We start from the raw sequence: 81,167 nt of genomic DNA, 5'->3' as shown, positions 1-81,167 counted from the left end.
AGCGAGGACAGCGCCGACGGCGACGGTCTCGTCTTCGCCGGCGACGATCTCCTGCAGCACACCGGCGACCGGCGACGGGATCTCGGTGTCGACCTTGTCGGTCGAGATCTCCAGAAGCGCCTCGTCGACGGCGATGCTGTCGCCGACCTGCTTGAGCCAACGGGTCACGGTGCCTTCGGTGACACTCTCGCCGAGCTCGGGAAGCACGATGTCGGTCGCGTCGCCGGCGGGAGCGGATTCTGCAGCCGGCGTCTCCGCGGCGGGTGCGGGGGCCTCAGCGGCAGGTGCGGCCGCAGCAGGTGCGGATTCCGCGGGCGCGGCCTCAGCGGGCGCGGCTTCAGCGGGTGCAGCCTCGGCGGCAGCAGGAGCGTCTCCCGCAGGGGCCGACTCGCTGCCATCGCCGATTCGCGCGAGAAGCGCACCGACCTCGACGGTCTCGTCTTCGGCCACGAGGATCTCCTCGATCACGCCGGAAACGGGGGAGGGGATCTCGGTGTCGACCTTGTCGGTCGAGATCTCGAGCAGGCCCTCATCCGCCTGCACGGTGTCTCCCACCTGCTTGAGCCAGCGGGTGACCGTACCCTCTGTGACGCTCTCGCCGAGAGCGGGGAGGACGACGGATGTGCTCATGACTGAGTCTCCTTCAAGAAGTTGTATGACGCTTGTCTAGCTTAGTGACTCGGGCACCGGTTGGTGCTCAGAGGGCGTGCAGGGGCTTGCCGGCCAGTGCGAGGAAGGCTTCGCCGAGTGCCTCGCTCTGGGTCGGGTGGGCGTGGATCAGGGGGGCGATGTCCTCAGGATGCGCTTCCCAGGCGACAGCGAGCTGTCCCTCGGTGATGAGCTCGCCGACGCGATCGCCGAGCAGATGCACGCCGAGTACGGGGCCGTCCTTGAGCCGGACGACCTTGACGAGCCCGCTCGTCCCGATGATCTCACTCTTGCCGTTGCCGGCGAGGTTGTACTCGTAAGCGGCGACCGCATCGGCACCGTGTTCGGCGATCGCAGCCTCCTCGGTGACGCCGACCGAGGCGACCTCGGGGCTCGAGTACGTGACCTTGGGGATCTGCACGTCCGGGATGTTCGCGGGGGACAGACCGGCGATGCGTTCGGCGACGGCGATGCCCTGCTGGAATCCGCGGTGGGCGAGCTGCAGGCCGGGAACGATGTCCCCCACAGCCCAGACCCCGGGAACGCCGGTGCGCAGGTTCTCGTCGACCGTCACGAAGCCGCGGGCGAGGGTGACGCCTGCCTCTTCGAATCCGAGGTCTGCGGTGACGGGGCCTCGTCCGACCGCGACGAGCAGGTAGTCGGCCGTGAACTCCTTGCCGTCTTCGAGCGTGACGGTGACCGAGGAGTCGTCCTGCGTCGCCGTCTGGAAGCGGACACCGAGCGAGTACTGGATGCCGCGACGACGGAATGCGCGCTCGAGGCCCTTGCTGAGGGCGATGTCCTCGTTCGGGACCAGGTGTGGCAGAGCCTCGATGATCGTGACCTCGGAACCGAAGGAGCGCCACACGCTGGCGAACTCGACGCCGATCACGCCACCGCCGAGGATGAGGACGCGCTCCGGGATGACATCGAGCGCGAGCGCCTGCTCGCTCGTGAGGATCCGTCCGCCGATGTCGAGGCCGGGAAGTGAACGACTGTACGAGCCTGTCGCGAGCACCACATCGGCGCCGACGTACACATCATCGCCGACACTGACGCTGCGGTCGGCGTTCAGTCGGCCGAGACCGGCGACGGTCGTGATGCCGCGGGCCTTCACGAGGCCTTCGAGTCCCTTGAACTTCTTTGCGACGATGCCCTCGCGGTATGCCCGGACACCAGCCGGATCGATGCCCTCCAGCGTCGCGGTGACGCCGACGGAGGCGGCGTCGCGCACATGCTCGGCGACCTCGGCGGCGTGCAGCAGCGCCTTGGTCGGGATGCAGCCGCGGTGCAGGCAGGTGCCGCCGACCTTGTCCTTCTCGACGAGTGCGACGGACTTGCCGAGCTCACTCGCGCGCAGAGCCGCGGCATAGCCGCCGCTGCCGCCGCCCAGGACGACGACGTCGAAGGTGTGGGTTGTCATGTGTCATGCCTCCTTGTGGGATGCTGCGGCGAAGGCGACGATCGATCGGACCATCGCCCCCGTGGGGCCCTTCTCCGTGAAGCCGTACGGTGATCCGCCGTGCTCGCCGGAGCCGGCGATGTCGAGGTGGACCCAGGGGATGCGCGGGGCGTCCTCGGCCTCGGAAGTGCGGCCGACGAAACGGCGCAGGAACAGACCGGCGAACGAGGCACCTCCCATCCGGTCACCCATGTTCGCGTTCTGCAGGTCGGCGATGGGCGACTCGAGGGACTCCTCCATGTAGCTCGGCAGCGGCATGTGCCAGGCGGGCTCGTCGACGTGCTCGGCGGCAGCGAGGAACTCGGCGACGGTGTCGTCGTCGCCGAAGACGCCCGTGTGCCGGTGTCCGAGGGCGGCGACGATCGCACCCGTGAGAGTGGCGACGTCGATGATCACATCGGGCTGCTCGCGACTCGCCGCGACCAGGCCGTCGGCGAGGACGAGGCGGCCTTCGGCATCGGTGTTCTGGACCTCGACGGTCGTGCCGTCGAGGATGCGGATGACGTCGCCGGGACGGAGTGCTCGCCCGGACGGCATGTTGTCGGTGATGCAGAGCCACGCCGTCACGCGCACCGGCAGCTGCAGCGCGGCGATCGCGCGGAGCGCCGCGAGAGACGTGGCCGCTCCCGCCATGTCGAACTTCATCCCGACCATCGACGCCGCGGGCTTCAGGGACAGTCCCCCTGTGTCGAATGTGATGCCCTTGCCGACGAGGGCGATGTGTCGATTCGCACCCGCGGGGGAGTAGTCGAGGCGCACGAGCCGCGGCGGTCGGTCGGAGCCCTGTCCGACGCCCAGGATGCCTCCGAAGCCCTCCTCCGCCAGCTCCTTCTCGTCGAGGATCTCGACCGTGACGTCGAGGTCGGCGACGCTGTCGGCGGCACTCTGCGCGAGCTGCGCAGGGCTCTGCCACTCGGCAGGCACGTTGACGAGGTCCTTGATCAGCGCCACCGCATCGCCGATGGTCTGGGCATGGGCTGCCTCCTCATCGGTGAGCACCGCGTGGAGGGTGACCGCGGTGGCGCGGGTCTTGCCTTTCTCGGAACGGTATCCGTCGAAGCGGTGGCCGCCGAGGACCGCGCCCTCGGCCGCTGCAGGGGCGAACCCCTCGAGGCCGTCGGCGAGACCGAGCGCGACGTGGTCGAATCCGGTGAGGGAGCGCAGCGCGGCGCCGGCCGCATTGCGCACGGCGGCGGCATCGGGCTTGTCGCCTGCTCCCACGACCGCGAACGGCAAGGTGCTGACCTCGGGGAGGTGCACGCGGGCGAATGATCCGGCGGAGCCGGTGAATCCGATGCCGGCCAGCGCGTCCGCCAGGCCGGGGTAGGCGGACAGCGATTCCGCAGACTCGGGAAGAGTGGCGACGACGAGCACTGCGGCATCTGCAGCGCTTCCGGGGAACTGAGCGGTGGTGTGCGAGAGCACGGGAAGCGTCATGTCTTCCATCCTAGGATCTTCGCCGCAGCATGGTCGTCCGCCGCCCATGGGAGTGTTCGCTCTCAGCATGATGCGTCGCGCCCCGGTATCCGGACCTGCTCGTAGCATGGAGGCATGCCCTTCTCCGGTGAGATCCACGAACGTGTCGCGAATGCGCCGACAGTGCCGCACGGCCTGCCCCTGGTGGTTCTCCTCACCGGTTTCACCGATGCGGGCAGCGCCGTCTCCGGGCTCATCGACCACCTGCGCGAGACCGCGTCGCCCGAGCCGGTCATCGTCTTCGACAACGACGCTCTGCTGGACTATCGCGCACGGCGTCCGGTGATCTCCTTCGATCAGGATCACCTCACCGAGTTTCGTCCGCCCCGGCTCGAACTCTCCCTCGCGACGGATGCCCTGGATCGGCCCTTCCTGCTGCTCGCCGGCTATGAGCCGGACTTCGCCTGGAACGCGTTCGCGAGCACGGTGCTGGATCTGGCCGCGGAGTTCGAGGTTTCCGGGCTCCACTGGGTCCACTCGATCGCCATGCCGGTGCCGCACACGCGTCCGATCGGCACGACGGTGAGTGGCAACCGACGCGACCTCACGGTTGCGCATTCGGTGTGGAGGCCGCGCACACAGGTGCCGGCCACCGCGGGACACCTGCTCGAGTACCGCTTCATCGAACGCGGCGAGCGTGCCGTCGGATTCGTGCTCCTGGTGCCGCACTATCTCGCGGAGACGGAGAACCCCGATGCCGTGATCGCCGCCGCCGAGAAGCTCATGGCCTCGACGGGCCTGGTGCTCATGCTCGACGCGGTGCAGGAGCGGCGCGAGGATTACCTGACCCGAGTGGGGGAGCAGGTCGCCGGGAACGACGAGCTGCAGCAGATGTTGCACAACCTCGAGCGTCGCTACGACGCCTACATGGCGGGGCGCAACCCCGACGACGATTCCTATGACGAGGGCGGATTCAGCGAGCGCGACCTGCCCAGCGCCGATGAGCTGGCGGCCGAGCTGGAGCGCTACCTCGCCTCTCGTCCGTCCGGCGACGAGGACAAGCCCGGTCGCGGTTGAGATCGATACGGGAGAACTTCGTCGGAATGCGTCCGCATCGCCACACGTGTGCGATACTAGGACTCTGACCCGTTGTCAATCAGTGTTTTCGAACGCTGGACTTGACAAGGGTCTTACTAGTGTCCGAAATGTCCCGGGGCTACACAGCAGCTCCGTGAAAGGCGAAACGTGACTCCTGCCACGACGAAGAACACCCGGACGAAGAAGGCTGCCGAAGAGACGACCGCCGACGCTCCGGTCGAGGCCGATGCGCCCGAGAAGCCCGCGCCGTTGAGCGCGGCGAAGCGTGCTGCCGCAAAGCGCGCCCCCGTCAAGAAGAAGAAGGCCGAGGACGTCGTCGAAGAAGACGAGGCTCCTGCCGTGGCCGCTGTCGACGACGACGAGGACGAAGACGCCAAGCCGAAGTTCACCGAGCCGCTGCCGACCGGCGCGATCGTCATCTCGTCGAACGACGATGAAGACGTCCCGGTCTACTCGACGCAGATCACCGGTGCGACGGCTGACCCCGTCAAGGACTACCTGAAGCAGATCGGAAAGGTCGCGCTACTGAACGCGGCCGAAGAGGTCGAGCTCGCCATGCGCATCGAGGCGGGTCTGTTCGCCGAAGAGAAGCTGTCGGCGATGACGGCGGCCGAGAAGACGAGCCAGCTCGGACTCGACCTGCAGTGGGTCGCCCGCGACGGCCAGCGCGCGAAGAGCCACCTGCTCGGTGCCAACCTCCGTCTCGTCGTCTCCCTCGCGAAGCGCTACACGGGCCGCGGCATGCAGTTCCTGGATCTGATCCAGGAGGGCAACCTCGGGCTGATCCGCGCTGTGGAGAAGTTCGACTACACCAAGGGCTTCAAGTTCTCGACCTACGCCACCTGGTGGATCCGTCAGGCGATCACCCGTGCCATGGCCGACCAGGCCCGCACGATCCGCATCCCGGTGCACATGGTCGAGGTCATCAACAAGCTCGCCCGCGTGCAGCGTCAGATGCTGCAGGACCTCGGTCGCGAACCCACTCCGGAAGAGCTCAGCCGCGAGCTGGACATGACGCCGGAGAAGGTCGTGGAGGTGCAGAAGTACGGCCGCGAGCCCATCTCGCTGCATACTCCGCTCGGTGAGGACGGCGACAGCGAGTTCGGCGACCTGATCGAGGACACCGAGGCCGTGGTCCCCGCAGACGCCGTGGGATTCACCATGCTGCAGCGTCAGCTGGAACAGCTGCTCGACTCGCTCTCCGAGCGCGAAGCAGGCGTGATCCGCATGCGCTTCGGCCTGGGCGACGGTCAGCCGAAGACCCTCGACCAGATCGGTGACACGTTCGGCGTGACGCGCGAGCGCATCCGCCAGATCGAGTCGAAGACGATGGCGAAGCTGCGTCACCCGAGCCGTTCGCAGTCCCTGCGGGACTACCTCGAATGAGCCAGGCGAACGACGGCAAGGCTCTCGAGGCGAGCGTCGACGGCAAGAACTATGCGCGCATCCCGCTGCGAACTCGCGTGGTCATGCCCGAGGACGACCTCGATGCGATCATCACCGAGTACGCCAAGGACGCGGTGCAGCCGGGCGACCTGCTGTTCGTGACCGAGAAGATCGTGGCGATCACGCAGGGGCGGTCGTACCGTCTCGATGAGATCAAGCCGCGCAAGCTCGCGTTGTTCCTGTCGAAGTACGTCACCCGCACGCCGTACGGCATCGGGCTCGGCATGCCGGAGACGATGGAGATGGCGTTGCGGGAGTGCGGTACGCCGCGGATCCTCTTCGCTTCGGCTGTGGCGGCGGTCACCAAGGCGTTCGGTCGCCGGGGAGACTTCTATCGCATCGCGGGCGATAAGGCACGCGCGATCGACGGACCGACCAAGCACACGATCCCGCCGTACAACGAGGCGGTCGTGCTCGGGCCGAAGGATCCCGACGGTGTCGCGGCCCGCCTCAAGAAGCTCGTCGGCGGTCACGCGGAGGTCGCCGTGGTCGACATCAACGATCTCGGTGGCAACATTCTCGGTTCGACGCTCGACAAAGACGGTGAGCGTCGTCTGGTGAAGATCCTCGGCGACAACCCGCTCGGCCAGGGCCTCGAGTCCACGCCGCTCGGTATCGTCCGCGCGATCTGATCTCTCGGAACTCACGAAGAAGGCCCCGGATGCCCGAGCATCCGGGGCCTTTCTCTTCATGGTTCAGAAGCCGATGACCTCACGATAGCGGGGCTTGTGACCGGTGCGGATGCCGGTGACGCTGGGCTTGTTCTCATAGACGCCGGCGCCCCAGTTGCCCTCGACGAGCACGGGGCCGTCGGGGGACACGACGATGTCCCAGCCGACGTACTGCACCTGCGGCACGACACGGGCGACCTCATCGATGAATGCCCGCACCTCGTCCATGTACGGCAATTGGAAGTCGGCGATGCGGAAACCCGAGTCGGGGTGCGTCTCGTGCACGTGCCCGTGCGAGTCGTACCCGGCTCCCACGGCGTGGCCGTTCTCATCGAGCATCGTGTAGAAGCCGCCGAAGGTCATCTGATCGCTGACCTCGCCGCGGCCGAACTTCTGCGCCATCGCGAGGATGTGCGCCTTCTCGCCGTCGAAGAACGCGGTGATGCGGGTGGTGTTCACGGTGCCGGGGCACACGGCCGCCAGGGCGTCGTGCTGACGGATGACCTCTTCGATGAGCAGTTCGCCGCGCTCCAGCAGTCCGCGGTGGAACTCGTTCCAGTCCTCGATGTCGGCAGCGTGGTAGCGGTGCACTCCGGTGCCGGCCTGCCCCACCGGCTCCTTCGTCACGATCGTGCCGAGGCGCTGGGTGAGCTCACGCACGGCGTCGGCGTTGCCTTCTTCGACGACCATCCACTCGCGCTTCAGGAACGCGGAGAACTGCTTGTCGAACTCGACCTTGTCCTGGAAGATCCAGCGGTAGTCCGGGTGGTCGTACCGCTGCGAGAGCTGGTTCGACACCGGATGCGTCATGTAGGTCTCGCGCTCGGCCTTGGTGAGCATGGCGAAGTCGTAGTCGATGTAGTCCTGGAAGCCGACGTTGTGACGGGCGGCGGACCACAGCATGTCGACGATGATGCCGGGTACGGCCTTGTGGTGCTGCTCCGAAGCCTCTTTCGCTCGTTCCACCACCGATCCGACATCGATGCGGCGGGCACGTCCCAGCAGGTAGCGGATGCGGGGCGTGAGGGAAAGACGAGACATATGGCTCCAGGGTCGGGGTCTCCACCAGTCTACGGGGGCCGCGCAGGTCCACCTGGGAGTCGGAAGCTAGGGTGGAGGACGTGTGTGAGACGACTTCCAGCGCCCTGCCGCGAGCGATCATCTCCCGGTCTGCCTTGGCTGCAGGGGCGTCAGCGGCGGTGATCGCCGGCGGGCGCGTCGCCGATCTGCGTCGCGATGCCTGGGGGCACGGCGTGCTCGCTGTCGCTCAGGCGGTGACCGCCGCCGGCGCGGAGCAGGTGCTGGTCGACGCCGACGGAGAGGTCGAGGCGCTGCGTCTGGAGGGAATCGTCGGGGTGACCTCCGGCGACGCCGATATCGATCCGACTCTGTTGTACGGACTTCCTGATGAGTCAGGCGTCCTCGTGACGGAGCCCGTGATGCGCCTGACCGGCCGCGTGATGTCCACCAAGCGCCTTCGTGCAGGCGACGCAGTCTCGTACGGCTACACCTACCGCGCGTCCGCAGACACGACGGTGGCGCTCGTGACGGGCGGTTACGCACAGGGCATCGTGCGAGCGCTCGGGAACCAGGGGCTCGTCGACATCGACGGTGTCGCGCGACCCATCATCGGGCGCGTCGCCATGGATGTCTGCGTCGTCGACCTCGCCGGCTCCGAAGTCGAAGCCGGTGCGGAGGCCACGTACTTCGGTGGACGCGGCCCCGCCGCGGACGGACTCGCCCGATGGAGCGCGGTCACCGGGATGGCGGCGGCGGAGCTCGTCACGGTGGCCGGTGCACACGCGGTTCGGGGGTGGGAGGCATGAGCCGCCCGGAGTTGCGCGTCAGCAGCAGCGTCTTCCGCACGAACATCGAGGCCGTGCGCACGCGGATCGCGCCATCGGCCCTCATGCTCGTGCTCAAGGACGACGCATACGGACACGGACTCGCGTGGGCTGTCGAGACGGCGGTCCAGGCAGGCGTCGAGCGGTTCGGCAGCTACGACATCGCCGGTGGACTGAGCGTTCGACGCATCGCCGGCGGGGATGCGCGGATCTTCGCATGGGCGACATCGACGGATGCTGAGGTCGACGACGCCCTCCTGCAGCAGATCGATCTCGGAGTGGGAACGACCGCCTACCTGCGGCGGATCATCACCCGCGCCGAAGCCCTCGGCGTGTGTGCGCGCGTGCACCTGAAGATCGACACGGGGCTGCACCGCAACGGGATCCTGCCGGAGGACTGGGCCGCGACGGTGGCGGAGGCCCGGGCGGCGGAGCGCGCAGGACTCCTCGAACTCGATGGCGTGTGGAGTCACATCGCCGAGGCGAGCGACGAGGAGGACGACGATGCGCAAGAGGTGTTCCTGGACGCGGTGCGCGTCGTGGGGGAGTCGGGGCCGGTCCCCGCTTCGCTGCACCTGACGGCCTCAGCGGCATCCTGGTGGCGTCCCGAGATGCGCGGCACGGTGTCGCGAATCGGAGCGTTCTGCTACGGCATCCGTTCCGCCGACGGCCCTGAGCTGCCGGGCGTCCGTCCGGTGGCGAGTCTGGTGGCGACCGTGGTGGATGTCGACGCAGGCGACGCCGTGATCTCGATCGGCAGTTTCGACGGTTTCCCCTCGACCCTCAGGGGTGTCGACGTGGGGACGCCGGACGGTGCCCGGAATCTGATGGCCGTCGATCAGACGACGTCGGTCGTCGCCGGGTGGCCGGGCCTCAGGGTGGGGGACGAGGTCACCCTGTTCGGCGCGGGTGAGCGCGGAGAATCGTCGGCAACCACTCTCGCTGAGCGTATCGACACGGTGGGCGAGGAGATCCTCACCCGGCTGACCGCTCGGGTCCGCCGGGTCGTACAGAACTGACGGGCGTCAGACCGCCTGGATCAGGCGTGCTGTCTCGTCGTGCCAGCTGGTCGCGATGCTGCGGAGCTTCTCTTCGTACTTGCGGCCGTGGTGGGCGCAGAACAGGAGCTCGGAGCCGTTCACCTCGGCGGCGATGTACGCCTGAGCGCCGCAGGAATCGCAACGATCCATGGCCGTCAGACGGAACTCGATGGTGGAGGTGTCACGTTCGGTCGTTGCATTCATCTCGGTGCCTCCTCGGGTGTCGGCTTCGCTTGCTGATTTGGTCAATACAACCACGCTGCACCTGTGTGCATGCCCGGTTTGCGGCGTGTTTCGCTCAGCGCGTACGGGACGGGAACGGACTGGACGCGCGCGGGGAGTGTCTGCGGCTGGAGCGCAGGTCGCGAGAATAGACTCAGAGATTGTGAATGCCGAGTATTCTGCCCACCATCTCCAGGTGCTTGAAGGGCTCGAAGCTGTCCGCAAGCGCCCGGGCATGTACATCGGGTCGAACGGTTCTCCGGGCCTCATGCACTGCCTCTGGGAGATCATCGACAACTCCGTCGACGAGGCGGTGGCAGGCAACGGCACGAAGATCGACATCATCCTTCACGCCGACGGCAGCGTCGAGGTCCATGATCGCGGCCGCGGCATCCCCGTCGACGTCGAGCCGCGTACCGGCCTCACCGGCGTCGAGGTCGTCTACACCAAGCTGCACGCGGGCGGAAAGTTCGGCGGTGGCTCCTACGCCGCATCGGGTGGTCTGCACGGCGTCGGCGCATCGGTCGTGAACGCGCTCTCGGAGCGCCTCGACGTCGAGGTGGATCGCGGCGGGAAGACCTATGCGATGTCGTTCCATCGCGGCGAGCCCGGCATCTTCAAGGATTCGGGAGAGAAGCGCCCCGACGCCCCGTTCACACCGTTCCAGGAGAACAGCGAGCTCCGCGTCATCGGCAAGGCGCCTCGCGGCGTCACCGGAACCCGCGTGCGCTACTGGGCCGACCGTCAGATCTTCACGAAGGATGCGGCCTTCCAACTCGCGGAGCTCGAGACGCGGGCGCGCCAGACGGCCTTCCTCGTTCCGGGGCTCGAGATCGTCGTCAAGGACGAGCGCGCTGCCGGTCAGGTCGTCCCGATCCCTGATTCCGACGGTGAGACCACCACGCTCGGCCCCGTCGAGACCTCCTACCTGTACGAAGGCGGCATCTCGGAGTTCGTCGAGTACCTGGCGACCGATCCTCCTGTCACGGACACCTGGCGCATCCAGGGGGAGGGAACGTTCAAGGAGACCGTTCCCGTACTACAGGCCGACGGGCACATGGTCTCCACCGAGGTGGAGCGAACGTGCGCCGTCGACATCGCGCTGCGCTGGGGCACCGGTTACGACACCCGCGTCCGTTCATTCGTCAACATCATCTCCACGCCCAAGGGCGGTACCCACCAGCAGGGGTTCGAGCAGGAGCTCCTGAAGGTGTTGCGGACCCAGGTCGAGCAGAACGCGCGCCGCCTCAAGGTCGGCAACGACAAGCTCGAGAAGGACGACGTCCTGGCCGGTCTCACGGCGGTCCTGACGGTCAACGTTCCGGAGCCGCAGTTCGAGGGCCAGACCAAGGAGATCCTGGGCACGCCGGCGGTGCGCGCGATCGTCGCCCAGGTGATCCGCAAGGACCTGGGGGAGCGCTTCAGCTCGACCAAGCGCGACGACAAGAACCAGGCGTCGCAGCTGCTCGACAAGATCGTCTCCGAGATGAAGGCCCGCGTGTCCGCGCGCGCCCACAAGGAGACGCAGCGCCGGAAGAACGCCCTCGAGTCGTCGACTCTTCCCACGAAGCTCGTCGACTGTCGAACGAACGAGGTGGACCGCAGCGAGCTCTTCATCGTCGAGGGCGACTCGGCGCTCGGTACCGCGAAGAACGCGCGCAACAGCGAGTTCCAGGCCCTGCTGCCCATTCGAGGAAAGATCCTCAACGTGCAGAAGGCCTCCGTCGGCGACATGCTGTCGAACGCCGAGTGCGCCTCGATCATCCAGGTGATCGGTGCCGGTTCCGGGCGGACGTTCGACCTCAGCGCCGCTCGCTACGGGAAGATCATCCTGATGAGCGACGCCGACGTCGACGGCGCGCACATCCGCACGCTGCTGCTGACGCTGTTCTTCCGCTACATGCGACCGCTGATCGAGGATGGTCGCGTGTTCGCCGCCGTACCGCCGTTGCACCGGGTCATCGTGATGAACCCGGGGTCGAAGCCGAACGAGACGATCTACACGTACAGCGAGCAGGAGATGCACGCGCTGCTGACGAAGCTCCGCAAGGCCGGCAAGCGCTGGCACGAGCCGATCCAGCGGTACAAGGGTCTCGGTGAGATGGATGCCGAGCAGCTGGCCAACACGACCATGGACCGCTCCGGCCGCCTGCTGCGTCGGGTGCGCATGGAGGATGCCGAGGCCGCGGGCCGTGTCTTCGAGCTCCTGATGGGCAACGAGGTGGCGCCGCGCCGCGAGTTCATCATCGACTCGTCCGACCGGCTGTCTCGCGAGTCGATCGACGCCTGATCCGGGCCTGGCGAAGGAACGGGAGAGGGGCCGCGGACATCCGCGGCCCCTCTCCCGTTCTCAGACGAGCGTGCGGCCGATGCTGCCGATCACGCCGTCGATGGGCTGACCCGAGGCGTCACGTCGTGCTCCGGACTCGGGGAGCTTGCGCACGGCACCGGTCGGGTCGACCGCCAGCGGGGGGTTCGGTCCCACCCAGGCGACGGTGAGCCGATCTTCGCCCTTCAGGAACGAGTGTGCGCGCACGCCGCCCGTCGCGCGGCCCTTCGCCGGGTATTCAGTGAAGGCCGAGACCTTCGCACGTCCCGGTTCCGTGCCGGGCAGGATGCTCTCGCCACCGGAGACTGTCGCCACGACGGCCTCCGCCGTGGGATCGACGACGCCGAAGAACAGCACGGTCGCACCGGAGCCGAGCTTGACACCGGCCATGCCGCCCGCAGGTGCTCCCTGAGGGCGCACGTTCGCGGCGGGGAAGTGGAGCAGCTGGGCATCGCTCGTGACGAACACGAGATCGGAGTCGTCGCGGGCCTCTGCTGCTCCCACGACCGTGTCGCCGGGCTTCATGCCGATGACTTCGAGGTCGGGGCGCACCGGCAGCGACGACGGGACGATGCGCTTCACCGTTCCCTGCGCCGTCCCGAGGGCGATCGGCGTCTCGCTGTCGAAACGCACGAACCCGAGGATCCGCTCGTTCCTGGTCGTGATCCCGAGGTAGTCACGCAGCGGTGTCCCCGCAGCGAGCTGGACGGAGGTCGCGGGGACGGAGGGCAGGTCGACGGGGGAGAAGCGCACGACACGGCCGAGGCTGGTGAGAGCCCCGATCTCCGCGCGGACCGTCGTCTCGACCGTCGTCAGGATCGCGTCGTGCTTGCTGCGGCGTGCCGGAACCGTGAGCTCCTGCCCCTCACCGAGGTCGACCCGCACGGCGCGGCCCGTGGTGGAGAGGGCCAGGACCGTGGGGGCGTCGGCGATCTGCAGATCGACCGCTCCCTTGGTCGCTCGTGGCTTCGGGGGAGCGGCGTTCATCAGAAGCGTACGGCGCGGTGTGCCGTAGGCATCGGCCGCAGCATCGAGCTCCTTGGCGACCACGCCGCGCAGGAGCACCGGGCTGCCGAGCAGCTCACGGAGCGAGGCGATCTCCGCCAGCAGCGCATCGCGCTCGGTCTCGAGCTCGATGCGTGAGAACTTGGTCAGGCGACGCAGTCGCAGCTCGAGGATGTACTCGGCCTGCAGCTCGCTCAGATCGAACACCGAGCGCAGACGTGTGCGCGCCTGCTCCGAGTCGTCGGAGGAGCGGATGACCTGGATGACCTCGTCGATGTCGAGGATCGCGATGAGCAAGCCCTCGACGAGGTGAAGACGTTCCTCGCGGCGCGCGAGGCGGTAGCGACTCCGCCGCGTGATCACTTCGAGGCGATGGCCCACGTAGACGCTCAGCATCTCCTTCAGGCCGAGGGTGCGCGGCTGGCCGTCGACGAGTGCGACGTTGTTGATGCTGAACGAGTCCTCGAGCGGGGTCAGGCGGTACAGCTGCTCGAGGACCGCGTTCGGGTCGAACCCGGTCTTGACGCCGATCGCGACGCGAAGCCCGTGGTTGCGGTCGGTCAGATCGGTGACGTCGCTGATCCCCTGCAGCTTCTTCGCCTGCACGGCGTCGCGGATCTTCTCGATCAGGCGTTCCGGGCCCACCATGTAGGGCAGCTCGGAGACGATGATGCCGGTGCGCCGCGGACCCAGGGGCTCGATCGACGTCTTGCCGCGGACCTTGAGCGCTCCGCGTCCGTTCGCGTACGCGTCCTTGACGCCGTCGAGACCCATCAGGATGCCGCCCGAGGGGAAATCGGGACCGGGGACGAACTCCATCAGCTCCTCGGTGGTGGCATCCGGGTTCTCGAGCAGGTGGGTCGCGGCCGCCACGACCTCGATGAGGTTGTGCGGCGCCATGTTCGTGGCCATGCCCACGGCGATACCGCTGGCGCCGTTGACGAGGAGGTTCGGGAACGCGGCCGGCAGCACAGCCGGCTGCTGGAACTGACCGTCGTAGTTCGGGATGAAGTCGACGACATCTTCGTCGAGGTTCTCGGTGAGGGCGAGCGCCGCCGCGGCGAGCCGGGCCTCGGTGTACCGTGCAGCAGCCGGACCGTCGTCGAGGGATCCGAAGTTGCCGTGGCCGTCGATCAGGGGCACACGCAGCGCCCACTCCTGCGCGAGACGAACCAGCGCGTCGTAGATCGCGGAGTCGCCGTGAGGGTGGAGCTTTCCCATCACCTCGCCCACGACACGGGCGCTCTTGACGTGGCCGCGGTCGGGGCGCAGCCCCATCTCGGCCATCTGGTACAGGATGCGGCGTTGCACCGGCTTCAGGCCGTCACGGGCATCGGGCAGAGCGCGGGAGTAGATCACCGAGTACGCGTACTCGAGGAACGAACCCTGCATCTCGGCGGAGAGGTCGATGTCCTGGATGCGCTCCTCGACAGGCTCGGGCGGCGGGGTTTTCGGCATGGACTTCCTGAGGGCGTACGGGAGCCTGTGTCAGACTGGCTCGGATGTCCCTCATGCTACCGTCCGCGTCGCCCAGCGCCCGGAGCGTCGTCGGGGTGGCGGACGACGTGTTCGCCGCGCTCCGAGGCGGTTCCGAGGTGCTTCCGCGTGCGGACTCCGTCGTCCTCGTCGTCGTCGACGGTCTCGGGGCGATCAGCCTCCGCGCACATGCTGGTCACGCCCGCACGCTGACGGCCGGCATGGCGAAGAAGGATGTCGCGCAGTCGGTGTTCCCCTCGACCACGGCCGCCGCACTCACCAGCATCGTCACGGGAGTGTGGCCGGGGGAGCACGGCCTCGTCGGCTACCGGGTGCTCGATGTGAGCCGAGACGTGCTCGTCAATCAGCTCAGCGGCTGGGAGACCGACGGGATCGACCCGCTCACCTGGCAGCCGGTGCCGACCATCTTCGAACGGGCAGGTCGCGACGGACACGAGAGCTTCGCGGTCGGATTCGCCGGATACGCGCATAGTGGGTTCACGAAAGCCACGCTCCGTGGCGCGGAGTTCGTCGCCGCGACCACGGCGGCGGCGCGCATCGAAGCCGCGTACACGCTCGCCCAGACCCACCCGGGATCCCTCGTCTACTGCTATCTGCCCGAGGTGGATAAGGCCGGCCACAAGCACGGGATCGCGTCTCGCGAGTGGGTCGCGGCGCTCGAGGACATCGATGCCGCTCTGGCCACGCGGGTGCCACCGGCCGTCGGGGTGCTCGTCACCTCGGACCACGGGATGGTCGACGTGGGAGCGGATCGCCAGGTCGTGCTGGAAGAGTCGCATCTGCGGGGCGTGCATCACGTCGGTGGCGAGCCGCGGATGCTGCACGTCTACCTCGACCCCTACGCCGACGCCGCGGCGGTCGCTGCTCGGTGGCGGGCGGATCTGGAGGGGGTCGCCGACGTCGTCACCCGCGAGGAAGCCATCCGCGGCGGACTGTTCGGCGCGACTGTCACCGCAGCAGCGTCGGGACGGATCGGCGACCTGCTCGCCATCGCCCGCGGCACCTGGGCCCTCTACGACGGCACTGCGGCCGACCAGCGCGGGCGCGGCATGATCGGGCAGCACGGAGCGCTCACGCCCGAGGAGCGGCAGGTGCCCCTGATCAGGCTCGGCGCGTTCGCGCGCTGACGCTGCCAGCGCGAACCGGCAGGGGAGCCATCACTCCTCGGCGCCGCTCACTCGTCGGTGCGAGCTCCGAAGACGATCTCGTCCCACGAAGGCATGGCATTACGGCGGCGACGGCGACCGCCGGATTCGCCGGCGTCGGAAGGGGCGGCCTGGGCCGAAGGCTGGGCCGGCTCGGGCTCGTCATCGGGCTGCTCGAGGGCGTCGAACAGCGAGATCGGGTCGGAGTGCTCGTCATCGTCGGGCTCGTCGAGCAGCGGAGCGGTCTCGCGCTGACCGCGACGGCGACGGAGCGCCTCCAGCAGGTCTGCGGTCTCGGGGCTCGTGTTCTGCGCGGAAGGCGCGCGCTTGATGGCGGCATCCTGCGCGGCGATGTCGGAGCGCTCCGGGAGCGAGGGGTCTTCGAACTCCGCTTCCGGCGCCGGAAGCAGACGCGGACCGAAGGCGCCGGAGTCGAACCGGCTCTCGTCCTTGTAGGGCGAGTTGGTGCGTTCCGCATCCACGGCACGAAGGCGCGGGATGAGCCCTTCGGGCAATGATCCCTGGCGCGAGAGCTGGGTGGCGTCGGCATTCAGCGGCGAGAGAGCGCTGCGGCGAGGGTCGAAGCTCCAGCGGGCATCGTGGTCGACGTCGTTCGCTGTGAATTCGAGCTTGATCGTCCAGCTGGAATCCTCTTTCCAGCTCGCCCACCGCTCCGCCGTCGCTGCGACCTCGGCGAGCTTCGCGCGGACCGCGACGCCGAAGGTCGGCTGGGCGTCTGGTTCGACCTCGCTGCCGATCAGCACGGGAACCGCGAGTGCCTGGCCGATGATGTGCTCGCGCTCGGCGAGGACCGGACCTTCGAAGCGGGCGACGTCGTCGACGCTGATTCCCAGCAGCTCGGCGACCTCGGGAGCCGTGAGTCCGGCGCGGATCTGCGCTTGGATGTCACGCGGGCTCGCGGCGAGCTTCTGTGCGGTGGGCTCTGCCTGGCGGGTGGCGCGACGGATCTCACGCTGCAGCACGTCGTCGATGGGCAGCGAGAACCGCTCGCCCGACTCGGTCGCGAGTACGAGGACTCCTGCTTCTGTGCCGACGATGGTGACGTTTTCCATGCGAATGCCCCTCTGATGGGTGTCCGTTCATGGTGTCACGCATGCGGCGTCTGGGCCGGGAATACCCTGGGCGTGCCGTGAGTTTGCTCTGTCGCACGGACCGCATTTGCGTTATGTCTCCGGGTCGTGCAAACTATGGCCGCCGATACCCGACGGCGCACCACCCACTCGCACCATGAAAGTGGAGATCTACCGCATGGCAACCGATTACGACGCCCCCCGAAAGAGCGAAGACGACTCCGAGTCGATCGAAGCCCTCAAGGAGCGTGTGCCGGACAAATCTTCCGGCTCAAGCGGGGACGAAGACTCCGACAACCCGTCGAACTTCGACCTTCCGGGTGCCGACCTCTCCGACCTCGAGCTCGACGTCGTCGTGCTGCCCGCGCAGCAGGACGAGTTCACGTGCATGAGCTGCTTCCTCGTGAAGCACCAGTCACAGCTCGACCACGAGGGCGCATCCGGGCCCATCTGCAAGGAGTGCGCTGCGTAAGCAGTCCTCCGAGCGACGTCTCACGCGCCCCCGACCGCTCGGTCAGGGGCGCGCTGTCGTATGTGAGCGGGCCCGTCAGGAACGGGCAGCGCGGATGGCCGCCGCGAGTCGGTCTGGCGTGCGGGTCGAGATGCTCCACGTGTCGACCGGGTCGTCCGCGTCGAGATTCGGAACGACGACGATCCCGTCGATCCCGCCGCGGATCAGGTGCCAGCCGCGTGCGGGGAGGCCGGGACCGCGTGCCTGTCGGGCTTCTTCGCCGACGAGAGCCAGCGGTTCGCCGAGGTGCTCGACATCGATGTGTGCGCGACCGGCGCGCAGGATGCGGCCCTCCACCGACACGACCGGCGTCGCCGCGATGAAGCCGAGCACCAGGAGCGCGGAGACGGCGGCGCCGACGATGAGCGCGACGGTCGACCCGATGGGCACGAAGACGAGAGACACCATCGGTCCTGCGACCGCGACGGTGACCAGCAGCCAGAGGCTGGGAGAGAGTCGTTCGCGATAGCGGACACGTGCGTCTGTGGCGGGGTTCTGCATTAGCCTCATGGGGTGACCGATTCCGTTGATGTCCCCATTATCGCTGCAGTGGTGCCCGGATACGCGCATCCGGGCGACGCCGGCGCCGATCTGGTCGCGGCGGAGGCCGTGCATCTGGAACCGGGCGAGCGCGCTCTCGTGGCCACCGGAGTCAGGATCGCGCTTCCCGACGGCTATGCGGCTTTCGTGGTTCCGCGCAGCGGGCTGGCCGCCAAGCACGGGATCTCGATCGTGAACTCGCCGGGGACGGTCGACGCCGGATACCGGGGCGAGATCAAGGTGAGCCTGATCAACACCGATAACAGGAGCGCGTACGATGTGGCCGTCGGCGATCGCATCGCGCAGCTGATCATCATGCCGGTGACACGCGCCACGTTCATCTCGGTGGACGAGCTGCCGGACAGCGTCCGCGGCGCCGGCGGTTTCGGCTCCACCGGGTACCAGGCGGGGCTCACGCAGAACGAAGCGGGACAGAACAGATGACTGACAACAACGCGACCCCCTCCAAGTCGGCACCCGCGAACCGCGGCACCGACGGACCTTTCGACGACTCCGAGGCGAACCCGGTTCGCCCGTACATCGACCTGGGCGGGATCAAGATCCTTCCACGCGAGGGGCTGAACCTCCGGCTCGAGGTGGAAGAGCAGACCAAGCGCATCGTCGCCGTCGGCCTCGACTATGCGGAATCCTCGCTGCAGGTGCAGCCGTTCGCGGCGCCGCGCTCCGGCGGACTGTGGGATGAGACGCGCGTGCAGCTGCGCGACCAGGTCAAGGCACAGGGCGGCCGCGTCGAAGAACGCGACGGCCCGTTGGGTAAAGAGCTCCTCGCCGAGGTCCCAGCGACCGCGAGCGAAGGCTCCGGACTGCGCCTCGCCCGATTCATCGGCATCGACGGTCCCCGCTGGTTCCTTCGCGGCGTGATCGGCGGAGCGGGTGCGTCGGATCCCGAGGCCGGCGCCAAGGTCGAGGATCTGTTCCGCTCGATCGTCGTCGTCCGCGGTGGCTCTCCGATGCCCCCGCGTGATCTGATCCCACTCAAGATGCCGGCGACCCCGGGCTCCGCGTGAGCGTCCCCGAACCCGACCCGGAACGCGAGAAGAGCACCTCCGAGATCCTCGGGGCGGCTCTCGGCAGCGCCGCCCGCCGTGCCGGGCTCGACCCGGCGGAGACCGCCAGCACGCACAAGGTCGTCTGGTCGGCGATCGGCGGGGTCCGCGGCATCCTCGAATCGGTGCTGCCGAGCCTGGCCTTCGTGATCATCTTCACGATCCGCCCCGAGCCGCTGATCCTGTCGCTCGGTATCTCGGTCGGCCTCGCTGCGGTCTTCACGATCGTCCGCCTCGTGCAGAAGTCCCCGCCCTCCGCGGCGATCGGCGGACTCGTCGCCGCGGCCGCCGCGGCTGCGCTCGCGCTGTGGACCGGTCGCGGAGCAGACAACTTCGTCCCGGGTCTCATCACCAACGCGGTCTACGGTTCGGTCATCCTCGTGTCGGCCCTGATCGGGTGGTCGTTGATCGGCCTCGCGGTCGGTTTCCTGATGGGGGAGGGCACCACCTGGCGGAACGATCGGCGCAAGCGCCGCGCCTACTTCTGGCTCGGGATCGCGTGGGCTGCGCTGTTCTTCGCCAGACTCGCCGTGCAGCTCCCGCTGTACCTCGCAGGCGATGTGACCGCACTCGGCACGCTCAAGCTCATCATGGGCCTCCCGCTCTTCGCGCCGTTGATCGCGGTCACCTGGCTCGTCGTACGCGCTCTCCATCCGCGTGGTCCGTCGCGCGAAGACGCCGCCGAGGCATGATAGATTTATCTTGACATCAAGATAAATCGCAGGCTTTCGCCGGTGAGCTGCGCGGAGCAGACTGGTTAGGTCCGCCTTGCTAGCCGCAGGGGCTCGCTGGCGAGCAAGATGGAGGCGCCTGTCGCTCCCATCCGAATAGAAGGAGACGGATTCGTGTCCACGGTGAACAGCTTCGGTGCCAAGAGCACCCTGACAGTCGGCAGCACCGACTATGAGATCTTCCGCATCGACACGGTGCCCGGTTTCGAGAAGCTCCCCTTCAGTCTCAAGGTCCTCCTGGAGAACCTGCTTCGCACCGAGGACGGTGCGAATGTGACGAAGGCGCAGATCGAGGCGCTGGGTTCGTGGGATGCCGCGGCAGAGCCCAATACCGAGATCCAGTTCACGCCCGCGCGCGTGGTCATGCAGGACTTCACCGGTGTGCCCTGCATCGTCGACCTCGCCACGATGCGCGAGGCCGTGACGGCCCTCGGCGGTGACGCGAACAAGATCAACCCGCTCTCGCCCGCCGAGATGGTCATCGACCACTCCGTCATCGCCGACCTGTTCGGCTCGGAGAACGCCCTCGAGCGCAACGTCGAGATCGAGTACGAGCGCAACGGCGAGCGCTACCAGTTCCTGCGCTGGGGCCAGACGGCCTTCAGCGACTTCAAGGTCGTCCCGCCCGGAACCGGCATCGTCCACCAGGTGAACATCGAGCACCTGGCCAAGGTCATCTACGACCGCGATGTCGACGGCGTGCTCCGCGCATACCCCGACACCTGCGTCGGCACCGACTCGCACACCACCATGGTCAACGGCCTGGGCGTGCTGGGCTGGGGTGTCGGCGGCATCGAGGCCGAGGCGGCCATGCTCGGCCAGCCCGTGTCGATGCTGATCCCGCGTGTCGTCGGTTTCAAGCTCTCCGGCGAGATCCCCGCCGGCGTGACCGCGACCGACGTCGTGCTCACGATCACCGACCAGCTCCGCAAGCACGGCGTGGTCGGCAAGTTCGTCGAGTTCTACGGTGAGGGCGTCGCCTCTGTGCCGCTCGCGAACCGCGCCACCATCGGAAACATGTCTCCCGAGTTCGGCTCCACGGCGGCGATCTTCCCGATCGATGACGTGACCCTCGAGTACCTGCGCCTGACCGGCCGCAGCGAAGAGGCCGTCGCGCTGGTCGAGGCGTACGCCAAGGAGCAGAAGCTCTGGCACGACGCGAGCGTCGAGCCGACCTTCAGCGAGTACCTCGAGCTCGACCTCGGCACCGTCGTGCCGTCGATCGCCGGCCCGAAGCGCCCGCAGGACCGGATCCTCCTCTCCGAGGCGAAGGCCCAGTTCGAGCACGACATCCTGGGCTACACGACGGCGTCGACCTCCGACGACATCGTCGACCTGGAGTCGAAGCACTCCTTCCCGGCATCCGACCCGGGCTCTGTCCCCGGCGAAGAGGAGCCGACCACGCGTCCGGTGCACATCAACAGCGGCGCTCCGGCGAACGCCTCGAAGCCCGTGCCGGTCACGACGCCGTCGGGGGAGAAGTACATCCTCGACAACGGCGCCGTCACGCTCGCCGCCATCACCTCGTGCACCAACACGTCGAACCCGTCGGTGATGATCGCCGCCGGTCTCGTCGCACGCAAGGCGCTGGAGAAGGGCCTGAAGCAGAAGCCGTGGGTCAAGACCACGCTCGGCCCCGGCTCGAAGGTCGTCACCGACTACTACGAGAAGTCCGGCCTGGACAAGGACCTCGAGGGCCTCGGCTTCTACACGGTCGGCTACGGCTGCACGATCTGCATCGGCAACTCCGGTCCTCTGATCGAAGAGGTGTCAAAGGCGATCAACTCCCACGACCTCGCCGTCACGGCCGTCCTCTCGGGCAACCGCAACTTCGAGGGGCGCATCAGCCCCGACGTGAAGATGAACTACCTCGCCAGCCCGCCGCTGGTCATCGCCTACGCGCTGGCCGGGTCGATGCACTTCGACTTCGAGAACGACGCGCTCGGCAAGGGCACCGACGGCGAAGACGTCTTCCTCAAGGACATCTGGCCGACTCCGGCCGAGGTGCAGGAACTCGTCGACTCCTCGATCTCGCGCGAGCAGTTCATCAAGCAGTACGCGACGGTCTTCGACGGCGACGAGCGCTGGCGCAGCCTGCCCACGCCGGATGACGCGATCTTCCAGTGGGACGAGAACTCGACCTACGTCCGCAAGGCGCCGTACTTCGAGGGCATGACGATGGAGCTCACCCCGGTGAAGGACATCGAGGGCGCACGTGTCATGGCGACTCTGGGTGACTCGGTCACCACCGACCACATCTCGCCCGCCGGAAACATCAAGGCCGGCACGCCCGCGGCCCAGTACCTCACGGAGCACGGCGTCGACCGCAAGGACTTCAACTCCTTCGGTTCGCGTCGCGGCAACCACGAGGTCATGATCCGCGGAACCTTCGCGAACATCCGTCTGAAGAACGCGATGGTCGCGGCCGTCAACGACGGGCAGGTCGTCGAGGGTGGCTTCACGCGTGACTTCACGCAGCCGGGCGGCCCGCAGTCGTACATCTACGACGCGAGCATGAACTATCAGGAGCAGGGCACGCCCCTCGTCATCTTCGGTGGCAAGGAGTACGGCTCCGGTTCGTCGCGCGACTGGGCGGCCAAGGGCACGAGCCTGCTGGGCGTCAAGGCGGTCATCACCGAGAGCTTCGAGCGCATCCACCGCTCGAACCTGATCGGCATGGGCGTCGTCCCGCTGCAGTTCCCCGCCGGCGAAAGCTGGGAGTCGCTGGGCCTCGACGGCACCGAGATCGTCTCGATCACGGGGCTGGAAGAGCTCAACAACGGTGTCACGCCCAAGACGGTCAAGGTCACGGCCACTCCGAGCGAGAACTCGCCCGAAGGCAAGCAGCCGGTCGAGTTCGACGCGGTCGTCCGCATCGACACACCCGGTGAGGCGGACTACTACCGCAACGGCGGCATCCTGCAGTACGTGCTGCGTTCGCTGGTCTGATTGCACAGACGAAGGGACTCCGATCCATGGATCGGAGTCCCTTCGTCATGTCAAGGGGGGCGGCGCTCACCGGGTTCTCCCCACCTGGCGCGGTAGGATCGACGGGCGTCCGCACCCTCGTCGGGCGCTTCTGGCGAAGCCTGTGAGGAGGCGCAGATGCCCATTCTTCCGAGCATCTCAGGACCCCGTGATCTGGACGCGCTATCGACCGTTCAACTGGAGGAGCTCGCCACCGAGATCCGCACATTCCTGGTCGAGAACGTCTCGCAGACCGGTGGTCACCTCGGCCCGAATCTGGGCGTCGTCGAACTGACGATCGCTCTGCACCGGGTCTTCTCGTCTCCGGACGATCCGTTCATCTTCGACACGGGGCACCAGTCCTACGTGCACAAGCTCCTCACGGGGCGCCAGGACTTCTCCGGCCTACGCGTGCGGGGAGGCCTCGCCGGGTATCCGCAGCGCAGCGAGAGCGCACACGATGTCGTGGAGTCGTCGCATGCATCGAGCTCGCTGAGCTGGGCGGACGGGATCTCCCGCGCACTCACCGCCACTGGTCGCGCGGATCGACATGTCGTCGCTGTCGTCGGCGACGGGGCCCTCACCGGCGGAATGACGTGGGAGGCGTTGAACAACATCTCCGATGACAACGACCGGAACCTCGTGATCGTCGTCAACGACAACGGTCGCTCATACGCGCCCACCATCGGCGGGATGTCGCGGTACCTGAACCGGGTGCGCACTGCGGCGGCATACAAGGATCTGCACCAGCGCTCCGACCGCCTGTTCCGTGCGTTCGGTCCTGTGGGCCGCGCGGTGTTCCGCGGGGTTCGCGGCGGAACCCACGGCTTCCTCTCCCGCTTCACCAACAATGAGGCGCTCTACTCCAACCTCGACATCAAGTACCTCGGTCCCATCGACGGACACGATCTCCCCGCTCTGCTCGAGACGCTCGAGCTGGCGAAGTCGTACGGCGCCCCGGTCATCGTGCACACGATCACCGAGAAGGGACGCGGTTACCAGCCCGCCCGAGACGACGAGGCCGACCAATTCCATGCGGTGGGGAAGATCGACCCCGCGACGGGTGAGACGCTGTCTTCCGGCGGTCGCGGCTGGACCGACGTGTTCTCGGACGCCCTCGTCTCGGTGGGGGAGCAGCGCAGCGATGTCATCGCGATGACGGCCGCCATGCTGCGACCGACGGGCCTCGCCCCGTTCGCCGAGCGGTTCCCCGATCGCGTGTACGACGTGGGGATCGCCGAGCAGCACGCGGTCGCCTCCGCCGCGGGGCTGGCATACGGCGGACTGCACCCCGTCGTCGCGCTCTACGCCACGTTCATGGGCAGGGCCTTCGATCAGGTGCTGATGGATGTCGCACTGCACCGTGCGGGCGTGACCTTCGTGCTCGACCGTGCCGGTGTGACCGGCCCCGACGGTCCGAGCCACCACGGGATGTGGGATCTCGCCATGTTGCAGATCGTCCCGCACATCCGCATTGCCGCTCCCAGGGACGGCGCGCGTCTGACCGAAGCGCTGAGCGAGGCCGTTCAGGTCGACGACGCGCCTACGGTCATCCGGTTCCCGAAGGGCGAGGTCGCCGCCGACCTTCCCGCCATCGAGCGCTTGAAAGACGGGGTGGACGTGCTCGCCCGGGGGGAGTCGGAGGACGTGCTGATCGTCGCCATCGGCCCGTTCGCCGAACTCGCGCTCGACGTCGCAGAGCGTCTTCGGGCGCAGGGCATCGGTGCCACCGTGATCGATCCGCGCTGGGCGATCCCGGTGCGGCCGTCGGTGATCGAGCTGGCAGCACATCATCGTCTTGTGATCACCCTCGAGGACGGTATCCGCGTCGGCGGCATCGGCACGCGGGTGCGTCAGGTCCTGCGTGAGGCCGGCATCGACACGGCGGTGGACGAGCTCGGCCTGCCCGACGAGTTCATCGATCACGCCTCTCGGGACCAGATCCTCGCGGATGCGGGACTCACGGCGCCGAAGATCGCCCAGGACATCGTGTCGCAGGTGCTCGGTACCAGGATCCCGAAGGCGCGGGATGCGGGCGAGACGGGGACGATCGACCTGCCCCTCCACGAACGCCACTGATGCGCTGAAGGACCCGCCGGTCCGAATCGAGGGGGAGCGTCAGTTCAGGGCGTGCAGTGCGGCGACGGCCTGCGCGCCGCGATCCACGTCCCGGAGCGCCGTCGACATCAGGTATCCGTCGGTCAACGCGTCGCCGGTGACCATCACGCGCACGAGCTCCACCCCGCAGGCGCGACGGACCTCCTCGGCGCTGGCTGCGATCACGCGCGCGTTGATCTCGTCGTTGTGCGGCAGCTCCGTGCCGTCGAGGCCCCGGATGACGTCTCGCAGGGCAGCCCCGACGATGTTCGAGGCGCGTTCCTTGACGTTCACGACGTCGAGCTCGAAAACCCGGAGATCGCGTCCCGTCGGTATCGGGCGCCATTCGAACGACGCGTGCACGCGATGCTGGTGTCCGCTCGCACCGCCCATCTCGCGGACGGGCAGGTCGGTCGCCCGGCAGCGCACATCGATGAGTCGATACCAGTAGAACAGGGGGAAAGCGCCATGTGAGCCGGGGTCGAGGACGACGACCTCCCCGACAGCCCCGCCGCGAGCGGTCGGACGGCGCTGCGGACGGTTGCGGATGATGGGCTTGCCGTTTCGGGTCCGGATCGCGGCCCAGCCTTCATCGACCGTGACGACGAAGAGCTTGAGGAGCGCGGGAAGGACCAGGAGCAGGGTGAGAACCGCTGTGCCGGTCTTCAGGAGCCCCGACATCCCCTTGCCGCCCAGCATCGTGAAGAGCATGTCCATGACACCACTGTGCCGGGTCGCGGCGTGCCGGCGCGCCATCGGGCGCCAGGCTTCGGGGGAGTTCATGCGCTGTTCGCCACGCGTTCTCCGGGTCGCTGTGCGGTGGATACGCGGCGGCTCGGAGCCGCCCGGAGACAGGCTCAGACGAGGTCGGCCACGGTACGGGCGACGACGGCCTCGACCCCGGCATGACAGCGTGCGCGATCGGCGTCCACGAGGCCGACCCGCGTGCGGCGGTCGAGGACATCCTCGACGGTCATCGCCCCCTCGACCCGCACGGCGAACTCGACCTCGGCGGTGCTCAGCCCCGTCGCGTCGTCGAGTAGCTCTCCGGAGTCGGGCACCACGCGATCGACGAGCCGCACAGACGCCGTCCGACTCGGTGCCGCCTGGAGGCCGCGGGTCCGGGAGACGAGATCGACGGCATCCTCGGCCATACGTCGATAGGTCGTCAGTTTTCCGCCGAGCACGGTGACGAAGCCTGAGGCGGATGTCGTCACCAGGTGCCTGCGCGAGACGTCGGCGGTGGAGGCCGTGCGGCTGTCGACCAGCGGCCGCAAACCCGCGAACGCGCCACGCACCCGATCACGTCCGACCGGTGCCGTGACCACGCGGTTGAGGCTTCTCAGCAGGAAGTCGATCTCCGGCTCGGTCGGTTGAGCGACTCGGGGCACGGCACCGGGAGAGTCTTCGTCGGTGAGCCCGACGATCACGCGGCCGTACGCCTGCGGCAGCGCGAAGACGTAGCGGCTGATCGAGCCCTCGTGCGGAATCGTGAGTGCCGTCGACGAGATCCCGAGGTCGGCGGCATCGAGCACGATATGGGTTCCCCGGCTCGGACGCACGCCGATCGCCTCGTCGAGCGCACCGGCCCAGACACCCGTCGCGTTGACGACGGCACGGGCGCGGATCTCGAACCGCTCGCCCGTGATGGCTTCTTCGACGGCGGCACCGTCTCCGTGCAGGGTCATGGCTCGAACCCGCGTGAGTATGCGGGCGCCGAGGGCCGCGGCCGTGCGGGCCACGGTCGCCACGAGGCGCGCGTCGTCGACCAGCTGGCCGTCGTAGGACAGCATTCCCCCGCGCAGACCATGACGATCGAGAGCGGGCACGAGCCGGAGGGCCGTGCGTGCCCTCACGAGGGTAGGGGCAGGCAGCACCGAGCGTGGTGTGCGTGCCCGCATCCGGAGCAGATCGCCCATTCCCATGCCGACGGCGCCCGCGGTGCGCTGCCGGAACGTCACGTCGCGGGAGAAGGGCAGGAGCTGCCCGAGCGGGCGGATCAGATGCGGGGCGATCGTGGTCATGAGGAGATGGCGCTCGTGTGCGCTTTCCCTCGCAGTCGCGACGTCACCCGTGGCGAGATAGCGCAGGCCGCCGTGCACGAGCTTCGAGCTGAAACGGCTGGTCCCGAAGGCGAGGTCCTCGGCTTCGATCAGTGTCACGCTGAGGCCGCGGGATGCCGCGTCGAGTGCGGCTCCCACGCCCGTGATCCCGCCTCCGACGACGAGCACGTCGACCTGCTCATCGGCCGCGTGCATGAGATCGATCCTCCGTCGCGCGACATTGAGCGCGGATGAATGCCCGGTCATGGGCGGAGCAGCCCGTCGAGTGCGGCTCGTAGCTCACGTTCCCACGCGTCTTCCGAGATGAGGTCGGCCACTGTTGCGTGGGAGAGGACGGCGGACTGCGCGATCAGCAGCAGCATGACCGCGATCTCCTGCGGTGCGCCCTGTCTCACCGAGCCCTCGGTCTGTGCGGCGTCGATGGCGGTGGCGAGCCATCCGAGGATCAGGCGCTGGCTGGATCCGACCCGCTGCAGGGTGTACCGCGTGAAGGCTTCGGGCTCGTCGGCGAGCAGACGCCTGTAGAGGGCGTCGTTCCGGAACAGCGTCGTGAAACGCAGCACGTCGTCGACGAGAGCGGTCCTCGTACGCGCATCGGCCGAGAAGGTGCGGAGTATGCCGTCGACGCGGCGCAGCAGAGCTGCTCTGACGACATCGTCGGCATCGCTCCAATTGCGATAGATGGTCGGACGGCTGAGATCGGCGCGCCGGGCGAGCTCGGCGATCGTGACGCCGTGCACGCCCCGGCGCTCGATCAGCGCGTCGGCGGCATCGAGGATCCTCGTCTGCGTCGCGTCCCACAAAGGTTGACGTTCTTCCATGATGTGTCACACTGTAACGCATGGGCCAAGACAATGGCAGGGTCGATGCGGACCCGTCGATGAGATGGAACGGTTGGGGCGATCCGGCCAAGGCTAAAGAACTTCCCCTGCCGGTGCGCGCACTGCTGCCGATACTGCTGGGACGCGTACGCAGACCTGCAGCGGCCGTCGAAATCGAGGACGTGCGGTTGGCGCCATCACGGTTGACCGCTGAGGACCACGCCGCGCTGTCCGCAGCTGTCGGCCCCGCGCACGTCGACGTCACGACAGAGGCACGGATCCGTCATGCCGGTGGGCGTTCGACGCCGGACCTCCTCCGTCGCCGTGAGCCCGATCAAGACGCCCCGGATGCGGTGGTTCGTCCCGCCCATCACGACGAGGTCCGGGCGTGTCTCGACGTCGCGGTCGCGCGGGGGATCGCGGTCATCCCGTTCGGCGGCGGTACGAGCGTCGTCGGCGCACTCGACCCGGAGCGGGGAGCGCATCATGCGGTCGTGAGCCTCGACCTCCGGCGTCTCAGTGGTCTCGTGAGGCTCGACGAGGTCAGTGGCGAGGCCGTGCTCGCTGCGGGGACGACGGGGCCGGAGGCGGAAGCGCTGCTGTCCGCGCACGGGCTCGAACTCGGACACTTCCCGCAGAGCTTCCGCTACGCGACAATCGGAGGCTTCGCCGCCGCACGCTCGTCGGGACAGAACTCGGCGGGGAACGGCCGCTTCGACACCATGGTGACCGGCATCAGAGTGGCGACCCCGACCGGTGACATCGAGCTCGGACGATCGCCGGGTTCCGCCGCCGGGCCCGACCTGATCCGGGTGTTCCTCGGGTCGGAGGGCATCTTCGGTGTCATCACCGAGGTGCGGGTGCGGGTGCATCCGATCCCGCGCGAGCGCGTGTTCGAGTCGTGGTCGTTTCCCGACTTCACCAGCGGGGTCGAGGGTCTGCGGCGAGTGGCGCAGCAAGGCAACGGCCCCACGGTCATCCGGCTGTCGGATGAGGCGGAGACGGCAGTGAGCCTCGCCCAGGTCGGCAAGATCGGGAAGGTCCTCGCGAAGGGCGCCAGCGTCGTCACCGTGTACGAGGGCGAGGGGATCGATGAACGCCGGACCCGTGTCAGCGCGCACCTCGCTGTCGCCGGTGGCATCTCGTCGGGGACGGGCCCGGCGGAGGATTGGCTGAAAGGCCGGTTCGACGGTCCCTACCTGCGGGATTCACTGCTCGACGCCGGGGTCTTCTGCGAGACGCTGGAGACCGCGACGACCTGGACGAATCTGCAGACGCTGCGGTCAGCCGTCGAGACGGCGCTCAAAGGCGGCTTCTCCGCGGCCGGGGCGAAATCGTACGTCATGTGCCACGTGTCGCACATCTACCCGACCGGAGCGTCGCTCTACTTCACGGTGCTCGCCGGCGTCCGCGCCGATCCGCTCGGGGCGTGGGAACCCGTCAAGGCGCGAGTCAACGACGCGATCATCGCCGCCGGCGGCACGATCAGCCATCACCACGCGGTCGGTCGGGATCACGCCCCCTGGCTGAGTCAGGAGATCGGTGAGACCGGTATGCGCATCCTCTCGGCGATCAAACGCGAGCTCGACCCGGCGGGCATCCTGAACCCCGGCGCCGTGATCCCCCTCGAACGGAACGACTGACGTGGCCGCGCACATCGCGGTGCTCGCAAATCCATTCTCCGGCAAGGGCCGGGGTGGGAGAGCAGCCGACGCCGCCGTCCTGCACCTCCGAGATCGCGGTGCCGAGGTGCGTGCCTACGCGGGCGCGTCCGCGGCCGATACCGCCCGGCTCGCTGTCGCAGCTCTGGTGGACGATCCGCGTGCACTGGTGGTGGTCGGCGGCGACGGCACGCTGTCGGGCATTCTCGACACGGTGTGTGCGTCAGCCGTCCCGGTGGTCCTGATTCCGGCCGGCACGGGGAACGACCTCGCGCGTGCTCTCGGATTGCCGCGAAACGATGCTGCTGCGGCCGCGGAGCTCGCACTCAGGGGCGTGCCACGACGGATAGACGTCGGTGAGGTCACGACGACAACCGGAAGACGGAAGTTCCTCACGATCGCGGCGTTGGGATTCGATGCGAAGGTCAGCGACCGCACCAACCGGCTCCGTTGGCCTCACGGTGCACCGCGCTACTACCTCGCGCTGCTGATCGAACTCGTGCGTCTGCGACCGATGGACTTCACACTCGCCGTCGACGGCGAAAAGCCCACGCGATCGTCGGGCACGCTCATCGCCGTCGGCAGCACATCGAGCTACGGTGGCGGTATGCCGATCTGCGCGGGCGCAGTGCCGGACGACGGGCTGCTCGACATCGTGCACGTCGCTCCGCTCGGCCGACTGCGGTTGCTGCGGCTCTTTCCGCTGCTGCTGCGGGGGACGCATCTGAGTCGACCGGAGGTCGTCCATCGCCGAGCACGCACCGTGACGGTCGCGGCGCCCGGCCTCGTGGTCTACGCCGACGGTGAGCGGATCGGTGAAGATGAATGCACGATCGCGGTGCTGCCCGGAGCGCTGACGATGCTGGTCCCGGGGGAGAGCGATGACTGACTTCGACGAGGACGTCGTGATCGTCGGCTCCGGGTTCGGCGGGTCCGTCGCCGCGCTGCGACTGACGGAGAAGGGGTACCGGGTGCGCGTCTACGAGGCCGGCCGCCGCTTCGAGGACGAGGACTTCGCGAAGACGAGCTGGAATCTGCGTCGCTACCTGTGGGCGCCGATGCTCGGATTCTTCGGCGTGCAGCGCATCCATCGCCTTCCCCACGTGATGATCCTGGCGGGTGCGGGCGTGGGCGGCGGGTCGCTCAACTACGCCAACACGCTCTATCAGCCGGGCCCCGCCTTCTTCCAGGACGTGCAGTGGCGGGGTATCGCTGAGTGGGAGCCGGAACTGTCGCCGCACTACGTCACCGCGAAGCGGATGCTCGGCGTCGTGGAGCACTACCCGCACACCGGACCTGTCGAGCGGATCATGGCCGGGGCTGCCGAGGATCTGGGGGTCGGCTCGACTTTCCGGCGGGCCCCCGTCGGGGTGTGGTTCGGGAAGCCGGGGGAGCGTGCGCCCGATCCGTTCTTCGACGGCCAGGGACCGGATCGCACCGGCTGCACACTCTGCGGCAACTGCATGGTGGGCTGCCGCGTGGGCGCGAAGAACACGCTGATGAAGAACTACCTCGCTCTCGCGGAGCGTCGAGGCGTCGCGATCGAGGCGCTGCGCACGGTGACCGAGGTGCGTGAACTCCCCGGCGGCGGTTTCGCGGTCACGACGCAGCAGAGCGGTGCCTGGTTCCGTCGCGCGCGCCGGACGGTGACGGCAGAGCAGGTCGTGTTCGCCGGCGGAACCTGGGGCACGCAACAGCTGCTGCACCGGATGAAGGCGTCGGGCGCGCTGCCACACCTATCCGATGCCCTGGGGCGTCTCACCCGTACCAACTCGGAAGCACTCGACGGTGCGGTGGCGACGAGGGTTCCCGAATCCCTGCAGCTCGCGCGAGGCATCGCGATCACCACCTCGTTCCACGTCGACGAGCGCACCCACGTCGAGAACGTCCGCTACGGCCCGGGTTCGAACCTGATGGGTGCGCTGGCGACCGTACTCGTCCCCGGCGATCGTCGCCTCGGCGTGCGTCTGCGCAGCCTCATGACACAGGTGCTCCGCTCTCCGGTACGGCAGTTCCGTCTCGGGAACCTCAGACGGTGGAGCGAGCGCGGAATCATCGCGCTCGTGATGCAGACGGCGGACAACTCTCTGACCCTGTCCCTGCGCAGGCGCTTCGGTCGACTCGTGATGACCAGCGCACAGGGACACGGCGAGCCGAATCCGAGCTACCTCCCTCAAGCGCACAGCGCCGCTGCGGCGATTGCGGCCCGGGTCGAGCAGGAGGGGGGAGAGCCGGCGGAGGCACGCGGATCCTGGCCGGAGGTCTTCGGCATCCCGCTCACCGCGCATTTCCTCGGCGGTGCGGTGATCTCTGCTGCGCCCGAAGACGGCGTGGTCGATCCCTATCACCGCGTCTGGGGGTATCCGGGGTTGCACGTGGTCGACGGTTCGGCTGTGCCGGCGAACCCCGGCGTGAACCCCTCGCTCACGATCACCGCTCTGGCCGAACGGGCTCTGTCGTACTGGCCGCGTCGCGGCGAAGCGGATACCCGCCCGTCGCCGTAGGCGGCTGCCTCCGGAGACGACGAAGGGGCCGCATCTCCCGATGCGGCCCCTTCGGGGATGATGATCAGCGGTGCTCGACGCCCCGGATCTGCGGCGTGTGGAACGAGCCGCCGAAGGCCCGCTCGGAAGCACCTTCGCGGTCGAGATACGGCGACGCACCACCGTCGATGAACGGCCAGCCGGCACCGAGGATCAGGCAGAGGTCGATGTCTTCGACCTCGGGCACCACACCCTCGTCGAGCATCAGCTTGATCTCCTGTGCGAGGCCGTCCTGCACGCGCTGCAGGATCGTCGCCGCGGAAGCGGGAGACTTGCCCACGGCGGGCTTCAGGACCTTCTCGGCCTGCTTCGTCCAGCCGATGACGCGCCCGCCCTTGTCCTTCTCCACGACCGCGTCGAGCTCGGCGAGAGCGTGGAAGTTCTCGTTCGCGTAGAACCGGTCGGGGAACGCCTGCACCATCGTGTCCTGCACGTGAGCGGCCACCTTCCAGCCGACCAGGTCGATCAGCTGGAACGGACCCATCGGGAGCCCGAGCGGACCGAAGGCCTTCTCGACATCCGCGATCGGAGTGCCTTCGTAGACCGCACGAGCGGCCTCGCCCATGACCTTGGCGAGAAGGCGGTTCACGACGAACCCGGGCGCATCAGCGGTGAGGACCGCGTTCTTGCCCAGGTTCTTCGCCACGACGAACGCCGTCGACAGTGCCGCCTCCGACGTGGTCGGCGTCTTCACGATCTCGATCAGCGGCATCACCGCGACGGGGTTGAAGAAGTGGAAGCCGACCAGACGCTCGGGGTGTGCGAGCTTCGAGCCGATCTCCTCGACCGACAGCGACGAGGTGTTGGTCGCGAGGATGGCATCTTCGGCGATGATCTGCTCGATCTCCCCGAACACCTGCTGCTTGACGCCGACCTCTTCGAACACGGCCTCGATCACGAAGTCGCAGTCCGCGTAGAGGCTCTTGTCGGTGGTGCCGGTGACGAGGGCGCGCAGCTTGTTGGCGGAGTCGGAGTCCAGACGACCCTTGGCCTCGAGTTTGCCGATCTCCTCGTGGATGTAGGCGACGCCCTTGTCGACGCGCGCCTGGTCCAGGTCGGTGATGAGCACGGGCACCTGGAGCTTGCGCACGAAGAGCAGCGCGAACTGGCTCGCCATGAGGCCGGCGCCGATGATGCCGACCTTGGTGACCTTCTTCGCGAGCTGCTTGTCGGGAGCGCCGACAGGTCGCTTCGCCCGCTTCTGCACCAGATCGAAGGCGTACATCGACGCGGCGAACTGGTCGCCCGTCACGAGTTCGGCGAGAGCCTCGTCCTCGCGGGCGAAGCCCTCGGCCTGGGTGCCGCTCTTCGCCTTGTCGAGCAGTTCGAGCGCGGCATAGGGCGACTTGGGCACGGTGCCGATCTTCGACTCGAGCATGCCGCGCGCCATCTTGATGGCGATCGGCCACTTGGTGAGGCGCTCGATCTTGCCGGGCTCGTTCTTGCGCTCGACCTTCTTGCCGCCGAGGACCGCATCCGCCCAGGACAACGAGTTCTCGAGGTAGTTGGCCGCGGGGAAGATCGCATCGAAGATGCCCAGATCGAACGCCTGCTGCGGCTTCAGCATCCGGTTCTGCTTGAGCGGGTTCGAGATGACGACCTCGAGGGCGTTCTCGATGCCGATCAGGTTCGGCAGCAGGTAGGCGCCACCCCAGCCGGGGATGATGCCGAGGAAGACCTCGGGGAGTGCGACGGCCGCGGCGGAGGAATCGACCGTGCGGTAGCTGGAGTTCAGCGCGATCTCCAGGCCGCCGCCCAGGGCGAGGCCGTTCACGAAGGCGAACGACGGCACCCCGAGGTCGCCGAGCTTGCCGAGGACCTTGTGACCCAGCTGCGCGATCAGGCGCGCGTTGTCGCGAGAGCCCACCTTGCTGATGTCGGACAGATCGGCGCCGGCCGCGAGGATGTACTGCTTGCCGGTGATGCCGACGGCCTGGATCTCGCCGTTCGCCGCACGTGCCTTGAGACCGTCGAGGGTCTCGCCCAGCTGCGTGAGAGTCGCCGGACCCAGCGTGTTCGGGCGCGTGTGGTCCCGACCGTTGTCGAGCGTGATCAGGGCGAGCACCTTGCCCGAGGTCAGGCGGATGTCGCGCACAGGCGACTGCGTGATGACCTCGCCCTCGGTGAGCGCCTGGATGGGGGAGAAGTCGATGTCGTCGTAGTTCGTCACGTTCGCGCTCACTTCTTCTTCTTGCCGTCGTAGTGCGGGTTCTCCCAGATGACCGAACCGCCCTGGCCGAGGCCGACGCACATCGCGGTCAGACCGTAGCGGACGTCGGGGCGCTCGGCGAACTGCGCCGCGAGCTGGATCATGAGACGCACACCGGAAGCCGCGAGCGGGTGCCCGAGCGCGATCGCGCCGCCCCACTGATTCACGCGGGGATCGTCGTCGGCGATGCCGAAGTGGTCGAGCAGCGAGATCACCTGGATGGCGAACGCCTCGTTCAGCTCGAACAGGCCGATGTCGGCGATCGTCAGACCGGCCTTCTTGAGGGCCTTCTCGGTCGACGGGATCGGGCCGATGCCCATGATCTCCGGCTGCACGCCGGCGAAGGCGAACGAGACCATCCGCATCTTCGGCGCGAGTCCGAACTCTTTCACCGCGCCACCGCCGGCGAGCAGCGACATCGTCGCGCCGTCGGTGAGGGGGGAGGAGGTGCCCGCGGTGACGCGCCCGTGCGGACGGAACGGCGTCTTCAGCGCCGCGAGGTCCTCCATGGTGGTCTGCGGGCGACGACCCTCGTCCTCGGTGGCAAGGCCCCAGGCACCGTCGGCACCCTTGGTGGCCACGGACACGAGGTCAGGCTGGATCTTGCCGGCGTCGTAGGCGGCCTGCACCTTGTGCTGGCTGAGCATCCCGAACCGGTCGGACCGCTCCTTGGTGAGGTGCGGGAAACGGTCGAAGATGCGCTCGGCGGTGACACCCATGTTGAGGGCCCCCGGGTCGACCATCTTCTCGGCGACGAAGCGCGGGTTCGGGTCGGCGTTGCCGCCGATCGGGTGATGCCCCATGTGCTCGACTCCGCCGGCGAGGGCGAAGTCGTACATGCCGACGCCGATCGAGGCGCCCATCGTGGTGACGCTGGTCATCGCGCCGGCGCACATGCGCTCGACGGCGAGTCCAGGGACCGTTTGCGGAAGCCCGGCGAGGATCGCCACCGATCGGCCGAGGGTGAGGCCCTGGTCGCCGGTCTGGCTCGTCGCGGCGATCGCCACGTCATCGATGCGGTCGGCCGGGACGGCAGCGTTGCGCTCCATCAGGCCGATGGTCGCCTTCACGGCGAGGTCATCCGCGCGGGTGTTCCAGTACATGCCCTTTTCGCCGGCGCGCCCGAAAGGGGTGCGTACTCCATCGACGAAGAAGACGTCCGAGATCTCGGCCACTCTGCCTCCAAGTTAGTGCGTGGCCTCAGTCTATGAAGCCCGCGAAACAGGGAGGAATCGGTTGGGTCGAACCTACGAAGCGTCCGCCGGGGTGGTGTCGGGCGATTGCGCCGCCTCTACAAAGGCGTCCGCGATCTTCTGTGCAGTCTGTGCAATCTGCCAGGGGCGCGCGCCGAGTGCGGCGAGGGCTGCGGCGATCTCTTCCGGAGTCTCACCGGGAAGATCCCACGCGACGCGACGCAGGTACTCGGGCGTGAGCAGGTTCTCGGTGGGCATCCCCAGTTCTTCGGCAACCGCTTCGACGACCGGACGCGCGGCCTTCAGGCGGGCATCGGCTTCCGGATTCCGGTCCGCCCAGGCACGCGGAGGCGGAAGGGTGTCACTCGGCACGCGCTCGCGGGGCAGATCCTCCGATGCGCGGCCGTCGACGATCGCCTGCCACCAGCGGTCGAGCTGGCTGCGGCTGGCGCGGCCCTGGAACTCCTTGACTCCGGCGAGCGCCTGCTTCGACGTCGGATTCGCCATGACAGCCGCGACCAGCGAGCGGTCGGGCACGAGCCTGCCGGGAGAGACGTCCTGAGCCTGCGCGTAGGCCTCTCGGGCCTGCCAGAGGGAGCGGGCCACGGCGAGATTGCGGGAGCCGCGCACCTGGTGCAGTCCACTGAGTCGACGCCACGGATCCTCGCGCGGCGGCTTCGGAGCCCGGGCGAGGGTCGCGGCGAACTCCTCGGCGGCGAAAGCGGTCTTGCCCTGCTCCTCGAGCTCCTGGACGAGGACGTCTCGGACATCGATCAGGTGGAGCACGTCGAGAGCCGCGTACTCGAGCCACGAGTCCGGCAGCGGACGCGTCGACCAGTCGGATGCCGAATGCTCCTTCTTGAGGACGATGCCCAACGTGTCCTCGACGACCGCGCCGAGTCCGACGCGCTCATGGCCGAGCAGTCGGGAGGCCAGCTCGGTGTCGAAGATCACCGGCGGCTCGAGGTGCAGCTCGCGCAGCGACGGCAGGTCCTGGCTCGCGGCGTGGAGCACCCACTCGACGTCGCCGATCGCCTCCTGGAGCGGGGCGAAGTCGCCGATCGCCGGCGGGTCGAAGAGGAAGACGCCCGCATCGCGGCGGAAGACCTGCACGAGGTAGGCCCGCTGCGAGTAGCGGAAACCGGACGCACGCTCGACGTCCACGGCGACGGGGCCGGTGCCGGCGGCGAGCACGGCGCAGGCCGCGCGGAACTCCTCGGCATCCGAGATCACGGAGTATTCAGTCACGTACAGCCTTTCGCGCGCCGATCACGGCGATGCCCTCGGAGCCGGGCGGAAGCCCCGCCAGCATTCCGACCAGCTCGGCCCATGCTTCGACGTGCGGTCGGAACGGGCCCTCCGGAGTCCAGGACGCCCGCAATTCTATCTGGGCACCGTCGCCTTCGACGGCGAGCCCTCCGAAACCCTTCGACAGAGTCTTCGTCGAGGTGCCCGATGCCGAGTGATAGACGGCATCGCGCGAGTCGAGTGCATCGACCAGCCAGGACCACGTCACGTCGGCCAGAAGAGGGTCGGTGCCGATCTCGGTCTCGAGCGGCGCCTGCGCGAAGATGACGATGCGCCACGATCCTCCCCACGCGCCCGGCTCGTCGGGATCGTGCAGCAGCACGAATCGGCCGGTGCCGTAAACGGACTCCCCGTGGTCCTCCGGCCGGACGTCCGCGGCGAGCGCGAGGGCGAACGGAGCGAGGCCCTGGGGGGTGGCGATCTCGCGCACCGTGATGTCATCGCGGAACGTGGTCTCGCGCAGCTCAGCCACAGCGCTGTCGAAGGGTGTCCCGGCTTCGGGGTGTGCGGTCACGGCAACAGGCTAGAGTCAGGAAGCGATGAAGAGTCTCAGGCACGCCGTTACGCTCCTTGTCCCTGCCCTGCTCGCCTTCGGAGCGGCGTTCGCATTTCTCGTGTTCGCCGTCGCCCGGCGGGTGGTCACGCCCATGCGCCGCCCGAAGGACACCGAGATCCTGGCCGTCGACACGGGAGCCCAGACGATCGAGCTGGAGCGCACCCTCGACACCGAGCTGCCCGGCCGGTACGGACTCTTCACCACCGGCACCTATGGCTACGTCAAACTCGGCGCCGTGCTCAGTGCCGACGGCAAGAGTGTCCGCCGCAAGCTGCTCACGCAGATCGAGCCGGGTTCCCGGGTGGACCGCGCAGCCTCATTCAGCGGGTACTACTACTCGTCGCCCAGTGAGCTTCATCTGCGCTGGGAGAACGTACTGATCGGTTCTCCTGCGGGCCCCTGCCCCGCGTGGTACTTCCCTGCGTCGTCATCGACCTGGGTGATCCAGGTGCACGGGCGCGGTGCCACGCGTGCGGAGTGCCTGCGGGCCGTGCCGGTGCTGCACGCGGCCGGTCTGCCCAACCTCGTGGTGTCGTACCGCAATGACGGCGAGGCGCCCCGCACCCGGGCCGGCGCCTACGCGCTGGGCGCATCGGAATGGCGGGATGTCGATGCCGCGATCGCCTACGCGCTCCGACACGGCGCGGAGCGCGTGATCCTGATGGGGTGGTCGATGGGCGGCGCCGTTTCGCTGCAGGCCGCAGTCACCTCCGGGCATCGCGACCGCATCGCGGGGATCATCCTCGAGTCCCCTGTCGTCGACTGGCGGACTGTGCTGCGCTTCCAAGCTCGGATGGCCGGAGTGCGCGCACCGTTGCCGGCCCTCGCGATGGGCGCCCTGCAATCTCCGCTCACCGCACGCCTGAGCGGAGCCGATGAGCCGATCCTGTTCGACCGCCTGGACATGGTCGCCCGCGCCGATGAGTTGACCGCACCGATCCTCATCCTGCACAGCGACGACGACGGCTTCGTTCCCGCCGACTCCTCGCACGCGCTGCAGGAGGCACGCCCCGACCTCGTCACGATGCCGAGGTTCACCGTCGCGCGGCACACCAAGCTCTGGAACTACGACGAGACCGGGTGGAGCACGGCGATCACCGACTGGCTGGATGCCCAGGGGCTCAGCGCTTCTGAATGACCTGGTTCTTCGCGCGCATGAGCATTCCCGTCATGCCGCCGATCCGCAACGGGGAGACCGCCTTGGTCAGACCGATCGACTGCGGGTAGTCGTTCGGGATCGCCAGCACCTCGTCGGCGGTGAGTCCGGTGAGGCCCTGCACCAGGATGCTCGCGAAACCGCGCGTGGTCGGAGCCTCCGGCGGAGCCGTGGCGTGCATCGTGACGATGTCGTCGTCCACCTCCACGTGGATGTACACGGGGGACTGGCACTCCGCGACCCGCTCGTACATCTCGGGGTGGGCGGCGACCTCGTCGGACACGTCGGGGAGCTCGTCCGAGTATTCGAGCAGCAGCAGGAGCCGATCGGACTCCGGGGTCTCCAGGAAACCGTCTCGGATCTCGGCCAGTGCCTCAGGAACTTCGCTCGCGCTCATCCCTGTCATTGTCCCACGTTCAGAGGGATCCCGGCTCGGCGCCGGTGACGATCGGCACCCGAACGGCGCTGCCCCACTCCGTCCAGGAACCGTCGTAGTTGCGCACGTTCTCGAAGCCGAGCAGGTGCTTGAGCACGAACCAGGTGTGGCTCGAGCGCTCACCGATGCGGCAGTATGCGACGACGTCATCGCCGTCGTTGAGACCGGCGCCCTCGCGGTAGATGGCGTCGAGCTCGGCGCGGCTGCGGAATCCGCCGTCCTCGGCCACGGCCTTCGCCCACGGCACGCTCTGCGCCGTGGGGATGTGACCGGCGCGCAGCGCCCCCTCCTCGGGGTAGGCGGGAGCCGTGGTGCGCTCTCCGCTGTATTCCTCGGGCGAGCGCACGTCGATCAGCGGGTTGCCGATGTGCGCGAGCACATCCTCCTTGTAGGCGCGGATGACGGAGTCGTCGCGCTCCACGACGGGGTACTCGGTCGCCGGGCGGTTCGCGGGCTCGCGGGTCAGCTCGCGACCCTCGGCGATCCAGCGGTCGCGGCCGCCGTCGAGCAGACGGACGTCTTCGTGGCCGAAGAGCGAGAAGACCCACAGTGCGTACGCAGCCCACCAGTTGTTCTTGTCGCCGTAGATGACGACGGTGTCGTCACGCGAGATGCCCTTGCGGCTCAGTAGCTCGGCGAAGCCTTCGCCGTCGACGTAGTCCCGCACGACGGGATCGTTGAGCTCCGTGTGCCAGTCGACCTTCACCGCGCCGGGGATGTGGCCGGTCTCGTACAGCAGCACGTCCTCATCGGACTCGACCACCACGAGCCCCGGCGTTCCCAGCCGTTCGGCGAGCCACTGGGTGGTGACGAGTCGGCCGGGCTCGGCGTACTCGGCGAACTTGGGGGAGGAGGAATCGAACTCGATGGCCATGGGGTCTCCGAAGCGTTGAGCGGACGAGGGTGCGGGTGCAGACGGCGTAGTGTTGATCCGTCCCTTCGACGATAGATCCCCGCCGAGCACCCTGCGCCCGATTCGTAAGACTTCGACACAGGCGAGCACCCGATTCAGGACTGTGATGACCGACCCGACCAGCCGCACCGGAATCGTGCACCTCACCGATCGTCAGCCGACGGTCACCGGACCGGAGATGCTCGCGAGCCTGGTGCCGCCGCCCCAGTTCGACACGGCGACGTTCGACAGCTACCGGGCCGATGCCGCCTATCCGTCCCAGGAGGAGGCCAAGGAGACGCTGATGCGTTTCTCCGGTCGGGGAGCCCCGGTCAAGCGCGGCGGATTCTTCAGCCGCGCGAAGAAGGAACCCGAGCTCAAGCCGGGCGTCTACCTGGACGGCGGTTTCGGAGTCGGCAAGACCCACCTGCTCGCATCCATCTATCACGCGATGCCGGCACGTCGGAAATACTTCGGCTCGTTCATCGAGTACACCGCACTGGTCGGGGCGCTCGGCTACAAGAACACGGTCGACCTGCTCAAGGGCGCCGACCTCCTCTGCATCGACGAGTTCGAGCTCGACGATCCGGGCGACACGATGGTGATGACCCGGCTGATCGGCGAACTCGTGCCGACGGGGACGCGCCTCGCCGCCACCTCCAACACCCCGCCGAACGCCCTCGGTGAGGGCCGCTTCGCGGCGCAGGACTTCCTCCGCGAGATCCACGCCATGTCCGACAGCTTCCAGACGCTGCGCATCGATGGGGTCGACTTCCGTCAGCGCGCGCTCGACGGTCACGCCGTGGTGCTCGATGACGACGCGTATGAGGCCGCATCGGCCGCGGCCGGTCAGGGGAGCGCCGCGTCAGACGACCGGTTCGACGACCTGATCCGCCACCTGGCCCAGGTGCACCCGTCGCGCTACATCCGACTCATCGAGGGGCTCGGCCAGGTCGGGCTGCGCGGCGTGCGTCAACTCACGGACCAGTCCGAGGCTCTGCGGTTCGTCGCTTTCGTGGACCGCGTGTACGACGCCCAGATACCGATCATCGCGACCGGCCTGGGCCTCGACTCGGTGTTCTCCGACGAGATGCTCGCCGGCGGATACCGCAAGAAGTACCTGCGAGCGGTCTCTCGGCTCAACGCCCTGACGCATTCTGCGTAACCCCTAAGGCCCGCGTAACGCGATGTTCACACCCGGGGCAGCCCTGTAACAGCGGGGAAACAAACCTCACGCATGCGCGAAACGGCGCGTCGTCACACTGAAGCTCTCAATTACTTCGGATGTGAGGTTTTCCTATGGATGCTCCCGGCAACATCTCGTGGGCGATCACCGCGACAGCGCTGGTCCTGCTCATGACGCCCGGCGTCGCCTTCTTCTACGGCGGTCTCGTCAAGGCGAAGAGCGTCGTCAGCATGATGATGATGAGCTTCGGCTCGATCGGCCTTGTCGCCGTGCTGTGGATTCTCTTCGGCTTCTCGATGAGCGCCGTCGACAGCCCGACCGCCTTCGCCGGCAACCCGTTCGCCGACTTCGGGCTCTCCAGCCTGGCGTCCGGTGAGGGCTCGAACGTCGCCCTCCTCGGCGTCGCCTACGGTGCGACCTTCGCGATCATCACCGTCGCGCTGATCTCCGGCGCGATCGCGGACCGCGCCAAGTTCGGCAGCTGGCTGATCTTCGCCGGAATCTTCGCCACGGTCGGCTACTTCCCGGTCGCCGCATGGGTCTGGGGTGGCGGCTGGATCATGAACCTCGGCACCACGCTCTTCGGTGAGGACAGCGGCATCGGCGTGATCGACTACGCCGGTGGTACCGCGGTGCACATCAACGCGGGTGCGGCCGCCCTCGCCCTTGCGCTGGTCCTGGGCAAGCGCATCGGCTTCCAGAAGGGCATCCTCAAGCCGCACAACGTGCCGCTGACGCTGCTCGGCGCCGCACTGCTGTGGTTCGGCTGGTTCGGATTCAACGCCGGTGCAGAGTGGCTGGCGGAGGACATGGGCGGCGTCGGACTCATCGGCCTGAACACCCTCGGTGCCACGGCTGCAGCGATCCTCGGCTGGATCCTGGTGGAGAAGATCAAGGACGGCAAGCCCACGTCGGTCGGCGCCGCGTCCGGTGCGGTCGCGGGTCTCGTCGCCATCACCCCGGCGTGTGCCAACCTGACGCCCGGCTGGGCACTGCTGCTCGGCGCCCTCGCCGGTGTGGTCTGCGCGCTCGCGATCGAACTGAAGTTCCGTCTCGGCTTCGACGACTCGCTCGACGTGGTCGGCATCCACCTCGTCGGCGGACTCATCGGCACCCTGTACCTCGGCTTCTTCGCCAGCGAGACCGGCCTGTTCGTCGGTGGCGACGCCCGTCAGCTCGCGGTGCAGGTCATCGCGGCGCTCGGTGTCCTGATCTACTCCTTCGTGGTCGCCTTCATCATCGGCTTCGCCATCGAGAAGACGATCGGATTCCGTGTCACGAACGAGGACGAGATCGCCGGTGTCGACCAGGTCGTGCACGGCGAGGAGGGCTACGCACTCGCCGACGCATGATCTGCGGTTAGGGTGACCGTGTGAGCAAGACCAACGGCATCCTGACAGCACTCGTGGACATCCTGCTCAAGGCAGTGGGGTCCGGCCGGGCGTCTCGGATGACAGATCCGAGACGCCCGGACGCGCGTCTGCGCACAGCGCAGGAGCGAACCGGCGCCGCGACCTCGTCGGGGCCGGCGCAGGAGCGTGGCACCGCGACCATGCGCATCGATCCCAGCCGGATCCGCGACCTCCAGGTCGCGTATTCACCCCAGCGGGACGGAGCTCCGGATGCGGGCGAGATCGTCTGGACCTGGGTCCCGTACGAGGAGAACGACGGACGCGGCAAAGATCGACCCGTTCTCGTGATCGGACGCGAATCGGCGGACCGCGTGTATGCCGTGCGCATGACGAGCAAGCCGCATGACGGCGATCGCGACTACCTGTCGATCGGCACGGGTGCGTGGGATTCGCAGGGGCGTGAGTCGTGGGTCGACGTCGAGCAGCTGTACAGCGTGCACGAGCGAGGACTGCGGCGGGAGGCCGCCGTCCTCGACAGGCGCCGTTACGACCGTGTCGGAGCCGCTCTCACGCGGCTGTACGGGTGGTCTGTCGCGGGGTGAGAGCGGGGAATGCCTGGAGGACCATCTCGACGAGCTCGGACAACGGTCGAGTCAGGGGGTCTGTCGCCGGGAGACCCGTGTCGAGCTCGATCTCGTCGATCGCTCCGGCCAGCTGATCCGCGGAGAGGTTCTCGTGGTTCACGGTCACCCCGATCACGCGGGTGTCGGCGAAGGCCTCGATCAGAGCGATCTCGCTCGTGACGGTCGGCATCGCGACCATCGGGAAGTCGCCCAGGACCGTGCGACCAGGTGCATGCTGCACGATCACTGCCTCGGGCTGGCTGCCGCGGAGGATGTGCGCCGAAGTGATGTAGGCCGGGTGGCTGAGCGCGCCCTGGCCTTCGACGATGATCACGTCGGGGTGCTCGCCCTCGTACGCGGCGACCACCTGGTTCTCGACCTCGCCCGAGCAGAACTGCGGCACGAGTGCGTCGAGCGCGACGCCGTAGCGACCGCCCTGGATGATCGTGGTCTGTCCGGTGCCGACCATGACGGCATGGATGCCGCGCTCATTGAGCGCACGGACGAGGATCGTGGCCGTCGTGCGCTTGCCGATCGCACCGTCGGTGCCGAGGATCGTGATGCGTGGGCAGGTCACATCGAAGATGCGGCCGGAGAAGAGGTGGAGGTCCTTCTTCTCCTTCGGCCGACGGATGTCGGTGATGGTCACCCCGGCGAGCAGGGCGGCCGCCACGAACTCCGCATCGTCCGTGAGGAACTCGTGCAGACCGTTGATGATGTGCATGCCGCGGGCGATGCCGTCCAGCAGAACCGTGCGCTGGTCGGCTGAGAGCAATCCGTCGGCCGGAGCGACTCCACAGATCAGGTAGTCGGGGACGTGACCGGCGTGCGCGATCGCCGTGGGCAGCCCGCCGAGGATTGGGATGCCGTTCGCGGTGCCGTCCAACAGCATCCCGGCGTCCGCGCCGGCGTGTGTGCTGTCGATGACGCTGAGGATCTCGTACTTCTCGGAGTGGCGGACGAGTCCGTTCGCGGTCTTGCCGTCCTGCTCGCCGAACTGGCCTTCGCAGTACACGATCGCCGTGGTGCCGACGGGGAGAGCGGCAGGCTCCGCCCACGCGTGCGCAGGGTCGATGGAAGAGGGAACTGACGGGGTGGGCATGACGCTCCTCGGTCTCACACAGAGGAGGCGACGGAGAACGAAATGACCCAGAAGGCCCGTTGGTCGACGAGAAGTCTTCCCTGATGCCGGCAAGATACCGGCACGCTCACCGTAGCAGTGCTCGCTGGGACCGGGCCGTGTATACGAAGGCACCTATCCTCGGCTCGCGAACAGGCGGGATCGGCTCGCACCGCGAGGCGATGCAATCCGATCCCTCACGGGCTTCGAACCAGTGATGAGTCGCATCCAGCGGCGACATACAAGGAGGAATCATGCGTTTCATCCCCACCAAGGTCCACGGAGCCCTCGACTACATCGTCGGCATCGCGCTGATCGCCGCGCCCTGGCTGTTCGGCTTCGCGAGCATGGGCGGAGCGGCGGTCATCATCCCGATCGTCCTCGGCGTCGGGCTGATCGTGTACAGCCTGTTCACGAAGTACGAATGGGGTCCCTTCGGCGTCATCCCGATGCCGGTCCACCTCGTGTTCGACATCGTCGCCAGCCTGTTCCTGGCCCTTTCTCCGTGGATCTTCGGTTTCGCGGGCGAGGCGCTCAATGTCTGGCTCCCGCACGTCGTGGTGGGTGCCGCCGTGATCGTCGTCGTGATCTTCTCGCAGCCGCAGCCGGCGAACGCTCGGGGCCACGTCGCGACCGCCTGATCGACTCCCGGACGCGATGCCGGGCGACTGGACTTCCCGAAGCAGTCGCCCGGCATCGTCATGCGTGCTCACAGGAGCTCGTCGGTGCCCTGCAGTGCGCGGCTCAGCCAGCGCGCATAGAGCGTCCACGGGTCGCCCTCGCATCGGAGCGCGGCGACATGCGCCCGTAACTCGGCAGTGAGGGTGAACCACTCACCGCCCTCGCGTATCGCGGCGAACTCGCGGTGGCGCTGCTGCTCGACGGAGCGGTCGCCGCGTTCGAAGGCGAGGAGCTCCTGGTGCCGGATGCTCGCGAGGCGCTGCCGCGGGCGTCTGCTGGTGCCGATCTTCACTCGCTCGTCGTAGCGGATGTAGTAGACGACGTCGACGCGGGGGAGAGGGAGGTCGGGGTCGGGGGCATCGCCGTAGCGCCACCCGCAATCGGCGCAGCACCAGGCGCCGTCGATCCGCACTCCCTGCATGCTGCCGCAGAGCGCACAGGGACTCGGAAGGGCGCGTTTCGTCGGCACCGAAGCAGACTACGCGCGCCCTCCGACACCCGACCCGGCCTCAGCCGGCGTGCACGAGGATCTTCGCCCCGGCACCGCCGCGCAGCGCGTGGATCGCGTCGACGACGTTCTCGAGTGGGGTCTCCTGCACCCAGCCGGTCGTGTCGTAGACCCCACGGGACATGGCCTCGATCACGGCATCGAAGTCCTCGGGAAGATACGCGAGCGCGCCGGCGATCTCGGTCTCGGCCATCACCAGCTGCGTGGGGAGGAAGTCCATCGTGCGCTCGTGGATGGCGACCACCACGACGCGGCCGCCGGGGACCAAGTTGGCCAGCGACGAACTGATGGCTGCGCCCACTCCCGCCGCGTCGAAGGCGACGTCGACGCCTTCGCCGTCGGTCAGGGAGGCGGCGGCGGCGGCGAGATCCTCGTTCACCGGGTCGACCACGGTGGCGCCGAGGGCTGCGATGATGGCGCGACGCTCCGCACTGGGCTCCGAGACGAGCACACGCTCGACGCCGCGGGCCCGCAGGGCGAACCACACGCCGATGCCGATCGGTCCGGCGCCTGCGATGAGCGCGGTACCGCCCGACTCGACGCCACTGCGGGAGACCGCATGCCACGCGACCGACATCGGCTCGACGAGGGCGCCCATGCGCAGATCGACGTTCTCCGGCAGCACGTGCAGCTTCGTCGCGTCGACGGTCGTGAACTCCGCCATGCCGCCACCGTCGGAGCTGAGCCCGTGGAAGCCGATCTTCTGGCAGGCGTTGAACATGCCGCGACGGCAGGCGGGGCATTCACCGCAGTAGTAGATGGGCCAGACAGCCACCCGGTCGCCCACCGCGACGCCCGTCACGCCCTCGCCGAGCTCGACGACGGTACCGGAGAACTCGTGGCCGAGGATCTGGGGCAGTGTCGAACCCGTCACGGGGTGCGGGTGGTCGAGATCGAGTCCGGCGGCCTCGGGGGAGTAGTAGACGTGGAGGTCCGACCCGCAGATCCCCGCATACGCGTTGCGCAGCTTGACCTGTCCGGGCCCGGGCGTGGGCTCGGGGACGTCTTCGATGCGCAGATCTTCCTTGGCGTGGAACAGTGCGGCCTTCATTGGTTCTCTCCTTGTCCGGTGGCCGTCATCGCAGCCACCACTCCGGTGACGCCGCGAGGATCAGTCTCACGGCGCGGTCGATGTCGTCGTCGTCGCTCCGCAGCCACTCCTCGATCGCGCCCACGGTGCCCGCAGCGGCGTACGCCACAGCGATCCGCATCGCGGACGCGTCCGCCGCGAACACGGGCGGAACGATCTCCGAGTGCAGCTCGGCCCACAGCAGCAGACCGGAACGGATGGATGCCTCCAGGTTGCTGCGGACGGGGGCGGCCAGCAGGGGCTGCATCGCCCCGCGGTACACCGAGGCCCGTCGGCGGATGTGCTCCAGGAGGGCTCGTTCACCATCGCCGATGGCATCGGTCTGCGGCAGGACCTCCATGGCGGCGTCGATCTCGGCGGAAAGCGCGTCGGCGAGAAGCTGCACCGGACTCTCCGCGTGCCGGTAGAAGGTGTCTCTGGTGACACCCGCCGCTGCACAGATCGCGGAGACGGTGACATCGGCGACCGGCATCGCTCCGGCGAGTTCGAGCACCGCATGACGGAGACTCTCCCGTGAACGTCGCGACCTCGCATCCATGCCCCCAGTCTATCTGACAGTTGTCAGATAAAGACCTCTTCTGCGTCGTGGATCACGCGCCTAGTCTCGAAGGAAGCGGGAGTTCGCGTCTGCCGGCGAAGGCGACCGTGACGACCAGTGCGGCGAGGGGAGCGGAGATGGTGGACGGGTCCCGGCGCGGCCCGATCGCGTGGATCGTCGTGTCGGCCCTGTCGATCGCTCTTGCGGCGTGTGCACCGACGGGTGCACCCCCGTCGCCCTCGAGGCTTCCCGACGCCTCGGGATCGGTCTCCGCCGGAACCGAGACGACAATCGTCGAGAATCTGGCGGCGCCGTGGTCGATCGCCTTCCACGACGGGGTGGCGCTGATCAGCGAACGCGACAGCGCCCGGATCGTCGAGGTGTCGGACGACGGCGATGTCCGCGAAGTCGCGGTGGTCGACGGCGTCGAACCGGGTGGCGAAGGCGGCTTGCTCGGAATCGCCGTGCACGAGCGATATCTGTACGCGTACTCCACCGGCGCGGACGAGAACCGCGTGCAGCGCTTCCCCCTCACCGGGGCACCCGGCTCCCTCGGCCTCGGCGCGCCGGAGACGATCCTCGACGGCCTGGCCGCTGCGTCGAATCACAACGGCGGTCGCATCGCGTTCGGCCCCGACGGCACGCTGTACGTGACGGTGGGAGATGCGGGCGACCGGGACAGCGCGCAGGATCCGCAGTCACTGTCAGGCAAGATCCTCCGCATAACCCCCGACGGCGAAGTCCCAAGTGACAACCCCATCGAGGGGTCGCTCGTCTACAGCCTCGGTCACCGCAATCCCCAGGGGCTGGCCTGGGACGAGGGCGGCACGCTGTACGCGAGCGAATTCGGGCAGGACACCTGGGACGAGCTGAACGTCATCGAACCCGGCGGGAACTACGGATGGCCCGTCGTCGAGGGCATCGAGGATCGCGAGGAGTTCATCGATCCCGTCCAGCAGTGGGCGCCGGATGCCGCCAGCCCGAGCGGCATGGCGATCGCGGACGGCACGGTGTTCATCGCGAATCTGCGGGGTGAACGGCTACGTGAGGTGCCGTTGGGCGATCTCTCGTCGTTCGCCGAGCACTTCACCGATGCCTACGGACGGCTTCGTGATGTCGTGGTCGCCCCCGACGGTGCGCTGTGGCTGCTCACGAACAACACCGACGGTCGCGGCGATCCCGGAGACGGCGACGACCGCGTCATCCGTGTGCCGCTCGAGTAGCCCCGGTCGCGTCCGCGCCCCAGGAAGCGAGGAGTCGGAGTCGTTCGGCGGAGGGTGAGCCGGGCTCAGCGCTGTAGATCAGCATCACCTGGCCCGGTTCGGCCGTGAGCGCGAGCTCTTCGTAGACGAGGGTCAACTCGCCGACGACCGGATGAGTGAAGCGCTTGATGCCCGAACCGTGGGTGCGCACGTTGTGCGCGGCCCAGAGGGTGCGGAATGCCTCACTGCGGGTGGAGAGCTCACCGACGAGGTCCTGGATGCCCTTGTCGTGCGGGTCGCGGCCCGCCTCGGCGCGGATGACGGCGACGCACATCTCGGCGAAGAGATCCCAGTCGGGGTAGAACTCCCGCGCTGCGGGGTCGAGGAACTGGAATCGGGCCAGGTTGGGGACCCGCCCGCCGTCGCCGATCACCGGTGAATAGAAGGCGCGGCCGAGCGCATTCGTGGCGATGAGGTTCTGCCGCTGGTCGCGGACGAACGCCACCGCCTCCGTCACGGAATCCAGCGCCCACTGCAGGCTGGGTCGCGGAGCTCCCGCCTTCGCCGTGCGGCGTCGAGCGCGTCCGGAAGAGGGAATGCCGTCTGCGGCGCGAGCGAGGTCCAGCAGGTGCGCATGCTCGGCGTCGTTGAGCTGGAGCGCGCGCGACACCGCCTCCAGGACTGAGGAGGAAGCGCCGGCGATGGCACCGCGTTCGAGCTTGGAGTAGTACTCGACGGAGACTCCGGCGAGGAGCGCGACCTCACTGCGACGCAATCCGTCGACGCGCCGGTTGCTCCCGGCGGTGAGACCGGCTGCCTCCGGGGTCACGCGGGCGCGCCGGGTCATCAGGAACTCGCGGACCTCTGCTCGATTGTCCATCAGGTCAGCGTAGATCCGATGCGCGCGGGAAGGGACGCCCTGAGAGGGCACCTCTCGGTGTCACGGGTGGTCCGGCGACCTCGCGATCTCCGGCCGCCGGTCAGCCCGCGGTGACGACGGGTTCCCCGTCGGTACACCCTTCGTCCGGGACTCCCGCCCTTCGGCGGACCGGTGGACGCTGGAACCCATGACACCACCTGTCGCGCTCTCTCGGCGGCTCCTGCCCGCACTGCTTCTGGTCCTGACCGTGTTCGGTCCGATCTCGATGGACCTCTACCTCCCGGCTCTTCCTGCGCTCACTCGCGACCTCGGCTCGGCGACTTCCGTCGCGCAGCTCACGGTCACGGCGTGCCTCATCGGACTCGCGGTCGGACAGCTGACGGCGGGACCGCTGTCGGACCGGCTCGGGCGGCGTCGCGTCCTGCTGGTCGGCATCGTCGCGTACGCGGTGACATCGCTCCTCTGTGCGTTCAGCCCGACGGTCGAGTTCCTGATCGTCGCTCGCCTGGTCCAAGGGCTTGCCGGCGGCGTCGGCATCGTCATCGCCAATGCCGCGGGACGCGACGTGTACGCGGGTGGTCAGCTGATCCGCTTCTACGGGCGCCTCACGGTCGTCGGCGGGTTGGCGGCGATCATCGGGCCACTGCTCGGTGGCGTGCTCACGGCTTTCACCGATTGGCGGGGCCTGTTCGTCTTCCTCGCCATCGCCGGCGTCGCGATCCTGGCTGCCACGGTGTTCCTCTTCGGGGAGACGTTGCCGGTCGAGCAGCGCAGCTCAGGAGGCCTCCGCAACGCGCTGCACGACTTCCGTACTCTGCTGAGCGACCGGGTCTTCCTGGGAGCCGTCCTGAATCAGGGCTTCCTGTACGCGGCCCTGTTCGCCTACCTCGCCGGTGCGACCTTCGTGCTGCAGGACGTGTACGGGCTCACACCGCAGGGGTATGCCGCGGCCTTCGGTGCGAACTCCGCCGGGTTCATGGTGTGCGGCTACCTCGCCGGTCGCGCGGCGGAACGGTGGAGCGTGAGGGGCACTCTCGCGGTCGGAGTCGTCGTCACGGCGGCCGGCGCGCTCGGACTGCTGCTGGCAGGTCTGACGCTGCTGCCACTGTGGGCCGTGCTCGCCGCGCTCTTCACACTCGCCGGCGGAGTGGCCATCGCCTCGCCGCCCGCGACCACCCTCGCGCTCAGCGAGCATCCGCAGTCGGCGGGGACGGCCTCGTCGCTCCTGGGCGTGGCGCGATTCGGGTTCGGCGGCGTCGCGGCACCGTTCGTCGGTCTCGCGGGTGCGTCGAGCATTCTGCCGCTCGGGATCGTGACGACGGTCTCGGCCGTGCTGGCCGGCCTGTCGTACGTCTTGCTGGTGCGGACTCGGCGCGCGGCTGTTCTGCCTGCATCCGGGAGCGAGCTCGCGGCGAGGCACTGATCCGCGCTGCGATCCTCAGCGAGGCCGCGTCCGGGGGAGGGGAGCGGAAGCGGGACGCCGGGCTGTGAATGTCGGAAGCCCCGCACACCGGGAGCTGTGCGGGGCTTCTCTGGTGGGCGATACCGGACTCGAACCGATGACCTCTTCCGTGTGAAGGAAGCGCGCTACCAACTGCGCCAATCGCCCATACCCGTGGGGTACGTCAACCGATACTACCCGACGCTCAGAGGCCGTACGGACCACTCTGTGAGACACGCGCGAGATTCGCTGCGGGTTTGGCGGAGGGGGAATCTTCGGCTAATGTTTCATGAGTGCCCGGGACAACCGGGAACGAAATGCGGATGTAGCGCAGTTGGTAGCGCACAACCTTGCCAAGGTTGGGGTCGCGAGTTCGAGTCTCGTCATCCGCTCGAGTGCAGAGTGTCTTCTTCGGAAGACTCTTCGCACGTGGGGTCAATCCACACGGTGGCGTGGCCGAGCGGCTAGGCACCGGCCTGCAAAGCCGTTTACACGGGTTCGAATCCCGTCGCCACCTCACGGTAAAACTGAATAGCCCCAACGGGCGCGATTGGCGCAGCGGTAGCGCGCTTCCCTGACACGGAAGAGGTCACTGGTTCGATCCCAGTATCGCGCACAGACAAACCCCCGGTCTTCCGGGGGTTTTTTCGTGCCCGGGAGCTGCTGCCCGGGCGTGCCCTCGACGGATCGGTTCACCTGTCGGACGGATTCCCTGGGCGGCGGCCGTAGCACGGCGCTTCTCCCGACGGGTGTGCACGCTCCCTACGGACGTACCGGCGGACACCTGATCCCGGCGACGAGACTCCCGGAACCAGGCGTCCGCACCGTTCACGCCCGGATCATCGTCCCTTCAAAAGCGTGTCCCCGATGAACCCGCCCTCCGTGCAGCCGGGCGGGATCGCGAACACGGCGGACCCGATCGGGGTCGTCCATTCGTTGAGGAGGTCGAGTTCGTCGAGGCGCCGCTGCATCGGGATGAACTGCCGTTCGATGTCGGCCTGGAACGAGACGAACAGCAGCCCGGATTCCGAGACGTCCGCACCGGCCGGCCGCTCGTCGTAGTTGTACGCGCGTCGGAAGATGCGCTCGGCCCCTTCGCCGCGGGCGCGCCGGATGTGCGCGAACTGCGGGATGACCGGGAAGCCGATCGCGGTCTTCGCCTCGAAGTCTGGTTCGTCGAACTCCTCGCGACCTGTGAGGGGGGCGCCGTTGGCGAGTGTCCTGCCCACCGAAGCATCGCGTCCGCTCCGGTCGAGGCGGTCCCACTTGTCGAGGTCCATCCGGATTCTGCGGATCACCATCCCGGTGCCGCCGGCGAGCACTCCCTCGTCGATCCACACGACGCGATCGAAGTCCTCGGTGCCGGGCTGCGGGTTGGTGGTCCCGTCCACCTGTCCGAACAGATTGCGCATGGTCGTTCCGGGCCGCTCCGTCCCATAGGCGCGACGGAATCCCTGCTGGGTCCAGCGGATGCTCGCGAAGCCGCGCGCGTCCTTCAGCAGCATCCGCGTGGCGTGCGCCACCGTCAGGGGATCGTCGCCGGCGATCTGCAGCAGGATGTCGCCGTCCGAGAACTCCGGGCGCAGCCGATCCACACCGAACGCGGGGAGGGGCGCGAGCCATGCGGGGGTCGAACCTCCCGCTCGCCCGACGAAGCCCGGACCGACGCCGAACGTGATCGTGAGGCGCGCCGGCGACGAGGCGAGTTCCGGCTCGGAGTCGGCGAGGGCGGGGAGCCCTTGCGTGAGGCGCGCCGCGTCGTCGGTCAGGAGTCGCATGAGTCGGGCGAGGGCATCTCGGTCGACATCGTCGTGGAGGTCCAGGCCGACGAAGACGCCGTGGGCCTGGGCAGCGGTGTCGATACCGGCCTGATGGGCGCCGAAGAACGGCACGGTCTCGTCTCCGTTCATCGGCACGGATGCGGGTTCCGGCGTGGCGTCCGGTCGATTCAGGGCGAGGTCCGCTCCGACGGCCGCGACCGCGCCGACACCGGCGACAGCTCCTCCGAGGAGGAACTGCCGCCGGGTCGACCCGGTGCGGGGGGAGCGGGCGCCCTCAACGGGCGCCGTCATCAGTGATCCATACCGTCGTGCTCGTCGCCGCCCTCGTAGTTCTCGTTCGCGCCCGAGTAGTCCTTCACGGGGGCGGTGAACTCGTAGGTGGAGTCGTCATCGAACGTGAGGGTGAAGGAGACATCTGTTCCCGCGGCGAGCGGGCCGGTCAGGTCCATCATCATGATGTGGTTCGCCCCCGGCTCCAGCGCGAGCTGCCCGCCGGCGGGGATCACGAATCCGCCGTCGATCTCGCGCATCACCATCTCGCCGGCGTCGTTCTCGACCGTCTCGTGCAACTCGAGCATGGTCGAGGCCGCAGAGGTGACGGACACCACGGTCGCATCGTGGTCGTCCGTGTTGACGAGGGTCCCGAACGCGGCGGACATGCCTTCGTCGGCGGACTTCACCCAGGCGTCTTCGATCCTGACGACGTCACCGGCGGGGCGGCTCTCGGTCTCGGCCGGTGCCGCCTCCGGAGTACACCCCGTCAGAGCGAGGAGCGAGACCGCGATCACGGCCGCGAGTCGGGGGAGGTTTCTGGTGGTGTTCACAATGGTGCCTTTCACAGATCATCTGCCGCAGGGCCGCCGGTCTCCGGCGGTACGGCTGCCGTCCGAGGACGGCGGAGGAATCGAATGAGCACGAGGATCAGAACGGCTGTGGCCGCCCCACCCGCGCCGATGAGCAGCACTCTGAGCGCGCCGCCCGGTTCTGCGTTCTGATCCGCCTGCTCCGAGGTGTCCGCGGGCGCGGCCGTCGCATCGCCGGTGTCCGATGTCTGTGCCATCGGATCGGCGTCCCCCACAGCGAAGGGGATGACCCCCGCGATGGGGTGACCGTCTTCCGAGACGACCTGCCAACGCACCTGGTAGCCGCCGGTCGGCAGCCCGGGTGCGAGCGACGCGGTGACCGTGCGTCCGGCCACTGTGACGTCGCTGGCGACCCAGTCCTCGCCCGAAGCATCGACGACCAGGACGACGGCCCCGGTCAGAGACTCATCGAGCACCAGCAGCTCGCCCGAGAACGTCATCGTGATGGTCTCGGGAGGGGTGGTCAATCGTTCGTCGGCAGCGGGTGTGCTGGAGGTCAGCTGGTCGTGGGCGGACGCGGGCGTCGCGATCGCGAGGGTCGCGATCGTCGCCAACGCCAGCCCGGCCGCGATCCTGCGGACAGGGGACATGGGAATGGCCTCTCATCGGACGTCGCCGGAGCGACGAGCGTGCATGCGTTCGGAGCCCGCGCGCATCGAATGCGCGCGGCGGGACACAACACTCGGCCGGGACCGGCCGAGGATGCGGATCAGATCGCCGCGGTGAGAGGTGGGGCTCGGCCGCGCAGAGTCGCGAGGAGAACCAGATCGGATGCGTGCGCGACATCGAACCGGCCGTGGAGTCGGTGGGCGACGCGAAGAGCCGGAAGAGTCAACACCTGATCGGCACGACGTCGTACCCACCGCACCAGCTGGACCGCGAGGTCGCGCAGCGCGAGCAGCAGGCGTTCGCCGCGGTACAGCGCGGCCACGGTCAGCAGACCGGCGAGCGCGTGCCCGAGCCACATCGAGGCGTCAGCGGTGGCGACTTCGGGGATGCCGTTCACCGCCGGCAGCACGAGGGGTGTGCCGTGCACGTGCGGCGTCGAGACGCCGGACGGGGTGACCGTGCCGAGGACGAAGAGCACATGGAACAGGAACTGGCTCGCGGCGACGGAGATGCCGAGGCGGATCAGCGACAACGAGCGGCCCGCGAGCAGCACGCTGATCATGAACGAGAAGACCCAGGGGACGAGGATGCCGACGGCACCGGGCATCTGCCCTCCGCCGGAGACGTGACCGGCCAGTGCGATGAAGATCGCGAGTGACGAGGCAGCGAAGCCGCGGACGACGGCTGGCTTCCTGGACTCGGTCACGCTTCCAGTCTGGCATGACCTCCGCGACGTCACCGGCGGCTTCGACCGATCGTCCTGGAATCGCCACGGTGCTGTCACCGCGTCTCCTGGACTGTGCCCCCCACCCACCGAAGAATGGGCAGGATTCGCGTTCGACCAGTGAGCCGGGAGTCCGCGTCTCACGTCATCCGTTGAGGTGAATCGTCGCGCTGTTCGGCGCCCGTGCGGGGGGAGACGGAGGCGGCCGGGAGCACTGTCGTGGGGCCGCCCAGCGCGCGGAGCGCGTACAGGATGGTCGCGAGGTCGACGAGTTCCTGGACGAGCGCCCCGACGACAGCGGGGATGAGCCCGGTCATCGCGACGATCATGAGTCCGATGCTCAACCCGATGCCGATCCAGATCGCGGTGAGAGCGACCCGCAGCGTGTGACGACCGATCGAGACGGCGTCGACGAGCTTCGCCAGCGAATCGACGAGGATCACGACGTCGGCGGCATCGCCAGCTGCCGTCGCGCCCTTGGCTCCCATGGCGACGCCGATGTCCGCGGCGGCCAGGACGGGTGCGTCGTTGACGCCGTCGCCGACCATCATGACCGGGCGCGGTTGCAGCTCAGCGGCGAGAGCGACCTTCTCGGGCGGCAGCAGTTCAGCGTGGACCTCGGAGATGCCCACCTGATGAGCCACCGACTCCGCCGTCGGGCCGACATCGCCCGTGAGCATGACGATGCGATCCACCTCGTGTGTGCGCAGCCACGCGATGACAGCCGCTGCTTCGGGCCGCGGATGGTCGGCGAGGACGAGCACCCCGGCGAAGCGACCGTCGACCGCGACGTATGCTGCGGCCTGGCTCAGCTCGAGCGTCGCCCGCGCAGTGTCGGGCGCGAGAGCCGCCACATAAGCGGGCTTGCCCACCACCACCTCTCTTCCGTCGATCTCGGCGACGACACCGTTCGTGGCCTCCTCGCGAGCTTCGGCGGCGCCGAGGAGCGTGATTCCGCGCGCCTCTGCTGCGCGGCGGATCCCCTCGGCGAGCACGTGCGTCGAGTACTGCTCCGCCGAGGCGGCGAGCTGCAGGACCTCATCCGCGCCGAAGCCGTTCGCGGGCCGGACGTCGACGAGCTCCGGTCGGCCCTGAGTGAGCGTGCCCGTCTTGTCGAACGCGGCCGACCGCACACGGGCGATCAGCTCGAGGACGGCCCCTCCCTTCATGATCACGCCTGTCTTCGCCGCACGCGAGAGGCCGCCGAGGAACGCGACCGGGGCAGCGATCAGGAGCGGGCAGGGAGTCGCGAGCACGAGGACTTCGGCGAATCGCGACGCCTCGCCCGATACCGCCCAGGCCGTCCCTGCCAGGACGAGTGACACCGCGGTGAATGGAATCGCGAAGCGGTCGGCCAGGCGGACCACCGGCGCATGGGAGTCTTCCGCGGCGTGCACGAGCGCCACGATCTGCTGATACTGGCTGTCCGCGCTGCTGCGGACGGCCCGGATCCGCACGGCACGGCTTCCGTTGATGGACCCGGACAGCACCTCGTCTCCGGATTCACGTGACACGGGCATGCTCTCACCGGTCAACGAAGACTCATCGAACGTGCCTGATGACGTGAGGAGCTCGCCGTCGACCGGGACGATCTCCGACGGGCGCACGAGGAGTACGGCGCCGACGGCGACCTCGTCGACGGGCACATCCCTGACCTCATCCGACTCCGCGGACTCCGCGTGCACGAGCACGTGTGCGATGCGCGGAGACCGATCCAGCAGAGCCGAGAGGTCACGCTTCGCTCGACGGCCGGCGAAGTCCTCGAGGGCCTCTCCGCCGGAGAGCATGAGCACGATGATGAGCGAGGCGATGTACTCGCCGACGGCCAGCGTCGCCACCATCGCGACCACCGCCAGGATGTCGAGGCCGACATGGCCACGGAGTACGTCGCGCACCATTCCGACGAGGGTCCAGACGACGAACACCGCCACGTAACCGGTGGCGACCCCACGTCCGAGGGCCGGGGCATCGACCGCGTGGAGGACCAGCACGCTCACGAACACGAGGACGGTCGTCGTGATCGCCGGATATCGCCAGAGCACGCGGAGAAACCTCATGCCCCAGCTTCCCGCGTATCGGTGCGCACGTCCACCGCGGCGGAACGACTCGCGGATGCAGCGCGAGCCGCGTCGATTCCGCGCGCCTCACCGGCGACCGTCCCACCCGATAGTGTGTGGGCAACAGAGCAGCGAGGAGCCCCGGATGAGTGCCCAGATCGTCGATGTCGACAACTTCACGCGGGTAGAAACCGACACGATGATCGACCGGATGCTGCCGATCATCGGCGGGGTGGGCGTGTTCCACCACGACCGTGCGCTCCCGCCCCTGGAGCAGCAACCGGTGATTCGACAGAACCGCGACACGCTCTATTCGGTCGCGATCATCGATCTCAGTGGGGGCCCCGTCACCCTCACACTGCCGGAGGTCGGAGACCGGTACGTCTCGGTCATGATCATCAACCAGGACCACTACATCAACCGTGTCTTCCATCGGGCCGGCTCCTATCCCCTCACGATCGAGGAGTTCGAGACCCCGCACGTCATCGCCGCGGCACGCATCCTCTTCGACCCGGCAAGTCCGAGTGACCTCGAAGCGGTGAATGCGATCCAGGACCAGATCACTCTCACCGCGAGCGGTACGCAGGAGTTCTCTCACCCCGAATACGACCACGACAGCTACGTCGAGGTTCGCGAAGCCCTGCTCGTGCTGGGCAAGACGATGGGTGGACTGTCGGGATGCTTCGGAGCGAAGGAAGACGTCGACCCCGTGCGTCACCTGGTCGGCACGGCGCTGGGCTGGGGTGGCCTTCCCGATGCGGAGGCGTCGTACATCAACATCGACCCCAAGCTTCCCGTCGGCCGCTACACCATGACCTTCCGAGACGTGCCCGCCGACGCGTTCTGGTCGGTCAGCGTCTACAACGCGGCCGGCTACTTCGAACCCGGGCCGATCGGCGCCACGAACGTCAACTCGGTGTTCGCCACCAAGAACGAGGACGGATCGACCACCGTGCGCCTCGGCGACCACGGCGACGATGCCGCGAACTCCATTCCCCTCCCGGAGGGCTGGAACCTCCTGATCCGGCTCTACCGGCCGCGGCTCGGTGAGCTCTCCTCATGGGAGGTGCCGGAGATCATCGCCGGCTGACCACACCCCGGCGGTGCAGACCTCGCCGTCTTCGAGCATCAGGAAGGCGCTCGTGGTGCCCGCTTGACCTCGTCGTACGCCGCGAGCGCGGCCTTCCTGGTCTCACCGAGGTCGACGATCGGTTCGGTCGGTGCTTCGGAGGCCCACTGCGAGATGTAGAGCCCCTGCGGGTCGAACTTCTTCGCCTGCAGCTCGGGATTGAAAACGCGGAAGTACGGGGCCGCATCGGCACCGGAGCCCGCCACCCATTGCCAGTTGAACGGGTTGTTGGCCTCGTCGGCGTCGACGAGCGTGTCCCAGAACCACTCCTCGCCGAGTCGCCAGTCGATCAGCAGGTTCTTCACGAGGAAGGAGGCCACGACCATTCGGACGCGGTTGTGCATGTAGCCCGTGTGCCAGAGCTCCCGCATTCCCGCATCCACCAGCGGCACTCCGGTCTCGCCGTGCTGCCAGGCTTCCAGATGCGTGGGATCGAGGGGCGGCCAGGGGAATGCGTCGAACTCGCGACGCAGATTCCGGGTCGCGAGGTCGGGGGAGCGGTACAGCGTGTGCCAAGCGAACTCCCGCCAACCGAGCTCGGAGAGGAATCCGCCGGCACCGTCCACGCCGACGGCCTCGTGCCAGACCGTGAAGGGGCTGATCTCTCCCCAGCGCAGCCGCGGGGAGAGCAGCGAGGTCGCACCGGCAGCGGGTTCGTCGCGCGCGCGGTCATACGAGGGGAGGTCGTGAGCGAGGAACTCCGTGAGGCGTCGCCGGGAGGCGGGTTCCCCAGGCTCCCAGGTGTCGCGCAGGCCCCCGGCCCAATCCGGCCGGGTGGGCAGCAGATCCCAGTCGTCGAGAGCATCGGAGGCGGGGACATGATCCGGGCCATCGACTGTCCGTGGCTCCGGAAGCGGCGCGCGTGGTGCCGGCAGCGCGAGACACGCGCGCCAGAACGGGGTGAAGACGGAATAGTGCGTGCCGCTGCCGGTCGTCACGGTCCACGGCTCGTGCAGCAGGGATGCTGCGAAGGACGCGACCTCGAGCCCCTCGGCCCGGAGTGCCGACTTCAGCGATGAGTCGATCTCGCGCTCGGCGCCCCCGTACCGTCGGTTCCAGAACACGGCGCCGGCGCCGACATCCGCCACCGTCTCGCGCACGACGCGCGCGGCGGGGCCGCGCCGCCGCACGAGTGCACCGCCACGCTCACGGAGACGCGCGTCGAGCGACGCCAGCGAGTGGTGCAGCCACCAGCGGGCTGCGCCGCCGAGGGGGCGGATGCCCGGCGACTCCTCGTCGAGCACATAGAGCGCGATGACCGGTTCACCTCGATCGATCGCGGCGCGCAACGCCGGATTGTCGGCGAGGCGGAGGTCGTCGCGGAACCACACCAGCGAGGGGGATGTCATGGGACCATTCTCTTCGAGCTCACGGGCATGGTCTGTCTCTCAACGCCGACGGTGGTTTCGGCGGGGCGTCTCGCCGCCGGTCGACCACAGCGCCCACAGCACCAGGACCGGCTGCAGGAACAGCCGGCCGAACCGCCGAGCATCCGTGTCGAGTCCCGGCGTCGAGCGCTTGGTCTGCCACTGGTGGATGTTCCCGGGCATCACGGCGACGAAGAATGCGGCCGTCGCCCAGCCGATGCGGCGGCGCTCCTTCGGTAGCGCGAGGAGCCCCGCCGCGAGCGCGACCTCTGCGGCGCCCGATGCGATCACGATCGTGTCCTTGTCGAGCCTGGTCAGGCGAGTGGCCCAATCGGGCACCACGACCCGGAACCCGCGGGTGCTGAGGAAGTGGCCGACACCGATCGCGCCGAGCGCGACCGCCAGAATCCATCGTGCGACTGCTCTGTCCATCCGTTCACGTTACGTGATGTCCAGAGCTCCGGCGTCACTCCGCGGCGGGCATCCTGGTGCGCTCCCACGAGCGGAACCCGTCGACGATCTCCGGCGTGTGCGTGTGGTGGAGGTAGTGCGTCCCATCGAGCGGCACGACCGTTCCATCGTCGACGGCCGCGGCCTGCTCCTCGTGCAGATCCACCCAGGCGGGGACCGTCGGATTGTCGGCCACGACGAACAGCAGCAGGGGGAGGTCTTCGGGGAAGCTCGTGCCGAGCGCATCCTCGAAGTTCGCGTGGAGCAGAGACATCGCGTTCAGGTAGGTGGGGCTCAGCGTGTTCCGGTTGGTGAGCAGGGCGAACTGCTCCTGCGCCTCTACGGAGTAGACGGACTCGTCGTAACCCGTGCCACGGAACGACGCGATCAGTCGCACCAGCCCCAGGTTCTTCGCCGCGCCGAAGAGCCCGACGGGCAGCTCGGTGTCCGAGCCGGGCTGTCCGGGGACGCTGCTGTCGATTCCGACGAACGCCCGCACCTCATCGGGATAGCGGTTCGCGAACTGGATGCCGTAGATGCCGGCGATGGAATGCCCCATCAGGACGTAGTCGTCGACGCCGAGCTCCTGCAGGGCGGAGTGCGTCTCGGTCACGATGTTGTCGGTGGTGCGGGCGCGATCCGTCCCGTCGCTCAGCCCGTAACCGAACGGCTCCACGACGATCACGCGATGGTCCTTGGCCAGCTCGGTGACGAGCGGCTCGAAGTCGAGCACCGGGGATGCGGTGCCGAAACCCGGGAGGAGAACGATGTCCTCCGAGCCCTCACCGGTGATCATGACGTTCATCTCGTGCCCGTCCACGGTGACCTTCTGCCCGTACGGCTCGATGCGATCCTGTTCGACCGCGGTCGCCACCGCGTTGCCGACCGTGGTGGCCACCAGTCCGACCGCGATGACGGCGACGACGGACGTGAGTGCGATGAGCACTCTCTTGACGGGCTTCTTCATGCCGACCTCTCTCGGCGCACGCGCTGTGCGCCCTCATCCCAGCGTGCCGCGCGGCATCCGCTGCCGCGTCGCCCTGCCGCAGACACCCGTGTACTGCGATCGCAGTACACGCAGCTCATCCCGGCGGAGGATCCGGGAATCGGCGTCGCGAGGAATACTGGTGAGATGCCGGCACCTCGTCCCCCACGAATCGCGGCGCCGCTCACCGACGTGATCGCCGTGGCCGTGGTGGTCGTCTTCGCCGTGTCGCCCTTCCCGGACGAGGCGTTCCGCGCCACCGGATGGCAGCTGGTCGTCGCCCTCGTTCCCGCGGTCGCGATGCTGTTCCGTCGCCGGCATCCCCTCGTCGTGCTCGTCGTCAGCCTGCTGTGCGCAGTGGTCCTGGCATTCGCGGGTGTCCTGTCGCCGAGCGCGCTCATCGCCATGGCGATCAGTGCTTTCGCCGTCGTGGACCGTCGAGGGCGACTCATCGGGATCATCTCCGTGACCTCGGCGACGGCTATCGTCTTCTTCTCGAACGCGATCCCGCTCGGCGGGGATCTCTTCGATGCCCGCGCGCTGCAGTTCGTCTTCATCATCGCCCTCGCCGGAGCGCTGGGGGACGCGACCAGGTCACGACGCGAGTTCGTCTCCGCCATGACCGAACGCGCGGAGCGGGCCGAGCGGGGGAGGGACGAGGAAGCGCGACGACGTGTCGCCGAAGAACGGGTGCGCATCGCGCGCGATCTGCACGACGTGGTCGCGCACCAGATCTCGGTCATCAGTCTCAATGCGGGCGTCGCGTCATCCGCGTTGGAGACCCGCCCGGAGCGTGCGCGGGAGGCACTGAGCACCATCCGCCGTTCCTCTCGCACCGTGCTCGCCGACATCGGTGGGCTGATGGCGCTGCTGCGCTCCGACGATCCGGATGATGTTCGCGACCTTCGTCCGCAGGTCGGCCTCGCCGGTCTCGACGAGCTGGTCGTGCAGTTCCGCGAGGCGGGGCTGCGCGTCGATCTCCAGGACGATCCCGATCGGCCTGCTCTGTCGCCGGCCAGTGATCATGCGGCTTACCTCGTGGTCCTCGAAGGATTGACGAATGCGCACAAGCACGGAGCGGATGGCGCGGCGACCGTGCGGCTCCGAGCGGACGGCGGGTCGCTCCGTGTCGTCGTCGACAACCAGGTGGCGACGGAATCCGAGGCGGTGTCGCGTGCGGGTGGCCACGGGCTGCGTGGACTGCGCGAGCGCGTGGTCGCGGTCCGGGGAGATGTGCAGACCGGCCGCGATGGAAGCGCTTTCCGCCTCGAGGTGCGGATCCCCCTCGACGGAGGTGCACGATGATCCGGGTGCTCGTCGTCGACGATCAGCCGTTGGTGCGGCAGGCGGTCCGCGACATCCTCGTCGACGACGGCATCGAAGTGGTGGGCGAAGCAGCGAACGGGCGTGAGGCGGTCACTGCGGTGCGCGAGTCGATGCCGGACGTCGTCGTGATGGACATCCGGATGCCGGAGCTCGACGGCATCGCCGCCACCGCGCAGATCACGAGCGCGGCGCAGTCCACCGCGACCCGCGTGCTCATCCTGACGACCTTCGAGGAGGACGACTACGTGGTCGCCGCGCTCCGCGCCGGTGCGAGTGGCTTCATCGGCAAAGGGGCCGAGCCGGACGACATCGTCAGCGCCGTGCGAGTGGTGCACCGCGGTGAGGCTCTCCTGTCGTCGGCGGCAACACGGTCGCTGATCGAGCGCTCCGTGCTGCCGCAGCATCCGCGAGCCGATGCCTGGCACACCGAGCCGCTGCGACAGCTCACGGAGCGGGAGCGCGAGGTGCTGCTGCTCGTGGCGGGCGGGGCGTCGAACCAGGACATCGCGAACCGCCTCGTGATCTCACCGCACACCGCGAAGACCCATGTGAACCGCATCATGTCGAAGCTGCACGCACGCGATCGTGCGCAGCTCGTGATCCACGCGTACGAGTCGGGGATCATCGTCCCCTCGCGCGGCGCCGACCAGCCGGGCTGAGGGTGACCGACGGCGGCACCGGTCAGGGTGTCCGACACCGTCGCGAAGCGGTCAGGACCCCGTGATCATGCGAGTAACCTGGACACCGACCCAGATGGAGAGTTTCTGTGCCTGAAAACGCCCGGCCGCACGATGGCTTCGCCCTGTTCACTGACCGAAACGTCGTCGCGATGCGCGTCAACGGCGATCTCAAGGACCTCGCCACGACCGTGACCGACACCGACGAGGTCGAGCCGGTCACGATCGACAGTGCGGATGGGCTGAACATCCTCCGCCACTCGGCTGCCCACGTGCTGGCGCAGGCGGTGCAGCGCATCAACCCGCAGGCAAACCTCGGCATCGGCCCGCCCATCACCGACGGGTTCTATTACGACTTCGGCGTGGAGACCCCGTTCACGCCTGACGACATCAAGGCCATCACGAAGGAGATGCAGCGCATCGTCCGCGAGGGCCAGCGCTTCGTCCGCCGTGTCGTGACCGACGACGAGGCGCGCGCCGAGCTCGCGGACGAGCCGTTCAAGCTCGAGCTCATCGGGCTCAAAGGCGGGAAGGAAGCCGCCGAGGGGGCCTCCGTCGAGGTCGGCGAGGGTGAGCTGACGATCTACGACAACACCACCCGCGATGGCGAGGTCGTCTGGAAGGACCTCTGCCGCGGGCCGCACCTGCCCAACACGCGCATGATCGGCAACGGCTGGGACCTCACCCGCATCGCCGCCGCCTACTGGCGCGGCAGCGAGAAGAACCCGCAGCTGCAGCGCATCTACGGCACGGCGTGGCCGACCAAGGACGAGCTGCGTGCCTACCAGGAGCGCATCGCCGAGGCGGAGCGCCGCGATCACCGCAAGCTCGGTGCCGAGATGGACCTGTTCTCCTTCCCGGACGAGATCGGCTCCGGACTCGCGGTGTTCCACCCCAAGGGCGGCATCATCCGCTACGAGATCGAGGAGAACCTGCGCAAGCACCTGCTGCGCAACGGATACGACCTCGTGAACAGCCCGCACATCACGAAGAAGGACCTCTTCATGACGTCGGGTCACCTGCAGACCTATGCGGACGGCATGTTCCCCCCGATGCACCTCGACGAGGTCGTCGATGAGGAGGGCAACGTCACCCGTCAAGGGCAGGACTACTACCTGAAGCCGATGAACTGCCCGTTCCACAACCTCATCTTCCGTTCGCGCGGGCGTTCCTACCGCGAGCTGCCGCTGCGTCTGGCCGAGTTCGGGACGGTCTACCGCTACGAGAAGAGTGGGACGCTGTCGGGTCTGACCCGCGTGCGTGGCCTGACACAGGACGACGCCCACATCTACGTCGCTCAGGACCAGGTCAAGGACGAGCTCACGACGAACCTGAACCTCGTCCTGGACCTGCTCCGCGACTACGGCCTCAACGACTTCTACCTCGAACTGTCGACGAACGAGGTGGGGAACCCCAAGTTCCTCGGCGAGCCGGAGCAGTGGACCACCGCGATCGACACGTTGCGTGAGGTCGCGATCGAGTCCGGACTCGAACTCGTCGCCGACCCCGGCGGCGCCGCCTTCTACGGTCCGAAGATCTCCGTACAGGCACGCGACGCGATCGGACGCACCTGGCAGATGTCGACCATCCAGCTCGACTTCAACCAGCCCGACCGGTTCGAGCTGGAGTACACCGGACCCGACGGGCAGAAGCACCGGCCGGTCATGATCCACCGCGCGCTCCTCGGTTCGGTCGAGCGCTTCTTCGCGATCCTCCTCGAGCACTACGCCGGCGACTTCCCGCTCTGGCTCGCGCCCAGCCAGGTTGTCGGCGTCCCGGTCGCGGAGCAGTACGGAGACTATCTGGACGACGTCATCGCGCGGCTGCGCGAGGCGGGCGTCCGGGCCGACGTCGATCACTCCGACGACCGCATGCAGAAGAAGATCCGCAACCACACGACGGCGAAGGTCCCCGTCATCCTCATCGTCGGGGAGCAGGATCGAGCCGCGGGCACGGTGTCGTTCCGCTTCCGAGACGGGACGCAGGAGAACGGCGTCCCGGTGGCGGATGCGGTACGTCGGATCAGCGCCGCCATCGCCTCGCACGCGCTCGTGCTGAAGGCAGGGGACCTGGCGTGACCGACGGGGCGCAGCCGCTGGAAGATGCCGGACTCCTCGCCGGGGTTCCGGACGAGTTCCAGCGGCTGTGGACCCCGCATCGGATGGCGTACATCCAGGCGGGGCCGGAGCCGCTGCGGGAGGAGTGCCCGTTCTGCGAGGCGCCGAAGTTCCCGGACGAGGAGCGGCTGGTCGTGGCGCGCGGCGAGACGGCCTACGTGCTGCTGAACCTGTTCCCGTACAACTCGGGGCACCTGCTCGTGTGCCCGTATCGCCACATCGCCACGTACGACCAGGCGACGCCCGCCGAGGTCGCCGAGATCGGTGCCCTCACACAGACGGCCATGCGTGTGCTGCGCGAGGTGTCACGCTGCGACGGCTTCAACATCGGCATGAACCAGGGCGCGGTGGCGGGCGCCGGCGTCGACGCCCACCTGCACCAGCACGTGGTGCCGCGGTGGACATCGGACGCCAACTTCTTCCCGATCATCGCGAAGACCAAGGCGCTTCCGCAGCTCCTCGGCGAGGTGCGGGAGGCCGTGGCGAACGCCTGGCCGGCGTCGGAGCCTACTGCGGAGTAGCTCAGCGCACCTGACGGGCGGTGAACTGCATCTGCGGGTTCGCGTAGAACTCCTGCGCCTCGACGAGCTGCAGCTCGCGCTCACCGGATTCGAGCGTGGCTTTCAACAGGTCGTAGACGCTGGATGCCGTGCGCTCCAGAGCGATCTTCGCGCTGCCGGTCTCGACGTAGTGCGCCGTGAACAGTGCCGCAGTCACATCCCCGGAGCCGTTCGCCTTCATCGGCAGGTGCGGGGTCTGCACGAGCCAGGCACCCTGCGCGTCGGCGGCGAGCATCTCGATGGTGCCCTCTTCGCGGTCGGGCCGCTCGACGCTCGTCACCAGCACGGTGCTCGGACCCATCGCGTGGGCGAGGTCGACGGAGGCGAGGGTGGACTCGAGCGTGTCCGGCTCGGTGTCGGTGAGGAAGCCGAGCTCGAACTGGTTCGGCGTGATGATGTCGGCGACCGGGACGACGCGCTCTCGCAGCAGAACCGGGATCGCCGGGGCCACGAAGCACCCCGACTTGGCGTTGCCCATGACCGGGTCGCAGGCGTAGACGGCGCTCGGGTTCGCGGACTTCACACGGGCGACCGCGTCGATGATCACGTCTCCGATGCCTTCGCCGCCCTGGTAGCCGCTGAGGATCGCGTCGATCTGGCCGAAGACGCCACGCTCCTCGATGCCGGTGATGACTTCGCGGACGTCGTCCGGAGCGATCATCGGTCCGCGCCAGGCGCCGTATCCGGTGTGGTTGGAGAAGTTCACGGTGTAGACCGGGAGCACCTCGACGCCGATGCGCTGCAGGGGGAACACCGCGGCGGAGTTGCCGACGTGCCCGTAGGCGACGGCTGACTGGATGGAGAGGATCTTCATTCTCCGGCTCTTTCGTTCAGGGCAGGCGGGTGCCCGCGAGGATGGTCATCGCCCGGCGGCGACGAGGTCGGCGACGAGGGTCTCGGCCTCGTCATCGGACAGGTCGTGCACGGTCAGGCGCAGATGGTGGGATGGGTCCGCGCGGTCATCGAGCGCGAAGTCGTCGCCGGTGCGGGCCAGCCACCCTCGGCGCATCAGCCGATCGGCGACGAGGCGCGCGGGTTGCGGCAGTTCGACCCACAGGCTCATACCGTCGGATGCGGTCGCATCGATGCCGCCGGCGCGCAGTCGCTCCGCGAAGGCGGAATTCCGCTCCGCGTAGTGGGCAGCCGCTGCGGCGACCTCGGTCATCACGCCGTCGTCGGTGAGCTGCGTCAACGCGAGACGCTGCAGCAGGTGGCTCACCCAGGTGGTTCCGGGGCTCAGACGCATGGCGAGCCGTTCCGCTGTCTCGGCATCCGTCGCCGCGATCGCGAGGCACATGTCGGGTCCGAGGAACTTCGATACGGAGCGCACGAGCGCGAACCGACGGTGGTCGGGACCGATGAGTGACTCGTACCGGCGCTGCGAGAGCATCGAGAAATGGTCGTCCTCGATGATCAGCACGTAGGGGTGGTCGGCCAGTACCGCTCGCAGTTCGGCGGCCCGCGTCGCGGTGAGACTCGCTCCGGTGGGGTTCTGCGCGCGCGGGGTGCAGATGATCGCGCGGACTCCGGCGTCCAATGCCGCACGCATCCCGTCGACGGTCATGCCCTCGGCGTCGACCGGCACCGGAACGGCCCGGTATCCGCCGAGTCGCACCGTGTGGATGCTCGCCAGGAAGCACGGGTCCTCGAGCGCCACGGCGTCGTCGCGCATCAGTGCCTGCGCGAGCAGCCGCTCCACGGCGTCGACGGCACCGCTGGTGACGGTGATGCGGAAGTCGACGTCGTCGAGGTCGGCGGCGATCCACCGCCGTGCCCAATCCTCGAGACCACGATCGATCACGGGCTCGCCGTAGAGGACGGGGCGCGAGGCGATGGTCATCAGTGCGGGTGCCGGATCGGGGATGAGGCGTGGGTCCGGGTTGCCGGTGCCGATGTCCCGGAGGACAGTGTCGGGGGCGTAACCCTCCTGCGCCACGGTTTCGTGGCCCGCGACCACGGTGCCGGCACGCCCGCGCGAGACCACGAGACCGGCCTGAGCGAGCTGGCGGTACGCAGCCACGGCGGTGTTGCGATTCACGCTGAGGGTCGCGGCCAGCTCGCGCACCGGGGGGAGGAGGCTACCGGGCTGCAGGGATCCGCGGTCGCGCAGCGAACGCACGCTGTCGGCGATCTCCGACGCGGTGGTACCTGTGATCTGGTCGCTCATGATCCTCCTCAGCGATTCTAGGTCGAATCGGACAGTGCTACGTTTGATCTAGATCAAAACCGACTTCGGTGCATCCGACAGGAGTTCCCCATGACCGAGCAGACAACCACCGGATCCTCGCGCGTCAAGCGCGGCCTCGCCGAGATGCTCAAGGGCGGCGTCATCATGGACGTCGTCACCGCTGAGCAGGCGAAGATCGCCGAAGACGCGGGCGCCGTGGCCGTCATGGCGCTCGAGCGCGTGCCGGCCGACATCCGTGCCCAGGGTGGGGTCTCGCGGATGAGTGATCCCGACATGATCGACAGCATCATCGACGCGGTCTCGATCCCGGTGATGGCGAAGGCGCGCATCGGACACTTCGTCGAGGCCCAGGTGCTGCAGGAGCTCGGCGTCGACTACATCGACGAGTCCGAGGTGCTCTCGCCGGCCGACTACGTGAATCACATCGACAAGTACGAGTTCACCGTGCCGTTCGTGTGCGGTGCGACCAATCTGGGCGAGGCACTCCGACGCATCAACGAGGGCGCCGCGATGATCCGCTCCAAGGGCGAGGCCGGCACCGGCGACGTCTCCGAGGCGATGAAGCACATCCGCAAGATCCGTGGGGAGATCGCGGCCCTCGCTGCGCTGCCCAAGGACGAGCTGTACGTCGCCGCCAAGGAACTGCAGGCGCCCTACGAGCTGGTCGCCGAGATCGCCGAGACCGGCACGCTCCCCGTCGTGCTCTTCGTGGCCGGAGGAGTCGCGACCCCCGCGGACGCCGCGATGATGATGCAGCTCGGAGCAGACGGCGTGTTCGTGGGCTCGGGCATCTTCAAGTCGGGCAACCCCGCCGAACGTGCCAAGGCCATCGTCAAGGCGACCACGTTCTTCGACGACGCCAAGGTGATCGCCGAGGTCTCGCGCGGGCTCGGCGAGGCGATGGTGGGCATCAACGTGAGTGACCTCCCGGCGCCGCACCGTCTCGCCGAGCGTGGCTGGTAACACCCGCGTCGGAGTCCTCGCGCTGCAGGGCGACGTGCGCGAGCACGCCGCCCTGCTCGCGCATCTGGGCGCCGACGTCGTGCTGGTGCGCCGACCGGAAGAGCTCTCGTCCGTCGACGGCCTCGTGATCCCCGGCGGCGAGTCCAGCGTGATCGACAAGCTGTCCCGCATCTTCGGGATGCAGGAGCCGATCCGCGCCGCGATCGGTGCCGGACTGCCCGTCTACGGCACGTGCGCCGGACTCATTCTGCTGGCGGACACGGTGCTCGACGGGATCGACGGCCAGGAGTCCTTCGGCGGGATGGACATCGACGTCCGTCGCAATGCCTTCGGGCGCCAGACGGAGTCGTTCGAGACGCAACTCGCCGTCCCCGCTCTGGGGGAGCTTCCGGTGCGCGCGACGTTCATCCGCGCCCCGGTGGTCGAGCGTGTGGGCCCCGGTGTCGACGTCTTGGCATCGCTCACGGACGGCACGGTGGTCGCCGTCGAGCAGGGCAGCCTGCTCGGCACGAGCTTCCACCCGGAGGTCGATGGCGAGACGCGCTTCCATGAGCGCTTCCTCGACAAGGCCCGGACCCGTGCCGGGACGTCCGTGCGCTAGCGCCGGTGGGAGAGCAGCCAGTCGTACAGCTCGGGGTTGTCGTAGGTCTCGGTCCAGGAATCATGACCGACGCCCGCATATCGCGTGAACCGCACGTCGGCGTCGAGCGACCGGAGCTCGGTGGTGATCTCCTCCGTGGCGGAGATCGGCACGACATCGTCGGCGTCGCCGTGGAAAGCCCAGACGGGCAGGTGCCGAATCGGCTCAGCACTCTGCATCCAGAGCCCACCGCAGATCGGTGCGATAGCGGCGAACCGTTCGGGATAGCGCACCGCCAGGCTCCAGGTTCCGAAGCCGCCCATGCTGAGCCCGGTCACCGAAATGCGGGCCGGATCGACGCGGTGCGTCGAGACGACCTCGTCGACCAGCCCGGACAGGGTCGAGAGCTCCGCGACCCACTGACTCGACTCACCGCACTGCGGGGTGACGAGGACGAAGGGGAACTCGTGACCTTCATCCGCCAACCGCGGCGGGCCATGCACCGCGGCGAGGTCGAGGTCGGAACCTCGTTCGCCCGCACCGTGCAGGAACAGCACCAGAGGCCAGAGCCTGCCCGGGTCGGAGTCGTAGTCATCCGGAAGGTGGACGAGATACCGCAGTACGTCTGCCGGGGTCGGCGCGTCGTCGCGCACGTCCGACGTGCGAACGGCAGGAGTGATGTGTCGTGATCTGCGCATGCCTCCATCCTGCGCCATCCGTGCCGGTCGTCCGACGGTAGGGTCACTTGGCCACTCGTGCCTGGTCGCACCGGTCACCAACGGATACGCAGAAACTCCGCCCGGAGTTTCGCGCCTCGCTGGGGGTTCAGGCTCTCGACCCACGAGATGCGGCCGAGCAGATGTGCGCGGAAATCGTCGAGTCGGCGGTGATTCTGACTGCGCGGACCGTGCACGACGCAGTTGTGGATCGTCGCCTTGAGCCGGTCATAGTCGTCTCGTGAGACATTCGTTCGCTGGTTGACGACGATTCCGGTCACGCTCTGCCTGACGCCCTGGCGTCGGACCCTCGTTTTGTGCGGGTTGGCCACGTGCCCCTCGTCCTCGATGATCCGCTGCACACCGCGGATGAAGGCATCAGGTCGCTTCGCGAGTCTCGGACCGCCGCTGAACGCGAGGTCATCGGCGTATCTCGTGTAGGTCGCATCGACGGCATCCGCCCATCCCGTCAGCCGTGAGTCGAGGCGCCGGATGGCGAGGTTGGCAAGCATAGGCGAGGAGGGGGCGCCCTGCGGCAGATGACTCGTGGCCAGAGCCCGACGCAGGGCGAACCGCTCGTCGGATGATCCGCCCGGTGGCATGGCAGCAAGCACGCGCGGAGGAACGGCGTTGGTGCACAGCCCGGTCACGACGTGCGCGACGGGTTCGGACAGTCCCGACTGCCGAAGTGTTCCGTAGATGCGACCGCCCGTCACGCGCGAGAAGAACGTGGTGAGGTCGAGGGATATGACGATGTCGGCCCCCGTGTGGCGCGCCGCCCCCGTGGCCGCACTGCGACCGGGCATGAAACCGTGGGCGGCATCGTTCACGGCTATGAGGCCGAGCACCTGTTCCAGGAGACTGCGCTGCACGCGGCGCATCCGTTGCTCCGGGATCTCCAGCAACCGGGGGATCCGCCCGTGCCGTGTGCGCCACTCGTATCGGTAGTGGTGCAAGGCCCCTGAGCGTGCGCGCCGATTCCACTGTTTGGTGTCGGCGAACCACTGGAGCCGGCCGACGTCCAGATCGAGTATGGCGGCGAGATCCGGGATGCTGTCGATGCGGGGAAGAGCGCCCGAGGGCGGCTGCGACGCCGATGGAGCGACCACGCGGTGGTGGATGCGCAGCGGCGCACGGCGCTCGTCGGCCTTGCGCACCGCTTCTGCGAAATCGGGCGAGCGGAGGATCACCGACGTCAGCAGTCGCGGGGCATCGACAGGCGGGCGGACGAAGGCGGTCAACACGTCGCCGACGAGCGGAGAGAGCCAACGGCGACGCGCTCCCATGACGTACGCGCCGGCGTCGACGAGCTGCTCCTTCGCCCAGACCTCTGAGGCGAGGAAGGCGTCGGCCAGAGAGGCGGCCACCGACGACGGCAACGGTCGCGGCGTGCGCCCCAGCACGCGTGATGCGGTGGAGGGCGCCATCAGAGGGCAGCCGCGGAACGGGCGCCGGGCGTGCAATGGCCTGCGTACGACTCGTCCATCAGTGCGGGCACCGGTCTGCGCGAAGCGCAGTAAGGCGCCTGCGGCGTTCGTTCCAGGTCAGACTGCGTACCCCGGGGTGACCCCGGAGAGAGCGGAACACGTCGTGAACCACTCGCCTCGTCCGCAAGCCATCGCACGCGGCCACGATAGCAAGGAACACCAACGTCCGGATGGCGTCGTCCGCAGCCCCCGGCGATTGGCCGCGACTACGCGGCCCTGATGGTCTGCCGTGACCGATCATTTCCGGCGGGCGCACCGAGGTGGCCGGCGGAGAACCGTCGCGTGCGAGCCGTGCTGACCTACCTCGACGCCGCGCGATCCTGAACCTGCAGCAGGGCGGCGAGCCACCGCAGCGCGGGTCCGGCTTGCGCCCGCTGGAACGCGCGGAGTCCGGGAAGCTGCGGTATCTCCGGTTGCGCCTGGGCGAACCAGAGGTAAGACGCGAAGCCCGAGATGACCGGCAGCATGTCGTGAACGGGCGGGGCTCCGTGCTCTTCGAACAGCGGCCATGTCTCTTCGCACGCGGGACCGCCCGATGCCTCGACGCTCGGCAGCAGACAGGGGAGATCGATCCAGGGGGCTCCGCGGCGGGCGTGCGGCCAGTCCACGAATCGTGCGTGCCCATCACTGATGAGGATGTTGTCGGCCCGCACGTCGTCGTGCGCGATGACGTCTCCGCCGACCGCAGCACGGAAGCCCTGTTCGATGCGCAGCAGGTCGGTCATCCGCCCACGCACCATGTCCGGGAGACCTGCGAGCAGCCGCTCATCGAGGGAGATATCCTCCCATCGGGTGAAGTCGGACATGCTGTCGGCCGCGTCAGGCAGGTCGAGCGGCGCTTTCGTCGCGCCGACGATGCGGAGGGTCGCAGCGATCGAATGCAGATCATCCGCCGACCAGGGGCTGCCGGGATGGTGTCCGTCGATCGCTTCGAGCACGAGCGCGGAACCGGCAGTCTCGTCGACCTCGCCCAGCACTGCCGGGGCGACCGTCGGTGGCAGCGTCGCGAGCACCTGCATCTCGGTACGGAGGAAGTGCAGGGAATCAGGATGCCAGTCCCGCGCGCAGGCCTTCACGAAGGCCTTTCCCTTCGTGGTGGTGACCACTCCCGCGTAGGACGCGCTGAATCCGCTCTGGGCCGGTTCATCGCGGACGAATCGTCCTCCGATCACGTCGACGATGCGCGCGCGCAGCACCAGGGGGAGTGCGGTCCACTCCGGTCGAAGGCGATCGGCGCCTGCGCTCATCGTGTCGTTCCCTTCGCTCGCAGCGTCGCGGCATCCCCGGGGCACGGGTTCCTCGACGCTAGCAGCAGCCGGCGGAAGGGCCAACGATCTCGATCATTCGGCGCGTGAACCCGCGGCGACCAGGCCGCGGATGGCCTCGACGGTGCGGTCGACATCCTCCGGGGTGGTCGCCCACGACGACATCGAGCACCGCAGGGCCGCACGGCCGCCCCACTCGGCACCCGTCATGGCCGCCGTCCCCTCGGTGAGGATCGCCGCGCCGAGCGCGCGCGTCGCCCGGTCGGAGCCGAGGTGGAACATGACCTGGGTATAGACGACGTCGTTGATGACTTCCACTGTCTCCACGGATCGGAGCCCCGCAGCCATCGCGACGGCGTTCGCGTGCAGACGGTCCATCAGCTCGGCGATGCCCGAGCGTCCGAGACTGCGCAGCGCGGCCCACGCGGGAACCCCGCGGGCGCGTCGCGAGAGCTCGGGCGTCACATCCCACGGGTCGAGCCCCGAATAGATCAGATAGTCGCCTCCGGTGCGGAACGCCGCGATGGAGTCCGCCGGGTCGCGCACGATCGCCATGCCGCAGTCGTAGGGCACGTTCAGAGTCTTGTGGGCGTCCGTCGCCCAGGAGTCGGCATCCGCCATCCCCGCGGTGAGGTGGCTCAACCCGGCAGACGCCGCCGCCCACAGCCCGAACGCGCCGTCGATGTGCACCCAGGCGCCGTGACGCCGCGCGATGGGGATCAGCGCGGCGAAGTCGTCGAAGGCGCCGGTGTGCACCTCTCCCGCCTGCAGACACACGATGAGGGGGCCGTCGCCGCCGGCGAGAGCCTGCTCGAGCGCATCCGGGCTCATACGCCCTTGATCGTCGGACGGGACGACCGTCAGTTCCGCTCGCCCGATCCCCAGGAAGCGTGCGGCGCGGTCGATGGACCCGTGCCGGTCCGCGCCGACGACGAACCGCAGCGGGGGAGAACCGTGGAATCCCTGCTCGGCGATGTCCCACCCTGCGCGCGCCAGCACCGCATGTCGAGCGGTGGCGAGGCAGGTGAAGTTGGCGAGCTGCCCGCCCGTGACGAAACCGACGCTGGCGGTCGCGGGGAGGCCGAAGAGGTCGAGCATCCACTGCCCGGCGACGCGTTCCATCGCGACCGTGGCGGGTGTGAGGGTCGACGAGCCCGAGTTCTGATCCCACGCCGAGACGAGCCAGTCGGCGGCGAGGGCGGCCGGATGGGTGCCACCGATCACGAAGCCGAAGAACCGGCCGCCGGGGATCGCGACGAGGCCGGGATCGGCGAGCACGGCCATCTCCTCGACCACAGTCGCGGGATCCATGCCGTGTTCCGGGAGCGGGCCGCCGAAGGCCGTCAGCATGTCGTCGAGTGAAGCCCGTGGCCACACCGGTCGCTCGGCGACCGAGTCGAGGAAGCGGAGGGCGGCGTGATGCGCGGTATCCAGTGCGCGCGACCTGTCGTCAGGAGCCATCTCGTTCATGCCTCAGGCCTACACCCGGGTGTCTTCTCGCGCCAGAGGTCGCGCGACGCCTCGGTAGGGTTGAGCGCATGATCGGCGCACGGGAATGGCAACTCATCGGCCTCAACAACCTCTACATGAATCTGCAGCGACTGCATGTCTACGATCGCGCGTCGGCGATGATCAACGGGGCCGCCGAAGACGAGGCGCGCACCACTGCGCTGCGCGGATGGATGGACGCGGTCGTGGCGGCGATGGAGCCGGTGCTGCAGGGCGGAGAACTCGATCAGGCGACGCAGGAGTCTCTCCTGCCGCTGGTGCCGTGGCTCCGTGACGAGGTCGCCCGCTACTACGCCCTGCACGATCCCACCGCCCCGTTGCGGGATCAGGCCGCGTTCGGAGCAGCCCACGTGCTCGCCTGCGATTACCAGACGAAGGGCGAGCGGGCGATCGCCGAAGCTGTCGGCAAGCCGGAGGAAGCCGATCGCCTCCTCCAGCGCGTCCCCATGATGATGGCGCTCGTCCGGCAGGCGAACACCGCGGTCGGAACCTGTGCCGAGGGTGAGCCGAGCGGCGAGGTCGCGGGGTACATCACCGAACATGTGCGCGTCGCGCGCGGCGATGAATCGCGCATGTTGCTGCAGATCGGTGCGGCCCCGGTGACCCTGCAGGGCCGCGACCCGCGCGAATGAGGGCTGCGCGGACGGCCGCGGTGGACGCCGCTCGGTCGACCGCGGCTTTTCGATAGAATGGACGACGCCCTGGGCACGTTCCGGGGCGGATACGACGAGCGGAGACTTATGTCCGGGCATTCCAAGTGGGCGACCACGAAGCACAAGAAGGCCATCATCGACTCCAGGCGCGCGAAGTCCTGGGCCAAGCTCATCAAGAACATCGAGGTCGCCGCGAAGCTCGGCGGACCCGACCTGGCGGGCAACCCGACGCTCTTCGACGCCGTTCAGAAGGCCAAGAAGACGTCCGTCCCCAAGGACAACATCGACCGCGCGGTGAAGCGCGGTGCGGGCATCGGTGGCGAAGCCGTCGAGTATCTCTCGATCATGTACGAGGGCTACGGACCCAACGGCGTCGCCCTCATGATCGAGTGTCTGACCGACAACAAGAACCGCGCAGCCGCTGAAGTCCGCACGGCCCTCAGTCGCAACGGTGGGACTCTGGCCGACCCCGGCAGCGTCGCCTACAACTTCAGCCGGAAGGGCGTCATCGTCGTCGGCTCCGAGGGAACCACCGAGGACGACGTCATGATGGCGGCGCTCGAGGCGGGAGCCGAGGAGATCGAGCCGCATGCCGAGGGCTTCGAGGTCATCACCGAGGCGACCGACCTGGTGGCCGTGCGCAGCGCGCTGCAGGAAGCCGGGATCGACTACGAGTCGGCGGACGTCGAGTTCGTCCCGAACCTCAAGGTCGAGATCGACGCCGACACCGCTCGGAAGGTCTTCCGCCTGATCGATGCTCTCGAAGACAGCGAAGACGTGCAGAACGTGTTCACCAACTTCGACCTGTCGGCCGAGGTGCAGGCCGAGCTCGAGAACGACGACGCGTAGGCGCGCCGGACGGCCGGTGTCTCCTCGCGCGCCTAGCCTGGGGGAGTGACCTCCTCTCTGCGCGTGCTCGGCATCGACCCCGGGCTCACGCGTTGTGGTGTCGGGATCGTCGACGTCGATCCTTCGCGTCGCGGCACGCTGGTGCACGTGGGAGTGATCCGGTCATCGCCGGACGCGGAGACCGGCGATCGTCTCGCGATCGTCGCCGCTGGCATCCGCGCCGTGATCGCTGAGCACCGCCCGGACGCGGTCGCGGTCGAGCGCGTCTTCGCCCAGCAGAACACCCACTCCGTGATGGGGACGGCTCAGGCCAGCGGAGTCGCGCTGTTGATCGCGGCCGAGTCCGGGTTGCCCGCCGCCACGCACACGCCGAGCGAGGTCAAGGCCGCCGTGACCGGCTACGGTGCGGCCGACAAGCGGCAGGTGCAGACCATGATCGCGCGCATCCTGCGCCTGGATGCGCTTCCGCAGCCGGCTGACGCCGCGGACGCCCTGGCGATCGCGCTGTGCCACGCCTGGCGTCGCGGTGGCCCCACGGCATCCGGGCAGGGGTCGCTGACTCCGGCGCAACGGGCATGGGCGGACGCCGAGAAGCGTGTCGCTCGAACATAGGTCCGAACCACGCCCTAGGCTGAGGGGATGATCTCCTCACTGCACGGCGTCGTCCTGCATGCGACGTCCGATCAGGTCGTCATCGACGTGGGCGGTGTCGGGTTCGCCGTCGCCGTCCCTGCCGACGTCGCACACACCGCGACCGTGGGGGAGCAGCTCCTCCTGCACACGAGTCTGATCGTCCGCGAGGACTCGCTCTCCCTGTTCGGCTTCGCGGATCGCAGCGAGCTGGAGATCTTCGGACTGCTGATCAGCGTGACCGGTGTCGGACCGAAGTCGGCGCTGGGGGTGCTCTCGCACCTCACGGGCGATCAGATCGCCGAAGCCGTGACCGCGGAAGACGACGCGCCGTTCCGGAGGGTCTCCGGCATCGGGCCCAAGACGGCGAAACTCATCGTGCTGCAGCTGGCCGGCAAGGTGCAGGCTTTCGCGGCGCCGTCGCGGCCCGTGATGTCGGGCGGCACCGACGTGGTCACGCAGGTGGCCGCGGCGCTGGTCGGCCTCGGCTGGTCGGAGAAGGTCGCCGCCGAGGCGGCAGCCCAGACGGCATCCGAGGCGACGGAGGCCGAGCGGGCGACCGTGGCCCTGCTGTTGCGACGCACCCTCGCGCTCCTCGGCCCCGCGCAGGGAGGCCAGGCTCGTGGCTGACCCCCTCGACGCGACCGAACCCTCCGACGAGACCGAGCTCGCCATCGAGGGCGCACTGCGCCCGACCAGCCTGGGCGATTTCGTCGGACAGCAGAAGGTGCGCGGACAGCTGCAGCTGCTGCTCGAAGCTGCGCGCATCCAGAGCCGTCCTGCCGACCACATCCTGCTCGCCGGCCCCCCGGGGCTCGGGAAGACGACTCTGGCGATGATCGTGGCCCACGAGAGCGAGCGGCCGCTGCGCATGTCGAGCGGCCCGGCGATCCAGCACGCCGGCGACCTCGCAGCCCTGCTCTCCAGCCTGGTGCCGGGGGAAGTGCTCTTCATCGACGAGATCCATCGCATGGCGCGCTCCGCAGAAGAGATGCTGTACCTGGCGATGGAGGACTACCGGATCGACATCATGGTCGGCAAGGGCGCCGGAGCGACGAGCATCCCGCTCGAGCTCTCGCCCTTCACACTCGTCGGGGCCACGACGCGATCCGGTCTGCTGCCGAATCCGCTGCGCGACCGATTCGGATTCACCGGACACCTGGAGTTCTACGACGAGTCCGAGCTCGAGCAGGTCATCGCCCGTTCGGCCGCGGTCCTCGGCGTCGACGTGCCGACCGATGCGCTCTCCGAGATCGCACGCCGCTCCCGAGGCACCCCCCGCATCGCGAACCGCCTGCTGCGCCGGGTACGCGACTACGCCCTCGTGCACGGCGAGGGCGGGGCCACGATCCATGACGTACGCGCGGCGCTCGAACTCTACGACGTCGACGCGATCGGCCTCGACCGGCTGGACCGTGCGGTGCTGGAAGCTCTGGTCCGCCGTTTCCGCGGGGGCCCGGTCGGCCTGAGCACGCTCGCCGTGGCGGTCGGCGAAGAGGGCGAGACCGTGGAGAGCGTGGTGGAGCCGTACCTCGTTCGCATCGGCTTCCTCGGACGCACGCCGCGCGGTCGTGTGGCGATGCCGGAGGCGTACGCGCATCTCGGCGTCGCGCATCCGGACGGGATGCTTAAGTTGGATGACCTATAATCACTGAAGACTTCCCGGTTACCTTCGCGCGCCCAAAGGCTGGAGCGTGCACCTGAGAAAGGCGCTTCCCCCATGCCCATGGAATTCCTGCTCTTCGGCCTTCTCGCCGTCCTCCTCGTCTTCATGATCTTCAACACGCGCAAGCGCACGAAGCAGATGAAGGCCGAGCAGGAGGAGAAGGCGACCAAGACCGTTCCCGGTGCCAAGGTGCTCCTGCAGGGCGGCATCTACGGGACGATCGTCTCGTACGACCCCGACGACCTCGACACGCCCGCGCTCGTCGAGATCGCGCCGGGCACCATCATCGACGTCCACAGCCAGGCGATCCTCCGCGTCGTCGAGCCCAAGGACGCGATCGTCGACGCACCTGTCGATGTGATCGAGGAGCCGGCCGTCGACGAGGCGGCCGCCCCCGCGCTCGAGACCCCCGAGGAGACGCGCGCTCGCCTCGAGCGCGACGCCGACGACAAGTAATCTCCGCGGCCGGCGCGGCCCTTCGGATCTCCGTCCTCCCAGAAAGCTGAACACACGTGGCTTCATCTTCTCCCGTCCGTCACGCCTGGCGGGTCCTCCTCGGCCTGCTCCTCGTGACGGGTGTTCTGTTCGGCATCAACTCGCTGGGCGTGTACGTCATCAAGGACGCCGAAGGCCAGCCGGTCAGTTCCTGGACTCCTGAGCTCGCACTCGACCTGCAGGGCGGCACCCAGATCGTCCTCAGCGCCGAGACCGAGGACGGAGCGGCTCCCACGCAGGAGCAGCTCGACCAGGCCGCGGCGATCATCCGCCAGCGCGTGGACGCGTCGGGTGTGGCCGAGGCCGACATCACGACCGAGGGCGGACAGAACATCGTCGTCCAGATCCCGGGCGAGGCGGATGCGCAGACTCGTGAGCGCATCCAGGCGAGCGCGCAGCTCGAGCTGCGACCCGTGCTGTACACGACGGCCGCGAGCACCGAGTTCGTCGGCGAGGACGGGAACTCCACTCCCTACCCCAGTCCGGACCCGTCGCTGAATGCGACGCCGACCGCCGAGCCGACCGACGCGAGCGACCTGTCATGGGTGACCGACAAGCTGGCAGCGGAGTTCCAGGCATACGACTGCGAGAACCCGGACAACGACCCCGCCCGTGCCCCGAAGGACGAGCCGGTCGTCGCCTGCTCCCCGGACAAGGCGCAGAAGTTCCTCCTCGGACCGACCGAGCTCGACGGCACCGCGATCACGGATGCCTCCGCGGGCCGCGATCAGAAGTCCGGCGCGTGGATCGTGCAGCTGACCATGAACGGCGAGGGCGGCGACGCCTTCGGCAAGGTCAGCACGCGCCTCAACCAGAACCGCATCGACGGTCTGTCCCCGCGCGATCAGTTCGCGTTCGTGCTCGACGGCGACGTGATCAGCGCTCCGCGGATGAACGGCGTCATCCTCGACGGCCGTCCCAGCATCTCGGGCAGCTTCACGCAGGAGACGGCGACCACGCTCGCCGACCAGCTGAAGTTCGGTGCCCTGCCGCTCAGCTTCGTCGTGCAGAGCTCCGACACCATCTCGGCGACTCTCGGAACCCAGCAGCTGCAGATCGGTCTGATCGCGGGTCTCATCGGTCTCGCACTCGTCGCGATCTACTCGCTCATCGTGTATCGCGCGCTCGGATCGGTGATCATCGCCTCGATCGCGGTGATGGCCGTCCTGACCTACATCATCATCTGCATCCTCGCCTGGCGGCTCGGCTTCCGTCTCTCGCTCGCCGGCGTCGCCGGTCTGATCGTCTCGATCGGCTTCACCGCCGACTCGTTCATCGTCTACTTCGAACGAATACGAGACGAGCTGCGCGACGGCAAGTCGATCACCGCCGCGGTCGAAGACGGCTGGGGCCGCGCGAAGCGGACCATCTACATCTCGAAGTCGATCAACATCCTGGCTGCGGTCGTGCTCTACATCCTCGCCGACGCCACGGTGAAGGGCTTCGCCTTCACACTCGGTCTCACCACCCTGATCGACGTGTTCATCTTCGTGATCTTCACGCACCCGGTGATGCAGCTCCTTGCGCGCACCCGGTTCTTCGGCGGCGGTCACAAGCTCTCGGGCCTCGACCCCGAGGCGCTCGGTGCGGTGTACCGAAGCCGGTCCCAGTACCGGGAGGTCTCGACGGCATCGGCCGGTCGCGGTGCGAAGAACGCCCGCTCCCGTGGCGAGGCGGATCGCCGCCAGACCATCGCAGAACGAAAGCGCGCCGAGGCACTCGCGGGCGACAGACCCACCAAGCCCGGAAGTGAGGGAGACGCCTGATGCCTTCCATGAATGAGTTCGGAAACAACCTCTATTCCGGCAAGACCTCTTTCCCGTTCGTCGGCAAGCGTCGCCTGTGGTTCATCATCGCCATCGTGCTCGTCGTCGGTTCGGCCCTCGTGCCGCTCATCCGCCCCATCCAGTTCTCCATCGAGTTCACCGGTGGGTCCCAGTTCACGGTGCAGGCGCCCGACACGGTCGATCAGGACACCGCGAAGGAGGCCGTCCAGTCGGTCGTGCCGGGAGCCGCGACCAAGGTCGTCGTCCTGAACGGAAAGGATATCCGCGTCCAGACCGACCAGATGAGCGCCGCCGAGACGCAGGACGTCGCGGAAGCCCTCGCCGACGCCTACGGTGTGGAGCCCGCCAATGTGACGTCGTCGTTCATCGGCCCGGCCTGGGGCGAGAACGTCACGAAGCAGTCGCTGTGGGGTCTCGCGATCTTCCTCGCCCTCACGTTCCTGATCCTCGCGATCTACTTCCGCACGTGGAAGATGTCGGCGGCGGCGATCATCGGCCTGCTCGACGTGCTCGTCATCACGGTCGGCGTCTACGCGCTGGCGGGCTTCGAGATCTCTCCGGCTGCCGTCATCGGCTTCCTGACGATCCTGGCGTACTCGCTGTACGACACCACTGTCGTGTTCGACAAGGTCAGGGAGAACACCACCGAAGACGGGGAGAAGTCTGCCCGACTGTTCGGCGAATCGGTGAACCTCGCCGTGAACCAGACCCTCGTGCGCTCGATCAACACGTCTGTGGTCGCGGCGTTGCCGGTCGGTGCCGTGCTCTTCATCGGCGCCTTCTGGCTCGGTGCGGAATCGCTCACCGACATCTCGCTGTCGATCTTCGTCGGCATCCTCGTCGCGACGTACTCCACGCTGTTCGTGGCCGCACCGCTCTACTCGCTGTTCCGCGAGAACGAGCCCCAGCTCAAGGAGCGCGACGCCCGCATCCGCGAGGCTCGCAGCCGGGCGTCCGTCGAAGCCTGAGGGGTCCGGGCCGAGGGTGCTCCGAGCGGAAGCTCGGCGCCCTCAGCACGCGTAGGATGAAGTGATCGGGAGGTGAGTTGATGGCGGAACCGCAGACGTCATCGCAGGGTTCGAGTCTGCGACGACTGGTTCCCCGCATCTTCTCCCGCGCGTCCCGCATCAACGACCTCGACAACTTGATCCGCACGGTGCGTGCGAATCATCCCAAGGGCGACTTCTCCGTCATCGAACGCGCATACGCGGTCGCGAAGGAGAAGCACGAGGGGCAGAAGCGCCAGAGCGGCGAGCCGTACATCACGCACCCGCTGGCTGTCGCACAGATCCTCGCCGAGCTCGGTCTGGGCCCGCGGGCCATCGCTGCGGCGCTCCTGCACGACACGGTCGAAGACACGGGCTACGCGCTGACCGATCTCACCGCCGAGTTCGGCGACGAGGTCGCGATGCTCGTCGACGGCGTGACCAAGCTCGACAAGGTCAAGT

The 81,167-nt window shown here is 68.2% G+C and carries 75 protein-coding genes and 4 tRNA genes (1 of these 79 only partly in view); 42 read left to right on the top strand and 37 right to left on the bottom strand.

Features of this window, described 5'->3' with window-relative positions; genetic code table 11:
- The 3 genes from GZ67_RS19765 to GZ67_RS0110460 form a co-directional block, all read right to left on the bottom strand.
- Positions 1 to 630, bottom strand: a 630-nt coding sequence (locus GZ67_RS19765) for a biotin/lipoyl-containing protein (RefSeq protein WP_036330266.1), incomplete at its 3' end; no start/stop codon positions are given.
- Positions 631 to 697: 67 nt separating this feature from the next.
- Positions 698 to 2,071 carry a dihydrolipoyl dehydrogenase gene (gene lpdA / locus GZ67_RS0110465; RefSeq protein ID WP_029263250.1) on the bottom strand — a complete coding sequence of 458 codons (1,374 nt, stop codon included), beginning with the start codon at positions 2,069 to 2,071 and terminating at the stop codon, positions 698 to 700.
- Positions 2,072 to 2,074: 3 nt separating this feature from the next.
- On the bottom strand, positions 2,075 to 3,547 hold the full coding sequence (locus GZ67_RS0110460; protein ID WP_029263251.1) for a leucyl aminopeptidase: 1,473 nt from the start codon (positions 3,545 to 3,547) through the stop codon (positions 2,075 to 2,077).
- A 114-nt stretch (positions 3,548 to 3,661) separates the two neighbouring features.
- Here GZ67_RS0110460 and GZ67_RS0110455 point away from each other — a divergent pair, with 114 nt between their 5' ends.
- The 3 genes from GZ67_RS0110455 to GZ67_RS0110445 all read left to right on the top strand — a co-directional run bounded on the left by GZ67_RS0110455 (position 3,662) and on the right by GZ67_RS0110445 (position 6,702).
- Entirely contained in the window at positions 3,662 to 4,603 is a 942-nt protein-coding gene (locus tag GZ67_RS0110455) for a proteasome assembly chaperone family protein (RefSeq protein WP_029263252.1), read from the top strand.
- A gap of 168 nt (positions 4,604 to 4,771) precedes the next feature.
- Positions 4,772 to 6,010: an RNA polymerase sigma factor gene (locus tag GZ67_RS0110450; RefSeq protein ID WP_029263253.1), complete on the top strand. Its 1,239-nt coding sequence runs from the start codon at positions 4,772 to 4,774 to the stop codon at positions 6,008 to 6,010.
- Positions 6,007 to 6,702: a coenzyme F420-0:L-glutamate ligase gene (locus GZ67_RS0110445; RefSeq protein ID WP_029263254.1), complete on the top strand. Its 696-nt coding sequence runs from the start codon at positions 6,007 to 6,009 to the stop codon at positions 6,700 to 6,702. Before GZ67_RS0110450 ends, GZ67_RS0110445 begins: the two co-directional genes overlap by 4 nt.
- 63 nt (positions 6,703 to 6,765) lie before the next feature.
- On the opposite strand, the gene GZ67_RS0110440 is transcribed toward GZ67_RS0110445, so the two are convergent.
- The gene (locus GZ67_RS0110440) at positions 6,766 to 7,782 is read right to left on the bottom strand and encodes a sugar-transfer associated ATP-grasp domain-containing protein (RefSeq protein ID WP_029263255.1); all 1,017 of its coding nucleotides are present in this window, start codon (positions 7,780 to 7,782) and stop codon (positions 6,766 to 6,768) included.
- An 80-nt stretch (positions 7,783 to 7,862) separates the two neighbouring features.
- On the opposite strand from GZ67_RS0110440, the gene GZ67_RS0110435 reads away from it, so the two are divergent.
- The gene (locus GZ67_RS0110435; RefSeq protein WP_231481763.1) at positions 7,863 to 8,567 is read left to right on the top strand and encodes an alanine racemase; all 705 of its coding nucleotides are present in this window, start codon (positions 7,863 to 7,865) and stop codon (positions 8,565 to 8,567) included.
- On the top strand, positions 8,564 to 9,604 hold the full coding sequence (locus GZ67_RS0110430; protein ID WP_029263257.1) for an alanine racemase: 1,041 nt from the start codon (positions 8,564 to 8,566) through the stop codon (positions 9,602 to 9,604). Before GZ67_RS0110435 ends, GZ67_RS0110430 begins: the two co-directional genes overlap by 4 nt.
- A 6-nt stretch (positions 9,605 to 9,610) precedes the next feature.
- Here the strand turns inward: GZ67_RS0110430 and GZ67_RS0110425 are convergent, their stop codons facing one another.
- Positions 9,611 to 9,829, bottom strand: coding sequence for a DUF7455 domain-containing protein (locus tag GZ67_RS0110425; RefSeq protein WP_029263258.1), 219 nt, complete (start codon positions 9,827 to 9,829; stop codon positions 9,611 to 9,613).
- A 181-nt stretch (positions 9,830 to 10,010) separates the two neighbouring features.
- Between GZ67_RS0110425 and GZ67_RS0110420 the strand changes: the two genes are divergently transcribed.
- Positions 10,011 to 12,137, top strand: a complete 2,127-nt coding sequence (locus GZ67_RS0110420) for a DNA gyrase/topoisomerase IV subunit B (RefSeq protein ID WP_029263259.1) — start codon at positions 10,011 to 10,013, stop codon at positions 12,135 to 12,137.
- A gap of 60 nt (positions 12,138 to 12,197) precedes the next feature.
- On the opposite strand, the gene GZ67_RS0110415 is transcribed toward GZ67_RS0110420, so the two are convergent.
- A complete protein-coding gene (locus GZ67_RS0110415) occupies positions 12,198 to 14,639 on the bottom strand; it encodes a DNA gyrase/topoisomerase IV subunit A (protein ID WP_029263260.1) in 2,442 nt (813 codons plus the stop codon).
- A gap of 44 nt (positions 14,640 to 14,683) precedes the next feature.
- Between GZ67_RS0110415 and GZ67_RS0110410 the strand changes: the two genes are divergently transcribed.
- Entirely contained in the window at positions 14,684 to 15,805 is a 1,122-nt protein-coding gene (locus GZ67_RS0110410; protein ID WP_029263261.1) for an alkaline phosphatase family protein, read from the top strand.
- A gap of 47 nt (positions 15,806 to 15,852) precedes the next feature.
- On the opposite strand, the gene sepH is transcribed toward GZ67_RS0110410, so the two are convergent.
- Positions 15,853 to 16,896, bottom strand: a complete 1,044-nt coding sequence (gene sepH, locus GZ67_RS0110405; RefSeq protein WP_029263262.1) for a septation protein SepH — start codon at positions 16,894 to 16,896, stop codon at positions 15,853 to 15,855.
- A 196-nt stretch (positions 16,897 to 17,092) separates the two neighbouring features.
- On the opposite strand from sepH, the gene GZ67_RS0110400 reads away from it, so the two are divergent.
- A complete protein-coding gene (locus GZ67_RS0110400) occupies positions 17,093 to 17,386 on the top strand; it encodes a DUF4193 domain-containing protein (RefSeq protein WP_029263263.1) in 294 nt (97 codons plus the stop codon).
- A 75-nt stretch (positions 17,387 to 17,461) separates the two neighbouring features.
- On the opposite strand, the gene GZ67_RS0110395 is transcribed toward GZ67_RS0110400, so the two are convergent.
- Positions 17,462 to 17,926, bottom strand: coding sequence for a DUF3093 domain-containing protein (locus GZ67_RS0110395; protein WP_029263264.1), 465 nt, complete (start codon positions 17,924 to 17,926; stop codon positions 17,462 to 17,464).
- A 12-nt stretch (positions 17,927 to 17,938) separates the two neighbouring features.
- Here GZ67_RS0110395 and dut point away from each other — a divergent pair, with 12 nt between their 5' ends.
- The 5 genes from dut (at position 17,939) to dxs (ending at position 24,809) form a co-directional block, all read left to right on the top strand.
- Positions 17,939 to 18,409 carry a dUTP diphosphatase gene (dut, locus tag GZ67_RS0110390; protein WP_029263265.1) on the top strand — a complete coding sequence of 157 codons (471 nt, stop codon included), beginning with the start codon at positions 17,939 to 17,941 and terminating at the stop codon, positions 18,407 to 18,409.
- Positions 18,406 to 18,993 carry a DUF3710 domain-containing protein gene (locus GZ67_RS0110385; RefSeq protein WP_029263266.1) on the top strand — a complete coding sequence of 196 codons (588 nt, stop codon included), beginning with the start codon at positions 18,406 to 18,408 and terminating at the stop codon, positions 18,991 to 18,993. Before dut ends, GZ67_RS0110385 begins: the two co-directional genes overlap by 4 nt.
- Complete coding sequence (locus GZ67_RS0110380; protein ID WP_029263267.1) at positions 18,990 to 19,724, top strand: DUF3159 domain-containing protein; 735 nt, start codon at positions 18,990 to 18,992, stop codon at positions 19,722 to 19,724. The genes GZ67_RS0110385 and GZ67_RS0110380 overlap by 4 nt, the downstream gene beginning before the upstream one ends.
- Before the next feature lie 153 nt (positions 19,725 to 19,877).
- Positions 19,878 to 22,712, top strand: a complete 2,835-nt coding sequence (locus GZ67_RS0110375) for an aconitate hydratase (RefSeq protein ID WP_029263268.1) — start codon at positions 19,878 to 19,880, stop codon at positions 22,710 to 22,712.
- A gap of 156 nt (positions 22,713 to 22,868) precedes the next feature.
- Positions 22,869 to 24,809, top strand: coding sequence for a 1-deoxy-D-xylulose-5-phosphate synthase (dxs, locus tag GZ67_RS0110370; RefSeq protein WP_029263269.1), 1,941 nt, complete (start codon positions 22,869 to 22,871; stop codon positions 24,807 to 24,809).
- Between the two features lie 39 nt (positions 24,810 to 24,848).
- Here dxs and GZ67_RS0110365 read toward each other — a convergent pair whose 3' ends face one another.
- From GZ67_RS0110365 to GZ67_RS0110355, 3 genes are all read right to left on the bottom strand, one after another.
- Positions 24,849 to 25,610, bottom strand: a complete 762-nt coding sequence (locus GZ67_RS0110365) for an SPFH domain-containing protein (RefSeq protein ID WP_231481762.1) — start codon at positions 25,608 to 25,610, stop codon at positions 24,849 to 24,851.
- Positions 25,611 to 25,684: 74 nt separating this feature from the next.
- The gene (locus GZ67_RS0110360) at positions 25,685 to 27,085 is read right to left on the bottom strand and encodes a glycerol-3-phosphate dehydrogenase/oxidase (protein ID WP_231481760.1); all 1,401 of its coding nucleotides are present in this window, start codon (positions 27,083 to 27,085) and stop codon (positions 25,685 to 25,687) included.
- Between the two features lie 47 nt (positions 27,086 to 27,132).
- Positions 27,133 to 27,711: a TetR/AcrR family transcriptional regulator gene (locus tag GZ67_RS0110355; RefSeq protein ID WP_051662457.1), complete on the bottom strand. Its 579-nt coding sequence runs from the start codon at positions 27,709 to 27,711 to the stop codon at positions 27,133 to 27,135.
- A 203-nt stretch (positions 27,712 to 27,914) separates the two neighbouring features.
- Between GZ67_RS0110355 and GZ67_RS0110350 the strand changes: the two genes are divergently transcribed.
- The 3 genes from GZ67_RS0110350 to GZ67_RS0110340 are packed head-to-tail and all read left to right on the top strand — an operon-like array spanning position 27,915 to position 31,876.
- Complete coding sequence (locus tag GZ67_RS0110350) at positions 27,915 to 29,354, top strand: FAD-binding oxidoreductase (protein ID WP_231481758.1); 1,440 nt, start codon at positions 27,915 to 27,917, stop codon at positions 29,352 to 29,354.
- A 1-nt stretch (position 29,355) separates the two neighbouring features.
- Positions 29,356 to 30,261: a YegS/Rv2252/BmrU family lipid kinase gene (locus GZ67_RS0110345; protein WP_029263274.1), complete on the top strand. Its 906-nt coding sequence runs from the start codon at positions 29,356 to 29,358 to the stop codon at positions 30,259 to 30,261.
- Positions 30,254 to 31,876 (top strand): FAD-dependent oxidoreductase, encoded by a 1,623-nt coding sequence (locus GZ67_RS0110340; RefSeq protein ID WP_029263275.1) that lies wholly within the window; start codon positions 30,254 to 30,256, stop codon positions 31,874 to 31,876. The genes GZ67_RS0110345 and GZ67_RS0110340 overlap by 8 nt, the downstream gene beginning before the upstream one ends.
- A gap of 64 nt (positions 31,877 to 31,940) precedes the next feature.
- On the opposite strand, the gene GZ67_RS0110335 is transcribed toward GZ67_RS0110340, so the two are convergent.
- The 4 genes from GZ67_RS0110335 to GZ67_RS0110320 form a co-directional block, all read right to left on the bottom strand.
- Positions 31,941 to 34,085: a 3-hydroxyacyl-CoA dehydrogenase NAD-binding domain-containing protein gene (locus tag GZ67_RS0110335; protein ID WP_029263276.1), complete on the bottom strand. Its 2,145-nt coding sequence runs from the start codon at positions 34,083 to 34,085 to the stop codon at positions 31,941 to 31,943.
- Positions 34,086 to 34,093: 8 nt separating this feature from the next.
- Entirely contained in the window at positions 34,094 to 35,299 is a 1,206-nt protein-coding gene (locus GZ67_RS0110330) for a thiolase family protein (protein ID WP_021200670.1), read from the bottom strand.
- Positions 35,300 to 35,371: 72 nt separating this feature from the next.
- Positions 35,372 to 36,565 carry a ribonuclease D gene (locus tag GZ67_RS0110325; RefSeq protein ID WP_029263277.1) on the bottom strand — a complete coding sequence of 398 codons (1,194 nt, stop codon included), beginning with the start codon at positions 36,563 to 36,565 and terminating at the stop codon, positions 35,372 to 35,374.
- Complete coding sequence (locus GZ67_RS0110320; RefSeq protein ID WP_029263278.1) at positions 36,558 to 37,139, bottom strand: DUF3000 family protein; 582 nt, start codon at positions 37,137 to 37,139, stop codon at positions 36,558 to 36,560. The genes GZ67_RS0110325 and GZ67_RS0110320 overlap by 8 nt, the downstream gene beginning before the upstream one ends.
- Positions 37,140 to 37,164: 25 nt before the next feature.
- Between GZ67_RS0110320 and GZ67_RS0110315 the strand changes: the two genes are divergently transcribed.
- Positions 37,165 to 38,319 (top strand): alpha/beta hydrolase family protein, encoded by a 1,155-nt coding sequence (locus GZ67_RS0110315; protein ID WP_029263279.1) that lies wholly within the window; start codon positions 37,165 to 37,167, stop codon positions 38,317 to 38,319.
- Here GZ67_RS0110315 and GZ67_RS0110310 read toward each other — a convergent pair.
- Together GZ67_RS0110310 and GZ67_RS0110305 are read right to left on the bottom strand one after the other, a co-directional pair.
- Positions 38,303 to 38,734 carry a SufE family protein gene (locus GZ67_RS0110310; protein WP_029263280.1) on the bottom strand — a complete coding sequence of 144 codons (432 nt, stop codon included), beginning with the start codon at positions 38,732 to 38,734 and terminating at the stop codon, positions 38,303 to 38,305. The genes GZ67_RS0110315 and GZ67_RS0110310 overlap by 17 nt on opposite strands.
- Positions 38,735 to 38,753: 19 nt before the next feature.
- Positions 38,754 to 39,647, bottom strand: a complete 894-nt coding sequence (locus GZ67_RS0110305; RefSeq protein ID WP_029263281.1) for a sulfurtransferase — start codon at positions 39,645 to 39,647, stop codon at positions 38,754 to 38,756.
- A gap of 145 nt (positions 39,648 to 39,792) precedes the next feature.
- Here GZ67_RS0110305 and zapE point away from each other — a divergent pair, with 145 nt between their 5' ends.
- The 3 genes from zapE to GZ67_RS0110290 all read left to right on the top strand — a co-directional run bounded on the left by zapE (position 39,793) and on the right by GZ67_RS0110290 (position 42,805).
- On the top strand, positions 39,793 to 40,830 hold the full coding sequence (gene zapE, locus GZ67_RS0110300) for a cell division protein ZapE (protein WP_029263282.1): 1,038 nt from the start codon (positions 39,793 to 39,795) through the stop codon (positions 40,828 to 40,830).
- 134 nt (positions 40,831 to 40,964) lie between these two features.
- Complete coding sequence (locus GZ67_RS0110295) at positions 40,965 to 42,203, top strand: ammonium transporter (protein ID WP_029263283.1); 1,239 nt, start codon at positions 40,965 to 40,967, stop codon at positions 42,201 to 42,203.
- Between the two features lie 20 nt (positions 42,204 to 42,223).
- Positions 42,224 to 42,805, top strand: a complete 582-nt coding sequence (locus GZ67_RS0110290; RefSeq protein ID WP_029263284.1) for a type II toxin-antitoxin system PemK/MazF family toxin — start codon at positions 42,224 to 42,226, stop codon at positions 42,803 to 42,805.
- On the opposite strand, the gene GZ67_RS0110285 is transcribed toward GZ67_RS0110290, so the two are convergent.
- Complete coding sequence (locus GZ67_RS0110285) at positions 42,771 to 43,928, bottom strand: DUF1611 domain-containing protein (protein WP_029263285.1); 1,158 nt, start codon at positions 43,926 to 43,928, stop codon at positions 42,771 to 42,773. The two genes, GZ67_RS0110290 and GZ67_RS0110285, sit on opposite strands and share 35 nt — an antisense overlap.
- Positions 43,929 to 44,200: 272 nt before the next feature.
- On the opposite strand from GZ67_RS0110285, the gene GZ67_RS0110280 reads away from it, so the two are divergent.
- Positions 44,201 to 44,587 carry an SPW repeat domain-containing protein gene (locus GZ67_RS0110280; protein ID WP_029263286.1) on the top strand — a complete coding sequence of 129 codons (387 nt, stop codon included), beginning with the start codon at positions 44,201 to 44,203 and terminating at the stop codon, positions 44,585 to 44,587.
- 68 nt (positions 44,588 to 44,655) lie between these two features.
- Here GZ67_RS0110280 and GZ67_RS20425 read toward each other — a convergent pair whose 3' ends face one another.
- Genes GZ67_RS20425 through GZ67_RS20150 form a run of 3 tightly spaced genes read right to left on the bottom strand, consistent with a single transcriptional unit; the run spans position 44,656 to position 46,763 of the window.
- The gene (locus GZ67_RS20425; protein ID WP_036303982.1) at positions 44,656 to 45,096 is read right to left on the bottom strand and encodes a GIY-YIG nuclease family protein; all 441 of its coding nucleotides are present in this window, start codon (positions 45,094 to 45,096) and stop codon (positions 44,656 to 44,658) included.
- Positions 45,097 to 45,136: 40 nt separating this feature from the next.
- Positions 45,137 to 46,186 (bottom strand): 2,3-butanediol dehydrogenase, encoded by a 1,050-nt coding sequence (locus tag GZ67_RS0110270; protein ID WP_029263288.1) that lies wholly within the window; start codon positions 46,184 to 46,186, stop codon positions 45,137 to 45,139.
- A gap of 25 nt (positions 46,187 to 46,211) precedes the next feature.
- Complete coding sequence (locus tag GZ67_RS20150; protein ID WP_136025873.1) at positions 46,212 to 46,763, bottom strand: TetR/AcrR family transcriptional regulator; 552 nt, start codon at positions 46,761 to 46,763, stop codon at positions 46,212 to 46,214.
- Positions 46,764 to 46,900: 137 nt separating this feature from the next.
- Between GZ67_RS20150 and GZ67_RS0110260 the strand changes: the two genes are divergently transcribed.
- Entirely contained in the window at positions 46,901 to 47,986 is a 1,086-nt protein-coding gene (locus GZ67_RS0110260) for a PQQ-dependent sugar dehydrogenase (RefSeq protein WP_029263290.1), read from the top strand.
- Here GZ67_RS0110260 and GZ67_RS0110255 read toward each other — a convergent pair.
- Entirely contained in the window at positions 47,964 to 48,845 is an 882-nt protein-coding gene (locus GZ67_RS0110255; protein WP_029263291.1) for a helix-turn-helix domain-containing protein, read from the bottom strand. The genes GZ67_RS0110260 and GZ67_RS0110255 overlap by 23 nt on opposite strands.
- A 187-nt stretch (positions 48,846 to 49,032) precedes the next feature.
- Here GZ67_RS0110255 and GZ67_RS0110250 point away from each other — a divergent pair, with 187 nt between their 5' ends.
- Positions 49,033 to 50,268: a multidrug effflux MFS transporter gene (locus GZ67_RS0110250; RefSeq protein ID WP_029263292.1), complete on the top strand. Its 1,236-nt coding sequence runs from the start codon at positions 49,033 to 49,035 to the stop codon at positions 50,266 to 50,268.
- A gap of 110 nt (positions 50,269 to 50,378) precedes the next feature.
- On the opposite strand, the gene GZ67_RS0110245 is transcribed toward GZ67_RS0110250, so the two are convergent.
- A tRNA-Val gene (locus GZ67_RS0110245) sits at positions 50,379 to 50,454 on the bottom strand.
- A gap of 151 nt (positions 50,455 to 50,605) precedes the next feature.
- On the opposite strand from GZ67_RS0110245, the gene GZ67_RS0110240 reads away from it, so the two are divergent.
- From GZ67_RS0110240 to GZ67_RS0110230, 3 genes are all read left to right on the top strand, one after another.
- A tRNA-Gly gene (locus GZ67_RS0110240) sits at positions 50,606 to 50,678 on the top strand.
- A gap of 54 nt (positions 50,679 to 50,732) precedes the next feature.
- Positions 50,733 to 50,803: transfer RNA gene (locus GZ67_RS0110235), tRNA-Cys, on the top strand.
- A gap of 27 nt (positions 50,804 to 50,830) precedes the next feature.
- A tRNA-Val gene (locus GZ67_RS0110230) sits at positions 50,831 to 50,902 on the top strand.
- Positions 50,903 to 51,125: 223 nt separating this feature from the next.
- Here GZ67_RS0110230 and GZ67_RS0110225 read toward each other — a convergent pair.
- From GZ67_RS0110225 to GZ67_RS0110205, 5 genes are all read right to left on the bottom strand, one after another.
- Positions 51,126 to 52,358 carry a Dyp-type peroxidase gene (locus tag GZ67_RS0110225; RefSeq protein WP_029263293.1) on the bottom strand — a complete coding sequence of 411 codons (1,233 nt, stop codon included), beginning with the start codon at positions 52,356 to 52,358 and terminating at the stop codon, positions 51,126 to 51,128.
- Positions 52,358 to 52,891 carry a copper chaperone PCu(A)C gene (locus tag GZ67_RS0110220; RefSeq protein ID WP_029263294.1) on the bottom strand — a complete coding sequence of 178 codons (534 nt, stop codon included), beginning with the start codon at positions 52,889 to 52,891 and terminating at the stop codon, positions 52,358 to 52,360. Before GZ67_RS0110220 ends, GZ67_RS0110225 begins: the two co-directional genes overlap by 1 nt.
- Positions 52,892 to 52,902: 11 nt before the next feature.
- Positions 52,903 to 53,520, bottom strand: coding sequence for a copper resistance CopC family protein (locus GZ67_RS0110215; protein ID WP_029273879.1), 618 nt, complete (start codon positions 53,518 to 53,520; stop codon positions 52,903 to 52,905).
- A 119-nt stretch (positions 53,521 to 53,639) separates the two neighbouring features.
- The gene (locus GZ67_RS0110210; protein WP_051662456.1) at positions 53,640 to 54,245 is read right to left on the bottom strand and encodes a hypothetical protein; all 606 of its coding nucleotides are present in this window, start codon (positions 54,243 to 54,245) and stop codon (positions 53,640 to 53,642) included.
- Between the two features lie 158 nt (positions 54,246 to 54,403).
- Entirely contained in the window at positions 54,404 to 56,320 is a 1,917-nt protein-coding gene (locus GZ67_RS0110205; protein WP_051662455.1) for a heavy metal translocating P-type ATPase, read from the bottom strand.
- A 145-nt stretch (positions 56,321 to 56,465) separates the two neighbouring features.
- On the opposite strand from GZ67_RS0110205, the gene GZ67_RS0110200 reads away from it, so the two are divergent.
- On the top strand, positions 56,466 to 57,410 hold the full coding sequence (locus GZ67_RS0110200) for a DUF1254 domain-containing protein (protein WP_029263298.1): 945 nt from the start codon (positions 56,466 to 56,468) through the stop codon (positions 57,408 to 57,410).
- A gap of 38 nt (positions 57,411 to 57,448) precedes the next feature.
- Here the strand turns inward: GZ67_RS0110200 and GZ67_RS0110195 are convergent, their stop codons facing one another.
- The 3 genes from GZ67_RS0110195 to GZ67_RS0110185 are packed head-to-tail and all read right to left on the bottom strand — an operon-like array spanning position 57,449 to position 60,233.
- On the bottom strand, positions 57,449 to 58,798 hold the full coding sequence (locus GZ67_RS0110195) for a cryptochrome/photolyase family protein (RefSeq protein WP_029263299.1): 1,350 nt from the start codon (positions 58,796 to 58,798) through the stop codon (positions 57,449 to 57,451).
- A gap of 39 nt (positions 58,799 to 58,837) precedes the next feature.
- Complete coding sequence (locus GZ67_RS0110190; protein WP_029263300.1) at positions 58,838 to 59,248, bottom strand: DoxX family protein; 411 nt, start codon at positions 59,246 to 59,248, stop codon at positions 58,838 to 58,840.
- Between the two features lie 34 nt (positions 59,249 to 59,282).
- The gene (locus tag GZ67_RS0110185) at positions 59,283 to 60,233 is read right to left on the bottom strand and encodes an alpha/beta fold hydrolase (RefSeq protein ID WP_029263301.1); all 951 of its coding nucleotides are present in this window, start codon (positions 60,231 to 60,233) and stop codon (positions 59,283 to 59,285) included.
- A 165-nt stretch (positions 60,234 to 60,398) separates the two neighbouring features.
- Here GZ67_RS0110185 and GZ67_RS0110180 point away from each other — a divergent pair, with 165 nt between their 5' ends.
- The 4 genes from GZ67_RS0110180 to GZ67_RS0110165 all read left to right on the top strand — a co-directional run bounded on the left by GZ67_RS0110180 (position 60,399) and on the right by GZ67_RS0110165 (position 64,892).
- Positions 60,399 to 61,556: a sensor histidine kinase gene (locus GZ67_RS0110180; RefSeq protein ID WP_029273876.1), complete on the top strand. Its 1,158-nt coding sequence runs from the start codon at positions 60,399 to 60,401 to the stop codon at positions 61,554 to 61,556.
- Entirely contained in the window at positions 61,553 to 62,236 is a 684-nt protein-coding gene (locus tag GZ67_RS0110175; RefSeq protein ID WP_029263303.1) for a response regulator transcription factor, read from the top strand. The genes GZ67_RS0110180 and GZ67_RS0110175 overlap by 4 nt, the downstream gene beginning before the upstream one ends.
- 170 nt (positions 62,237 to 62,406) lie before the next feature.
- Positions 62,407 to 64,332: a threonine--tRNA ligase gene (gene thrS, locus GZ67_RS0110170; protein WP_231481771.1), complete on the top strand. Its 1,926-nt coding sequence runs from the start codon at positions 62,407 to 62,409 to the stop codon at positions 64,330 to 64,332.
- Complete coding sequence (locus GZ67_RS0110165) at positions 64,329 to 64,892, top strand: HIT family protein (protein ID WP_029263305.1); 564 nt, start codon at positions 64,329 to 64,331, stop codon at positions 64,890 to 64,892. Before thrS ends, GZ67_RS0110165 begins: the two co-directional genes overlap by 4 nt.
- 1 nt (position 64,893) lies before the next feature.
- On the opposite strand, the gene pdxY is transcribed toward GZ67_RS0110165, so the two are convergent.
- Together pdxY and GZ67_RS0110155 are read right to left on the bottom strand one after the other, a co-directional pair.
- Positions 64,894 to 65,745, bottom strand: a complete 852-nt coding sequence (pdxY, locus tag GZ67_RS0110160; RefSeq protein WP_029263306.1) for a pyridoxal kinase PdxY — start codon at positions 65,743 to 65,745, stop codon at positions 64,894 to 64,896.
- A gap of 45 nt (positions 65,746 to 65,790) precedes the next feature.
- Positions 65,791 to 67,098: an aminotransferase class I/II-fold pyridoxal phosphate-dependent enzyme gene (locus GZ67_RS0110155; protein WP_029263307.1), complete on the bottom strand. Its 1,308-nt coding sequence runs from the start codon at positions 67,096 to 67,098 to the stop codon at positions 65,791 to 65,793.
- A 90-nt stretch (positions 67,099 to 67,188) separates the two neighbouring features.
- Here GZ67_RS0110155 and pdxS point away from each other — a divergent pair, with 90 nt between their 5' ends.
- Both pdxS and pdxT read left to right on the top strand, forming a co-directional pair.
- Positions 67,189 to 68,082, top strand: a complete 894-nt coding sequence (gene pdxS, locus GZ67_RS0110150; RefSeq protein WP_029263308.1) for a pyridoxal 5'-phosphate synthase lyase subunit PdxS — start codon at positions 67,189 to 67,191, stop codon at positions 68,080 to 68,082.
- Complete coding sequence (gene pdxT, locus GZ67_RS0110145) at positions 68,072 to 68,683, top strand: pyridoxal 5'-phosphate synthase glutaminase subunit PdxT (protein WP_029263309.1); 612 nt, start codon at positions 68,072 to 68,074, stop codon at positions 68,681 to 68,683. The genes pdxS and pdxT overlap by 11 nt, the downstream gene beginning before the upstream one ends.
- Here the strand turns inward: pdxT and GZ67_RS0110140 are convergent.
- The 4 genes from GZ67_RS0110140 to GZ67_RS0110125 form a co-directional block, all read right to left on the bottom strand.
- Entirely contained in the window at positions 68,680 to 69,360 is a 681-nt protein-coding gene (locus GZ67_RS0110140; protein ID WP_029263310.1) for a dienelactone hydrolase family protein, read from the bottom strand. The genes pdxT and GZ67_RS0110140 overlap by 4 nt on opposite strands.
- 74 nt (positions 69,361 to 69,434) lie before the next feature.
- Positions 69,435 to 70,805, bottom strand: coding sequence for a reverse transcriptase family protein (locus tag GZ67_RS0110135; protein ID WP_081859953.1), 1,371 nt, complete (start codon positions 70,803 to 70,805; stop codon positions 69,435 to 69,437).
- Positions 70,806 to 71,164: 359 nt separating this feature from the next.
- Positions 71,165 to 72,112 (bottom strand): aminoglycoside phosphotransferase family protein, encoded by a 948-nt coding sequence (locus GZ67_RS0110130; protein WP_029263312.1) that lies wholly within the window; start codon positions 72,110 to 72,112, stop codon positions 71,165 to 71,167.
- Between the two features lie 93 nt (positions 72,113 to 72,205).
- A complete protein-coding gene (locus GZ67_RS0110125; protein WP_331280456.1) occupies positions 72,206 to 73,600 on the bottom strand; it encodes a pyridoxal phosphate-dependent decarboxylase family protein in 1,395 nt (464 codons plus the stop codon).
- 68 nt (positions 73,601 to 73,668) lie between these two features.
- Here GZ67_RS0110125 and GZ67_RS0110120 point away from each other — a divergent pair, with 68 nt between their 5' ends.
- From GZ67_RS0110120 to GZ67_RS0110080, 9 genes are all read left to right on the top strand, one after another.
- Complete coding sequence (locus tag GZ67_RS0110120; protein ID WP_029263314.1) at positions 73,669 to 74,271, top strand: hypothetical protein; 603 nt, start codon at positions 73,669 to 73,671, stop codon at positions 74,269 to 74,271.
- 108 nt (positions 74,272 to 74,379) lie between these two features.
- Positions 74,380 to 75,141, top strand: coding sequence for a YebC/PmpR family DNA-binding transcriptional regulator (locus tag GZ67_RS0110115; protein WP_029263315.1), 762 nt, complete (start codon positions 74,380 to 74,382; stop codon positions 75,139 to 75,141).
- A gap of 45 nt (positions 75,142 to 75,186) precedes the next feature.
- The gene (gene ruvC, locus GZ67_RS0110110; RefSeq protein ID WP_029263316.1) at positions 75,187 to 75,753 is read left to right on the top strand and encodes a crossover junction endodeoxyribonuclease RuvC; all 567 of its coding nucleotides are present in this window, start codon (positions 75,187 to 75,189) and stop codon (positions 75,751 to 75,753) included.
- Positions 75,754 to 75,780: 27 nt separating this feature from the next.
- On the top strand, positions 75,781 to 76,401 hold the full coding sequence (ruvA, locus tag GZ67_RS0110105) for a Holliday junction branch migration protein RuvA (RefSeq protein ID WP_029263317.1): 621 nt from the start codon (positions 75,781 to 75,783) through the stop codon (positions 76,399 to 76,401).
- Positions 76,394 to 77,419, top strand: coding sequence for a Holliday junction branch migration DNA helicase RuvB (gene ruvB, locus GZ67_RS0110100; RefSeq protein ID WP_029263318.1), 1,026 nt, complete (start codon positions 76,394 to 76,396; stop codon positions 77,417 to 77,419). The genes ruvA and ruvB overlap by 8 nt, the downstream gene beginning before the upstream one ends.
- Before the next feature lie 72 nt (positions 77,420 to 77,491).
- A complete protein-coding gene (locus tag GZ67_RS0110095) occupies positions 77,492 to 77,893 on the top strand; it encodes a preprotein translocase subunit YajC (RefSeq protein ID WP_372466779.1) in 402 nt (133 codons plus the stop codon).
- A 56-nt stretch (positions 77,894 to 77,949) separates the two neighbouring features.
- Positions 77,950 to 79,698 (top strand): protein translocase subunit SecD, encoded by a 1,749-nt coding sequence (gene secD / locus GZ67_RS0110090; RefSeq protein WP_029263320.1) that lies wholly within the window; start codon positions 77,950 to 77,952, stop codon positions 79,696 to 79,698.
- The gene (gene secF, locus GZ67_RS0110085) at positions 79,698 to 80,687 is read left to right on the top strand and encodes a protein translocase subunit SecF (RefSeq protein ID WP_029263321.1); all 990 of its coding nucleotides are present in this window, start codon (positions 79,698 to 79,700) and stop codon (positions 80,685 to 80,687) included. Before secD ends, secF begins: the two co-directional genes overlap by 1 nt.
- An 80-nt stretch (positions 80,688 to 80,767) precedes the next feature.
- Positions 80,768 to 81,167, top strand: partial view of a RelA/SpoT family protein gene (locus GZ67_RS0110080; protein ID WP_029263322.1) — the beginning only. It continues 1,853 nt past the right edge of the window; 400 of the gene's 2,253 nt are visible here — the first part of the coding sequence; the start codon lies at positions 80,768 to 80,770; its stop codon lies off the right edge, out of view.

Source organism: Microbacterium sp. Cr-K20, from assembly GCF_000708325.1.
In the GTDB taxonomy this organism is placed as follows: Bacteria; Actinomycetota; Actinomycetes; order Actinomycetales; family Microbacteriaceae; genus Microbacterium.
The sequence above is the reverse complement of the archived record's forward strand: the minus strand, read 5'-3'. Positions and strand labels throughout refer to the sequence as shown.

Bases quoted from the DNA above. Each gene is read 5' to 3' on its own strand.
- GZ67_RS0110225 (WP_029263293.1), bottom strand. From the start codon at position 52,358: ATGACGGCGCCCGTTGAGGGCGCCCGCTCCCCCCGCACCGGGTCGACC.
- GZ67_RS0110360 (WP_231481760.1), bottom strand. From the start codon at position 27,085: ATGCACGCGGCCGATGAGCAGGTCGACGTGCTCGTCGTCGGAGGCGGG.
- GZ67_RS20150 (WP_136025873.1), bottom strand. From the start codon at position 46,763: ATGGATGCGAGGTCGCGACGTTCACGGGAGAGTCTCCGTCATGCGGTG.
- GZ67_RS0110205 (WP_051662455.1), bottom strand. From the start codon at position 56,320: ATGAGGTTTCTCCGCGTGCTCTGGCGATATCCGGCGATCACGACGACC.
- sepH (WP_029263262.1), bottom strand. From the start codon at position 16,896: ATGGAAAACGTCACCATCGTCGGCACAGAAGCAGGAGTCCTCGTACTC.
- GZ67_RS0110135 (WP_081859953.1), bottom strand. From the start codon at position 70,805: ATGGCGCCCTCCACCGCATCACGCGTGCTGGGGCGCACGCCGCGACCG.
- GZ67_RS0110385 (WP_029263266.1), top strand. From the start codon at position 18,406: ATGACTGACAACAACGCGACCCCCTCCAAGTCGGCACCCGCGAACCGC.
- GZ67_RS0110315 (WP_029263279.1), top strand. From the start codon at position 37,165: ATGAAGAGTCTCAGGCACGCCGTTACGCTCCTTGTCCCTGCCCTGCTC.
- GZ67_RS0110115 (WP_029263315.1), top strand. From the start codon at position 74,380: ATGTCCGGGCATTCCAAGTGGGCGACCACGAAGCACAAGAAGGCCATC.
- GZ67_RS0110400 (WP_029263263.1), top strand. From the start codon at position 17,093: ATGGCAACCGATTACGACGCCCCCCGAAAGAGCGAAGACGACTCCGAG.
- GZ67_RS0110190 (WP_029263300.1), bottom strand. From the start codon at position 59,248: ATGGACAGAGCAGTCGCACGATGGATTCTGGCGGTCGCGCTCGGCGCG.
- GZ67_RS0110095 (WP_372466779.1), top strand. From the start codon at position 77,492: ATGCCCATGGAATTCCTGCTCTTCGGCCTTCTCGCCGTCCTCCTCGTC.
- GZ67_RS0110430 (WP_029263257.1), top strand. From the start codon at position 8,564: ATGAGCCGCCCGGAGTTGCGCGTCAGCAGCAGCGTCTTCCGCACGAAC.
- GZ67_RS0110295 (WP_029263283.1), top strand. From the start codon at position 40,965: ATGGATGCTCCCGGCAACATCTCGTGGGCGATCACCGCGACAGCGCTG.
- GZ67_RS0110140 (WP_029263310.1), bottom strand. From the start codon at position 69,360: ATGCGCAGATCACGACACATCACTCCTGCCGTTCGCACGTCGGACGTG.
- GZ67_RS0110440 (WP_029263255.1), bottom strand. From the start codon at position 7,782: ATGTCTCGTCTTTCCCTCACGCCCCGCATCCGCTACCTGCTGGGACGT.
- ruvA (WP_029263317.1), top strand. From the start codon at position 75,781: ATGATCTCCTCACTGCACGGCGTCGTCCTGCATGCGACGTCCGATCAG.
- GZ67_RS0110425 (WP_029263258.1), bottom strand. From the start codon at position 9,829: ATGAATGCAACGACCGAACGTGACACCTCCACCATCGAGTTCCGTCTG.
- secF (WP_029263321.1), top strand. From the start codon at position 79,698: ATGCCTTCCATGAATGAGTTCGGAAACAACCTCTATTCCGGCAAGACC.
- GZ67_RS0110305 (WP_029263281.1), bottom strand. From the start codon at position 39,647: ATGGCCATCGAGTTCGATTCCTCCTCCCCCAAGTTCGCCGAGTACGCC.
- GZ67_RS0110395 (WP_029263264.1), bottom strand. From the start codon at position 17,926: ATGCAGAACCCCGCCACAGACGCACGTGTCCGCTATCGCGAACGACTC.
- GZ67_RS0110455 (WP_029263252.1), top strand. From the start codon at position 3,662: ATGCCCTTCTCCGGTGAGATCCACGAACGTGTCGCGAATGCGCCGACA.
- GZ67_RS0110200 (WP_029263298.1), top strand. From the start codon at position 56,466: ATGAGTGCCCAGATCGTCGATGTCGACAACTTCACGCGGGTAGAAACC.
- GZ67_RS0110250 (WP_029263292.1), top strand. From the start codon at position 49,033: ATGACACCACCTGTCGCGCTCTCTCGGCGGCTCCTGCCCGCACTGCTT.
- dxs (WP_029263269.1), top strand. From the start codon at position 22,869: ATGCCCATTCTTCCGAGCATCTCAGGACCCCGTGATCTGGACGCGCTA.
- GZ67_RS0110365 (WP_231481762.1), bottom strand. From the start codon at position 25,610: ATGAACTCCCCCGAAGCCTGGCGCCCGATGGCGCGCCGGCACGCCGCG.
- GZ67_RS0110340 (WP_029263275.1), top strand. From the start codon at position 30,254: ATGACTGACTTCGACGAGGACGTCGTGATCGTCGGCTCCGGGTTCGGC.
- lpdA (WP_029263250.1), bottom strand. From the start codon at position 2,071: ATGACAACCCACACCTTCGACGTCGTCGTCCTGGGCGGCGGCAGCGGC.
- pdxS (WP_029263308.1), top strand. From the start codon at position 67,189: ATGACCGAGCAGACAACCACCGGATCCTCGCGCGTCAAGCGCGGCCTC.
- zapE (WP_029263282.1), top strand. From the start codon at position 39,793: ATGACCGACCCGACCAGCCGCACCGGAATCGTGCACCTCACCGATCGT.
- GZ67_RS0110310 (WP_029263280.1), bottom strand. From the start codon at position 38,734: ATGAGCGCGAGCGAAGTTCCTGAGGCACTGGCCGAGATCCGAGACGGT.
- GZ67_RS0110195 (WP_029263299.1), bottom strand. From the start codon at position 58,798: ATGACATCCCCCTCGCTGGTGTGGTTCCGCGACGACCTCCGCCTCGCC.
- pdxY (WP_029263306.1), bottom strand. From the start codon at position 65,745: ATGAAGATCCTCTCCATCCAGTCAGCCGTCGCCTACGGGCACGTCGGC.
- thrS (WP_231481771.1), top strand. From the start codon at position 62,407: ATGCGCGTCAACGGCGATCTCAAGGACCTCGCCACGACCGTGACCGAC.
- GZ67_RS0110215 (WP_029273879.1), bottom strand. From the start codon at position 53,520: ATGTCCCCTGTCCGCAGGATCGCGGCCGGGCTGGCGTTGGCGACGATC.
- GZ67_RS0110175 (WP_029263303.1), top strand. From the start codon at position 61,553: ATGATCCGGGTGCTCGTCGTCGACGATCAGCCGTTGGTGCGGCAGGCG.
- GZ67_RS0110155 (WP_029263307.1), bottom strand. From the start codon at position 67,098: ATGAGCGACCAGATCACAGGTACCACCGCGTCGGAGATCGCCGACAGC.
- GZ67_RS0110180 (WP_029273876.1), top strand. From the start codon at position 60,399: ATGCCGGCACCTCGTCCCCCACGAATCGCGGCGCCGCTCACCGACGTG.
- GZ67_RS0110285 (WP_029263285.1), bottom strand. From the start codon at position 43,928: ATGCCCACCCCGTCAGTTCCCTCTTCCATCGACCCTGCGCACGCGTGG.
- GZ67_RS0110260 (WP_029263290.1), top strand. From the start codon at position 46,901: ATGGTGGACGGGTCCCGGCGCGGCCCGATCGCGTGGATCGTCGTGTCG.
- GZ67_RS0110460 (WP_029263251.1), bottom strand. From the start codon at position 3,547: ATGACGCTTCCCGTGCTCTCGCACACCACCGCTCAGTTCCCCGGAAGC.
- GZ67_RS0110255 (WP_029263291.1), bottom strand. From the start codon at position 48,845: ATGGACAATCGAGCAGAGGTCCGCGAGTTCCTGATGACCCGGCGCGCC.
- GZ67_RS0110185 (WP_029263301.1), bottom strand. From the start codon at position 60,233: ATGAAGAAGCCCGTCAAGAGAGTGCTCATCGCACTCACGTCCGTCGTC.
- GZ67_RS0110355 (WP_051662457.1), bottom strand. From the start codon at position 27,711: ATGGAAGAACGTCAACCTTTGTGGGACGCGACGCAGACGAGGATCCTC.
- GZ67_RS0110270 (WP_029263288.1), bottom strand. From the start codon at position 46,186: ATGAAGGCCGCACTGTTCCACGCCAAGGAAGATCTGCGCATCGAAGAC.
- GZ67_RS0110445 (WP_029263254.1), top strand. From the start codon at position 6,007: ATGAGCCAGGCGAACGACGGCAAGGCTCTCGAGGCGAGCGTCGACGGC.
- GZ67_RS0110125 (WP_331280456.1), bottom strand. From the start codon at position 73,600: ATGAACGAGATGGCTCCTGACGACAGGTCGCGCGCACTGGATACCGCG.
- GZ67_RS0110280 (WP_029263286.1), top strand. From the start codon at position 44,201: ATGCGTTTCATCCCCACCAAGGTCCACGGAGCCCTCGACTACATCGTC.
- GZ67_RS0110410 (WP_029263261.1), top strand. From the start codon at position 14,684: ATGTCCCTCATGCTACCGTCCGCGTCGCCCAGCGCCCGGAGCGTCGTC.
- GZ67_RS0110130 (WP_029263312.1), bottom strand. From the start codon at position 72,112: ATGAGCGCAGGCGCCGATCGCCTTCGACCGGAGTGGACCGCACTCCCC.
- GZ67_RS0110120 (WP_029263314.1), top strand. From the start codon at position 73,669: ATGATCGGCGCACGGGAATGGCAACTCATCGGCCTCAACAACCTCTAC.
- GZ67_RS0110415 (WP_029263260.1), bottom strand. From the start codon at position 14,639: ATGCCGAAAACCCCGCCGCCCGAGCCTGTCGAGGAGCGCATCCAGGAC.